Source organism: Vibrio qinghaiensis (assembly GCF_002257545.1).
GTDB classification, from domain to species: domain Bacteria; phylum Pseudomonadota; class Gammaproteobacteria; order Enterobacterales; family Vibrionaceae; genus Vibrio; species Vibrio ordalii.
Map to the genome: position 1 here is coordinate 2,017,721 of NZ_CP022741.1, position 115,343 is coordinate 2,133,063.

The 115,343-nt window shown below is 44.9% G+C and carries 111 protein-coding genes and 18 tRNA genes (1 of these 129 cut by a window edge); 51 read left to right on the forward strand and 78 right to left on the reverse strand.

Annotated elements, in window-relative coordinates:
* The 14 genes from fliF to CCZ37_RS09340 all read right to left on the reverse strand — a co-directional run.
* Window positions 1-827, reverse strand: partial view of a flagellar basal-body MS-ring/collar protein FliF gene (gene fliF, locus CCZ37_RS09275; RefSeq protein ID WP_010318713.1) — the beginning only. 916 nt of this gene lie to the left of the window's left edge; the window shows 827 of its 1,743 coding nt (coding positions 1-827); it begins with the start codon at window positions 825-827; its stop codon lies off the left edge, out of view.
* A 14-nt stretch (window positions 828-841) separates the two neighbouring features.
* On the reverse strand, window positions 842-1,153 hold the full coding sequence (gene fliE, locus CCZ37_RS09280) for a flagellar hook-basal body complex protein FliE (protein WP_010318714.1): 312 nt from the start codon (window positions 1,151-1,153) through the stop codon (window positions 842-844).
* Window positions 1,154-1,237: 84 nt separating this feature from the next.
* Window positions 1,238-2,647: a sigma-54-dependent transcriptional regulator gene (locus CCZ37_RS09285; protein WP_010318715.1), complete on the reverse strand. Its 1,410-nt coding sequence runs from the start codon at window positions 2,645-2,647 to the stop codon at window positions 1,238-1,240.
* Window positions 2,647-3,705, reverse strand: coding sequence for a sensor histidine kinase (locus CCZ37_RS09290; RefSeq protein ID WP_094500371.1), 1,059 nt, complete (start codon window positions 3,703-3,705; stop codon window positions 2,647-2,649). The genes CCZ37_RS09285 and CCZ37_RS09290 overlap by 1 nt, the downstream gene beginning before the upstream one ends.
* 128 nt (window positions 3,706-3,833) lie before the next feature.
* Window positions 3,834-5,300: a sigma-54 dependent transcriptional regulator gene (locus tag CCZ37_RS09295; protein WP_094500372.1), complete on the reverse strand. Its 1,467-nt coding sequence runs from the start codon at window positions 5,298-5,300 to the stop codon at window positions 3,834-3,836.
* Window positions 5,301-5,548: 248 nt separating this feature from the next.
* Window positions 5,549-5,959, reverse strand: coding sequence for a flagellar export chaperone FliS (fliS, locus tag CCZ37_RS09300; RefSeq protein ID WP_010318718.1), 411 nt, complete (start codon window positions 5,957-5,959; stop codon window positions 5,549-5,551).
* 10 nt (window positions 5,960-5,969) lie between these two features.
* Window positions 5,970-6,275 carry a flagellar protein FliT gene (gene fliT, locus CCZ37_RS09305; RefSeq protein ID WP_010318719.1) on the reverse strand — a complete coding sequence of 102 codons (306 nt, stop codon included), beginning with the start codon at window positions 6,273-6,275 and terminating at the stop codon, window positions 5,970-5,972.
* 1 nt (window position 6,276) lies between these two features.
* A complete protein-coding gene (gene fliD, locus CCZ37_RS09310; protein ID WP_094500373.1) occupies window positions 6,277-8,277 on the reverse strand; it encodes a flagellar filament capping protein FliD in 2,001 nt (666 codons plus the stop codon).
* Window positions 8,278-8,298: 21 nt separating this feature from the next.
* Window positions 8,299-8,727 (reverse strand): flagellar protein FlaG, encoded by a 429-nt coding sequence (gene flaG, locus CCZ37_RS09315; RefSeq protein ID WP_010318721.1) that lies wholly within the window; start codon window positions 8,725-8,727, stop codon window positions 8,299-8,301.
* Between the two features lie 74 nt (window positions 8,728-8,801).
* Complete coding sequence (locus tag CCZ37_RS09320) at window positions 8,802-9,932, reverse strand: flagellin (RefSeq protein WP_010318722.1); 1,131 nt, start codon at window positions 9,930-9,932, stop codon at window positions 8,802-8,804.
* A gap of 284 nt (window positions 9,933-10,216) precedes the next feature.
* Window positions 10,217-11,350: a flagellin gene (locus CCZ37_RS09325; protein WP_010318723.1), complete on the reverse strand. Its 1,134-nt coding sequence runs from the start codon at window positions 11,348-11,350 to the stop codon at window positions 10,217-10,219.
* A gap of 243 nt (window positions 11,351-11,593) precedes the next feature.
* The gene (locus CCZ37_RS09330; protein WP_094500374.1) at window positions 11,594-12,727 is read right to left on the reverse strand and encodes a flagellin; all 1,134 of its coding nucleotides are present in this window, start codon (window positions 12,725-12,727) and stop codon (window positions 11,594-11,596) included.
* A 124-nt stretch (window positions 12,728-12,851) separates the two neighbouring features.
* Window positions 12,852-13,754: a Dyp-type peroxidase gene (locus CCZ37_RS09335; RefSeq protein WP_094500375.1), complete on the reverse strand. Its 903-nt coding sequence runs from the start codon at window positions 13,752-13,754 to the stop codon at window positions 12,852-12,854.
* 66 nt (window positions 13,755-13,820) lie between these two features.
* The gene (locus tag CCZ37_RS09340) at window positions 13,821-14,288 is read right to left on the reverse strand and encodes a DUF2919 domain-containing protein (RefSeq protein ID WP_094500376.1); all 468 of its coding nucleotides are present in this window, start codon (window positions 14,286-14,288) and stop codon (window positions 13,821-13,823) included.
* Between the two features lie 178 nt (window positions 14,289-14,466).
* On the opposite strand from CCZ37_RS09340, the gene CCZ37_RS09345 reads away from it, so the two are divergent.
* The gene (locus tag CCZ37_RS09345) at window positions 14,467-14,808 is read left to right on the forward strand and encodes a DUF2956 domain-containing protein (protein ID WP_010318727.1); all 342 of its coding nucleotides are present in this window, start codon (window positions 14,467-14,469) and stop codon (window positions 14,806-14,808) included.
* A gap of 3 nt (window positions 14,809-14,811) precedes the next feature.
* Window positions 14,812-15,165: a DUF4156 domain-containing protein gene (locus CCZ37_RS09350; protein WP_094500377.1), complete on the forward strand. Its 354-nt coding sequence runs from the start codon at window positions 14,812-14,814 to the stop codon at window positions 15,163-15,165.
* Window positions 15,166-15,186: 21 nt separating this feature from the next.
* On the opposite strand, the gene CCZ37_RS09355 is transcribed toward CCZ37_RS09350, so the two are convergent.
* On the reverse strand, window positions 15,187-15,474 hold the full coding sequence (locus CCZ37_RS09355) for a winged helix-turn-helix domain-containing protein (RefSeq protein ID WP_010318729.1): 288 nt from the start codon (window positions 15,472-15,474) through the stop codon (window positions 15,187-15,189).
* A gap of 199 nt (window positions 15,475-15,673) precedes the next feature.
* Here CCZ37_RS09355 and CCZ37_RS09360 point away from each other — a divergent pair, with 199 nt between their 5' ends.
* Genes CCZ37_RS09360 through CCZ37_RS09375 form a run of 4 tightly spaced genes read left to right on the forward strand, consistent with a single transcriptional unit; the run spans window position 15,674 to window position 18,039 of the window.
* Window positions 15,674-16,021: an ArsC family reductase gene (locus CCZ37_RS09360; RefSeq protein WP_094500378.1), complete on the forward strand. Its 348-nt coding sequence runs from the start codon at window positions 15,674-15,676 to the stop codon at window positions 16,019-16,021.
* Between the two features lie 16 nt (window positions 16,022-16,037).
* Window positions 16,038-17,171 (forward strand): succinyl-diaminopimelate desuccinylase, encoded by a 1,134-nt coding sequence (gene dapE / locus CCZ37_RS09365; RefSeq protein ID WP_094500379.1) that lies wholly within the window; start codon window positions 16,038-16,040, stop codon window positions 17,169-17,171.
* Between the two features lie 3 nt (window positions 17,172-17,174).
* A complete protein-coding gene (locus CCZ37_RS09370; RefSeq protein ID WP_094500380.1) occupies window positions 17,175-17,858 on the forward strand; it encodes a M15 family metallopeptidase in 684 nt (227 codons plus the stop codon).
* Complete coding sequence (locus tag CCZ37_RS09375) at window positions 17,830-18,039, forward strand: DUF2897 family protein (protein WP_094500381.1); 210 nt, start codon at window positions 17,830-17,832, stop codon at window positions 18,037-18,039. The genes CCZ37_RS09370 and CCZ37_RS09375 overlap by 29 nt, the downstream gene beginning before the upstream one ends.
* 43 nt (window positions 18,040-18,082) lie before the next feature.
* On the opposite strand, the gene bamC is transcribed toward CCZ37_RS09375, so the two are convergent.
* Window positions 18,083-19,102: an outer membrane protein assembly factor BamC gene (bamC, locus tag CCZ37_RS09380; RefSeq protein ID WP_010320486.1), complete on the reverse strand. Its 1,020-nt coding sequence runs from the start codon at window positions 19,100-19,102 to the stop codon at window positions 18,083-18,085.
* Between the two features lie 51 nt (window positions 19,103-19,153).
* Window positions 19,154-20,032, reverse strand: coding sequence for a 4-hydroxy-tetrahydrodipicolinate synthase (dapA, locus tag CCZ37_RS09385; RefSeq protein WP_094500382.1), 879 nt, complete (start codon window positions 20,030-20,032; stop codon window positions 19,154-19,156).
* 282 nt (window positions 20,033-20,314) lie between these two features.
* Between dapA and CCZ37_RS09390 the strand changes: the two genes are divergently transcribed.
* The gene (locus CCZ37_RS09390) at window positions 20,315-20,857 is read left to right on the forward strand and encodes a glycine cleavage system transcriptional repressor (protein ID WP_094500383.1); all 543 of its coding nucleotides are present in this window, start codon (window positions 20,315-20,317) and stop codon (window positions 20,855-20,857) included.
* Between the two features lie 13 nt (window positions 20,858-20,870).
* Window positions 20,871-21,338 carry a thioredoxin-dependent thiol peroxidase gene (bcp, locus tag CCZ37_RS09395; protein ID WP_094500384.1) on the forward strand — a complete coding sequence of 156 codons (468 nt, stop codon included), beginning with the start codon at window positions 20,871-20,873 and terminating at the stop codon, window positions 21,336-21,338.
* Window positions 21,339-21,418: 80 nt separating this feature from the next.
* On the opposite strand, the gene CCZ37_RS09400 is transcribed toward bcp, so the two are convergent.
* The 3 genes from CCZ37_RS09400 to CCZ37_RS09410 all read right to left on the reverse strand — a co-directional run bounded on the left by CCZ37_RS09400 (window position 21,419) and on the right by CCZ37_RS09410 (window position 24,803).
* Window positions 21,419-23,290, reverse strand: coding sequence for a methyl-accepting chemotaxis protein (locus CCZ37_RS09400; RefSeq protein WP_094500385.1), 1,872 nt, complete (start codon window positions 23,288-23,290; stop codon window positions 21,419-21,421).
* A 208-nt stretch (window positions 23,291-23,498) separates the two neighbouring features.
* Window positions 23,499-24,575, reverse strand: coding sequence for an AI-2E family transporter (locus CCZ37_RS09405; protein ID WP_010320491.1), 1,077 nt, complete (start codon window positions 24,573-24,575; stop codon window positions 23,499-23,501).
* Window positions 24,576-24,803 carry a sulfurtransferase TusA family protein gene (locus CCZ37_RS09410; protein WP_010320492.1) on the reverse strand — a complete coding sequence of 76 codons (228 nt, stop codon included), beginning with the start codon at window positions 24,801-24,803 and terminating at the stop codon, window positions 24,576-24,578.
* A 194-nt stretch (window positions 24,804-24,997) separates the two neighbouring features.
* Between CCZ37_RS09410 and bepA the strand changes: the two genes are divergently transcribed.
* The 4 genes from bepA to CCZ37_RS09430 are packed head-to-tail and all read left to right on the forward strand — an operon-like array spanning window position 24,998 to window position 27,832.
* Complete coding sequence (gene bepA, locus CCZ37_RS09415) at window positions 24,998-26,455, forward strand: beta-barrel assembly-enhancing protease (protein WP_010320493.1); 1,458 nt, start codon at window positions 24,998-25,000, stop codon at window positions 26,453-26,455.
* Between the two features lie 23 nt (window positions 26,456-26,478).
* Window positions 26,479-26,829, forward strand: a complete 351-nt coding sequence (arsC, locus tag CCZ37_RS09420; RefSeq protein ID WP_010320494.1) for an arsenate reductase (glutaredoxin) — start codon at window positions 26,479-26,481, stop codon at window positions 26,827-26,829.
* Window positions 26,826-27,398: an NAD(P)H:quinone oxidoreductase gene (gene wrbA, locus CCZ37_RS09425; RefSeq protein ID WP_010320495.1), complete on the forward strand. Its 573-nt coding sequence runs from the start codon at window positions 26,826-26,828 to the stop codon at window positions 27,396-27,398. Before arsC ends, wrbA begins: the two co-directional genes overlap by 4 nt.
* A gap of 8 nt (window positions 27,399-27,406) precedes the next feature.
* Complete coding sequence (locus tag CCZ37_RS09430; RefSeq protein ID WP_029627254.1) at window positions 27,407-27,832, forward strand: DUF2069 domain-containing protein; 426 nt, start codon at window positions 27,407-27,409, stop codon at window positions 27,830-27,832.
* A gap of 101 nt (window positions 27,833-27,933) precedes the next feature.
* Here CCZ37_RS09430 and CCZ37_RS09435 read toward each other — a convergent pair whose 3' ends face one another.
* Entirely contained in the window at window positions 27,934-29,079 is a 1,146-nt protein-coding gene (locus tag CCZ37_RS09435) for a DUF2066 domain-containing protein (RefSeq protein WP_208613911.1), read from the reverse strand.
* A gap of 189 nt (window positions 29,080-29,268) precedes the next feature.
* On the opposite strand from CCZ37_RS09435, the gene CCZ37_RS09440 reads away from it, so the two are divergent.
* Window positions 29,269-30,528, forward strand: a complete 1,260-nt coding sequence (locus CCZ37_RS09440; RefSeq protein ID WP_094500387.1) for a uracil-xanthine permease family protein — start codon at window positions 29,269-29,271, stop codon at window positions 30,526-30,528.
* A 45-nt stretch (window positions 30,529-30,573) separates the two neighbouring features.
* Here CCZ37_RS09440 and ybaK read toward each other — a convergent pair whose 3' ends face one another.
* The 8 genes from ybaK to hemA form a co-directional block, all read right to left on the reverse strand.
* A complete protein-coding gene (ybaK, locus tag CCZ37_RS09445; protein ID WP_094500388.1) occupies window positions 30,574-31,050 on the reverse strand; it encodes a Cys-tRNA(Pro) deacylase in 477 nt (158 codons plus the stop codon).
* 106 nt (window positions 31,051-31,156) lie between these two features.
* Window positions 31,157-32,818 carry a bifunctional UDP-sugar hydrolase/5'-nucleotidase UshA gene (gene ushA, locus CCZ37_RS09450; RefSeq protein ID WP_010320500.1) on the reverse strand — a complete coding sequence of 554 codons (1,662 nt, stop codon included), beginning with the start codon at window positions 32,816-32,818 and terminating at the stop codon, window positions 31,157-31,159.
* A gap of 362 nt (window positions 32,819-33,180) precedes the next feature.
* Window positions 33,181-34,032, reverse strand: a complete 852-nt coding sequence (kdsA, locus tag CCZ37_RS09455; protein WP_010320501.1) for a 3-deoxy-8-phosphooctulonate synthase — start codon at window positions 34,030-34,032, stop codon at window positions 33,181-33,183.
* A 22-nt stretch (window positions 34,033-34,054) separates the two neighbouring features.
* Window positions 34,055-34,864 (reverse strand): SirB1 family protein, encoded by an 810-nt coding sequence (locus CCZ37_RS09460; protein WP_094500389.1) that lies wholly within the window; start codon window positions 34,862-34,864, stop codon window positions 34,055-34,057.
* Between the two features lie 18 nt (window positions 34,865-34,882).
* Window positions 34,883-35,266 carry a SirB2 family protein gene (locus CCZ37_RS09465; RefSeq protein ID WP_094500390.1) on the reverse strand — a complete coding sequence of 128 codons (384 nt, stop codon included), beginning with the start codon at window positions 35,264-35,266 and terminating at the stop codon, window positions 34,883-34,885.
* Window positions 35,251-36,132, reverse strand: coding sequence for a peptide chain release factor N(5)-glutamine methyltransferase (gene prmC / locus CCZ37_RS09470; RefSeq protein WP_094500828.1), 882 nt, complete (start codon window positions 36,130-36,132; stop codon window positions 35,251-35,253). Before prmC ends, CCZ37_RS09465 begins: the two co-directional genes overlap by 16 nt.
* A 4-nt stretch (window positions 36,133-36,136) precedes the next feature.
* Window positions 36,137-37,225 (reverse strand): peptide chain release factor 1, encoded by a 1,089-nt coding sequence (gene prfA, locus CCZ37_RS09475; protein ID WP_094500391.1) that lies wholly within the window; start codon window positions 37,223-37,225, stop codon window positions 36,137-36,139.
* Between the two features lie 30 nt (window positions 37,226-37,255).
* Window positions 37,256-38,515 (reverse strand): glutamyl-tRNA reductase, encoded by a 1,260-nt coding sequence (hemA, locus tag CCZ37_RS09480; RefSeq protein ID WP_013856265.1) that lies wholly within the window; start codon window positions 38,513-38,515, stop codon window positions 37,256-37,258.
* 161 nt (window positions 38,516-38,676) lie between these two features.
* On the opposite strand from hemA, the gene lolB reads away from it, so the two are divergent.
* The 21 genes from lolB to CCZ37_RS09585 all read left to right on the forward strand — a co-directional run bounded on the left by lolB (window position 38,677) and on the right by CCZ37_RS09585 (window position 45,286).
* The gene (gene lolB, locus CCZ37_RS09485; RefSeq protein ID WP_094500392.1) at window positions 38,677-39,309 is read left to right on the forward strand and encodes a lipoprotein insertase outer membrane protein LolB; all 633 of its coding nucleotides are present in this window, start codon (window positions 38,677-38,679) and stop codon (window positions 39,307-39,309) included.
* A complete protein-coding gene (ispE, locus tag CCZ37_RS09490) occupies window positions 39,306-40,178 on the forward strand; it encodes a 4-(cytidine 5'-diphospho)-2-C-methyl-D-erythritol kinase (protein ID WP_029627257.1) in 873 nt (290 codons plus the stop codon). Before lolB ends, ispE begins: the two co-directional genes overlap by 4 nt.
* Before the next feature lie 29 nt (window positions 40,179-40,207).
* Complete coding sequence (locus tag CCZ37_RS09495) at window positions 40,208-41,152, forward strand: ribose-phosphate pyrophosphokinase (protein ID WP_010320509.1); 945 nt, start codon at window positions 40,208-40,210, stop codon at window positions 41,150-41,152.
* Between the two features lie 149 nt (window positions 41,153-41,301).
* Entirely contained in the window at window positions 41,302-41,892 is a 591-nt protein-coding gene (gene pth / locus CCZ37_RS09500; protein WP_094500393.1) for an aminoacyl-tRNA hydrolase, read from the forward strand.
* Between the two features lie 10 nt (window positions 41,893-41,902).
* Window positions 41,903-42,994, forward strand: coding sequence for a redox-regulated ATPase YchF (gene ychF, locus CCZ37_RS09505; RefSeq protein ID WP_013857965.1), 1,092 nt, complete (start codon window positions 41,903-41,905; stop codon window positions 42,992-42,994).
* Window positions 42,995-43,276: 282 nt separating this feature from the next.
* Window positions 43,277-43,353: transfer RNA gene (locus CCZ37_RS09510), tRNA-Met, on the forward strand.
* A gap of 40 nt (window positions 43,354-43,393) precedes the next feature.
* Window positions 43,394-43,478, forward strand: a tRNA-Leu gene (locus tag CCZ37_RS09515).
* A gap of 25 nt (window positions 43,479-43,503) precedes the next feature.
* Window positions 43,504-43,578, forward strand: a tRNA-Gln gene (locus CCZ37_RS09520).
* Between the two features lie 81 nt (window positions 43,579-43,659).
* Window positions 43,660-43,744: transfer RNA gene (locus tag CCZ37_RS09525), tRNA-Leu, on the forward strand.
* A 25-nt stretch (window positions 43,745-43,769) separates the two neighbouring features.
* A tRNA-Gln gene (locus CCZ37_RS09530) sits at window positions 43,770-43,844 on the forward strand.
* 78 nt (window positions 43,845-43,922) lie between these two features.
* A tRNA-Met gene (locus CCZ37_RS09535) sits at window positions 43,923-43,999 on the forward strand.
* A 65-nt stretch (window positions 44,000-44,064) separates the two neighbouring features.
* Window positions 44,065-44,149 (forward strand) — tRNA-Leu (locus CCZ37_RS09540).
* Between the two features lie 19 nt (window positions 44,150-44,168).
* Window positions 44,169-44,253: transfer RNA gene (locus tag CCZ37_RS09545), tRNA-Leu, on the forward strand.
* Between the two features lie 24 nt (window positions 44,254-44,277).
* Window positions 44,278-44,352 (forward strand) — tRNA-Gln (locus tag CCZ37_RS09550).
* An 81-nt stretch (window positions 44,353-44,433) separates the two neighbouring features.
* Window positions 44,434-44,518, forward strand: a tRNA-Leu gene (locus CCZ37_RS09555).
* A 25-nt stretch (window positions 44,519-44,543) separates the two neighbouring features.
* Window positions 44,544-44,618: transfer RNA gene (locus tag CCZ37_RS09560), tRNA-Gln, on the forward strand.
* Between the two features lie 81 nt (window positions 44,619-44,699).
* Window positions 44,700-44,784, forward strand: a tRNA-Leu gene (locus tag CCZ37_RS09565).
* 25 nt (window positions 44,785-44,809) lie between these two features.
* A tRNA-Gln gene (locus tag CCZ37_RS09570) sits at window positions 44,810-44,884 on the forward strand.
* An 80-nt stretch (window positions 44,885-44,964) separates the two neighbouring features.
* Window positions 44,965-45,049, forward strand: a tRNA-Leu gene (locus CCZ37_RS09575).
* Between the two features lie 23 nt (window positions 45,050-45,072).
* Window positions 45,073-45,149, forward strand: a tRNA-Met gene (locus CCZ37_RS09580).
* A 52-nt stretch (window positions 45,150-45,201) separates the two neighbouring features.
* A tRNA-Leu gene (locus CCZ37_RS09585) sits at window positions 45,202-45,286 on the forward strand.
* A 172-nt stretch (window positions 45,287-45,458) separates the two neighbouring features.
* On the opposite strand, the gene CCZ37_RS09590 is transcribed toward CCZ37_RS09585, so the two are convergent.
* The 15 genes from CCZ37_RS09590 to CCZ37_RS09665 all read right to left on the reverse strand — a co-directional run bounded on the left by CCZ37_RS09590 (window position 45,459) and on the right by CCZ37_RS09665 (window position 61,388).
* Window positions 45,459-46,592, reverse strand: a complete 1,134-nt coding sequence (locus tag CCZ37_RS09590; protein WP_094500394.1) for a flagellin — start codon at window positions 46,590-46,592, stop codon at window positions 45,459-45,461.
* Between the two features lie 503 nt (window positions 46,593-47,095).
* The gene (locus tag CCZ37_RS09595) at window positions 47,096-48,235 is read right to left on the reverse strand and encodes a flagellin (RefSeq protein ID WP_094500395.1); all 1,140 of its coding nucleotides are present in this window, start codon (window positions 48,233-48,235) and stop codon (window positions 47,096-47,098) included.
* Window positions 48,236-48,630: 395 nt separating this feature from the next.
* Entirely contained in the window at window positions 48,631-49,824 is a 1,194-nt protein-coding gene (flgL, locus tag CCZ37_RS09605; protein WP_010319374.1) for a flagellar hook-associated protein FlgL, read from the reverse strand.
* Between the two features lie 10 nt (window positions 49,825-49,834).
* Window positions 49,835-51,709: a flagellar hook-associated protein FlgK gene (flgK, locus tag CCZ37_RS09610; protein WP_094500396.1), complete on the reverse strand. Its 1,875-nt coding sequence runs from the start codon at window positions 51,707-51,709 to the stop codon at window positions 49,835-49,837.
* A 142-nt stretch (window positions 51,710-51,851) separates the two neighbouring features.
* Entirely contained in the window at window positions 51,852-52,775 is a 924-nt protein-coding gene (gene flgJ, locus CCZ37_RS09615; RefSeq protein WP_094500397.1) for a flagellar assembly peptidoglycan hydrolase FlgJ, read from the reverse strand.
* A 9-nt stretch (window positions 52,776-52,784) separates the two neighbouring features.
* Complete coding sequence (locus tag CCZ37_RS09620; protein ID WP_010319377.1) at window positions 52,785-53,876, reverse strand: flagellar basal body P-ring protein FlgI; 1,092 nt, start codon at window positions 53,874-53,876, stop codon at window positions 52,785-52,787.
* 47 nt (window positions 53,877-53,923) lie between these two features.
* Window positions 53,924-54,703, reverse strand: a complete 780-nt coding sequence (gene flgH, locus CCZ37_RS09625; RefSeq protein ID WP_010319378.1) for a flagellar basal body L-ring protein FlgH — start codon at window positions 54,701-54,703, stop codon at window positions 53,924-53,926.
* 23 nt (window positions 54,704-54,726) lie between these two features.
* On the reverse strand, window positions 54,727-55,515 hold the full coding sequence (flgG, locus tag CCZ37_RS09630) for a flagellar basal-body rod protein FlgG (protein WP_010319379.1): 789 nt from the start codon (window positions 55,513-55,515) through the stop codon (window positions 54,727-54,729).
* A gap of 21 nt (window positions 55,516-55,536) precedes the next feature.
* Window positions 55,537-56,286, reverse strand: a complete 750-nt coding sequence (locus CCZ37_RS09635) for a flagellar basal body rod protein FlgF (protein ID WP_094500398.1) — start codon at window positions 56,284-56,286, stop codon at window positions 55,537-55,539.
* Between the two features lie 196 nt (window positions 56,287-56,482).
* Window positions 56,483-57,787, reverse strand: a complete 1,305-nt coding sequence (flgE, locus tag CCZ37_RS09640; RefSeq protein WP_094500399.1) for a flagellar hook protein FlgE — start codon at window positions 57,785-57,787, stop codon at window positions 56,483-56,485.
* A gap of 43 nt (window positions 57,788-57,830) precedes the next feature.
* Complete coding sequence (gene flgD, locus CCZ37_RS09645; RefSeq protein WP_094500400.1) at window positions 57,831-58,538, reverse strand: flagellar hook assembly protein FlgD; 708 nt, start codon at window positions 58,536-58,538, stop codon at window positions 57,831-57,833.
* 16 nt (window positions 58,539-58,554) lie between these two features.
* The gene (gene flgC, locus CCZ37_RS09650; protein ID WP_010319383.1) at window positions 58,555-58,971 is read right to left on the reverse strand and encodes a flagellar basal body rod protein FlgC; all 417 of its coding nucleotides are present in this window, start codon (window positions 58,969-58,971) and stop codon (window positions 58,555-58,557) included.
* 4 nt (window positions 58,972-58,975) lie between these two features.
* Window positions 58,976-59,371 (reverse strand): flagellar basal body rod protein FlgB, encoded by a 396-nt coding sequence (flgB, locus tag CCZ37_RS09655; RefSeq protein WP_094500401.1) that lies wholly within the window; start codon window positions 59,369-59,371, stop codon window positions 58,976-58,978.
* A gap of 252 nt (window positions 59,372-59,623) precedes the next feature.
* Window positions 59,624-60,451, reverse strand: a complete 828-nt coding sequence (locus CCZ37_RS09660) for a protein-glutamate O-methyltransferase (protein ID WP_010319385.1) — start codon at window positions 60,449-60,451, stop codon at window positions 59,624-59,626.
* A gap of 10 nt (window positions 60,452-60,461) precedes the next feature.
* On the reverse strand, window positions 60,462-61,388 hold the full coding sequence (locus tag CCZ37_RS09665; protein ID WP_010319386.1) for a chemotaxis protein CheV: 927 nt from the start codon (window positions 61,386-61,388) through the stop codon (window positions 60,462-60,464).
* Window positions 61,389-61,469: 81 nt separating this feature from the next.
* On the opposite strand from CCZ37_RS09665, the gene flgA reads away from it, so the two are divergent.
* The 3 genes from flgA (at window position 61,470) to CCZ37_RS09680 (ending at window position 63,120) form a co-directional block, all read left to right on the forward strand.
* The gene (flgA, locus tag CCZ37_RS09670) at window positions 61,470-62,216 is read left to right on the forward strand and encodes a flagellar basal body P-ring formation chaperone FlgA (protein WP_094500402.1); all 747 of its coding nucleotides are present in this window, start codon (window positions 61,470-61,472) and stop codon (window positions 62,214-62,216) included.
* Window positions 62,217-62,342: 126 nt separating this feature from the next.
* Complete coding sequence (gene flgM / locus CCZ37_RS09675) at window positions 62,343-62,663, forward strand: flagellar biosynthesis anti-sigma factor FlgM (RefSeq protein ID WP_010319388.1); 321 nt, start codon at window positions 62,343-62,345, stop codon at window positions 62,661-62,663.
* Between the two features lie 31 nt (window positions 62,664-62,694).
* On the forward strand, window positions 62,695-63,120 hold the full coding sequence (locus CCZ37_RS09680; RefSeq protein WP_010319389.1) for a flagella synthesis protein FlgN: 426 nt from the start codon (window positions 62,695-62,697) through the stop codon (window positions 63,118-63,120).
* Between the two features lie 98 nt (window positions 63,121-63,218).
* Here CCZ37_RS09680 and flgP read toward each other — a convergent pair whose 3' ends face one another.
* Complete coding sequence (flgP, locus tag CCZ37_RS09685; RefSeq protein ID WP_010319390.1) at window positions 63,219-63,650, reverse strand: flagellar assembly lipoprotein FlgP; 432 nt, start codon at window positions 63,648-63,650, stop codon at window positions 63,219-63,221.
* A 9-nt stretch (window positions 63,651-63,659) separates the two neighbouring features.
* Complete coding sequence (locus CCZ37_RS09690; protein ID WP_010319391.1) at window positions 63,660-64,295, reverse strand: FlgO family outer membrane protein; 636 nt, start codon at window positions 64,293-64,295, stop codon at window positions 63,660-63,662.
* Between the two features lie 161 nt (window positions 64,296-64,456).
* On the opposite strand from CCZ37_RS09690, the gene CCZ37_RS09695 reads away from it, so the two are divergent.
* The 3 genes from CCZ37_RS09695 (at window position 64,457) to CCZ37_RS09705 (ending at window position 66,394) form a co-directional block, all read left to right on the forward strand.
* Window positions 64,457-65,590, forward strand: coding sequence for a flagellar assembly protein FlgT (locus tag CCZ37_RS09695; protein WP_094500403.1), 1,134 nt, complete (start codon window positions 64,457-64,459; stop codon window positions 65,588-65,590).
* A 54-nt stretch (window positions 65,591-65,644) separates the two neighbouring features.
* Window positions 65,645-65,721: transfer RNA gene (locus CCZ37_RS09700), tRNA-Arg, on the forward strand.
* Between the two features lie 166 nt (window positions 65,722-65,887).
* The gene (locus CCZ37_RS09705; RefSeq protein ID WP_010319393.1) at window positions 65,888-66,394 is read left to right on the forward strand and encodes a Fe3+-citrate ABC transporter substrate-binding protein; all 507 of its coding nucleotides are present in this window, start codon (window positions 65,888-65,890) and stop codon (window positions 66,392-66,394) included.
* 126 nt (window positions 66,395-66,520) lie between these two features.
* Here the strand turns inward: CCZ37_RS09705 and CCZ37_RS09710 are convergent, their stop codons facing one another.
* Window positions 66,521-67,507, reverse strand: a complete 987-nt coding sequence (locus CCZ37_RS09710) for an OmpA family protein (protein ID WP_010319394.1) — start codon at window positions 67,505-67,507, stop codon at window positions 66,521-66,523.
* Window positions 67,508-67,765: 258 nt separating this feature from the next.
* Window positions 67,766-69,193, reverse strand: coding sequence for a glutamate--tRNA ligase (gltX, locus tag CCZ37_RS09715; protein ID WP_010319395.1), 1,428 nt, complete (start codon window positions 69,191-69,193; stop codon window positions 67,766-67,768).
* 238 nt (window positions 69,194-69,431) lie between these two features.
* On the opposite strand from gltX, the gene CCZ37_RS09720 reads away from it, so the two are divergent.
* Together CCZ37_RS09720 and CCZ37_RS09725 are read left to right on the forward strand one after the other, a co-directional pair.
* Window positions 69,432-71,957: a heavy metal translocating P-type ATPase gene (locus CCZ37_RS09720; protein ID WP_208613912.1), complete on the forward strand. Its 2,526-nt coding sequence runs from the start codon at window positions 69,432-69,434 to the stop codon at window positions 71,955-71,957.
* A 13-nt stretch (window positions 71,958-71,970) separates the two neighbouring features.
* Window positions 71,971-72,420: a DUF411 domain-containing protein gene (locus CCZ37_RS09725; protein WP_010319397.1), complete on the forward strand. Its 450-nt coding sequence runs from the start codon at window positions 71,971-71,973 to the stop codon at window positions 72,418-72,420.
* A 66-nt stretch (window positions 72,421-72,486) separates the two neighbouring features.
* Here the strand turns inward: CCZ37_RS09725 and CCZ37_RS09730 are convergent, their stop codons facing one another.
* Together CCZ37_RS09730 and CCZ37_RS09740 are read right to left on the reverse strand one after the other, a co-directional pair.
* Window positions 72,487-75,138, reverse strand: a complete 2,652-nt coding sequence (locus tag CCZ37_RS09730; RefSeq protein ID WP_094500405.1) for a beta-N-acetylhexosaminidase — start codon at window positions 75,136-75,138, stop codon at window positions 72,487-72,489.
* Window positions 75,139-76,190: 1,052 nt separating this feature from the next.
* A tRNA-Pro gene (locus CCZ37_RS09740) sits at window positions 76,191-76,267 on the reverse strand.
* Window positions 76,268-76,541: 274 nt separating this feature from the next.
* Here CCZ37_RS09740 and CCZ37_RS09745 point away from each other — a divergent pair.
* On the forward strand, window positions 76,542-76,682 hold the full coding sequence (locus CCZ37_RS09745) for a DUF3149 domain-containing protein (protein ID WP_010319399.1): 141 nt from the start codon (window positions 76,542-76,544) through the stop codon (window positions 76,680-76,682).
* 317 nt (window positions 76,683-76,999) lie between these two features.
* Window positions 77,000-77,977 (forward strand): 23S rRNA pseudouridine(2604) synthase RluF, encoded by a 978-nt coding sequence (gene rluF, locus CCZ37_RS09750; RefSeq protein ID WP_094500406.1) that lies wholly within the window; start codon window positions 77,000-77,002, stop codon window positions 77,975-77,977.
* Between the two features lie 119 nt (window positions 77,978-78,096).
* On the opposite strand, the gene upp is transcribed toward rluF, so the two are convergent.
* Window positions 78,097-78,723: a uracil phosphoribosyltransferase gene (gene upp, locus CCZ37_RS09755; protein WP_026027908.1), complete on the reverse strand. Its 627-nt coding sequence runs from the start codon at window positions 78,721-78,723 to the stop codon at window positions 78,097-78,099.
* 168 nt (window positions 78,724-78,891) lie between these two features.
* Between upp and purM the strand changes: the two genes are divergently transcribed.
* Both purM and purN read left to right on the forward strand, forming a co-directional pair.
* Entirely contained in the window at window positions 78,892-79,932 is a 1,041-nt protein-coding gene (purM, locus tag CCZ37_RS09760) for a phosphoribosylformylglycinamidine cyclo-ligase (protein WP_010320092.1), read from the forward strand.
* A 3-nt stretch (window positions 79,933-79,935) separates the two neighbouring features.
* Window positions 79,936-80,577, forward strand: coding sequence for a phosphoribosylglycinamide formyltransferase (gene purN / locus CCZ37_RS09765; RefSeq protein ID WP_094500407.1), 642 nt, complete (start codon window positions 79,936-79,938; stop codon window positions 80,575-80,577).
* Between the two features lie 112 nt (window positions 80,578-80,689).
* Here the strand turns inward: purN and CCZ37_RS09770 are convergent, their stop codons facing one another.
* A complete protein-coding gene (locus CCZ37_RS09770) occupies window positions 80,690-81,523 on the reverse strand; it encodes a class II glutamine amidotransferase (protein ID WP_094500408.1) in 834 nt (277 codons plus the stop codon).
* Window positions 81,524-81,586: 63 nt separating this feature from the next.
* Window positions 81,587-82,162: a D-sedoheptulose 7-phosphate isomerase gene (gene lpcA, locus CCZ37_RS09775; RefSeq protein WP_010320095.1), complete on the reverse strand. Its 576-nt coding sequence runs from the start codon at window positions 82,160-82,162 to the stop codon at window positions 81,587-81,589.
* A gap of 347 nt (window positions 82,163-82,509) precedes the next feature.
* On the opposite strand from lpcA, the gene fadE reads away from it, so the two are divergent.
* On the forward strand, window positions 82,510-84,954 hold the full coding sequence (gene fadE / locus CCZ37_RS09780) for an acyl-CoA dehydrogenase FadE (RefSeq protein ID WP_017047308.1): 2,445 nt from the start codon (window positions 82,510-82,512) through the stop codon (window positions 84,952-84,954).
* A gap of 93 nt (window positions 84,955-85,047) precedes the next feature.
* Here fadE and CCZ37_RS09785 read toward each other — a convergent pair whose 3' ends face one another.
* Both CCZ37_RS09785 and dnaQ read right to left on the reverse strand, forming a co-directional pair.
* Window positions 85,048-86,298: a TIGR03503 family protein gene (locus CCZ37_RS09785; protein WP_167372403.1), complete on the reverse strand. Its 1,251-nt coding sequence runs from the start codon at window positions 86,296-86,298 to the stop codon at window positions 85,048-85,050.
* Between the two features lie 8 nt (window positions 86,299-86,306).
* Window positions 86,307-87,050, reverse strand: a complete 744-nt coding sequence (gene dnaQ, locus CCZ37_RS09790) for a DNA polymerase III subunit epsilon (protein WP_094500409.1) — start codon at window positions 87,048-87,050, stop codon at window positions 86,307-86,309.
* Between the two features lie 56 nt (window positions 87,051-87,106).
* Here dnaQ and rnhA point away from each other — a divergent pair, with 56 nt between their 5' ends.
* On the forward strand, window positions 87,107-87,574 hold the full coding sequence (rnhA, locus tag CCZ37_RS09795) for a ribonuclease HI (RefSeq protein ID WP_010320099.1): 468 nt from the start codon (window positions 87,107-87,109) through the stop codon (window positions 87,572-87,574).
* Here the strand turns inward: rnhA and CCZ37_RS09800 are convergent.
* Entirely contained in the window at window positions 87,559-88,323 is a 765-nt protein-coding gene (locus tag CCZ37_RS09800) for a class I SAM-dependent methyltransferase (protein ID WP_010320100.1), read from the reverse strand. The two genes, rnhA and CCZ37_RS09800, sit on opposite strands and share 16 nt — an antisense overlap.
* Before the next feature lie 36 nt (window positions 88,324-88,359).
* Between CCZ37_RS09800 and gloB the strand changes: the two genes are divergently transcribed.
* The 3 genes from gloB (at window position 88,360) to CCZ37_RS09815 (ending at window position 91,445) form a co-directional block, all read left to right on the forward strand.
* Window positions 88,360-89,118: a hydroxyacylglutathione hydrolase gene (gene gloB, locus CCZ37_RS09805; protein WP_094500410.1), complete on the forward strand. Its 759-nt coding sequence runs from the start codon at window positions 88,360-88,362 to the stop codon at window positions 89,116-89,118.
* Between the two features lie 72 nt (window positions 89,119-89,190).
* A complete protein-coding gene (locus CCZ37_RS09810; protein WP_010320102.1) occupies window positions 89,191-90,762 on the forward strand; it encodes a lytic transglycosylase in 1,572 nt (523 codons plus the stop codon).
* A complete protein-coding gene (locus tag CCZ37_RS09815) occupies window positions 90,759-91,445 on the forward strand; it encodes a YIP1 family protein (RefSeq protein WP_010320103.1) in 687 nt (228 codons plus the stop codon). Before CCZ37_RS09810 ends, CCZ37_RS09815 begins: the two co-directional genes overlap by 4 nt.
* A 7-nt stretch (window positions 91,446-91,452) precedes the next feature.
* Here CCZ37_RS09815 and CCZ37_RS09820 read toward each other — a convergent pair whose 3' ends face one another.
* The 22 genes from CCZ37_RS09820 to rpsB form a co-directional block, all read right to left on the reverse strand.
* Window positions 91,453-92,295, reverse strand: a complete 843-nt coding sequence (locus CCZ37_RS09820; RefSeq protein WP_167372404.1) for an endonuclease/exonuclease/phosphatase family protein — start codon at window positions 92,293-92,295, stop codon at window positions 91,453-91,455.
* Between the two features lie 79 nt (window positions 92,296-92,374).
* Window positions 92,375-92,713: a nitrogen regulatory protein P-II gene (gene glnB, locus CCZ37_RS09825; protein WP_010320105.1), complete on the reverse strand. Its 339-nt coding sequence runs from the start codon at window positions 92,711-92,713 to the stop codon at window positions 92,375-92,377.
* 157 nt (window positions 92,714-92,870) lie between these two features.
* On the reverse strand, window positions 92,871-93,401 hold the full coding sequence (locus CCZ37_RS09830) for a phenolic acid decarboxylase (RefSeq protein ID WP_010320106.1): 531 nt from the start codon (window positions 93,399-93,401) through the stop codon (window positions 92,871-92,873).
* Between the two features lie 378 nt (window positions 93,402-93,779).
* Window positions 93,780-94,091: a c-type cytochrome gene (locus CCZ37_RS09835; protein WP_010320107.1), complete on the reverse strand. Its 312-nt coding sequence runs from the start codon at window positions 94,089-94,091 to the stop codon at window positions 93,780-93,782.
* A gap of 60 nt (window positions 94,092-94,151) precedes the next feature.
* Window positions 94,152-95,462: a tRNA lysidine(34) synthetase TilS gene (gene tilS, locus CCZ37_RS09840; protein WP_094500411.1), complete on the reverse strand. Its 1,311-nt coding sequence runs from the start codon at window positions 95,460-95,462 to the stop codon at window positions 94,152-94,154.
* Window positions 95,463-95,594: 132 nt separating this feature from the next.
* Window positions 95,595-96,554, reverse strand: coding sequence for an acetyl-CoA carboxylase carboxyl transferase subunit alpha (gene accA / locus CCZ37_RS09845; RefSeq protein WP_088729100.1), 960 nt, complete (start codon window positions 96,552-96,554; stop codon window positions 95,595-95,597).
* Window positions 96,555-96,601: 47 nt separating this feature from the next.
* The gene (gene dnaE / locus CCZ37_RS09850; RefSeq protein ID WP_094500412.1) at window positions 96,602-100,081 is read right to left on the reverse strand and encodes a DNA polymerase III subunit alpha; all 3,480 of its coding nucleotides are present in this window, start codon (window positions 100,079-100,081) and stop codon (window positions 96,602-96,604) included.
* Window positions 100,082-100,162: 81 nt separating this feature from the next.
* The gene (gene rnhB / locus CCZ37_RS09855) at window positions 100,163-100,774 is read right to left on the reverse strand and encodes a ribonuclease HII (RefSeq protein WP_244187265.1); all 612 of its coding nucleotides are present in this window, start codon (window positions 100,772-100,774) and stop codon (window positions 100,163-100,165) included.
* Between the two features lie 54 nt (window positions 100,775-100,828).
* Window positions 100,829-101,977 carry a lipid-A-disaccharide synthase gene (lpxB, locus tag CCZ37_RS09860; RefSeq protein ID WP_017046603.1) on the reverse strand — a complete coding sequence of 383 codons (1,149 nt, stop codon included), beginning with the start codon at window positions 101,975-101,977 and terminating at the stop codon, window positions 100,829-100,831.
* A 105-nt stretch (window positions 101,978-102,082) separates the two neighbouring features.
* Window positions 102,083-102,871, reverse strand: coding sequence for an acyl-ACP--UDP-N-acetylglucosamine O-acyltransferase (lpxA, locus tag CCZ37_RS09865; RefSeq protein ID WP_094500414.1), 789 nt, complete (start codon window positions 102,869-102,871; stop codon window positions 102,083-102,085).
* A 1-nt stretch (window position 102,872) separates the two neighbouring features.
* Complete coding sequence (gene fabZ, locus CCZ37_RS09870) at window positions 102,873-103,304, reverse strand: 3-hydroxyacyl-ACP dehydratase FabZ (protein WP_026027636.1); 432 nt, start codon at window positions 103,302-103,304, stop codon at window positions 102,873-102,875.
* A gap of 116 nt (window positions 103,305-103,420) precedes the next feature.
* Entirely contained in the window at window positions 103,421-104,452 is a 1,032-nt protein-coding gene (lpxD, locus tag CCZ37_RS09875; RefSeq protein WP_094500415.1) for a UDP-3-O-(3-hydroxymyristoyl)glucosamine N-acyltransferase, read from the reverse strand.
* A gap of 7 nt (window positions 104,453-104,459) precedes the next feature.
* Window positions 104,460-104,969, reverse strand: coding sequence for an OmpH family outer membrane protein (locus CCZ37_RS09880; protein WP_010320116.1), 510 nt, complete (start codon window positions 104,967-104,969; stop codon window positions 104,460-104,462).
* 15 nt (window positions 104,970-104,984) lie between these two features.
* Entirely contained in the window at window positions 104,985-107,417 is a 2,433-nt protein-coding gene (gene bamA / locus CCZ37_RS09885) for an outer membrane protein assembly factor BamA (protein WP_094500416.1), read from the reverse strand.
* A gap of 48 nt (window positions 107,418-107,465) precedes the next feature.
* Window positions 107,466-108,824 (reverse strand): sigma E protease regulator RseP, encoded by a 1,359-nt coding sequence (gene rseP / locus CCZ37_RS09890; RefSeq protein WP_094500417.1) that lies wholly within the window; start codon window positions 108,822-108,824, stop codon window positions 107,466-107,468.
* Window positions 108,821-110,029, reverse strand: a complete 1,209-nt coding sequence (gene ispC / locus CCZ37_RS09895; protein ID WP_094500418.1) for a 1-deoxy-D-xylulose-5-phosphate reductoisomerase — start codon at window positions 110,027-110,029, stop codon at window positions 108,821-108,823. Before ispC ends, rseP begins: the two co-directional genes overlap by 4 nt.
* 48 nt (window positions 110,030-110,077) lie before the next feature.
* On the reverse strand, window positions 110,078-110,920 hold the full coding sequence (locus CCZ37_RS09900) for a phosphatidate cytidylyltransferase (RefSeq protein WP_010320120.1): 843 nt from the start codon (window positions 110,918-110,920) through the stop codon (window positions 110,078-110,080).
* A gap of 13 nt (window positions 110,921-110,933) precedes the next feature.
* Complete coding sequence (locus CCZ37_RS09905; protein WP_010320121.1) at window positions 110,934-111,689, reverse strand: isoprenyl transferase; 756 nt, start codon at window positions 111,687-111,689, stop codon at window positions 110,934-110,936.
* A gap of 95 nt (window positions 111,690-111,784) precedes the next feature.
* Window positions 111,785-112,342, reverse strand: a complete 558-nt coding sequence (frr, locus tag CCZ37_RS09910) for a ribosome recycling factor (RefSeq protein WP_010320122.1) — start codon at window positions 112,340-112,342, stop codon at window positions 111,785-111,787.
* 33 nt (window positions 112,343-112,375) lie between these two features.
* On the reverse strand, window positions 112,376-113,107 hold the full coding sequence (gene pyrH / locus CCZ37_RS09915) for a UMP kinase (RefSeq protein WP_010320123.1): 732 nt from the start codon (window positions 113,105-113,107) through the stop codon (window positions 112,376-112,378).
* Between the two features lie 167 nt (window positions 113,108-113,274).
* Window positions 113,275-114,120, reverse strand: a complete 846-nt coding sequence (gene tsf / locus CCZ37_RS09920; protein ID WP_094500419.1) for a translation elongation factor Ts — start codon at window positions 114,118-114,120, stop codon at window positions 113,275-113,277.
* A gap of 128 nt (window positions 114,121-114,248) precedes the next feature.
* The gene (gene rpsB / locus CCZ37_RS09925) at window positions 114,249-114,980 is read right to left on the reverse strand and encodes a 30S ribosomal protein S2 (RefSeq protein WP_094500420.1); all 732 of its coding nucleotides are present in this window, start codon (window positions 114,978-114,980) and stop codon (window positions 114,249-114,251) included.
* Between the last annotated feature and the right edge of the window lie 363 nt (window positions 114,981-115,343).

Here is a 115,343-nt window from a genome sequence, read left to right on the forward strand (position 1 = left end):
TCACGTAAAGCTTCTTCTTGCTTACGCTCAAGTTCTTGCTCTTTACGACGGGCTGACGACACAGGGTCTTGAGAACCTGAGCTGAGTAAACGACCATGTTGATCCGTCACGGTAATTCGGTTGGGCTTCATCCCAGGTACAGCACTGGCGACCATATCGACAATAGAGTCGACCTCTTCTTGTTTGAGGTTCGCGCCAGTTCGTAAGGTAAGAAAGACAGTTGCGGATGCATCTTGGTTATGCCGTACAAATACGCTCTGCTTTGGCAGCGCCAGCAACACACGAGCTTTGTTGACGAGCTTCATCTCTTCGATTGCTTTAGCAAGTTGACGCTCACGGCTAAGTTTTAGCCGCTCTTGTTCAAGACGTTGTGATACACCAAAGCCCATGTCTTGCATCAAGATTTCATCGCCCGCTTGCTTGTTTTGATTTAACCCTGCACGGACAAGGTTGAGTTTTAAGCTGTTGTATTCACCCGATGGCACCAAAATAGTGTTGCCATCTAATTTGTAGGTCAGTTTCTGCTGGTCAAGATAATCAAGGACGGGTATAAGCTCTTCGGTTTCATAAGCACCAAGCGGGCGCATTTCAGGTTCTCGAACCCAAAAGAACAACATGACAATCAACGCGACACAGATGGAAATAGAGAGGACTAACACCACTTGGCGCAACAAGTCTAGATCACCCATCGCAAAATCGCTTTTGGATGAACTCTTCTCTTCAAGATCTGGGTTTTGCGTGTCCATGTCTAGCTCTGAGCTCGCCATCAAAGCGTGGTCAGCACCACTGGTCACGGTAAGATCGGTTGTTTGCTTATCTTCTGTCACGGCATCTACCTAATTTATACAGGCATATTCATGAGTTCTTTGTAGGCTTCAACAAGTTTATTGCGAACTTGAATCGTTGCCTCAAAGGCTACACTCGACTTATTACGAGCAATCATCACATCCGATAGTGAGACATTTTCATCTCCCCGATCAAAGCGGGTTTGTAGATTACCTGAGGTCTTTTGCAAGCTGTTCACGTTATTAATGGCTTTGGAAAGCATATCGCCAAAATCAGCGCTCACACTTTGTCCGGTTGCCGTAGGACGAGCATTGGTTGCTTCCAACATCATTGTTTGCATTTCGCTGTTTAAACCATCAAGTCTCATTGCTACCTCCAACGCCAAATCTTTGACTGCTGTGCTGCTTCTTTCAGTAATACAGCAATTTATATGCCATCGCCTGCTTTTTGTTTAATTGGGGATATCGATTCCTGCATCACGCATTTTCGCTAATTTATAACGCAGTGTCCTAGGGCTAATCCCGAGCTTGTCAGCCATCTCTTTACGACGACCTTGGCACTCAACTAAAGTATCCATGATAATGGTGTACTCTTGATCCCTCAGCTCATCGCCTAGTGCAGCGCCATTGTTATTAAACAGCTTATTCACTTCGGCTTGTGCTACAGGCTTAATCTCTGGTGTGGCAATATCGCTGCGCTCTACGACTTGTTGCAGGCTGCTAGCATCTTGCCAATCAACTCCTTCCAACAAGATATGTTCACTTGCAATGTCTCCTTGCCCACTCAAGATAAGCGCGCGTTGCACGACGTTATCAAGTTCACGGACGTTGCCCGGCCAAGCGTAACTAAGCAACTTGTTAATGGCTTGCGGCGCGATACGAGGCACAGGTAAACCAAGCTTAGTGCAGTGACGCTCCACAAGGTGGTGAGCAAGCGGTTCAATATCCCCTTTGCGGTCACGTAGCGCTGGCCATGAGATTGGAAAGACGTTAAGGCGATAATATAAATCATCACGGAAATTGCCTTCCTGCACATACTGCTTTAGGTCGCGGTTGCTGGTCGCCAAGACGCGGACATCAAGCTTAATGCTTTTACGCCCACCCAAGCGTTCCACTTCACGCTCTTGGAGTACGCGCAGCAGTTTTGCTTGTAGGTTCAGATCCATCTCGCTGATCTCATCGAGTAAAATGGTCCCACCTTGCGCTTGTTCAAATTTGCCCGGACAAGCTTGTACCGCTCCTGTAAATGCCCCTTTTTCATAACCAAATAAGGTGGCTTCGAGCATGTTGTCTGGGATGGCGGCGCAGTTGATCGCCACAAATGGCCCATCTTTACGCGGAGATGAGTTATGAATGTAGCGAGACATGACCTCTTTTCCTGAGCCGCTTGGGCCCAAAATCATGACGTTAGCATCGGTTTTTGCCACTTTGTCGGCAAGTGACAATAAGCGCAGGCTTTTCTCATCAGCAACAACCGCATCACCGTTATCATCCGATTTCACTGGCGCGTAACGGCTAACCATGTTGAGCAGCACTTCGGGAGCAAAGGGTTTTGCCATGTAATCAATGGCGCCCTCTTTCATCGCCGAGACCGCATCTTCAATATTGGCGTACGCCGTCATCAGCAACACGGGTAAATTGGGCCAGTGCTGTTTGATGTTGCGCAGCAGTGCAAGGCCACCCATGCCAGCCATTTGAACGTCAGAGACAACAATATCAACAGGATGTGCTTTGAGTTTAATCAGTGCATCTTCGGCGCAATCAGCTTCCAGCCATTCATAACCGGCCAGCGCCAAAGTATCGACTAACGCTTCGCGTAGACCTTCATCATCTTCAACGATTAAGACTTTGCTTTGAGCCATCATCCTTCTCCAGTCTTTGTTGGTGAAGAAGGGGCATGACGCTCGAGTGGAATGCACATAGTAAAGCAGGCACCCTCCCCTTCTTCTGAAATTAATTCCAATCGCCCATCATGGGCGCGGCAGACCATTTGTACCACCGCTAACCCTAACCCCGTTCCTTGTGAGCGAGTGGTAAAAAACGGTTCCATAATTTTACTTTGCAACGCCGCAGGCACTCCCGGGCCACTGTCTTGTACCGAGATTTTCAGCTCACCATTTACCGGGCGAAAAAAGACATCAATTTGCGACGCCTTACCCGCAATTTGTATTGCGTTCATCACTAAGTTACTCAGTGCAGAGGCGATAGCATTTGCATTGCCTAACACCACAGTCCCTTCTTGTTCCACTTCTTGGTGATAATCAATTGCGCTATTTTTTAATGCCGTTTCCACCATGGGAACAAATTCGCAGACCAAGTCTGTCACTGTAAACGGCTGAATGACTTTATTGTCACCACCTTTGGCAAACAACAACATATCATTGACTTGTTTTTCAAGATCATGAAGCCTATCCATCAGCTTAGACTGAAAACGCTCTCTTGTAGCGTTTGGCAAGCTAGGCACAGCTAAATTTGAGGCATAGAGCATGGCACTGGATAACGGTGTGCGAACTTGATGTGCCAAAGACGCCACCATTCGACCGAGTGAGGATAAGCGCTGTAAATCACTGATGCGTGATTGAAGTAACCGAGTTTCGGTTAAATCGGTGATTAATATCAATTGGCCTGTTGCTGATGCTGAAATGGCTAATCTAACTTTACGACCATTGCGCAGCGAGATTTCATGCCCATCATCTTCTCTTGGCGCAAAAGCGCTTTGAATGACGGAATACCATTTTTCACCTGCCAATGGGACTTGCAATAACCGCTGAGCTTCAGGGTTAGCCTCTCTGACTACGCCTTGAGTATCGAGCAAAATGACGCCAGCAGGCATCACATCAAGAACCTGTTTATAACGCTCAACTTGATCCTCGACAGAATCTAAGTGAGATTGATTAATGGGTGTGTCAGGAGACTGCATGTCGAAATTCTACCTATAAAACAACAATAGCCTAACACGCAAAATACATGCCAGGCTATTTTTCTTTAAAATCAAAGAATTAATCCATTGCCAATATATTGACTAAACTTTACCCATGCTGTTATTGATCACCGTTGCATATTGTATTTACGCATTTTTTCAACCAAAGTGGTACGGCGCATACCCAGCATATCAGCGGCACGCGCTACCACTCCGCCTTGAGCTTCAAGGGCTTGGTTGATCATATTGACTTCCAAATCAGCCAATAGCTCTTTCAAATTCACCCCTTCAGGGGGCAATGACTGCGGTGCGTTAAGATTCTCGTGCATCTCTTCGACGTCTTCAAAACTGAAGTTTTCAGAGAAAATACCCGCCAGAACATCACGTTCTTGGTCTTCAACAGAGCCATAGGAGCTGTGCTCTGGCTGGAATTCTGGAATATCACTATAGCGGTATTTAGTTGGTAAATGATTGACGTCGACGAGACTATTTGGATAGAGAATGATCATCCGCTCAACTAAATTCGCTAGCTCACGGACATTGCCCGGCCAATTATGTTCCATTAACGAATTGACTGCTCGCGGGGTAAAACAAAATGGCTGTCCACCTTCCGCTTCCATACGTGTCATCAGTTCTTGTAACAGCAGTGGGATGTCGTCTTTGCGATCTTTTAGCGCTGGCATTTCAATTGGGAAAACATTGAGTCGATAGTAAAGATCTTCACGGAATGATTCATCATCAATCATGTTTTCTAAATTGCGGTGAGTCGCTGAAACCACACGCACATTCACTTTAATGGTGGTGTTACCGCCCACACGTTCAAAACAGCGTTCTTGCAACACACGCAACAACTTTACCTGCATCGACATCGGCATATCACCGATCTCATCGAGAAATAAAGTACCGCCTTCGGCAAGCTCAAAACGACCTTTGCGCGCGGTTATCGCTCCGGTAAAGGCCCCTTTTTCATGACCAAATAATTCACTTTCAAGTAAATCAGCCGGAATCGCACCACAGTTAATCGGCACAAACGGACCGTTGCGACGTGCAGAATGGTAATGGATATTCCGCGCAACCACTTCTTTGCCCGTTCCAGACTCACCCAAGATCAGCACGTTGGCTTCTGTACCCGAGACTTGCTCAATCAAATGACGAACTTCTTGTATGCCATGGCTTTGGCCTACAAGGCTGCGAAATAAAGTATTTTTACGCGATGTGGAAGGAACGAGAACACCTTTACGCCCTAAAAATTCTTTGCAATGCCTTAGTGCGTCACTCAGTTGAGGATAATTAAGGGGTGACTCAAGTTCACCGACGTATTGAGTAAATTCTTCCAATGAATATGGCTGCTTGTTTGCCATTAGAAGTGGAATATGATTGGCTTTGGTTAACCATTGATTTAGCTCATGAGTTAACCGCTCACTTTTTAGCGATCCAATAATGCAGCCGCCCCACAATCTTGAACAATCAATATCCTTGATTTGGGATGACTCGATCGCCTCGCAGTGCTCTCCAACAAATTCTAAAATGTTACTTAGATTGAGACGGATCTGCAGATCGTCCTCTATCACAAGCAGTTTTGCTAAACCTTGCATAGGTGAGAATATTTGCCTTAAATCAGAGAAATTGTGGCCGCACTTCTGAAAATCGTTATCCAGTTTTGTTTTTCTATAATCACTTGATTAAACGATAGACAATTTGTGGAATTCAGCAACAAAAAAAGCCATTAGGCTAGTAATGGCTTCTATTCTATGGAATAAAAAAAATAAGGCAACCAAGCAATGAGCTGGTGTGACATCAGTTAAAACTTTAAAAAATAAGTGCCTAAAGTTTTATAAATAACTTATATACCCACTTCGCTTGCCGTCAGATTGTGGTATTCAGGAGGGATTTGATCCCATGCCGATTTAATTTCTCGAATGATGTCGATCACATCATCCAGCGGTTGGGGATCATTTTGATGATTCGCTTCGGTGATCTGAGTGATCATAAATTCATAAAGCTGATCTAAATTTTTCGCAATATCTCCGCCATCACTCATCGATAAGCAGCTGCGTAAACTAATAATGATATCCAACGCTTTACCAAGGCGCTCGCCCTTGCTTGGAATATTGCCCTGTAGCATTGCTGCTTTTGCTTGAATAAGGCGTTCAATGGCACCCGCCATCAACATTTGTACGACTTTATGCGGCGAGGCCGCACTGAGCTGGCTATCCACTGATACCTTTTTGTATGCCTGTAAAGAACCGCGCATAGTCTTCCTCTTATAAAAACTTTTTGTATTGCTGAACGGATTTATTACCGTGCCGGTATTTTTGGAGCGTTCTACCGATCTCGACCGTTTTTGACTGCATCAGTTCAACAAGATGTTTAGTTTCATCAATAGCCTCTCGCCATTGGCTCGACATTGCAAACTGTGGGTTTTCTGACGCATGCGTCAGTAGGTTTTGCAATATCCGTTCCCTTTTATCGACAAGATGATTGATTTCTTCAGTATTAATTTCATCAATGACAAGCATTGCTGTTATTTGGTGATCTAGATCACTTAAAAGGTCGAGTTGCTGTTCCATATCAGCCGCCTAGCGCATTCATCATACCAGCTAACTGGTTCTGCATTTTACTGGTCGCATCTTGCATTGCTGAAAACTTAGAATGCGTTCGCTTCTCCAAACTGTCCATGCGGCGATCAAGTGCCGCTTGGTCGTCCACCATACGGTAGTTGCGTTCTACTAAGCTTTTTTCGCGTGTACGAATCGACCCCGTCACCCCCGTCATGCTCTGAATAGCATCTTCAACTCGTTTAGCAAATCCTTGGTTTCCACCAAAAAATTCACCTAGCTTATTAAAGTTGTTATTGAGTTGGCGATCTAACATGTCGTAGTTAATTTCAAGTGTTCCTTGCCGTGTGGTGGTAATACCAAACTCAATCAGACTTTTGATCTCTTCTGGGGCTTGCTCAATTCTAGCTGAAAAAACACTGCGTAGACGGGAATCGGCACTGCGTACAATGCTATCCCCCGCCAGCGGCCCAGCTTGCCCAGTCCGAGGGTCAACGCCTCCAAGCTCTTTAGAAACCTGATAAAACTGATTGTACGCAGCGACAAATTGCTCAATATCATCGCGCACTGTTTTGCGATCATACTCGATGCCAATTTCAGCCGGTGGTTTGCCTTTGACTGTTTGCCCTTTAAGGGTCAAATCAACCCCTTCAATCGCATCTTCAATCACATTGTTGTTGCTAGAAAGGGTCGCAACACCGTCCAAAACCACCACGGAATCTTGGCCTGCTTGTACTTGGGTCATGCCTTGATAGGCGTCAAACGATGCTTGTGCCGCCCTAAGTTCAGCATCCGCTTTGTCGACTTTATCTAAATACTCACGCTCTTGCGGGTCAAGCTTTTCACGCTCTTTCTGCTTGGCTTGCTCTGACGTCAGTTCACCACTACGCACTGCCGCCGCAACCGCGGCTTTTTCAGCTGCCAGCTGTTGCTCAAACTTAGCTTGCGCTTCTTTAGGTGTCACATAGGAGTCAACCAAAGTACCAGAAGCGGTGTTAGTCCAACCGGGCACATCTTGTGCTTTCTCTAGAGCAGTCGCATCTAACTCTGGCTCAGGTTCATAGTAGGAATCGAGTAACGTGCCAGAGGCGGTTTCAGTCCATCCAGGAATACGATCTTGCGGTTTCAAATATTTATTGGCAGCAACACCGGCGGCGGCGGCGGCTTTAATGGCGACGTCGGTTAATTCACCTGCAGCATTAGCGGTTTTACCGTCGGCTGCAACTTGCCCTGCGACTTCTTGAACACCACTCGCCATGCTTTGGTCAACTTCACGCGCCGCTGCACCTATTTTCTCGGCGACTTTTGCTGCGATAGCTTGTTGAGCTGGCGTGAGTGGTGCAATGACTTGTTGCGCTGTAGCGCGTGCTTTTTCTAAATCTTTAACGCGTTCTTCCAGCGTTTTGTATTCTAGATTTTTGAGAGGATTTCCGGCATCAGACTGAGCATTAATTTTAATGCCATGATCTTTTCCAGAGAGGTTAGAGGCCACAATCAAACGTGGTCCTTCTACATCATTGATTACCGAAGCTCGGACTCCGGGGTTGGTTTTCGTACTGTTGATACTGCGAACAATATCAATCAATTTTGAATTGGCTTGGACATCAACATCAAACTTCTGATCACCGAGCGAAATCTGCAGCTTACCAGGGCCAAACTTTGCCTCTTTATCTAAAACATCCGAGGCAACTTTATGGCTCTGTGCAAGCTGCAACACATCGATAGCATATTTACCCGCTATTGCGTCAGTGGTGGCTGTCGCGGAGACGACATTTTCATCAGTAGTATCAACTTTTCGCAGCGCAAAAGCCTTCTCCTGACGAAAATTCGTCATAAGATTTTTCATCGTATCCAGCGACTCTTTGAGTCTCCCGTAGGCACTGATACTGGCATCAATTTGGCCAAGCTCATTATCAATACGTTGCTGCTTAGGAACGCGCTCTGCATTGACAATTTTGCTGACCAAGGAATTGATATCCATGCCAGTATTCATACCCATCGGGCCTAAGCTCATTAAATCACCTCAAAACTACGATTACACCTTAGCAACCAATAAACCTGTACTGTGGTCTTTTTGTCTGGCAAGGCGTCGCAAAACCTCTAACATTTCCTCGTTCGGGATCTGACGAATGATGTCACCAGTGCTGGCTTCATAAATCGTCACAACATCCCGTCCTGATTCTTCATCGACTCTAAACGCTAAGTCTTTGTTGATAGATGAGATAAATTCATTCATCTGATCTACCATTTTGGCTCTTTCCGCTTTGTTGAGCTGCTCTCGTTGCTGTGTAAGCTCGATTGCCGCTTCAACGCTTTGGTTTTGCCTATCTCTTAACTGTTCAGCACGATTCGCCTCATTTTGTTTCGAGGAAACGCGTGTCGCACCATCGTTTTCTGAAGCAAATTTAATGCCACTTTGCGAGCCGTAAGGCTGGATGTTCGATGTGTAGGATGGTATTTCCATAACAATCTCCCTTCCACCTCATAGGTTAGCAGTGAAAACACTACTTTCCCCACAAAGCTCCATTCGCCTATGGGTTAACCCAATAGACTAAGAGCTGCAGATGGTGACTGCTTCGCCTGTGCCAAAACTGACGTACTCGCTTGCTGCAAAATCTGCGACTTCGTCATTTGGGTTGTTTCACGAGCATAATCAGTATCCTTAATTCGACTGTGAGACGCATTCACATTCTCGTTGATATTATCAAGGTTACTGATGGCATGACCGAAACGGTTTTGGAATGCACCCAAGGAAGCGCGCTGGCTATCAACGGCCGTCAATGCACCATCAATCAAAGCGACTGCTTCTTGAGAGCCGCCAACCGTTGTGACATTGATGTCTTTGACGGTTACATCTTTACCCGCTGCAAAACCAATCTCAGTACCCAAGCCACCACCGATAGTGACATCGCTTGAGACTTTCTGATTCGCAGCAAACAGTTGCAGTTTGCCTTCATCTCCAACTGAAGCTTTGATGTCTCCATTTTGGCCATTAATGTAAGTAGCCACCTCTTCTAAGTCATCTCCCACTTTAGCGTTAATGGTGACTTCGCGAGCCTCTCCTTGCTTGTCAGTATAGCTCAGCGTCAAATCTGTCGCAGTGGTAACGGTCCAATCAGGCGCTTGACCATCTGTAGCAACATAACTCTTCCCGCCCATCGCTTTAGTATCAGAACGCATGTCGCCCATGGAAAGCATCACTGCTTCGCCAGAGCCGGCACCAATTTGAAAAGATTTATGACCAAACGAACCATTCAGCAGTTTGTTACCACCAAATGAGGTTGTTTCAGCAATACGGTTTAATTCATCATTGAGTGCTGAGACTTCCTCTTGGATCGCTTGGCGCTCTGAACTTGAGTTAGAACCGTTTGCGGATTGCAAAGAAAGATCACGCATACGTTGCAAGATATTGGTGGTTTCATTCATTGCACCTTCTGCGGTTTGTGCAATAGAGATACCATCGTTTGCGTTTCTCACTGCCATGTCCAAACCACGGCTTTGTGAAGTCAAACGGTTTGAGATTTGTAGGCCCGCTGCATCATCACGCGCGCTATTGATTTTATAGCCCGATGACAAACGCTCCATTGATTTCTGCGTACCATCGGCGGCGTTATTTAAATAACGCTGCGCGGTCATTGCAGACACGTTAGTGTTTACATTAATTGCCATATTGATCTCCTTAGGCATTGTGTTGATGTACTTCGGTGTCTCTCACCTCACGTCAGTACATCTCATTTCTCTCGTATCCTTTAACGGCGAAAGATTTATATCCTTTAGAAAAAAATAAGCCTTTTTTTAAAATTTATGTAACGAGTATGGAAAGTGTGATTGGTTTTAAAAATTCGGCAAAATAATGCTACATCAACTAACACTTTTTCCACTTTGCTACTAAAGCAAAAAATCCAGCCGAAGCTGGATTTTCATTAGAGATGACTCTTGGGCTATTGAGTTCTTTAGCCGAGTAAACCAAGTGCCGCTTGTGGCGCTTGTTTTGCTTGAGCAAGCACTGAACTTGATGCTTGAGAAAGAATTTGCGACTTAGTAAGCGCTGTTGTTTCTTTGGCAAAATCAGTATCTTTAATGCGGCTCTTAGATGCACTAACATTTTCATTAATGTTATCTAAGTTACTGATTGCATGGTTAAAGCGATTTTGGAATGCACCTAGTTGCGCACGATGGCTATCGACAAACTGTAGAGCGGCATCAACAATGGCAACTGATTCTTGCGCACCGCCAACAGAGGTTACGTCAATAGTATCAACAGTAACCGTTTTACCTGCACCAATACCAAGCTCACCAGCAAGACCACCAGCAAAAGAGACAGCCCCTTCGACTTTATTGCTACCAGCAAAGACTTGCAGCTTGCCATCTTGATCAACAGAGGCTTTCACCATATCGGTTTGACCATTGATGTAAGTCGCCAACTCTTCAATATCATCACCTTCTTTTGCTGAGATATCGATGGTTTGATCTATACCTGAAGTATCCTTCAGTGTGATTTGTAGGTCATTAGTTCCCGCCTGAACAGTCCAATCTTTATCTTTACCATTTGCAGCTTGGTAACTAGTACCGCCCATCATGGTGTTATCACTGCGCATATTATTTAGGCTAAGCATAACCGCTTCACCGTTATCAGCACCAATTTGGAAGGATTTGGTTGCAAAAGTACCGTTGAGCAATTTATTACCACCAAATGAAGTGGTTTCTGCAATACGGTTTAATTCATCATTCAATGCGGTTACTTCTTCTTGAATTGCCACTCGCTCTGACTTTGAGTTTGAACCGTTAGCCGATTGTAGTGACAAATCACGCATACGTTGCAGGATGTTGGTCGTTTCGTTCATTGCACCTTCAGCGGTTTGTGCAATAGAAATACCGTCATTCGCATTACGTACTGCTACGTCAAGACCGCGGCTCTGGACATTCAAACGGTTAGAGATTTGTAGGCCTGCCGCATCATCTTTAGCGCTGTTGATTTTGAAGCCAGAAGATAGGCGTTCCATTGATGTCTGTTGTGCATTGCTAGCGCTATTTAGGTAACGCTGTGCTGTCATCGCTGATACGTTGGTATTTACATTAACTGCCATGGTGATTACTCCAATTGATTTTCCGATGTTTCCGGTTTCCGACGTCTCGGAAAACCAAATAGTTCTCTCAAAGTTACTTTTTATAACGGCGGTATTTTCCAAAGCTTGAGGATTTTTTTTCAATTTTCTAAAAAAAAATGTGTTTCGCGATAAAAACAGGATGAAAGGTCGAAAAACCACCAGAGAGGTAATAATTTCGCTAAAGATTTGTTGATAAAAGTCGATAGATATCGCTTTTCATCGCTACCGAAGCAATACCAGTGCTAGGTTTGGCTGTTTTTTAGCTTGTGCAAGAATAGAGGTACTGACTTGTTGCAGGATTTGCTGTTTCACCATTTGGGTGGTTTCTTTCGCATAATCCGTATCTTTAATTCGACTATTTGATGAGGCAAGGTTTTCATGTACGTTGTCAAGGTTGTTAATGGCGTGGCTAAAACGGTTTTGCAGCGCGCCTAACTCTGAGCGATGGCTATCAACGAACTGCATTGCAGTATCAATGACAGCAACCGCACGCTGCGCACCACCAACTTCGGTAATATCAAGGTTGTCGACCGCTTCATATCCCGTCATATTCATTTGCAACTGATTAGCTAAGCTACCTTGAAAATCAATAGTCCCGGAGGTTTCCTTACCCGCAATGAAAAGTTGTAGCTGCCCTTTGTCGTTGACTGACGCCGATACCTTATTGGTTTGCCCGTTGATGTAAGTCGCCAACCCTTCAATATCGTCCCCCACTTTGGCTTGGATTTGAATGCTCTGCTGCTTACCATTGATATCGCTATAGTTCATGGTGAGCTGCCGATTATCTTGCGTCACCCGCCACTGGCTATCCGCCATACCTGCCGCAACATAGCTAAAGCCGCCCATATCCAAACTATCTGAACGCATGTTTTTTAACGAAACTTGCACTGCTTCGCCAGAGCTCGCCCCTATCTGAAATGAGGATTGACCAAACGAACCATTCAGTAACTTACGACCACCAAAAGAGGTGGTTTCAGCTATTCGGTTTAATTCATCGTTCAAAGCACTCATTTCTTCCTGTAAAGCTTGCCGCTCCGCTTTACTGTTCACGCCATTCGCTGACTGCAAAGAGAGGTCTCGCATACGCTGGAGCAGATTCGTTGATTCTTGCATTGCACCTTCAGCGGTCTGCATGATTGAAATACCATCATTAGCATTGCGCACGGCAACATCTAAGCCCCTCATTTGCGACTCAAGGCGATTCGAAATTTGTAAACCGGCCGCATCATCTTTGGCACTATTAATACGCTTCCCAGAAGCAAGACGCTCCAAAGATTGGTTCAACATTTCGCTTGCTGAGCCTAAGTGGCGCTGCGCAATCAAAGCGGGAATATTGGTATTAACGGTAATTGCCATAACAGACCCATGCCATAGAATGAATGATCTTTGTATCGGACAGCGGTCGATTTTCTTTACACTCAATGCTTAAAAAGAAAAACCGAGCACAAGGCTCGGTCAGATGGTAGGACAATATTGAGACTTACTTTAGTTCAAGATGTTGCAGCATCTCAGCTGAAGGGGCAAAAAAGTACGCGCCCGTCACGGCTTTGGTAAAACGCAGCAGTTGGTCTGTTTTACCATCCATCACACCATACATACTTTCCAACATTACTTTAAAGTTATGCAGCGTATGGCAATAAGCAATGAACAGTAAACCGTGTTCACCACTTACCGTACCGTAAGGTAAACTGTGACGAACAATTTTCAGCCCTTTCCCCTCTTCTTTAAGATCAACACGGCCAACGTGAGACGCTGCAGGTACATTATCAAGCTCAATCGAATCAGGCTTAGTACGCCCAATCACTTTTTCTTGCGCCGCCACATTTAAGCGATTCCAAGCTGGAAGGTTATGCACAAAACGCTGCAACATCACATAGCTGCCACCAGCAAATTCACCCTCAGCAATCAGTGCCACTTCTTGACGTTTTTCGGCTTTAGGGTTTTCAGTGCCATCGATAAAGTCCGTCATATCACGCGCATCTAAGTAACGAAATGAGTAGGTTTCATCCACCATTTCAACCCACTCAGCCACGGGTTCCATCCATTTACGCAACACATAAAACAGCAAGTCATGGCGTTGAGAATGGCAGTGAATCAACACATCCACCTCAGTGCTAGGTGCGATGGTTTCACCTTTACCAAGCTCAGGAAAATCAATCAGCTCTTGTGGCATACTTTGGTTCAAACGCTGCCAAAAGGTGCGAGTAAACGCGACCGACACGGTTAATTCAGCACCGGGTTGATGCTGATTTATCTCATTGACTAAAGCGGGCAATGTTTTTAATTGCGCTAAAACATGTGCCAAATTTTGCTTTACTTTTAAAAGGCTAAACAGCGCAAACGGACCTGCTTCAGGCAGAATCGCGGTTTGAGGTTGTGTCATAAAATATCCTCACTTACTTATTTTTGCTCAGTGTAATTCAGTTTTTTGGGGCGACCTTGATTGGGATCACGCCTTGTCTATGAGCGGGATAGAAAAACAATCGCGCACACTTTTACTCTTCAGTAGATATAGACCAAACCATAACAGCACCAACAGTGTGCTTGCATTGGCCCAATTAAAAACGCCGTGCTCTAAATAGATATGATAAAGCGTTTGCATAAATTGCAAGATAACCATAAGTAACGTCAGCGGTTTTCCCATGCTGACGATGCGGTTTAGCCACGATCGTTCAGGAGCACGTAAGCTGATAAGCCACATCAGAATGATGCTTGGCAGCCCCATAATCAACCCCAAATAAAGCATCGAATGGTCTGGGTAAGCAATTGTTAAAATCGTCGTGCCATTATCTCGGCTTGCTCCCGCCACCACAAAAACAATCCAAGCTTTTGCCAAAAATAACCAACCAAGCCAGATAAGTTTAGGGGCTTTAAGAAAACCATGTTGGTCGTATCGCTCTAACGCATAACGCATCAATACCTTCGCTCTTTTAAAAAAACGTTTTTACTTTAGCGAATAGATTTCAAATAGCTAGCCTGATCTTTGCTCTTGACCAGTTTCTCACTTGAACATCACGCATAGTGATCAACCTCAATAGTGAAACATGACGATACGTGATAGGGTGAGCACCTGTCTATAGCCGCTTGTAAACGTTATGAATAAAACGATTATCCCCTCAGAACAAACTCAGCAACAAGCCATGAAAGTCGCCTTAGCCACTCAGAAGCAGGGACAAACTAAAGAGCAAACCAAGCTGATCGCCCAAGGTATTGAGAAAGGCATTGCTTTGTATAAAAAACAGCAAAAAGAGAAAAACCGGCAGGTAGATAAAGCAAAAAAAAGAGCATTGCAGCTAAAGAAAACCGCACAAAATAGAGAAGAAGAACCCGCGCAGATTGAAACTTCATCCAGCTTAGTACCGACCTCATGGTTACCTTGGGCACTGCTGATCGTGAGCTGGCTTGGTTTTATCTCTTATTTAGCTTTGAAAGGTTAACTTATGAAAAGACTGTCTATATTATTGCTGGCAGCGCTAATGATAGGCTGTAGCTCATCACACAGCCCACTTCCAAACGATGCAGATCGCATCCAGATCCGTACTGATGCCGGATTTGATGCTGATCAGTGTAATTGGTTAGGGGATGTGACAGGCAGTGAAGGTTACTGGTTCAGCTCTTGGCTCATTCCCAATGACAAATTGATTCGAAGGGCGGTAAACGAGCTAAAAACTCACGCCCATCAATTGGGGGGCGATACAGTAACGCTCGATTACTCCAATTATTTCAAAACCTCTGTTACGATTTTGGGCACCGTTTACTGCTGCTCATGCGATATCAATGTGAAAACACCATAAAAAAAGCCAGCAAATGCTGGCTTATGCACTAAATCCAAGGCTAGTCGCAATATCACAGCGACGATCTAATACCCATTGACTATCAAATGGCCCCCAATCAGAGAGTTGATAGTAACCATCATTGTGACGCCTTCCATCTTGAACAAACATCAGTTCAATCCCTATTCCTGGCAGTGCTTTCAGGACATCCTGAATCGTACGGCGAGGCCACCCCGTTTTTTCGATGAGTTTGGGCACGTTGGGCCTTTCAAGGCTTTCTACTAACAAAGCTAAATACAGTCGCCTTGCAAAAACAGGACTCAGTTCCATTGACACCTCCTATTACTGTGCGCTTCATTATTTCTGTTTTTACAGTTGGAGTGTTGCGCTTGATCAATAACTTTCCAATCGTAATCAGCTGAAACGTATTTTTTTAACAACAAAATAAAAGCATCTCTGTTTTGTAAGCCACTGCGCTTCCTGATAGGATTTGACCATTAAAAAATAATGCGCCTTAGCAAGGATTTTTATGACAATCACTATGTATGGCATTCCCAACTGCGACACCATTAAAAAAGCACAAAAATGGTTAGAAGCCGCGGGGGTGGATTACCAATTTCATGACTACCGTAAACAAGGTATTGATGCCGATCTCGTGGCTCAATTTTGCCAAGCGCTTGGTTGGGAAAATGTACTCAATAAACGCGGTACAACCTTTCGTCAGCTCACGCCCTCACAAAAAGAGTCATTAGATGCTAACAATGCAGTGACCTTGCTGGTTGAACAGCCTGCTATGATCAAACGACCTATTTTATTGGTCGACACCCATTACCATCTCGGTTTTAATGCTCAGCAATACGCTGCTATTTTCTCTTAATACAAGGATTTCAAGGATGACAGACAGCCCTGCACTGGCGCTCGCAAAAGATCTCATTAACCGCCAATCAGTAACTCCTGAGGATGCAGGTTGCCAAGACCTGATGATTAAACGCTTACAAGCGCTAGGGTTTGAAGTGGAAACAATGGTCTTTGAAGATACCACTAATTTTTGGGCTCGCCGCGGCACTCAATCGCCTCTTTTTGCTTTTGCTGGCCATACGGATGTGGTTCCCGCGGGCCCTTTAGCGCAGTGGCATACAGCGCCGTTTGAAGCCACTGTAATTGATGGTTATTTGCATGGACGCGGGGCGGCAGATATGAAAGGCTCGCTTGCTTGCATGGTTGTCGCTGTCGAGCGCTTTATTGAACAGCACCCTAACCATCAAGGCTCGATTGCCTTTTTGATCACTTCAGATGAAGAAGGGCCATTCATCAATGGCACCACTCGCGTAGTCGATACGTTAATGGCGCGTAATGAGCCAATTGAGATGTGTATCGTCGGTGAGCCATCGAGTACATTAAATGTGGGCGATGTGATAAAAAATGGCCGTCGAGGTTCAATTACAGGCGATCTACAGATAAAAGGGATTCAAGGACACGTTGCCTATCCTCACCTTGCTAATAACCCGATTCACCAAGCCTTGCCTGCGCTAGCCGAACTTGCGGCAATAAAATGGGATGAAGGGAACGCTTATTTCCCACCGACCAGCTTCCAAATTCCAAACTTGCAAGCTGGTACGGGGGCATCAAACGTCATCCCCGGTGAGTTTGACGTGCAGTTTAACTTCCGTTTCAGTACCGAGTTAACCGATGAAGAGATCAAGCGCCGCGTGCATTCTATCTTAGATGCCCATGGATTGGATTATGAATTACGCTGGACATTAAGCGGCCAACCTTTCTTGACCGATACGGGTTCATTACTGACTGCCGTCGTTAAAGCCGTCGATGAGGTGAACCACAAATCCCCAGAGCTATTGACGACAGGGGGCACATCTGATGGACGCTTTATTGCCCAGATGGGCGCACAAGTAGTCGAACTTGGTCCTGTTAACGCGACAATTCATAAAGTTAACGAGTGCGTTAAGATTGCCGATTTAGAGAAACTGACGGATATGTACCAAAAAACCCTAGAGAATTTATTGGTGTAATTCATGACTCCAGAGCAGTTGACCGGACAAACCGACTCCCATTTAACATCAGTACTGATTGGGCAGAAATCTTTCTTGGTTCACCCTGGGGTGATCCAAGATTTGCTCGATTTAAAGCAAGCGGCTGACGATGCTGGTTTTGATTTCCATATCGCCAGTGGGTTTCGTGATTTTGAACGCCAGTTGAACATCTGGAATCGGAAAATGTCAGGGCAAGCCGAATTACTTGATAATAACAGTCAACCGGTAAACCCTGCTCAGTTAAGCGAAGAACAAAAGATATTCACGATTTTGCGCTGGTCAGCGCTGCCCGGTAGCAGCCGCCACCATTGGGGTTGTGACTTTGATGTTTTTGATCGCAAAGCATTACCGACAGGTGTCACGCTCAAGCTTGAACCGTGGGAATATCTCTCAGGCCACCAAGCTCCTTTTTATCAATGGATGAAAGAGCATTTACCTAAGTTTGGTTTTTTCTTCCCCTACCAAGGAAAGAAAGGCGGTGTTGCGTTTGAACCTTGGCATATTAGCCACAAAACAGCGGCTAAAGACTGTCTTGACCTGTTGACGCCAAGCGTATTGGCGACACAGCTTGAAAACATGCCGCTCCTAGGTGTGTCGACGGTACAAGAGAACTTAGATCGGATCTACACTCAGTACATTGTTAACATCAGCCAACCGGAGTCCTGATATGGAATTCATTACCAACCCTTGGGTTATCACCATTGTCATCTTAGCGGTGTTTATCGGTAATATTGCCGCGCTAAAATACACGGCTAACATGAAATTTGGCTTGAAAGGGAAGAAGAGTGATCTGGATAAACTCAACGAATTTGATAAGCACGAGAACTCAGATTCAGAGCAAAAATAAAGGGACTTTCGTCCCTTTATTTTTCATGGGTTCGTCATCACAATTACTGACGCCCGGCAATCGCCGACAGTACAGGCACCATATCTTTCAGCAGTTCTTCTTCCACTGGCTTGCCGGCTGAATTGGTCACGTTGATCGAGGTACGGTTGCCTAAATCACCTAACAAGAAGGTGTAAGTTCCACTTTTCAGTGAGATAGGTTTCACGCCAATATCTTGCCAAAAGGCATCGTCAGGTGCAGCGTATTTCGCTTTTATTGTCCCTTGAGATTGGTTGCGCTCTTCGAGAGTAAAGCCGATTTGCGGCATGAGATTAGGCAAACGTTGCCACAGAACATCGTAAGAGGTACGAGCAATAATGACAGGGAAACCACTACGGTCACTGCCCATAGTAATGGGGATCTGTTTAACCAAATGTTGAGCTTTACGCGCGGCTTCTTGACGTAGTTCGGTATCATAACGAGCCGTAACCAAATTAGTCATAAATGCGTTGTAACGCTCCTTATTGGTCGCGCTTACCGGCACATTTTTGCCCCCTTCACGCCAATCAGTCAACGAAATCTTAAAACCAAAACGATTATTTGCCATCACTCGTGAGATTTGATAGCGGCTACCAATCTCAACTTCTTCATCTTCGGAAATCCAAGTGACCCAATCCGTGTCAATCTGGTTTTCACTTTGAGCAGCAATACCGATGTTGCGCTCTTTCAGCATAGCTAAGGCGGTTTGCCACACCTTGTCGGCTTCCTCTTGCTTGATCATCCATAATGTCACTTCGCCATTTTGACGCTCTGCACGCGCACCAGGGATCAATTCTAAGACTTGTTGAGGAGGACGAATGTCCACACTGCGGCCAATACCACCTTGGAATTCACCTTCTGGTATTTGGTAGTTAAGATAAAACTGCGGGGTGGCTCCTTCTGGAAGTTGCCACTCTTTTAAAGCAGGGGTTTCTAAATAAGCAAAATCATCTTTTGCTTGGCGACGCTGAGAAGGGTTACCAGCACATGCGCTTAAAACAAAAACAGCTAGTGAACTAATAACTAGCTGATGAGTAAATTTCATTAAAACTCCTAGACTGCCGAGGAAAAAGCCTCGGCACAATATTGAATCGATTTAGAAGATACAAGCTTCGGCCATGGCTTGGGCAACAGTTGGTCGTGCTGGTTCAGACAGTTCAGTCAAAGGTAGACGTAGATCACCATTTGTAATCAATCCCATTTTATGAGCAGCCCATTTCACTGGGATCGGGCTTGACTCAACAAACAACCCCTTATGCAAAGGCATTAAACGCTGATTAATAAGCTCAGCCTCATCGAATCGACCTTCTAATGCTAAGTGCATCATCTGCGCCATATCTTTAGCGGCAATATTATTCGTCACCGAAATCACGCCTTGTCCACCCAATTTAACGAACTCTAAACCTGTCGCGTCATCACCACTTAATAAGATAAAGTCTTTTCCACAAAGTTCACGATGCAGAGCCACTCGGCTCAAATCACCCGTTGCATCTTTTAAGGCGACAATCGTTTTAATTTCAGCAAGGCGGGCAACCGTTTCAGGGCGTAAATCCACCGCGGTACGGCCAGGTACATTATAGAGAATCTGTGGAATATCAGTCTCTTGAGAAATTGCTTTGTAGTGTTGAAATAAACCTTCTTGGGTTGGTTTATTGTAATAAGGAGTCACACTTAAACAGCCAGCAATACCTGTATTATTTAACAAACGGCTAAACGTTACCGCTTCATGAGTAGCATTCGCACCCGTTCCCGCAATCACAGGAATACGTCCTTCGGCAAACTCGACCGTTTTTGCGACAACTTTGACATGCTCTTCAACGGTTAGCGTGGCAGATTCACCCGTTGTTCCGACGGCAACAATGGCGTCAGTTCCGGCTGTCACGTGAAAGTCCACCAGCTTCTTCAAACTAACAAAATCAACCTCACCATCATGATTAAACGGTGTAATGAGCGCTACGATACTTCCTGAAAACATGTCCATCTCCCTAATCTGTTACTTTCTGCATGGTACTGTAAGGCGATTGAAAAACACAAGGGATTAAATTCGCTTAATCAGCCCATTTGGATGAATATTTATCAGATGTTAGAGGTTTAACAAACAACATCAATTAAGGGCAAACTTTATAGCGGATCTGAATATGTCGATGTCAATAACACGTTATTTTCAAGACGGAGTTCTTAAAAAGCCATTCCATCATCGTTCCTCTATAATTTAACTGTGATAACATGCCAAAAACGATAAAAGTGAAGCGATATTATGACTCAGCATCTAGTGATCACTGCCGTAGGGACAGACCGCCCGGGTATCTGTAATGAAGTGGTGCGTTTAGTAACGCAATCAGGCTGCAATATCATCGATAGTCGGATTGCTTTGTTTGGTAAAGAGTTCACCCTCATCATGCTGGTCTCTGGCAATGCAAACCACATCACACGAGTAGAAACGACTCTGCCTTTATTAGGTCAGCAGCATGATCTTATTACCATAATGAAACGTACATTACCTCATGATTACCAAGATAATGCCTATACTGCTGAAGTGTTTGTTGAGTCTGAAGACAAACTTGGCCTAACAGAGAAATTCACTCAATTTTTTGCCAATCGCAATATTGGAATGGCTTCACTAAGCGCGCAGACAATTCACAAATCTAAACTACGCCTTGATCACGACCAATTTCACATTGCCATTACCGCCAGTGTCGATTCAGGATGCAACTTGATGCAGCTACAAGAAGAATTTGACAGTTTATGCACGACATTGAATGTACTAGGTTCGCTCAACTTTATAAAAAACAGCCAATAAAAAAGGAAGAATAATGAAAACGCTTACTGCAGGCACGCCAGCACCTGCTTTTTCACTTTTAGATCAAAATGGAAATACCGTTTCCCTTGCTGATTTCTCAGGGAAAAAGGTGTTGTTCTACTTTTATCCTAAAGCCATGACACCAGGTTGTACTGTTCAGGCTCAAGGCCTTCGAGATGTCAAAGCAGAACTCGATGCTCACAACGTGGTGGTACTCGGAGTCAGCACCGATCCGGTGAAGCGTTTAGGTAAGTTCATTGAACGTGATCACTTAAACTTTACTTTATTATCCGATGAAGACCACGTGGTTGCTGAGCAGTTCGGCGTATGGGGTGAGAAGAAGTTCATGGGCAAAGTGTATGATGGTCTACACCGGATTAGCTTTTTAATTAATGAGCAAGGTATCATTGAACAGGTTTTTGATAAATTCAAAACCAAAGATCACCATGAAGCGGTACTTGATTATCTAAACGCCCAATAATCAAAGCTCAACCGAAATAAAAATGCCAGTTCTTAATACTGGCATTTTTGTAACACGACTAATCAAAAGTTGATGTGTAATTACACAATGAACTTATTGAGCAGAGCATCTTGCTCACGAACGTTTTCAGTTTGTACCTGCATTGCGATATTGGCTTCTTCAGCAGATTGCGCCACTTGCGTCGACAAATCTTTAATCTTCACGGTATTGGTGTTGATCTCTTCAGCCACAAGGCTTTGCTCTTCTGCCGCAGATGCAATTTGGATATTCATGTCCGAAATCACTTGTATCGCATCACGAATACGGTTCAGTGCCGAATTTGCCGTTTTCGCTTTATTCACCGCATCAACAGCCGTCGTTTTACTTTCATTCATAGCCGAAGAGACGGAGCTTGCCCCTGCTTGTAATTGCTCAATCATACTGCGAATTTCGGTGGTCGATTGCTGAGTGCGTTGCGCTAGTGTTCGCACTTCATCAGCAACAACGGCAAAACCACGGCCAGATTCACCCGCTCGAGCCGCTTCAATCGCCGCGTTTAAGGCAAGCAAGTTAGTTTGATCAGCAATGTCATTAATTACTTTCAAAATGGTTTCAATATTCCCCGTCGCGGACTCTAGGCCTTTCACCTCTTCCACCGCTTGGTCAATGCGGGCCGATAAATTGTCGATCGACAATGTCGTTTCACTGACCACACTTGAACCATCTTGCGTTGCTTCATCGGCTTCTTTCGCCGCTGCTGCTGCACCTTGCGCATTATTGGCAACTTCTGTCGATGTCACTGCCATTTCGTGCATTGCAGTGGCTAGTTGCTCTAACTCTTGTAACTGGGTGCGCATCGCTTCTGCTGACTCATGAGCACCTTGCACCGTAAGCTCGGTACCACGCATGATCTCTTCACCAATCGCTTTTGATTGCGTGATCTGCTTTTGCAGCGTCTCGGTAAAGGTATTGAACCCTGACGCGAGCTGAGCAAACTCTTGGTCTGTATTGGTATCCAGACGTTTAGTTAAATCCCCCTGCCCTGAGGCAACATCTTGAATCGCTTCGTTAAGCACGCCCAATGGACGAATTAACACTTTAATCAGTAGTGTCAAGCCAATCATACTTAACACAAGCCCAATTAATGTATAGATAATAGAACTGTTGCGTAACACGTCGATAGCATTAAAAGCGATCGATTCATCGACAATCGCACCGATGTACCAGTTCTCACTTGGAATATGAGTGAAGCTAACGAGATACCGGGTACCATCAATTTCAATCTGTTGGTCCCCCTCTTTCAGAGTCACTTGTGGCAAATAAGTCGACAGTTTCTCACCGTTATTTTTGGTGTCTGGGTGGGCAATCGTCGCCCCATCACCTGAGACGATAAAGAGGTAACCTGCATCAAATAAATTAATAGAGTTCACCAATTCAGCTAAACCCGTCAATTCCATATCGTAGAACATGGCACCAGAAAATCGACCTTGATCGTAAATAGGCGTACCAATAGAAATGATCACATTTTTGGTAGAAATATCGACATACGGCGCTGTAACGATAAGCTTTTTCGATGCTTTAGCATCCACAAACCAAGGACGCTTACGAGGATCGTAGTCACCGCTTGGTTCCCAACCGTCATCATTCTCCACCACTTTACCGTCAGACTCATACCCTAATCCTATGGCTAAAAAGCTTTTTTTCAATTTCGGCTTTTCAAGAATATTTTTAACGTAATCCCGGTTGAGCGGATCAAGCTCAATCACTTCAGTCGTCGATTGAGCCAAGGTTTTTTTACTTTCCATTTCAGAAACAATAGTGTTTTTGACCCCAGACTCCATCTCATGCAAGCTTTGGGTTACTAGAGATTCAATTTCCGAGCGAACGATACTCAGCTGCTGGATAGAAATAAGTGAGACAGTAACAAGCAGAAATGCAGAAGAAGCTGCAACTATTTTTTGGCTAAACTTCATAAGTATCCCTCATAGATGCCAAATTAATTATCATTGTTGTGGTTATAGTTGGTTATCGCCAAGTTACAAAAAATCTATAGCTTTTTTACACATCCACTCAGTTTAGTCTAATCAATATTCACTATTTGGCAAAAAAAAGCCCAAACGGATCACGGTTTGGGCTTTTTTTGGAATGATGTGTGCTATCAGTTAATCACATTAAACGATGCTAGGGAGATTCAACTTCAACAACAGGTTCATCAGTGCTGGGCAAAGCATGCCATACTGCTTTTACTAGAGTGGCAAGAGGAATAGCAAAAAATACGCCCCAAAACCCCCAAAGCCCACCAAAGACTAACACTGCAACAATGATGGCAACGGGATGTAGATTAACGGCTTCAGAAAATAGAACGGGAACCAATACGTTGCCATCCAAAGCTTGGATGATGCCATAAGCAATTAATAATGTGTAAAACGGCGGAGTCATGCCCCATTGGAAGAGGCCAACGATGGCAACTGGCACTGTCACAGCGGCCGCGCCAATATAAGGGATCAAAACCGATAGACCCACAGCCACAGCAAGCAACACCGAATAGCGTAAATCAAGAATGGCAAAAGTGACGTAACTGATACTGCCGACAATCAGTATTTCTAACACTTTTCCACGGATGTAGTTTGAGATTTGTTGGTTCATCTCTTGCCATACTTTAGCAGCGAGTTTACGGTTGCGTGGCAACAACCCACTGGTCATTCGCAACATTTCATTCTTATCTTTCAATAAAAAGAACACCAGCAACGGCACTAAAATGAGATAGACACCCAAGGTGGCTAAACTTACAAGAGAAGCAAGTGACCCTTTAACGACACTTTCCCCCATACCTAAAGCCTGATTCTTCGCATTACTTATTACAGACTCAACAATCTGTAAGTTATCGAGTTCTGGATAACGTTCAGGAATACTTAAAATAAAGGTTTGTAATCCGCTGTACATATTAGGGATGTCATTAATTAAATTACCAACCTGCTTCCAAATGGTTGGAACTAAACCAAAGATAGCCAACAGCATCAAACCAACAAATAGCAAAACAACCAAAATTACAGAAACTGTCCTAGGAAGCCCAAAACGGCGCAATTGCATCACTGGCCACTCCAGTAAATATGCAAGGACAATCGCGACTAACAAGGGCGCAATCAAATGACCGAAGAAATATATCGTTATAAAACCAAAAAATAGGATAGCAACCAGACTAACGGCATGCGGATCAGAAAAGCGTCTTTGATACCAACGAGTTACCATTTCAAACATTTAATCGAGTTCCTTAATTACTTTTAGCCAAAAATAGCCGGGTGACGTGTTCCACTGGCAACGAAAGCCATGAGCAGACAAATATTTTTCTATATCCTGTCCTGAGCTGACGTCGTTGAGCCAAATGTTTAATACCTCACCCAAAACCAATTGAACAGTGTGACGCTTCGCAAGTAATAAAGCCATCGGACAACGCTGCTGGCGTAAATCCAGAATATTTGGTTCCATTCTTCTGCTCAATGCTTAATATAGGCCTGCCATTGTATCGAGTTTTGACTGGCATGCCAGTGTTTATCGATACTCAAACACCGGCTGGCTTACTCTTCTCTCTCTACAATTTTTGGCCGCTATTTTGAGTTGGAAACCAATTCACACATTCAATGTCATACAGACAAGAAGATCACGGAATATCACTGACGAATATGAAGTTTAAACGCGCTCGATCCTTACTTTGCCTCTGTATTGCCGTGGCGATAAACGCCCCTTCTTTGAGCTATGCCGACACCATAGAGCTACCGAACATTGGGACGGTAGCAGGTTCGACCTTGACGATTGATCAAGAGCTGATTTATGGTGATGCTTATATGCGTATGCTGCGTAACAGTCAGCCGATCGTCAATGACCCGGTGATAAACGAGTACATCGATAGCCTAGGACATAAATTGGTTGCCAACGCCAACGATGTAAAAACACCGTTCACCTTTTTTATGATCCGCGACCGCAACATCAATGCGTTTGCCTTCTTTGGCGGTTATATTGCGTTGCACTCTGGGCTGTTTTTGCATGCACAAACAGAAAGCGAACTCGCTTCTGTTATTTCACACGAAATTGCTCACGTCACGCAGCGCCATTTAGCACGCAGTATGGAAGACCAAGCCAGACGCTCACCAGCAACCATCGCCGCATTGGCGGGCTCGTTGCTACTTGCTATTGCGGCACCGGAAGCAGGCATTGCTGCCATTACAGCTACCACTGCAGGCAGTATGCAAAGCCGAATAAATTATACGCGCAGTAATGAAAAAGAGGCCGACCGATTTGGCATTGCAACACTAGCTAAAGCGGGTTTTGATGCTCAAGCCATGCCAAGGTTTTTTGGCCGCCTCGCCGATGAATACCGTTACGCGAGTAAACCGCCACCGATGCTACTGACCCATCCGCTGCCAGAAGATCGGATTACCGATAGCCGTGAGCGCGCCCAACACTACCCGCTTATGCGCCTTCAACCTTCGTTGGATTATCATTTAGCACGCTCGCGAATTGTTGCTCGCTATGCTGGAATTGATAATGAAGCCGCTCTTGATTGGTTTAAGCGTGCGGAGAAAAAAGAAAATGCAGCTCTCATCCCAGCCTTCCAATATGGTAACGCCTTGGTCTATCTCGATAGTAAGCAACTCGAAAAATCACAGGCAATTTTATCAAAACTGGTTGCGCAAGACCCGACAAACAATTTCTATCTTGATGCGATGGCCGATCTTTATATCGATCTAAATCAAGCGGATAAAGCGCAAACCTTGCTAGAGAACGCGCTCAAACAAAAACCGAACAATCCAACCTTGACGATTAACTATGCTAACAGCTTGTTAAAACAAGATAAATTATCTGACGCTATTCGAGTATTACAGCGCTACACCCATGACAACCCAAATGATCCCAACGGCTGGCATTTACTCTCAGAAGCGAGTATCAGCATTGGTAATAGCCAAGAAGATCTCGCCGCGCGAGCAGAGCTTCTAGCGCTCAAAGCCAATTGGAATAAAGCGATTCAGTATTACACTCAAGCGAGCCAACTTGCGAAACTTGGCAGCTTAGAACAAGCTCGCTACGATGCACGCATTGACCAATTGATGGTGCAACGAGACCGATTTTTATCACTCCAATAATCACAATACAACGAGGAGAAGTTATGTCAGTCGTGATTTATCACAACCCGAAATGCTCAAAAAGTCGTGAAACTCTGGCACTGCTGGAAGACCGCCAGTTAAAGCCACAGATCATCAAATACTTAGAGCAAGCGCCAACCATCGATCAGTTAAAAACCTTGTATGCTCAACTCAGGCTACAGCAGGTTCGTGACATGATTCGCACTAAAGAAGAGCTCTATAAAGAACTTGGCCTAAATGATGAGGCACTTACTGATGATCAGCTGTTTTCCGCCATGGCCGCGCACCCTAAGTTGATTGAGCGTCCCATTGTTGTCGCCAATGGTAAAGCGCGCCACGGCCGTCCACCAGAGCAAGTGCTTGAGATCTTATGAGTATTAAAGTCGTCGTACTTTATTACAGCAAGCACGGTTCAACACAAGCGCTAGCACGGCAAATCGCACGCGGTATTGAAGCGCAAGGTGCTGAAGCAATCCTACGCACAGTCCCTGCGCTAGACAGTCATGCCGAGCAAGCAGCCGATCCTTACCTTACACTGGATGAGTTAAAACAGTGTGATGGCTTAGCTTTTGGCAGCCCAGTTTGGTTTGGTAATATGGCCGCACCATTGAAACACTTTTGGGACCAAACGACTCCTTTATGGATTAGTGGTGCATTAATCGATAAACCCGCTTGCGTGTTTACCTCTTCATCTTCTTTGCATGGCGGTCAAGAGAGTACGCAACAGAGTATGATGCTACCACTGATGCATCATGGCATGCTAATGGTTGGCATCCCTTATTCAGAGCCTGCATTGCATACCACAACCGCTGGAGGCACACCATATGGTGCAAGCCATGTCGCAACACACTCGTCACAGCTCACTACGCACGAAAGTGAACTGGCTAAAAATTTAGGAAAACGGCTGGCTATGCTCGCCAGCCGATTAAAGGACAGATTATGACGGCAGATATGATGCCACGTACTAAACAGTATCGATGGCTAGCTTTACTGAGTAACTTATCCTTGATTATATGGGTGGTTTTATGGCAATTCTCGCTCTCTCCTCACCCTCATCTTAATCATCTTGCATTGGCCATTGCATGGGTTATCCCACTACTTTTACCATTACCGGGAATTTTGGCCGGAAAACCCTACACTCACGCCTGGGCCAACTTTGTTTTAATGCTCTACTTTCTACACGCGTTGACGCTGATTTATGTTGATGGAGGGGAGCGCTGGTTAGCGGTAGTGGAACTGCTACTGACATTTGCCGCTTTTGTCGGTAATACCTTGTATGCTCGCCATCGCGGTAAAGAGCTCGGACTGAAACTCAAGCGTCTATCCGAAGTCGAAAAGCAAGAGAAAGCCAATTTTACCCACGATAACCAAGCATAGAGTTAATCCATGACAGGATTGCCTATCCTCCTCATGCAAAAAGAGCCCTGATGGGCTCTTTTTGATTATCTCAGCATTTGTTCAAGGGGTGACTGAGTACTTTACGCTTGCCACTCAAAAGAGAGCACTCGCTTCACTGGTTCAGTGATGGCCTGAGATAATGACGGTTCAGGTGTGACTTGCAAAGAGCCTGACTCCACAGCAGAATCATCAACCTCTGCTGCTGGGGTAAGCTGTGTTGGCACACTCTCTGGCTGTGGGTCGTCAATTTTAGCGACTTTGCCCATGCGTAGCACTTCTTGCTCAAACTCGGACTCTGAAGCCAACAAATGCACTTCGAAAGTAATTTCCTCACCTTGAATCTTGAGAATGTCCAAAGAAGCAACAGAGCTTAAGCGCTTCAACTTATTCTCCAAGGTAAAGAAATCCATTGCATCATCAATCGGGCTAAAACGAGCAAGCAGCGAAGAAGAGGATTCACTGGCCACGATAACCGAGCTCTTTCTTGCATAGTAATCACTCAATTGATCAACCATTTGTTCAATGGCATCGTCACCAGACGCTTGACCAGACAGTGGCGCTTTCGTCGCTTGTGTGATTTGAACGGCAGGTTGATCATACAAACTCCAACGCACACCATTACTTTGCACTCTGACCACCAATACAGCATCGGTTGGATAACGTTGGCTAGCCATGCTGATAGGCTGCACGAAACCGCCCCACAAATCCGATACTTCCACACCGGTAATATCATCAAAATCACCCACAGGTACTGTGATAGGCAAACCGCGAGTTTGAGTCGCGTCTTTAAGCTGTTTTAGCGTACTGCTACCAGAGTGTTCCCATGCAATGCTGCGCTCGTAACCTGACTCTTCAATCAACCAAATTAAAACATTAGCTCGGTTTTCAGGCCAAAATGGCAATTGAGCTTGAGTTAATAATGTGCGGATATGCGGTGCGCTGAACCCCATGGCAATCGAAGATTGCGCCCCATTTTGACCATAACTGATTTGCGCTAAATATTGCGAATTCTGCCTTAAAGCTTTTTGAATCACCTCATTGTTCACCGCATTCCTATCACCCGAGGCTCGAACAATGACTTCGCTCATCCCTTTAATCCGAGCATTCGCATCGGCATTATCTTGCTGCTGATCAATCACGACTTCGGTATGGTATAAGTCGACCTTGGTTAAGGCATAAGCAGGAAGCGTGAGCAAGCCCATCACCAACATAGCTAAATAGCGCATACTGTTCCTATGATCTGTTTTGTGAACGTCGATGATAAGCAACTATCCGGTCCGCGGCAAGGAATCCACGGCAGAGTTCGATGATAATTCCATCAACATTCGTGACTTTATTTGATCTAGTTTCAATGGCAATCGTTTGCAAAAGTGATAGAATCCCGCGAATTTTTATTTTGCTTCAGGGAAATCATGATGAAAAATGCCATCCAAGGCGCACAAATGCTCTTCGTCGCATTTGGTGCACTGGTTCTTGTCCCGCTGTTAACTGGGCTTGATCCTAACGTTGCACTATTTGGCGCCGGTGTCGGTACCCTTTTATTCCAACTTATTACTCGCCGCTCTGTCCCCATCTTTCTTGCTTCTTCTTTTGCCTTTATTGCACCGATTATGTTTGGCATCCAAACTTGGGGCGTCGCCTCGACGATGGGCGGTTTAGTGGCCGCTGGTTTTGTCTACATACTACTGGGAGCGATCATCAAAGTCCGTGGCGTCGAAATCATCCACAAAATTTTACCTCCTGTGGTCGTTGGCCCGGTGATCATGGTGATTGGCTTAGGCCTTGCGCCTGTTGCTGTAAACATGGCGCTAGGTAAAACCGGAGATGGCTCATTACAACTGATTAGCTCAGATGTAGCGATGTGGATCTCTTGCGTTTCACTGTTAACCACCATCACGATTAGCGTTTTTGCCAAAGGTTTTCTCAAACTGTTGCCGATCTGCGGTGGTATTTTTGCAGGCTATCTTTTGGGCCTCTATTTTGGTGTAGTGGATTTTACTCCTGTTACGCAAGCGGCCTGGCTGTCAATGCCGAACTTCACTTTCCCTGAGTTCAACATCAACGCGATCTTGTTCATGATCCCAGTTGCCATTGCTCCGGCAGTCGAACACGTGGGCGATATGCTCGCGATCTCAAACGTCACTGGAAAAGATTACATCAAGAAACCTGGGCTACATCGCACCATTGCGGGTGACGGTGTTGCCACCATCGCAGCCTCTATGCTGGGTGCGCCACCAAACACTACATACAGCGAAGTGACGGGTGCTGTAATGCTGACGAAAGCCTTTAATCCAGTAATCATGACTTGGGCTGCGATCACCGCGATTGTATTAGCATTGGTTGGTAAGCTGGGCGCGCTACTGCAAACCATTCCAATTCCCGTAATGGGCGGCATTATGATTTTGCTGTTCGGTTCAATTGCAACGGTTGGCCTAAACACACTGATTAAAAATCATGTCGATCTTCACAAGTCTCGCAACTTAGTGATTGTGGCAGTGACATTAGTGTTTGGTATCGGCGGCATGGCCTTTGGTATCGGAGAGTTTAGCCTACAAGGTGTCAGCTTATGCGGTATCGTAGCCATTATTCTAAACTTGATCCTTCCTAATGACTTAGGAGAAAACCATGTGGTGGATAACGCCCAGATGGAAGAAGAGATCAAACTGAAGAACTAATTTTGCCAGTCAATCCGGCCTCAATCGAGGCCGGATTTTCATTCTCTATTCTTGGCACAATTCAACAAACTCACCTCGCGTTAATAACGCAAGATCGCTCGGTGCCAATTCAATCTCTAAACCGCGTTTACCTGCACTGACACAGATGGTCGATTGTTCTTCTGCGCTGAGATGAATGAAAGTCGGTAGTGCTTTTTTCTGCCCAAGCGGGCTAATGCCACCGACCACATAACCTGTGGTTTTTTGCGCTATGTCTGGATTAGCCATTTCCGCTTTTTTCGACTTAGCCGCTTTGGCCGCACGCTTTAAGTTTAATTTTTGATCAACAGGAATAATCGCGACAGCGAGATTTTTCGGCTCGCCATTTAAGCAAAACAGCAGTGTTTTAAACACTTTTTTCGGATCTTGTCCCAAAACCTCAGCCGCTTCTAAACCATAACTGCTGTGATTAGGATCATGTTGATATTGATGGAGAGTGTGAGGAATTTTTTTCTTTTTCGCCAAATCAATCGCAGGTGTCATCGTGCTTATCTCAAAGTAACCGTTAGTGCCAATAAAAAAGCGATGCCTAAGCACCGCCTTTAGTTAAAATGATTGCTCACAATGAGTCAAACTCTTTATCGCACTATCACTTATAGACAATTTCGCCCGCTGGCGCATATTGGTTCACATCAATTGGACTGTGTGCTTCGAGGTAGTCTTTCAATACTTCCGCGTCCACAAAGCCTGTATTGACATAACCTGGGTGATCGGAGATTTTTGGATAACCATCACCACCTGCTGCATTGTAACTAGGCACGGTGAAGCGATACGTTTCGTCCAAACGGAGCTGCTTATCACCAATAAACACGTTCGATACCTTACCATTGGCCACTGTCATCGAAATCCCCGCGAATTGTACATAAGCGCCAGAATCAACAGGTTTGGTCGCCACTTCATTGAGGTAATCCAACACTTCAGCCCCGGTCATATCGGTATAAGTGAGAATATTGGCAAAAGGTTGTACTTTGAGCACATCTTTATAAGTGATTTTTCCTGCATCAATCGAATCGCGCACGCCACCAGAATTCATCACCGCAAAGTCGGCTTTTGCACGTTCCATATGAGAAAGTGCAATCAAACGGCCTAAATTCGTTTGCTGGAAACGCACAACGTTGCGATCCCCTTCTAACTTGCCATTACTTTGTGCAATGACCACATTCAGTTTCTCTTGACCTTGTTCTTGATATGGGCGCAAAAAGTTAAGCATTTCTGGATCTTCAGCAATTTGCTCTTGAATCAGTACGCGCTGGCTCTCTCCATTCACGTTCACCTTTTTCTTCAGGTTCACTGGGATCAAGTTATAGCTCACCATATTCAGTTCACCATTACGGAATTCGTAATCCGCACGGCCAACATACTTACCCCATTCATGCGCTTGCACTATGTAAGTACCGTTTTGCATATCAGGCTTACATTCATCTCCCGGATGGAAGTTTTTCTTCACCACATTAGGGCCTTCCATGCAGACAGGCTCTTGAGAGTGACCGCCGACGATCATATCGAGCGAACCTTCATCCAAGTATCGTGCAAGCGCAACATCACCCGGTGCATTCACACCACGTTGGCCATTTTCATAATGGCCCATGTGGGTAACGGCAAAAATAAGGTCCGGCTTTTCCGTTTTCTCAATTTCTGCGATCAGTTTTTTCGCTTCTTCTTTTGGATCTCTAAACTCAATACCACCAATGTATTCAGGGTTGCCGATTTTAGCAGTATCTTCGGTCGTTAAACCGATAACCGCTATTTTCACGCCCTGTTTATCAAACATTTGGTAGGCTTGGAATAGACGTTTTCCGGTCGATTTATCGTAAATGTTGGCCGACAGCATTGGGAAATTCGCCCACTCTTTTTGCTTAAACAGCACCTCGAGCGGGTTATCGAATTCATGGTTACCTAACGCCATTGCATCATAACCAATCTTGCTCATGCCTTTAAAATCAGGCTCTGCATCTTGCAGATCAGATTCAGGAACCCCAGTATTAATGTCACCACCAGAAAGAAGCAATACACTGCCGCCCTCGGCTTCAATTGCAGAACGAAGATCGTCGATCAGCGTTTTACGCGCCGCCATACCATACTCGCCATATTTGTTTTGCCAGAAACGACCATGGTGGTCATTGGTGTGTAATACGGTCAGTTTATAGGTCGTATCTTCTTTCCACTCGTGAGTGGGTTGAGTTGCGCAACCCACAACGGCTGTAAGAATAGCCGCGCTGATGGCTGTTTTTAGAATAAAACGTTGTTTCATTTTCATACCTTTGAACTTAGAAAATCCACTGCTTGTGAGACGGCAATCATGGTCAACTTTGCAAACACAAAATCAAGCCATATCGATAAACTTGACCCAGTTTAAATTAACATCCTAAAGGTGACAGATTGATTTCATATTTATGTAGAATTGATCACTATAAAATCAATTCAAAAATGTAACGGTTCCTACGTGTTACATATGAAATTTCAACCGATCACAGGCAATCGTTTCCTTTCGTCGAGACGGAAAAACCGAGGAAAAGTGAGCGCATAGCCAAGATAAACAGGTTTTGGAAAACATTCGATAAAATTTGACCACCTTACGGTGGTCAAAATGTGAGTGATAGATGAAATAAGAAATCAGCGGATATCGATATGTGCAAAGCTCTTAATCAAATCGTCTAACGCTTTCATTTGAGCAAGGAAAGGCTCCAGTTTATCCAAAGGCAGCGCCGATGGACCATCACAACGCGCTTTGTCTGGATTTGGATGTGCTTCAATGAATAGGCCCGCAATCCCGGCAGCAAGACCTGATTTTGCTAACTCAACTGTCTGCTCACGACGCCCACCAGAAGCTGCGCCAGAAGGGTCACGCATTTGCAGTGAATGGGTCACATCAAAAATAATTGGGCTGCCGTTTGATGCTTTTTTCATCACACCAAAACCCAACATATCAACGACCAGATTATCATAGCCATGGCAAGCACCACGTTCACACAAAATCACTTTGTCGTTGCCGCACTCTGCAAATTTTTCTACGATATTGCCCACTTGACCAGGGCTCATAAATTGTGGTTTTTTCACGTTGATCACTGCACCTGTTTTCGCCATCGCTTCGACAAGGTCAGTTTGACGAGCAAGAAACGCTGGCAGTTGAATCACATCAACCACCTCAGACACTGGCTGAGCTTGAGCTTCTGTGTGCACGTCAGTGATGATTTTGACGCCAAAGGTCTCTTTTAGCTCTTGGAAAATTTTCATTCCCTCTTCCAAGCCGGGGCCACGATAAGAGTGAACAGAGCTGCGGTTTGCTTTATCAAAAGAAGCTTTAAACACATAAGGGATGCCGAGTTTATCGGTCACTTTCACGTAATGCTCACAGATTTGCATCGCTAAATCACGGGATTCAAGGACGTTCATTCCAGCAAACAGAGTAAACGGTTTGTCGTTAGCAACGGGAATATCACCCACGTGGACGATTTTTTGTTCCATTTTATTCTCTCTCATTTAGCGGTTAATGCAGCGTAATAGCTTCAAAGCTTAATGCATTAACTTGATTTTTTAATAACTCAGCCGCCGGATCATTCGGGCAATGCTCAATAAAGTATTGATAATCGGATAAGGCAATTTGGTGACAATCCAGTTGCTGATAGATAAAGCCGCGATCGCGGATCTCATACGGATCATCAGGAACAAAAGTCAGCGCTAAATCAGTACAACGCAGTGCTAAGGTATAACGCTCTTCTCTTAATAGTGCGCTCTTTAGTAGTGCCAGCCAACGACCGATCACCGTCGGATTATCTGTCACTTGCAAATGACTCGATTTAAGCTTAGACAAGACCCCTTTATGCCCAACTAACCACGCTTGTAGTGTATGTAATGAGACGGTTTCACCAGTAAAAGGGTTAATATAAATCGGTGATTCATCGCACCAATGCAACTGCAATAAAAACTGTGTGGGAAAGGTAATACCTTGTAAAGGAAAGCCTAGCTTGCGCGCAAAATAGAGCAACAGCGCACCTAAACTGACGGGAATACCTTTGCGGTGCTGCAACACTTTATCGATGAAGGCATTACGTGAATCAAAATAAGCCTCTCTGTCACCGCGAAAACCCCATTGTTGGTAAAACAGACGCAACAACGCTTCGAAACGCTGTTTTTCATCCTGTTCATTAGCTAACTCGTGTTTTGCTTGTGTAAGCAAACGTGCCAACTCTTGACGTGCCCATTCATCCTCAGTTTCAGGATTGACTGCCTTGTTTAAGATCAGCGCCCCTTCCACCAATTCCATTGCATCAAAATCTTCATCGAACCATTCAAACATAATGCCGCTCGGATGCTGTTAGCCTAAAAACATAGTCGTTTTTACGATGGCGATTTTTCCCGCCATGGCAAGCCAACCCAACGCGCCAAAAAAAGCAAAGGTGCGAAGTAGCTTGCTGCGGCCCAGTTTGAGCGCAAAAAAGCCTAATGCAATGTACGCCATCACACAAGTCAGCTTCTCAGTTAACCAAGGCGCTGCTGGGGTAAATGGGATAAAACCAGACATAACAATCAACGCGATACCCGATAGCAGCAACAGCGAATCGTTAATATGAGGAAAACGTTTCAAAAAAGGGTGTTGTAACCATTTAGAATCCATCATCATCAAGGCATAACGTACCGACAACAATAGTGCACTGATCGCAATGGTCAGTAGATGAAAATGTTTTAATCCTTCGTACATGATGCTCTCTCTTCTGAGTGCGAATATTGACCCAGTGTCACTCGGTCATTACCCGCATAATCCTTTTCTGTCACTACATGGTGATAGCCGAGTGACTCAAATAACGCTCTGACTGCCGCCCCTTGATCATAACCATGTTCAAACAGCAGCCAGCCTTGTTGCTGCAAATAGTGACGCGCATTCTCTGCAATGTGTTTAATGTCAGCCAAGCCTTTGTCTTTGGCCACCAGCGCACTTAAAGGCTCAAAACGTACATCCCCCTGCGTGAGATGGGGATCATTCTCTTCAATATACGGTGGATTGGAGACAATTAAAGCAAACTTTGTACCGAGCTTTAAAGGTTCAAACCAACTGCCTTGTAAAAATGTGACATTGGTAATAGTTAAACGCTGCGCGTTTTCCAACGCTAAGGCTTGCGCTTCTGGGCGTAAGTCGATACCAACCACATGACGTTCAGGTAGCTCGGACGCTAGCGCTAATGCGATTGCGCCAGTTCCTGTGCCCAAGTCCAAAATATCCCCTTGCGTCTGCTGGCTTTTTTCTAACGCAATTTCAACCAAACGTTCAGTATCCGGCCGAGGAATTAATGTCGAAGGCGAAACTTTCAGTGGCAGCGACCAAAACTCACGTTCCCCAACCAAATAGGCCACAGGCTCCCCCGTCACTCGACGCGTAATCAACGAGCAAAATTGCCGCGACTGCGTTTCGTTTAAGGTCTTTTCAGGCCAAGTCAGCAGATAAGAGCGTGGTTTATCCAGCACATGGCAAAGCAGCACCGCCGCATCCACAGAAGGCGAATCGCTGCCGCCTTCTTGGAGCTGGTCAATCGCGGCTTTCAACGCGTCATCAATACGAGATAACGTCATGGGATCAGTGTTGATCGGCAAGAGCGGCAAGTTGGTCTGCTTGATATTCTTGAATGATTGGATCAATCAAGCTTTGCAGATCCCCTTCCATCACTTCATTAAGGCGATAGATGGTTAAGTTAATACGATGATCGGAAACGCGACCTTGCGGGTAGTTGTAAGTGCGAATACGGTCGCTACGATCACCAGAACCCAGTAGGTTACGACGAGTATCGGACACTTCGGCTGCACGCTTCGCTTCTTCCGCTTGTGCAATACGAGCGGCCAATACGGCCATCGCTTTGGCTTTGTTTTTGTGCTGTGAACGCTCGTCCTGACACTCAACTACCGTACCTGTTGGTAAGTGGGTAATGCGGATAGCAGAGTCGGTGGTGTTCACGTGCTGACCACCCGCGCCCGATGAGCGGAAAGTGTCAATTTTCAGATCGCTAGCTTTAATTTCTGGAATTTCGGCTTCAGGAATTTCTGGCATGATCGCGATGGTACAAGCGGAAGTATGCACACGACCTTGAGATTCCGTGGCCGGAACACGCTGTACGCGGTGACCGCCTGATTCAAACTTAAGCACACCGTAAGCGCCATCACCACTCACTTTGGCAATCACTTCTTTATAGCCGCCATGCTCAGCATAACTAGCGGACATAATTTCGATACGCCAGCTCATTTTCTCAGCATAACGGCTGTACATACGGAATAGATCGCCAGCAAAAATGCCCGCCTCATCACCACCCGCCCCTGCACGAATTTCTAAGAAGCAGTTACGATCATCGTTCGGATCTTTTGGTAGCAGCAGAATTTGCAATTCATCAGTGAGACGTTCAATCGTCGCTTTGGCCGCTTTTATTTCCTCTTGAGCCATCTCTCGCATTTCAGCGTCTTCGTCTTTGGTCATCTCTTCCGCGGCAACCAAATCTTCTTGCGCTTGTTGGTAAGCTTGGAAGCATTTAGTGACTTCCTCAAGCTGAGAGTACTCTTTTGACAAAGTACGGAATTTGTTTTGATCACTAATTACGGTAGGCTCGCCAAGCAGGCGCTGAACCTCTTCGTAACGCTCAACAAGGGATTCAAGCTTAACTAAAATCGACGCTTTCATAGTTTCTTCTTTAATTCGGAGTGACGGATATTATCGAGGGTCGTCAAGACCCAAACTTTGTCTAATCACGGCCAATTTAGCCGGTTCACCTAACTCTGCAGCACTTTGCAATGCTCGGGTTGGTGTGTGGATCAATCGATTGGTGAGTTTGTTACTTAACTCAAGTAACACTTTTTCAGGATCGCCCCCTGCAGCCAGTGCCTGCAAGCTTTTGCTAAGCAATTCTTGACGAATTTCGTTGGCCGATTGACGGTATTCCCGGATGCTGTCTACCGCTTGCAAGGAGCGCATCCAGCTCATAAAGGCTGCGCTCTCTTCGCTGACAATCGCTTCAGCTTGAATGGCTTCAACTTTACGCTGTTCCATATTGCTGTCTACAATCGACTGAAGATCATCAACCGTATACAGATAGGCATCGTTTAAATCCCCGACCTGCGATTCAATATCACGAGGCACGGCAATATCAATCAGTAACATGGGTTGATGGCGGCGCACTTTAATCGCACTTTCTACCATCCCTTTGCCAATAATCGGCAGTGGGCTGGCGGTGGAACTGATGACGATATCCGCGTGGGCGAGATAGTCAGGTATCTCATTGAGTGCAATCACTTCGGCGTCAAACTGCTGTGCAAGCCCCATCGCTCGCTCGCGGGTTCGGTTGGCAACTATCATGCGTTTACATCGATGGCTAGCTAAATGCTTCGCAACCAGTTCGATGGTTTCACCCGCCCCAACCAACATTACCGTTGAGTCAGAGAGTGATTCAAAGATCTGCTTTGCCAACGTACAAGCAGCATAAGCCACCGAGACCGCACTGCCGCCTATTTCGGTTTCGGTGCGCACACGCTTAGCTACCGAGAATGCTTTTTGAAACAGTTTTTCAATCGCTGAATCAGCCGCGTTATGCTCGCGAGCATCCGCATAGGCCTGTTTCACCTGCCCTAAAATCTGCGGCTCACCCAATACCAGTGAATCCAGACCACAAGCTACTCGCATCAAATGACGAATCGCTGCTTGTTCTTCGTGTACATACAAACTCGGTTTAAGATCTTCAGGATTCACATGATGGAACTGAGACAACCAATCGATTAACTTACTTTTGCTCGATGATTTTACATCACAATAAATTTCCGTGCGATTACAGGTAGAGACAATAACGCTACCTTGAACGCTGGAACTGGACGCAAGTTGTCGCAAGGCTTCTGATAATTTATCAGGACCAAACGCCACTTTCTCTCGCAGTTCTACCGACGCTGTATTGTGATTTATTCCAATAGCAAGCAAGGACATCTATAGAGGTTTCTCGGTTCAGGAAATGTAAATAGGAGCCGAATTTTACTTGATGCCCTGTTTTAATGAAAGGGCAACAGGGATTTGTTTTCCCGACTTCGTGATATCAATGATATAGTGAGGCGTTTTTACGGCCTTCACTGTGTAAATAATGGGCAGATATGACACGCGCAAACAGACTAATTTTAACTCTCATCGCTCTGCTGACACTCTTTGGTTGTACAAATTTACCCCCAACAAGGGTCGAGAGCATCGGCTGGCAGCAACATCAGCTGCATCTACAAGCGATCCGCAACTACCAAGCCAGCGGCAAACTCGGCTATATATCACCACAACAGCGCCAATCCCTCAATTTTTATTGGCAAAAAAACGCCGACCATAGCCAGCTTCGTCTATCAACATTTTTAGGGCAGACGGTTTTAAATCTCTCCATCTCGCCGCAGGGCGCCCAGGTCAAAACGTATGACGATCAAATTATCGATGCGCAGAATGCGGATGCTTTAGTTTACCAGTTAACTGGGTTATCGATCCCCATTGAGCAGCTACAAGATTGGCTGCTTGGGCTGCCAACCGAAGCGGATGGCTTTCAACTCAATCAAAATAATTTGTTAGCATCACTGGATAAGCAGTTAGGACTTAACCGCTGGCACTTGGAATATTTGAACTACCAAGCTTATCCGTTCGTCTCAACATCCGCTTCTTCCACTTCAGTGCCACTTCCGGCCAAACTAAAGCTGACTCAAGATCAAGTTTCATTAAATCTCGTTATTTCAAAGTGGACTCTTACGCCATGATTAACACCCCAACCCACTGGCCATCACCCGCTAAGCTCAACCTGTTTCTGTACATCACCGGGCAAAGAGCCGACGGATATCATGAATTACAGACACTGTTTCAATTTCTCGATTTTGGTGATGAGTTAACCATTACTGCCAATCAGTCTGGCGCAATAACTCTCACACCAGCCATTGCTGGCGTTGCGCTACAAGACAACTTGATTTGGAAAGCGGCCATCGCCTTACAAAAGGCAAGTGGATGCCGCTATGGCGCGAGCATTGAATTAAATAAAGTTTTGCCAATGGGCGGTGGCATCGGTGGCGGCTCTTCCAATGCTGCAACCGTGCTTGTGGCACTGAACTACTTATGGCAAACCAATTTGTCACAGCAAGAACTCGCTACGCTCGGTTTAACACTCGGGGCGGATGTTCCCGTTTTTGTCCATGGCTTTGCCGCATTTGCTGAAGGCGTAGGTGAAAAACTGACCCAAACCGAACCAAAGCAAAAATGGTATTTGGTGGTTCGGCCTAATGTGAGCATTGCAACGAAAGATATTTTCACTCATCCCAAATTGATAAGGAACACGCCAAAACGAGCGCTAGCAACGCTTCTCGAACACCCTTACGAAAACGATTGCGAAAAAATTGTCCGAATGCTGTACCCAGAGGTTGATAAGCAACTTTCATGGCTGCTACAATACGCGCCGTCAAGATTGACTGGGACGGGATCTTGCGTTTTTGCCGAATTTTCTAGCAAAGTAGAAGCGGAAGCTGTCCTTGCCAAGCTCCCTGACACAGTCTTCGCGTTTGTCGCCTTAGGGTGTAACATTTCGCCACTGAAAAAGACTCTGGCTGAATACCAATTCGCCAACACCCGACCTATTTAAAAACTGGACGCAACCCTGAGGTTTCCACCGTGCCTGATATGAAGCTATTTGCTGGTAACGCCACACCTGAACTAGCCCAACGTATTGCTGAACGTCTATACATCTCTCTTGGTGATGCTACTGTTTCTCGTTTCTCTGACGGTGAAGTTGCAGTGCAAATCAACGAAAATGTTCGTGGTAGTGATGTATTTATTATTCAATCTACTTGTGCTCCTACTAATGACAACTTAATGGAATTAGTAGTGATGATTGATGCAATGCGCCGTGCTTCAGCAGGCCGTATTACTGCTGTCATCCCATATTTTGGTTATGCCCGTCAAGACCGCCGAGTGCGCTCTGCTCGTGTACCGATCACTGCAAAAGTTGTTGCAGATTTCCTTTCAAACGTTGGTGTTGACCGCGTTCTGACCATCGACCTCCATGCAGAACAAATCCAAGGCTTCTTTGACGTCCCAGTAGATAACATCTTTGGTACGCCAGTGTTGCTTGAAGATATGAAAGCGCGTGGGTTAGAAGATCCTGTTGTGGTTTCACCTGACCTTGGTGGCGTGGTTCGTGCTCGTGCGACTGCAAAAGCATTAGGTGATATCGACATCGCAATCGTTGATAAACGTCGTCCACGCGCCAACGTGTCTGAAGTTATGAACCTGATTGGCGATGTTGATGGTCGCGATTGTGTGATCGTGGATGACATGATCGACACTGGCGGCACTTTGTGTAAAGCCGCTGAAGCGTTGAAAGAACGTGGTGCAAAACGTGTGTTTGCTTACGCAACGCACGCGGTATTCTCAGGTAACGCAGCGAAAAATATCAAAAACTCAGTACTAGACCAAGTTATCGTCACAGACTCGATTACCCTATCTAAAGAGATGGCGGCAACCGGTAAAGTGACGCAATTGACCTTGTCGAGCATGCTTGCTGAAGCGATTCGTCGCATTAGCAACGAAGAGTCTATTTCTGCCATGTTTAATTAAAAATCAGTTTATTTACTGATTTTTAAATGCTTTTAAAGCACTTCATTGAAAAATGAGGTGCTTTTTCCTTTGTTATTTTAGCGCCTCGCACCCTTTCCCTTTTGTGTGCTATCATACCGCGCTTTTGATATTGCAAAGAGATCCTAACCTTGAGCCAACCAATCAAACTTCTTGTCGGGCTAGCGAATCCTGGCCCTGAATACGCAAAAACGAGGCACAATGCTGGCGCTTGGGTAGTAGAAGAATTAGCCCGAGTTCATAACGTCAGCTTGAAAAACGAAGCCAAATTCTTCGGTTTCACCGGACGTATCGTGGTTAATGGTGAAGATCTGCGTTTATTGATCCCAACAACTTTTATGAATTTATCCGGTAAAGCCGTGGCGGCCATCGCCAAATTTTACCAGATAAAACCAGAAGAGATCATGGTGGCACATGATGAACTAGACTTACCTCCCGGGGTAGCTAAGTTCAAAATGGGTGGGGGTCATGGCGGGCATAATGGCCTTAAAGACACCATCAGCAAACTCGGCAATAGCAAAGAATTCTACCGCCTGCGGATTGGTATCGGCCATCCGGGGCACAAAGATAAAGTAGCAGGCTATGTTTTAGGTAAAGCACCCGCCAAAGAGCAAGAGTGCTTAGATGCCGCAGTTGACGAATCGGTTCGTTGCTTCGACATTTTACTAAAAGATGGTCTAACTAAAGCACAAAATCGCTTACATACGTTCAAAGCTGAATAAGGTTACAGTCATGGGTTTTAAATGTGGCATCGTGGGTTTACCAAATGTGGGTAAATCAACATTATTTAATGCACTAACTAAAGCGGGCATCGAAGCAGCAAACTTCCCGTTTTGCACTATCGAACCAAACACGGGTGTGGTTCCTGTTCCAGACCTTCGTCTCGATGCGTTAGCAGAAATTGTAAACCCTCAACGTATCCTTCCGACGACAATGGAATTTGTCGATATCGCAGGCCTAGTGGCTGGCGCGTCAAAAGGTGAAGGTTTAGGCAACAAATTCCTTGCCAATATCCGTGAAACAGATGCAATTGGTCACGTTGTTCGCTGCTTCGAGAACGAAAATATCGTTCACGTAGCAGGCAAAGTATCGCCAATTGAAGATATTGAAGTAATCAATCTAGAGCTTGCCCTTGCCGACCTTGATAGCTGTGAACGCGCCATTCAACGTCAAGCAAAACGTGCCAAAGGTGGCGATAAAGACGCTAAATTTGAAATCACCGTATTAGAGAAGCTACTCCCTGTATTAACGGAAGGTGGTATGGCTCGCACGGTTGAACTCTCAAAAGAAGAGCTAGCCGCCGTAGATTATCTCAACTTCTTAACGTTGAAACCAACCATGTATATCGCCAACGTGAGCGAAGATGGCTTTGAAAATAACCCGTACCTTGATGCTGTCAGAGAGTTTGCAGAAAAAGAGAACAATTCTGTAGTTGCTGTTTGCGCAGCCATTGAAGCTGAACTATCTGAACTTGAAGAAGAAGATCGCGCCGAGTTTTTAGCCGATTTAGGCATTGAAGAACCCGGTCTAAACCGCGTGATTCGTACCGGTTACGAACTGCTAACGCTACAAACCTACTTCACCGCTGGCGTAAAAGAAGTGCGTGCATGGACGATTCCGGTCGGTGCGACGGCTCCGCAAGCGGCGGGTAAAATCCATACCGACTTTGAACGTGGTTTCATTCGCGCTGAAGTTGTGGGTTATGATGATTTCATTCAATATCGCGGCGAAAATGGAGCCAAAGAAGCGGGCAAATGGCGCTTGGAAGGTAAAGAATACATCGTAAAAGATGGCGATGTTATCCACTTCCGCTTCAACGTGTAAATAACTCGTTAATCAGCCATTAATACACCATTAAAGCCGACAGATTCTGTTGGCTTTTTTGTTTTTTTCTCAAAATCAACCTTAGCGACAAGCAAGGAAAAATCAATAAGCTTAATGATTTATTAACCGTTTTTGATCACAAACACGTCTCTTTGTTCAAAAAAAGTTCGAACGGTTGGTTTCAAAGAATTTATTCAAAAAAACTATTGACGCTCTAGAGCCATATCCGCATAATGCGCTCCGTTCTCGACATTAAGGCAAACTTAAAGAGAGAATAAAAATGGCTACGTAGCTCAGTTGGTTAGAGCACATCACTCATAATGATGGGGTCACAGGTTCGAATCCCGTCGTAGCCACCATTTCCTAAGTGTTTTTCTTATGAAAATATTTAGGAAAGTTGCGGAAATGGCGAAATTGGTAGACGCACCAGATTTAGGTTCTGGCGCCGCAAGGTGTGAGAGTTCAAGTCTCTCTTTCCGCACCATTATTTAGATGAGCAATCATCTTGTAGGGCTATCGCCAAGCGGTAAGGCAGCGGCTTTTGATGCCGCCATCCCCTGGTTCGAATCCAGGTAGCCCTGCCAATATTGAGATGGCTGGTGAATAAACTAGTCATCACAACGATTCAATGAATAGTAATATTCACTGAATCTACAGGTTAAGTTGCGGAAGTGGCGAAATTGGTAGACGCACCAGATTTAGGTTCTGGCGCCGTAAGGTGTGAGAGTTCAAGTCTCTCCTTCCGCACCATTATTTAGATGAGCAATCATCTTGTAGGGCTATCGCCAAGCGGTAAGGCAGCGGCTTTTGATGCCGCCATCCCCTGGTTCGAATCCAGGTAGCCCTGCCATTATTCAAATGGGTCAGTGTTTAAAAAACCATTGGCGCATGAGTGTGGATTGTATTATATTGTCTCGCTCAAAAAGATGGCTACGTAGCTCAGCTGGTTAGAGCACATCACTCATAATGATGGGGTCACAGGTTCAAATCCCGTCGTAGCCACCATAATTTAGTTGTTAGCGACCATAATTTAGTTGTTAGCGACGTCTAATAACAGTAGATATCGAGCTGCGGAAGTGGCGAAATTGGTAGACGCACCAGATTTAGGTTCTGGCGCCGTAAGGTGTGAGAGTTCAAGTCTCTCCTTCCGCACCATCTCGATAACTAACCATTTGCGGAAATGGCGAAATTGGTAGACGCACCAGATTTAGGTTCTGGCGCCGCAAGGTGTGAGAGTTCAAGTCTCTCTTTCCGCACCATATTTAGATGAGTAATCATCCTGTAGGGCTATCGCCAAGCGGTAAGGCAGCGGCTTTTGATGCCGCCATCCCCTGGTTCGAATCCAGGTAGCCCTGCCAATATTGAGATGGCTAGTGAATCAACTAGTCATAACAACGATTCAATGAATACCAATATTCACTGAATCTACAGGTTAAGTTGCGGAAGTGGCGAAATTGGTAGACGCACCAGATTTAGGTTCTGGCGCCGTAAGGTGTGAGAGTTCAAGTCTCTCCTTCCGCACCATTATTTAGATGAGCAATCATCTTGTAGGGCTATCGCCAAGCGGTAAGGCAGCGGCTTTTGATGCCGCCATTCCCTGGTTCGAATCCAGGTAGCCCTGCCATATTTCATATGGTTAGCGATAAGCTACCCATAACAACGATAAATTGAGTAACCAACCCTCACTTTATCTACAGCATAAGTTGCGGAAGTGGCGAAATTGGTAGACGCACCAGATTTAGGTTCTGGCGCCGTAAGGTGTGAGAGTTCAAGTCTCTCCTTCCGCACCATTATTTAGATGAGCAATCACCTTGTAGGGCTATCGCCAAGCGGTAAGGCAGCGGCTTTTGATGCCGCCATCCCCTGGTTCGAATCCAGGTAGCCCTGCCATTATTTGTAGGGTTAGCGAGAAGCTGACCTTAAAAAGATAAGCAAAATTAACACAATTCAGCTTATCTACAGAATACGCTGCGGAAATGGCGAAATTGGTAGACGCACCAGATTTAGGTTCTGGCGCCGTAAGGTGTGAGAGTTCAAGTCTCTCTTTCCGCACCATAATTTAAGATTGTTAATTAAATGGCTACGTAGCTCAGTTGGTTAGAGCACATCACTCATAATGATGGGGTCACAGGTTCGAATCCCGTCGTAGCCACCATTTACAATGATAGTTTGAATAACCAATGTTCACTCTATCTACAGTACAAGTTGCGGAAGTGGCGAAATTGGTAGACGCACCAGATTTAGGTTCTGGCGCCGCAAGGTGTGAGAGTTCAAGTCTCTCCTTCCGCACCATCAATTCAAACCCAGCTTAGGCTGGGTTTTGTTTTATTAGCCTCATAACAATATATCCTTTCCTCCCCTTTTAACCGTTGATTCATTGTTCAGATCCATTATTTGATCACGTCAAAAGTGAGGCATAAAAAAATCCAGCCGAAGCTGGATTTTTAATTTAAAAGTTAACGACTTAACCAAGTAAACCAAGAGCGGCATTAGGCGCTTGTTTGGCTTGTGCCAACACTGAGCTTGATGCTTGAGAAAGGATCTGCGATTTTGTCAATGCAGTGGTTTCTTTCGCAAAATCAGTGTCTTTGATTCGGCTCTTAGAAGCATTTACGTTTTCGTTGATATTATCTAAGTTGTTAATCGCATGGTTGAAACGGTTTTGGAATGCACCCAGTTGAGCACGGCGGCTGTCTACAAATTGTAATGCAGCATCAACAATGGCAACTGATTCTTGCGAACCACCTACAGAGGTGACATCGATGGTATGGACAGTCACATCTTTTGCTGCTTGGAAACTCAGTTCACCCGCTAAGCTGCCACCAAAGGTTGCGACACCATCAATACGGTTGCTATCAGTAAAGATCTGCAGTCTGCCTTCATCATCAACAGAAGCTTTTAACATATCAGTTTGACCATTGATGTAAGTGGCCAACTCTTCGATGTCATCACCCTCTTTTGCACTTAGGTTGATGGTTTGCTCACCGGTACGTTTGTCTGTCAACGTAATGGTCAGATCATTCGCTCCGGCTTGAACTGTCCAATCTTTATCTTGACCATTTGCTGCCTTATAGCTTTTACCACCCATCAATGCATTATCACTGCGCATATTATTCAGGCTAAGCATGACCGCTTCACCGTTATCGGCTCCAATTTGGAACGATTTGGTATCAAAAGTACCATTGAGCAGCTTATTACCACCAAATGATGTGGTTTCAGCAATACGATTGAGTTCATCATTCAGCGCAGTGATCTCTTCTTGAATCGCTACACGCTCGGACTTTGAGTTCGAGCCATTTGACGATTGTAGAGATAAGTCACGCATACGTTGCAAAATATTGGTAGTTTCGTTCATTGCACCTTCAGCTGTCTGCGCAATTGAAATGCCATCATTTGCGTTGCGCACGGCAACATCTAAGCCTCTGCTTTGAACGTTCAAACGGTTAGAGATTTGCAAACCTGCTGCGTCATCTTTTGCGTTATTAATTTTGAAGCCTGATGATAAACGTTCCATTGATAACTGTTGCGCATTGCTAGCACTGTTTAGGTAGCGCTGCGCTGTCATAGCTGAAACGTTAGTGTTTACATTAACCGCCATAGTGGTTCTCCTATTGATTTTCCGACTTAGCGTCATAGACAAACGGTTTCCGACGTCTCGGAAAACCAAGTAGTTCTCTCAAAGTACTATTATTAGCGACTGCGGTTAGGAATCCTTTAACAAGAAAACGATGATTTCGTAAAAAATAGCCAACATCGATTAAAAGTGAGATTAACGCTGCAAAATTGGCTGAAATACGAAAATAGCATTAAAGATTTAGGGCATTCGGTCGGCTTAACAATTGAGATATGTTGAAGAAAGGCAGTAAATAATAGGTAAAGAAAAGCCCCTTTTCCTTTGAGAGAACCGGGGCTAGTTGGTAGCCAGAGCCAATGTGGAGATCAGAGAAATGAACACATTACCGACTGACCGGGGCGCATGATTATCTATGACTATAAAGCAGGGTACATCTTGAGAGAGCTTTATATTCGGCCATAATCATACTTTGCCAAGGATTCCTTCACCTAACCCACGTCTGAGCTGTTCGGTGAAGGGTCCTAACATTACTGCAATAATGAAATTGCAGAGTTTGGCAACTGTTTTGCTTGAGCGAGAATCGAGGTACCCGCTTGTTGCAGAATCTGTGCTTTCGTCATTTGCGTAGTTTCTTTCGCAAAATCAGTATCTTTAATTCGACTGTTTGATGCTTCAACGTTTTCTTGGATATTGGCCAAGTTATTGATGCTATGGCTTAAACGGTTCTGTTTTGCCCCGAGATCCGCTCGTTGTGAATCCACATATCGCAAGGCGGCATCTAGTACACCTACTGCATTTTGTGAACCACCAACTGAGGTGATATCAATATCTTGAACCGTCGTCTTAACGCCCGGTCCGCCGTTTAGGCCAAGCTCAGTTGCCAAACCACCAGAGATGGCAAGGTCGCCTTGTAAATTCGGTTCTGCGGCAAAAATTTGCAATTTACCATCTTGATCCACCGATGCTTTAAGCTTGTCGGTTTGACCATTAATGTAAGTCGCCAACTCTTCAATATCATCGCCATCTTTGGCTAGTATATCGAGGGTAACAAGCTCGCCGGCTTGAGTGGTGAATTCAAATTTCAGGTCACGTGCAGCCGCTGGCACTCCCCAATCTTTGTTTTTTCCTTGCTCAGCAATGAAGGACTGCCCTCCCATCCGGAGGTCATCGGCACGTATGCTGGTAAGCCCCATAATGATCGCTTCACCTGAACTCGCTCCAATCTGGAATGAAGCCTCACCGAACGAACCGTTGAGCAGTCTACGTCCACCAAATGAGGTCGTTTCTGCGATACGGTTTAACTCATCTTGCAATGCGGTCGACTCTTCATCCAGAGCTTGACGCTCTGACGCGGAGTTGGTGCCATTTGCTGATTGCAGAGCAAGGTCACGCATACGTTGTAAGATACTGGTCGACTCATTCATTGCCCCTTCCGCGGTCTGAGCAATCGAAATGCCGTCGTTGGCATTACGCATTGCCACATCTAGGCCACGAGACTGAGCGGTTAAGCGGTTTGAAATTTGTAAGCCTGCCGCATCATCTTTAGCGCTGTTGATTTTATTACCTGATGATAATCGTTCCATCGAAGTATTTAATTCACCCGTCGCTTTATTAAGGTAACGCTGAGCAGTCAGTGCTGAGACGTTGGTATTTACTGTAATGGTCATAGTTTGCTCTCCTAGTGAGTTCGCAAGCTTTTTGCGAAGCGGCCAGCTTTACTCTCATTTGGAAGCACTGACCGTGAACTTGCTAAATCCGCTATTTGCCGATTTAAAAACTTGTTGTATCAACTCTGATATAGATAATTCAATTAGTATGCCAACTTTTAAAACATCTGATATTAAAATTAATATTCTTTGTTTTTTAATCACTTAGAAGAAATCAATATATTCTTTCTTTGTGAGTGAGCATCCAGTTCTTTCTTATTAGCAACCGCGTTGCCACTTTCGTTTGCCGCTCGATTGCCTCTTTACCTTTCGATATTAGAAGAGCAATTTTCAGGCCAATTTTTCAACACATTTCATTCTTCGCACATATGGCTTAGCACATAAGGCATTGAAGATTAGATATAGTTGAAAAGGGTTAAATCTTTCGTTTTACCAAAAGCAAGTTGTGACGCCTGAAGTGCACGTGAATTTTCATTAAATTCAATCACCGCTTCCGCGTAATCAAGATCTTCAAAATTGCTCTTCGATTTCGCTAAGCTAATTTTGAAATCTTCATGCTGCTCTTGCTGAATATCTAAGGTGCTCAAACGTGCACCAACATCCGTACGCACTTTATTGAGATGAATAAAGGCGGCATGGAACTCTTCCGTAATTTGGTGCAGTTTCGCCGTCGTCGACGCATCCGATACGGAGCCTTTAGAGAGCTCTATGGCATCTTTATAGCTATCAAACAAAGTGAATGTTGAACGTGGCTCTAGGCTTAAGATATCGCCTTTCGAGATTTGGCCTTTTATATGTACGGTGAGATCTTGATATTTTATCCCTGTTTGTGGATCAAACTCATCGGCCTGTACCACGCTGCCATCTTTCTCTAGTTGATAACCATATTTGCCATCTGCCATATCAACAAACGTTATGGTATAGCGCGACGTATCACTAGCATTCAGATTGGTTGCTCGCTCAAGTAGCAGTTCTGAGCCTTCATTTAATTGATAGTTCGGTTCATAGTTACCAAATGGATTATCAATATCCATAAACACTTTATTGCCCGGGTTATTGAATGGGATTTCTAAACTGTTGGATATGCGCATTTTGCGCTGATAATCATCGCCGGAATAAGTCACGTTACTGGCATTATCTCTAAAAAAAGGCTGATTCTTTGGCTTGGTTCCAGCAAACATATAGTTACCGGACTCGTCTTGCGTATTTGCTAGTTCAATTAAATTATTGAACATCTCTTGCAACTCACGCGCTTTTGCTTCTCTATCTTCAGGCGAGAAAGAGCCGTTAATCATTTCCATCACGGTGCGCTTTGCCTCATCGGTCGAGCTTTCGCTATTGGCAATGATCACTTCTTGATGCTCTAAGCGGTTTCGAACCAGCACTATCGCATCAAGATACTGACGTAACTGTTCCTCTTGCTGCCCTACTTTTTGGATGTAATGAGTGGCTAATGGGCTATCACTGGCCGAAAGTAATTTCTTACCCGAGGCCAATTGCGCTTGGTTATGATGGATCTTCGATTCTTGACGGCGCATATCGTTTTGCACCGATTGATAGTTATGGAAGCTCGATATTCTGGTTAACATTTATCGCCTCCTATCTCAGTTGCAAAATCGTGTTGAAAGTATCATTAGCCACCTGCATGATGCGTGAGGAAGCCATATAAGCTTGTTGGAATTTCATCATGTTTGCGGCTTCTTCATCGAGGTTGACACCCGAAATAGACGCGATGCGCTCTTGCGCTGACTCTTTTTCAAGCCTGGCTACATCACTTAAACGTGACGCTGTGGACAGTTGTAAGCCAAAATCCGTATTGAGATCGTGATAAACGCCAAGTACGGTCGTCTCACCGCCATTGAGTTTTTTCTCTGTTTGAATGTGCTGCATCTTACGCAAATTGCCGTTGTCACCTTCAGAGGGGACAAGGTTTGCCGTAAATTTATCATTGGGTAGCGCACCGGCTGTCAACTCGAACGTGGTACCAAGTACAGTAATCGGATTTGACGGTGGGTAAGCCTGCGGCTCTAATAACACATTGCCTTTGGTATCAGTGACCGCAAATTGATCGCCTGTTGGTGAGATCACTACTTCAAATTCACGTAGCCCACCAGCCGATAAAATATTGAACTTCGCACGCCCTTGAGCAAAAGTGGTGGAGGCTTCATAACTTTGTGCGGCAATGGCTGTCGGATCGTTGGTCGCCATTTTCATAATGGCGGCACCATTACGCGTTGGACGCAGCAATATGCGCTCCCCAGCTTGAGGGGCGTTGCGAATCTCAACTCGCATTCCATCTAAAAATAAACTGCTGCCAACAACCGGAACGTTAACCCGCTCACCCGTTGGTTTTAACACAGTGTAATTGCTGCCGTTGTACTGTAAGGAGTATTCACCACTTTTCAACGCTGAAGTATCTTCGATATAGACCGCCATATCGGCTTTTGAATTACCCGCGATGATCGCTCGCGAGCGAGCATTGACTTCAGAGTTCACATCAGTAAATAACGCTCTTCCCACATTGCCACGTAAGTCCAAGCCTTGTGATTGCAACTTGTTGACTTCATAAGAGAAGGACGTTGCCATGCGGCCAAGTTCATCCATTAGGTAAGGAATGTGCTTATCTCGCATGGTAAACAGCGCACTTAACTTACCACCAATATCCTCAGTGGTAATGGTCTTGATCCCTTTGCCTTCAATCATGGCCAAGCGGCGCTGGCTCACATCAGGATAACCATCAACCATCTTCATTTGGCTGGCTTCTGTGCCTGAAACGAGCGTGTGACCGCTCCCGATATGGATGTTAAACCCTTCAGCATTTTTACGTGGCGTCACGGTGACCTTGGTGTATTCAGATAACTCGGCCACCAGTTTTTCATGCTGGTCCATTAAGTCATTGTGAGGACCAGGAGTGCGCATTATCAAGCGTTGTAAATCTCGAAGTTCAAGCGCCAATTGGTTGATACGCTCAATGGCAACATCTAGCCCTTTGTTGGTCGCATCCGATTGGCGGCGAATGTTCTCGTGAAAATCATTCATGTTTTGAGTGATCAGATCCGCTTTCTCAAGTACAACTTTACGCGCACCTACATCATTCGGGCTGTCGGCTAAAGTTTTAATCGCATCAAACCATTCGTTTAAATTTTCAGGGATTTTTTTCGAGGCTACTGACGACAATAATCTTGAGAGCATATCTAGATTCTCTTCGTCGTCGCGCTTAAAGGAAAAGCTAGTGGTAGATAGGTTTAATTCATTAACGGCAAACTGATCCCATGAGCGGCGAACTTTTTCCACATGTACACCCATGCCGTAGGTTTCACCACCGTATTGACGAGGCGTATTGGTCCCTTGGATCACAGACTGACGGCTGTAACCGTCTGTATTAACATTAGAAATGTTATGACCTGTGGTGCTGAGTTGTCTCTGAGCGGTAAGCACACTTTGTGCACCTAGATTCAGAAGATCCGACGCCATACTGCCCCCCGAAAACCTAATCAAATCAGTGGTTACTGAATATCTAAGTTAATATTAGCAATATGTATGCCAAATGAGCTTTAAAGTGTGAATAGAGGAAATGTAGATAAGAAAAAAGCCAGCGGAACTGGCTTTGAAGAAGTTATTCCATTGCGTCAATTTGAGATTTAACCCTCAACACTTTTTCAGCGTAGTCTGGGTCAGTGGCATAGCCTGCGGCATGAATACCACGAATGAAAGACTCGCCACTACCATTATGGTTTAGTGCTAGGGTGTAGCGCGGATTGTCATTGAGAAAACGAACATAGTCATTAAAACTGTCTTGGTAATTTCCATAAGAGCGGAACGCGGCTTTTTCCATAACGGGTGTATTGTCATGATACTCCAAGGTTTGCGTCGCCACTTTATCACCGAGCCAACTTTTATCCGCTTTGATGTTAAATAAGTTATTACTGCTACCACGTGCATTTTGAATAACCTTTTGTCCCCACCCGGTTTCTAATGCTGCTTGAGCGAGTAGTAATGAAGAGTCAACACCCAGTGCTCGCGCTGCTTTTTCTGCATATGGTTTCATTGAAGCCACAAACGCTTGCGGCGAATCAAATCGGCTCGACTCAACTTTGCTAGATTCAATAACCTCTTGCGTTAAATTACGACTGCTATTACTGCGTTCTATGCGACGCATGGCTTCTTGGAAACCATCTTGCGTCGGGTCGGTTATTGATGGATCGTTTTTCGAGGTGCCGTTAGCCTGACTAAGTTGCGCGACAATCATATCAGCAAGCCCTAAAGAACCTGACGCACTAAGCTCGCTCGACATTTGTTCATCGAGCATTTGTCGATAAAAATCTTCATTTTGACTATTGAACATCTCAGATTTAAAATCGGCATTGGCATCGCGCATCGATTTGAACAACATTGAGGTAAAAATCGCTTCAAACTGTTTGGCTGCGGCTTTAAGCGCCGCTGACTCGCCTTCTTTATCACCGGTTTTCGCTTGCTGACGAAGTTTATCTAAGCTGGCGATATCATGAATAAAGCCAATATCATTGGGGTTATTAATCATCTTCCTCTCCTAGATAATGATCAGTTGGCCTTCAATCGCGCCCGCTTGTTTCAATGCTTGCAAAATCGCCATCAAATCTGAAGGGGCCGCGCCCACTTCATTGACCGCGCGCACTAAATCATCTAAGGTCAAACCCGGTTCAAATTTAAACATTTTCCCTTGTGCTTCAGACACTTCTATTTGTGTATCAGGCACGACAACCGTTTGACCACCGGCCAACGCATTAGGTTGACTGACATTTAAATTTTCTTTAATCGCCACCGTCATGCCACCGTGCGTCACTGCAGCTGGTTTCAAGCGCACATGCTGGCCGACAACAATGGTTCCCGTTCGTGAATTGACAATAATTTTGGCTGAGCCATCAGCAGGATTAAACTCAACATTTTCGATTGCGGAAAGAAACGCAACCCGCTGCCCTACATCCCTTGGTGCTCGGACACGTACTGATGTTGCATCAACCGCAGTCGCCATTTCAGGGCCAAGGAAATGATTCACCGCATCCGCCATACGTTGCGCCGTAGTAAAGTCTGATTCAATCAAATTGAAGGTAATAAAATCACCGCGACTAAAAGGTGTTGGGACTTCGCGTTCTACCATAGCACCACTTGAAATCATCCCAACCGTTGGGTTATTGCCAACAATTTTAGAACCATCAGCACCGGTGGCACTAAAACCACTGACCACTAAGTTGCCTTGGGCCACGGCGTAAATTTGACCATCCAACCCCTTAAGGAAGGTTTGCATTAGAGTGCCGCCACGTAAACTTTTAGCAGAGCCGATCGAGGAAACGGTGACATCGACACTTTGACCTTGCTTAGAAAACGCTGGCAATTCAGCCGTAACAATCACGGCGGCAACGTTCTTTGTTTTCGGTTTAGTGCCCGGCGGCAATTGAATGCCGAAATTTTGCAACATGGCGTTAAAACTTTGGTCGGTGAACGGTGTCGATTCGCCCGTTCCCGGTAGCCCAGTCACTAGACCATAACCCACCAATTGGTTACTCCGCACGCCCGCGACTTGAGAGATATCTTTAATGCGGGCCGCTTGCGCGTGGGTTGCGATGAGCAACAGACTTAAAACAAGCAGGGTGAATTTTCTCATGGTCTAGTACCTTAATTTCTACGTTTCTTTACGCCAGAACTCTGGCGTTAAAGAGAGACATTAAAGAATCGTGCCAAGAATCCAGGTTCTTGCATATCTTGATTGGTGCCCGTACCTGAATATTGGATGCGTGCATTAGAAATGCGAGTCGAAGCAATGGTGTTGTCAAAATCGATATCATCAGGACGAATAGTGCCGCTTAAGCGAATGTATTCATCGCCAGTGTTCAGTGTAAGCCATTTTTCACCACGGATGACTAAGTTGCCATTAGCGAGCACTTCTATTACCTCAACCGTAATAGAACCAGAAATACTGTTACTTTGGTTTGCTGCAGAGCTGCCATTGAACTTATTGTCATTTTTCAGCGCATAAGAGAAGTTGTAATCACCAATCGTGAGATCTTGACCACCGACAGCCAGTGGGTCCATAGACGCATCATTGGATTTGGATAGGTCCGCATCAGCACTCTTGGCCGCTTTAGTACTTTCATCAAGATTGACGGTAATAATATCGCCAATACCACGCGGTTTTGAATCATCATAGAGGCTGTTCATCTGCGCCAAATTAAATAGTGAACCTGTTTCTGCGGCGTAATGCTCTGGTTTTTGTTTTGGATGAATAGGAGCCCAGGCAGGATCGCCAGCCAAAGGATCTGATCGCTTACGCATCGAATCCAGCAAACCTGCCCCCTCCGCCTCTGACTTATCGCCTTCAACCGCATCGACAACGGTTGTACCTTGAACGACTTCAGGTGTATCAATCGGTGGTGGCATTAATGAGCAACCAGACAAAGCAGTAACCAATACAAGACTCAATAGACGTTTCATCGCAGCATTCTCTTAGTTAATGATTAGAGTTGTTGGTTCACAAAACTCATCATTTTATCTACAGCAGAGATAACTTTTGAGTTCATTTCGTAAACGCGTTGCGCTTCAATCATGTTGACCAACTCTTCTGTGACGTTCACGTTAGAAGTTTCAAGCATCGATTGACGGACATCACCAAGGCCATCAAGCCCCGGCACTCCTTCTTGAGGATCGCCACTGGCTCCTGTTGGTAGGTACAAGTTTTGGCCTATCGGTTCTAGGCCACCAGGGTTGATAAAATCAACCGTAGTAATTTGACCAACCACTTGGTTATTTTGCTGACCGCGAAGCCTAACGGACACCTCACCATCATTACCCACAGTAATAGAGATTGCATCCGGTGGAATCACAATTTCAGGCTCCAAATTATAACCAGCACCGGAAGTCACAATCGCCCCTTCGTCATTGAGGGTAAATTGACCATTGCGGCTATAAGCGATATTGCCATCTGGCATCAGGATTTGGAAAAAGCCGTCACCTTCAATCATCATATCGAGGCTATTGGTCGTGGTTTGTACGTTGCCGTGGGTATGCACTTTTTGTGTTGCCACCACTTTAGAACCCGCACCAAGCATCAAACCGCTTGGCAGTTTGGTATTTTGCGAAGATTGACCGCCCGGTTGATTAATATTTTGATAAAACAGATCTTCAAATACCGCACGACCTTTTTTAAAACCAATAGTCGAGGCGTTGGCTAGGTTGTTTGAGATAGTGGCAATATTGGTTTGTTGGGCATCAAGCCCGGTTTTACTTACCCATAATGCAGGTTGCATAGTAATCTCCTTTAGTGCTTATCAGCTCATACGAAGCAGTGAATCGGACGATTTGTCCATCTCTTCTGCGGTGCTCATCATTTTGACTTGCATTTCAAACTGACGTTGTAGCTCAATCAAGCTAGTCATCTCACCCACCGCATTGACATTACTGCCTTCCAGCGCACCTTTTAATAGCTTTACGCTAGCATCTGCTTCGAATGCTGCATTAGGATCTTTAGCACGGAATAAACCATTCGTATCTTTGTATAGGGATTGATTATTGGGTCGAACCAGTTTAATTCGGCCTACCACTTCCATCGCATCGGCTGGAGCGCCTTGCGGACGAACGGAAATAGTACCGTCATTACCGATTTCTACTTTACTCAATGGAATAGGTAAAGTGATTGGCGCGCCCGTTCCATCTAGCACTAGATGGCCGCTACCATTTATGAGCATGCCATCTTGGTCAATGCTAAGGTTGCCACTGCGGGTTAACCCCTCTTTGCCGGTTTTATCCATCATGGAAATCCAACCGTCACCTTGAATGGTGATATCGAGATCGCGCCCCGTGGTAATGACACTGCCTTGCGCAAAATTATGTCCCGGACGTTCTGTCATGCTAAACACGCGGCTCGGTAACCCTTCGCCATAAGCTTGCATTGAGCGAGCCTGCGCCAAATCAGCACGGAACCCCGTGGTACTGACGTTTGCTAAATTGTTCGCTCTTAATTGCATGGCTTGCATATTTTGCTTTGCGCCACTCATGGCGAGAAACAGTGCGCGGTCCATAATCTGCTCCAATAATCATCGTTCGATTATTAAAAGCAATTGACGTGCCAACTTAAATGAATATTTATAATCAAAAGGTTATATAAAAAACAAAGAGTTCAAGAAGGGAATAGCTCAGATTGCCGCTTACAGATGGCAACAATACCAAGCTAACATTGCCGCTAACTTGGTATTGCCGTAGATGACGTTAAAGGAATTAACGGATTTGTAAAATCGTTTGTTGTAATCCAGTATGCACTTCTAAAGCACGCGAGTTCGCTTGGAAGTTGCGCTGAGCAGAGATAAGATCCACCAGCTCTTGAGTCATATCAATGTTGGATTGTTCAATAACACCATTACTGATGGTACCAAATGAGCCTTTGTTTGATTCACCCCAAATTTTATCACCTGAGAATTGAGTCGAATCCCACTGCGTGCCACCTTTTTTATCTAAGCCTTGTTCATTGGCTACGCGGACAAGCCCCACACGTCCTAGAATGGTATTTTGACCATTTGAGTAAGTGGCTAACACACTGCCATTTTCATCGAAATCGATCTTCGTCAAAAAGCCCGTGGTTGCACCATCTTGTACAAACTTAGTCAACTCAAAAGGAGCGGCAAATTGCGTAGCTGAATCGAGACTGAACGACAAGGTTTGGTTGGCATCAGCACCGTTGAGTTCAACTGGGTTTGCCCCCAAACCTAACGGCTCGGTTACAATTTGCTGACCATTATTCATACTGGCTAGCGTACCATCATTGTTAAACTTCATGGTATGCCCAATATGACCCGTCGGCGTAGTAGCATCACCACCAACTACATTGATTGGTTTCTCACCCGTTTTATCCGTCACGGTGTAATAGGTTTGCCATGTATTAGCTTGCGCCTGATCTTTGAGGTAATAAGATGTCAACTTATAAGGCTGCCCCATCGAATCATAGATTGTCGATGAAGTAGTACGGTTGTACGTCTCGGGATCAGTAATATCAAATAAAGCCGGATCTTTTAACTTACCACCAGCTGGTAAGTTCGCGCCAAGTTCAACATTGGCTGTCTGTTTAGGTTTACCAAACTGAGCAGGAATGTTGATAGGCTTGGGCTCATACGAAAGTACGTCACCGGTATCAGGGTTAACATCATAGCCAAGTAAAAACTCGTCATTTGACGTTACCATGTAATCATTTTTATCGAGGTGGAAAGCACCATTTCTGGTCAGCTCATTTTGTTGAGGCGTCAGCTTATCTTTCGCAACCGCAAAGAACCCGGTTCCCGCAACGCGCAAGTCCATCGGGTTATTCGTATAAATACTGGAACCTTCGTGGAATTGTTGTGCCACTTTGTTCGCCTGAACACCTTGACCAGGAGTCGTTTTGGAGTTGGTAAACAATGAGGTTGAGTAAACATCACCAAACTCAGCACGCGACTCTTTAAAACCAAAGGTATTCGCGTTAGCAATGTTGTTACTGGTGGTGTTCAGATCTAACTGAGCTGCGGATAAACCGCTTAATGATATATACGACATTCCAAAATCTCCTATCTAGCTAGCATATCTACTCTATAAAGAGTTACGCTTTGCCAACTTCTAGTACTTCAGCAAGTTTAACTGGCGATGTAAATCCAGCCAGATTGAGCAGTACGTTACCATCACCTTTACCCAGCAGAACGCTATTGACGTTTGCGTAAGTCGATACCGCAAACTCCTTGCTTTCTCCATCGAGCAAACCCGAAGCTTTTACTTGGTATTTGCCGCCCGGCAATGGATTACCGTTTTGATCGTTACCGTCCCATTCAACGCGATTATCACCGGCTGATTTAGCCCCGACATCAAAGGTACGAACCAATTGCCCAGCTTCATTCTCTATTCGGACAAACAAGTTATCTAAACTTTGAGGAAGTTTGACCATCGCAGCCATCCCAGCATCCTCTTTTTTGATCCCTGCAGCTCCCGGTACTAACACATCACGACCAACCAGTGATGAAGCCTGTAGAGCTTGGTTGGATGTCATTGACGAGTTGAGACTCTCAAACTGAGTGTTCATTTTGCCGATACCATCAACCGTGGCAAATGACGCCATTTGGGCGATCATCTGGTCATTACTGACCGGTTTAAAAGGATCTTGCTGAGCCAATTGTTTAGTGAGTAACGACAGGAAGTCTTCTTGTTTAAGATCTTGCTTCCCCGTGGTCTCTTCTGTTTTCTTTTGGTCTTGAAGACTTTTCAGCTGGTCAATATAAGACAAGCCGCTTTGACCAATGTTATTTATTCCGGCCATACGCTATCCCCTTATCCTATTGACCCATCTGCAGCGTGCGCAGCAGCATTTGTTTACTTGCATCAGCCACCTGCACGTTCGTTTGATAAGAACGAGAAGCCGAAATCATGTTAGCCATCTCTTCCATCACATTGACGTTAGGCTTGTAAATATAGCCTTCATCGTTGGCAAGTGGGTGATCTGGGTTATATTCTGCGTTAAGCGGTTTATCGCTTTCAACAATACCTAATACTTTTACAGGTACATTATGATCACGGTTATAACGCGCTTTACTTAACTCTGCACCAAACACCGCATGACGCGCTTTGTAAGTATCTTTCGCCGAACTACTCACACTATCCGCATTGGCTAAGTTACTTGAGGTCGTATTTAGACGAACAGATTCAGCACTCATTGCAGAACCAGTCACATTGAACACATTAAATAAGCTCATCTACTTATTCCCCTTTGATTGCTTTCGTTAAGTTCTTGAATTTACTTCCTAAGAAGTCCAGTGAGGCTTGGTGTCTTATTTGATTTTGCATAAACAAGTTACGCTCTAAATCTACGTCCACCGTGTTGCCATCACCCGTATCAGGTTGAGTCGGAATTCGATAGAGACTCTCGCCAGTTACTTTCGTGGAGGCAGATATATGCCGACCATCCGTACGGCTAAGACCAATGCTTGCCCCTGAACTTGCCGCCTGCAATGCTTTTTGAAAGTCCATTCCTTTTGCTTTAAAGCCCGGTGTGTTCGCTTGTGCAATATTGGTGGAAATCACCTCAGCATTGCGCTCACGTACACCAACCGTGTGTTGGTGAATACCTAATGCCTTGTCAAAAGAAATAGCCATGTTTGCCTCTACACTAAAAACTGACTGTTACTACTTACATAAAAGCAAGTAACGTACCAACTTTAAACAAACAACCGTACTTATAATCGTTTTATCTCAATAAAAATCTCTCGAAACATAAGCAAAATTTGCACCGCTTTTCTCAACACACCATAAAACGGCTAACTAAACATGGCTCATAAAGATAAGAAGAAAGCCGGTAAGGGCAAAAAGCCCAGCAAAAGCTGGGCAAGTGGCAATATAGGGATGTAACTATTTGAGTTTATAAATGATGCCAGGGTTACAACGAACCATTTCAAACTTATCGGTCAATCCCGTCAGTGACTCCGATGCTCCAAGCAATAAGTAGCCGCCGGGGTTTAAGCTACTGGCCATTTGATTTAATACTTTCGACTTCATATCAGGTGAGAAATAAATCAAAACGTTACGACAGAAAATAATATCGAACTTACCCAATAAAGAATAACTCTCCATCAAGTTCTGAGGACGGAAATTCACCAAACGCTTAACGTTATCTTTGATTTTCATTCGACCATCACCCGCATCTTCAAAAAAGGTTTTACGACGCTCCGGTGATAACCCTCTGCCAAGCGCTAAATTGTCATAAATCCCCGCCTTACACATATCCAACATGCTGGCGGAAATATCCGTCGCGGTGATGGCTACGCTCGGCAACATACCCGGCTTGCGCTGTTGAGTTTCCAGTACCGTCATCGCCATTGAGTAAGGCTCTTGCCCTGAAGAGCTTGCTGCTGACCAAATTTTTATAGGGCGTTTATTTGCCGCAACCTCTGGTAATAAACGTTCCGCTAAAACGGTGAAGGGGTAAGCATCACGGAACCACAGTGTTTCGTTGGTGGTCATGGCATCAACCGCTGCAACTCGTAGCTCACGGTTTCGCCCCGTAACCACATCACGTAACAAGTCAGAAAGAGAGGTTAGCTTGAACTTGGCAACCAGTGGGCTTAAGCGACTTCTCACTAAATACTGTTTGCTATCTCCAAGTACAATCCCGCACTGAGATTCCAAAAAACGGCTGAAATCGCGATATTCTTGATCGCTTATAGTTATAGCAGTCATTAATTTCTCTTTAGTTAACTAGTGCGGCTTTCACCGCATTCCCAAGCTCATCAGGGTTAAATTTAGCAATGAATGAGTTTGCACCCACTCGCTCAACCATGGCTTGGTTAAAAACGCCGCTCAATGAAGAGTGAAGAATAACGTATAGATCTTTCAAATCTGAATTTCTACGTATCTCTGCTGTTAATGTATAGCCGTCCATTTCAGGCATTTCAATATCAGAGATCACTAAAGATATTTGATTGTAAATCGGCCCATCTTGTGACATTTCAACCAATTTCTCATACGCTTCCTTGCCATCCTTGACAGCAACCACTTCAAAACCTATCGATTCTACTGCTCTTTGAACCTGTTTACGCGCAACGGTTGAGTCATCGGCAATTAAAATTCGACGAATGATCTCTTTTTCCGTTTCAACTTGGGCGATCGATTCACCGATCGATGAATCCATTGTCTCATTAACCGGAGAAATCTCTGCCAAAATTTTCTCTACATCAAGAATTTCTACCAATTCATTATCAATATTGGTGACTGCGGTTAAGTAGTTATCCTTGCCTGAGCCATCTGGCGGGGGAAGAATGGCTTCCCAGTGCATGTTTACAATTCGATCGACCGAACTTACTAAGAAAGCTTGAATGGATCGGTTGAATTCAGCAATGACAACGAAACACTTATCAAGGTCGGCGGTTGGGCGTCCGCCCACAGCCAAACTCAAATCAATGACAGAAACGGTTTGACCACGAATATGAGCAACACCTTTGACTAGGCGATGTAAATTGGGCATTAAAGTTAGCTTAGGGCACTGGAGTACCTCTTTAACTTTAAATACGTTGATACCATAACGTTGGCGTCCCATTAGACGGAACGTTAAGAGTTCTAATCGGTTTTGACCGACGAGTTGCGTACGCTGATTCACAGAATCAAGAATACCCGTCATAAGCTCATCTCCATCTCAAACTTTCATGCAAAAAAGTGGTAGTCTACTAACTATAGGCTATGAAGAAACAAGAGAAACAGAATGATGCATCCAAAAACATGTTTACATCTACTTCCCATAACTAAGTGTAGAGCTTTCTATAAAAATTTTTATCTCTCTATCGGCTTTTTATTGTTTTTCTTTAATCTTTCTGTCAATTCGGCCACTTTGCCGCAAGTTGAAGCTATTCAACAAGCCGCTGAACAACATGTTTTAGAAACTATTGAGTGGCCTCTCGGTGGGGAGTTAAACGTAAAAGCGGCAAATATTGATGACCGAATTTATGCTACCGACTGCCCCGCACCACTATCAACCTCTTCGTCATCCAATAATGGTTCCGCAAGTAATATCACAGTTCTTGTTGAATGCATTGAGGATAACTGGAAAATTTATGTTCCCGTAAGACTGACCATTTCACTGCCACTTGTCACTGTGGCTGTACCCATATCCCGTGGGCAGCAAATTACGCAACAAGATGTCTTGATTACAATGGTAGACTTACACCGCTTTAGACGACAAGGTTTTTCCGATATAAATCGTATCGTCGGTGCAAAAGTGAAGAAAAATATGCGTATTGGCGATGTCCTTGAACAAAATGATATCTGCGTCGTATGCCGTAATGAAAGCGTTATGATTCAAGCGGTCAAACAGGGAATGATAATCACAACCAAAGGAACCGCTTTGAGTGATGGTATTTTTGGTGAGCAGATAAAAGTGAAAAATGATAAATCAAACCGTATAATAGATGCACAAGTAACAGGCATTAGCGAAGTCACGGTTCAGTTTTAACACTTTCATTACGCTTCTAAATGTGTTTACGTTATTAAGAAAGTGAAACAGAAAAAAAACTAAAGTAATCATAAGCACCGTCGATATTGACTGTACAGGTTTCCATTTTATTAGTAAGGCTCACATATGGCAGGTATTGATAACATACGTTCGGGGCAAACATTAACGACGACAAATCGTAGTAATGCCCGTACTGAATCGAATGCATCTCCATCGGCATCCGGCTCTGTCACTCGTTCACCTCAAAATCAAGATGCGGTATCACTCAGTACCCAAGGTAAGGCCATTGGTGAAATGCACAATCAAATGGTATCTCAGCCAAGTTTTGATAGTGCAAAAGTCGCTGCAATTAAAGATGCAATAGCCAATGGCTCATATAGAGTCGACCCAGAAAAGTTGGCCGATAATATGATTAAATTTGAAAAAGAATTGGGCGGTTTTAACTAACCCTACTTTTGACTGATTAAGGCAACACACAATGGCGGTATTAAAAGACTTAGTCGATTTCCAGTTAAAGAATGCACTAGAACTCTCTGCGCTACTTGAACAAGAAAAAGTAGCCATCACGAGCCGTTCATCGAGTGAAATCGAAGCTATTGCTAAACAAAAGATGACCTTAGTTGGACAACTTCAACAAACTGACCTCCGAATTGCGAAACATCCTCATGTCGTGAGCCTGACTGAAGATGTACTCCTGTCGCAAATCGTTGATCAGATTCGTTCCATTGTTCACGATTGCCAGCAAGCAAACCTTGTTAATGGTGAGGCGCTACAACGTGCACAACTCAGTTTTAATAAACTCAATAATTTGATGCAGCAAAGCCATGGCAAAATTGGCATGACGTATAACGCTGGTGGACAAACCCACACAGTGTCCACTTTAGGGACCAATATTAAAGCGTAACCAACATGCAGCTGAGTGACTAAATTTTTTAAGCTGAAACGAATTAAACAGAAAAGCGGCAAACTTTGCCGCTTTTTCGATCTGGAGAGAAGGAAGATTTAGAAGAGTGTTTGTTGACGTTTTTCTGGTACTTGCTGAACTTCGCCGTAGTCACGCAGTTTATCCATCTTACGGATATCGAGACGTAACTCAGTGACATAACTGTCACCCACCTTATAACTGCGGACCACTTCTGCTCCGCGGATAACACCATCAACCGCTCCCGACGTCAGCTCTGTGCCCAATCGCTGATCTTGTAGTTCAGCACGACCACTCACTCGCATTCCATAGACTTGCTCTGCCAGTTCGCGATAAGCATCGATTTTAGAGGCACGCATTGCACGGACTTGCTTTTCATCCACACTACGCCCAGTTTGCTCACTGATATTGGCATAACCTACCGCCGTCAACCATTCATCAGCGCGCATGGTTTGCAATGGCTGGCAACCCACCATCATGATAGCCACTAGAAGTAATAGCCATTTTTTCATTGGTTTCTCCTATGGACGCAAGATAACAGTATACGGCTGCTTGATCGTCGGATCAGAGCGAATTAACACACCATCTTGTGTTCGAATACTATTGAGCGTATCAAGATCACGACCAATACGATCGGCAGGTAAGAAACCCTGTGCAGTCGCAACAACAACGCGCGATTGCATCCCCACAACACGAGCGTTCACCAATACCCCTCCCTCTTGGCGAAGCATTGTTCCAGTTAATATGTATTGGATCTCTTGTTCTTGAGCGAGGTCTTTCCAGTCACGGCTGAAAGCAAAATCACCTTGCTGAGTTACCTGAATCGAACCTGTGGTTTTGAAATCAACCACTTTAAATCCTCGGCGTTGAAACTGATGGATAAATCCTTCAGAAACCGAATTACCCAACCAGTTAGTCACGTCCATACTTTGCAGGTCCACAAACGATGTGACAGCGATAGGAGTACGAGCAGAAACACTGGTATTGGACACCATCAAATCTTCTGTCATGCTTTCAACAAAGAAATCCAACGTGTGACGCGGGCTCTCCATTAACATAAACTGCGAACCATTGTATGGTTCTTTACCATTATAAATCGGGGCGTAGGCACAAGCCGTTAACAAGACTACGGGCACTATCGAAAGCCATTTTTTCATTCTCTTATCTCCAGATATACTGAGGCAATATTGATTCCAAACTTCAGATTAAAAAACTTGGAACACTCTTTGCTTTTCAAAACTTGTTACACTTTCAAAACGCATTGCCTACATCAGCTAAGATTTTAAAAGCAAAATTTATACCCAACTGGTAAATAATAATGAAAAAAAATATTTATGCTTTACTTTCAATACTTTGTGCAATCACCTTTTCTCAGGCCACTTATGCTGCTTGGTATGAAGTGACCGGTTCATCAGCCATTGTTTCCTCAGAGGAAGTCGCTCGTCTCAATGCATTAGAAGATGCCATTTATAAGGCGGTAAACTTTGCCGGGGCAGACATTGGCAGCATCAGTAACTTGCGACCACTGCTGGAATCAGACCGTAAAGAGTACCAGTTTACTAACCATGAAGTACGCTATGTGTTAGTCGAAGAGAATAAAACGCGTCGAGGAGTGATGTATGTTAAAGCTCGAATTGATATTTATCCTTCGGCAACGGGTTGCCACGTAAGCCAATATAAGAAAACCTTTCTAGTCGGCAACATTGATCTCGCATCGCCACAACAAGCGGTTATGGGCCAAATTTACCGTGTGGGCGATGATTTTACGCAGGTCCTCAACCGTCAACTCGATCAAGAGTCTCGCAGTTTTGTGTCCGTAGGTACCACAGATTATGCAATTGAAAAACAGCACCCAGAACGCTTAACCATGATTGCAGAGGACACAGGTGCACAATATATTTTGGGTGGCACCATCACAGATTTAACCGCAACTATAGATCAAAAACTGCTCGCTGATGATGTCATCAACCGGCAATTTGCCATGAAAATCCAGATATTCGATGGCAAAACAGGCCAAGAAGTCATGACTAGGCACTATAGAGAAGTCGCTAAATGGCCCTTCGCCAAAACCAGTCAGATAGATACTACTAGTGCTCGTTTTTGGGCTTCAACCTATGGCAGCATGATGCTGCGTGTCAGTAGAAATATCATGCTTGATCTCGAATCTGAGCTTTCATGTAAAATAACACTCCCCGAGGTTGTGGCTAAATACGGTAACACCATCACGATCGATTTAGGGCGTGTACATGGCGTTAAAACTGGCGATAAATTACAGTTATGGCATACAGGCTCTTTTATTGATCAGAAAGGTCTACCACGAAATAAAGTGACTCAAAGTGACATTACCCTCACGGTCACTCGCGTCTATGAAAACGAAGCTGAGCTCAGTGTTGATCAAGAAAATCTCGCCTCCAGCATTCAAATTGGCGATGTTATGCACAAACAGCTTTAATTTTCGTTTTAAGTAGTTAACATCATCAAATTATTGAGTAAACTATTCCGCTTCGCTCCCGTAGCTCAGTAGGATAGAGCGGCCCCCTCCTAAGGGGCAGGCCACAGGTTCGACTCCTGTCGGGAGCGCCATTTTGATAAAGCCTCAACACCCATTCGGTGTTGAGGCTTTTTTCTTATGACGAAAAACTGACCTAATATTGATTTGAGCTACTACGATTCATATACAGTGCTTACTGTAAGTTCTATGTCAAATAATCTAGAATTAGTATTAACAGATTTATCGATAGAAAAAATGATGAAAAAGAGCAATCTAATCACGAATACTGGTCACCGCTTTATCTCTAAAGCAAAGACCGCCTATAAAATTCATATCCATACGCCGGATGATACGGTGCTGCACCGTTCTGTCGGCTATATCCGTATTGGTGAGAAAAAAGGGCTTAAAAAGGCGATAAAGCTGCGCAATGAATTAGGTTCAGAGATGTGGGGGAAACATTGGCGTCGTCTGCTCAAAGATCCCTACTTGATGACTCGTCTACCACACAGTTTAGAGCCTAAAATCATATACAAACCCAGGCCAACCCTCGATAACCCGGAAGCACGAGACCCTTGTTATATTGCCGCTTGGAGGCACTATAATGAGCAAGGTAATTGCGAATTTCAAAGTGTGGTTTGTTCAATCAACAAGCATGGTAAGCTGGCTGCTTATACTAAAACGAAAAAGGCGCTATTAGAGGCTTATAAAGAAGACTTGGATATTCTCATCTACATGGGTCGTCTGAATAGTATTGATCTGAAATAGTATCGTATTACAGAGAGCCTGTTACTGGATCAAACTCTCTTCGTTTATAACAAACTTTCTTCGTTTATAAAAAGGAAAGCCCGCATTAGTTGCGAGCTTTCTCTATTTTCTAATACTTAAGCGTTATTATTTTACTTCATAATCAAAGCTTGGAATAACGATATCAACACGACGGTTTTGCTTGCGACCTTCGACTGTATCGTTCGATGCGATTGGGCTATTTTCCCCTTCACCTTTTACGGTAAGACGGTTCGCATCCACACCTTTAGCAATCACAACATCAGCAACAACTTGTGCGCGTTTTTCTGATAGTTTCTGGTTGTAAGCCGCAGCGCCAGTTGAGTCAGTATGACCAATGATTTCAGCATCGGCTTGTGGGTAAGCTTGCAAATATTTCACGAGTTTATCGAGCTGGTTAGTACTCTCTGCTGTTAGCTTAGTGCTGTTATGGGCAAAGCTACTGCTGTCCAAACGTTGAAATGGCACATGCTTAACAACCGTTTCAGGTTCTTGGGGAATAACGACAGGCTCAACCACTGGCTGTGCAACTTCTTCAACAAACACCTCTTGCACGATGACTGGCGCAGGTTCTGCTTTACTTCCACCAAATTTATACGAAACACCTAAGGTAGCCGAGTTACCTGCCGCTCGGACAAGATCGTTATTAATATCGGTGAGGCTTTGATATTCCAAACGTAAAGTGACGTTATTATCGGTGTTAAACTCAATACCAGCGGCACCTAAATATGAGTAATCATCTTTATTGCCATAGTCAACATAAGCACCGCCGACTTTAGCATATAAGGCAATGGCATCAGTCAAAGGAAGGCTGACTTTCGGTGCGAGTGTAATGGCCGTTACTTTTTCATCATTCAGCCCTGCGCCACTAAATTTACCTAAGTAATCGTAACCTGCCTCTAATGAAAGCCAATTAAATGCTTGGTAACCAAGGTAAGCACCGACGGTTGAAGATTCATCTTCACACACATCTCCAACACGACAAGCGTCATCAAGCCAAGATTTACCAACTTTAGCACCCACATAGACTTCAGCCATCGCGGCAGAAGATGCAAAAACAAGCGCCATTGAAACTGCTGCTGCTAACTTTTTCATACGTTTTCCTTTCCTATTTATCGTTATCATAATGCGGTTGCGGTACCCAAAAAACGGTTTACTTTTCGCCTACCCACATACCTGCATAACTCGAAACCAATATACTGTATGTAAAGAAAGGTTAAATAGCGCATTAGTTTATTCTCTGTCATCGTTTTGTGAAATATTGTCAGTGCTCTACACCAAAGGATTTAACAAAGCCGATATAAAAAAACCGCAGCATAAGCTGCGGTCTAAAGCGTTGTTCGTATGATTGACTTATTGAGCGTTCGCTTCACGCTCAGCAATAAAGGCTAATGCCATATTGATACGAGCAATGACGCGCTCTTTGCCGATCAGTTGCATGACGGCATCAACCGATGGTGATTGGCCACCACCAGTGACAGCAACGCGCAGCGGCATACCTATTTTACCCATACCGATTTCAAGCTCTTCACACACTTGAGCGATAACAGCGTGCAGGTTTTCCGTTGTCCAGTCACTCAACGCTTCTAATTTGCTTAAAGCAAGTGCTAGCGGCTCTTTCGCCACACCGCGCAAGTGTTTTTTCGCCGCATCAGCATCAAACTCAGCAAAATCTTCAAAGAAGTAACGAGATTGAGCAGCAAGTTCAACCAAGGTGTTGCAGCGTTCACCAACCAGTGTAACGATCTCAACTAATGCTGGGCCGTTGTCTTTATTGATGCCTTGTTGCTCAAAGTGCCATTCAAGGTGTTTTGCAACATATTCAGGCTCTGATGTTTTGATGTAGTGATTGTTCAGCCACAACAACTTATCAGTATTAAATGCAGATGCCGATTTGCTAATGGCATTTAAACTGAAGAACTGAATCATCTCTTCACGCGAGAAAATTTCTTGGTCGCCATGAGACCAACCGAGACGAACTAAATAGTTATTCAGTGCTTCAGGCAGATAACCTTCATCGCGATACTGCATCACAGAAACAGCGCCATGACGTTTAGATAGCTTCGCGCCGTCGTCACCTAAGATCATTGCGCAGTGCGCAAACACAGGTACAGGAGCACCTAACGCTTCGTAAATGTTGATTTGACGAGGTGTGTTGTTGATGTGATCTTCGCCACGAACGACATGAGTAATCCCCATATCCCAGTCATCCACCACTACACAGAAGTTATAGGTGGGTGAGCCATCGGTACGGCGAATGATCAGATCATCCATCTGGCTGTTGGAGATTTCGATACGACCGCGGATCTGGTCGTCAAAAATTACGCTGCCTTCTTTAGGATTACGGAAACGGATAACACACGGATCCCCTTCTTTTGCGGCGTCGTTAACCGCTTTGATTTTTGGGTGATCAGCATCGTAGCGCGGCATCTCTTTGTTCGCTTCTTGCTCGGCACGAACTTCATCTAACAGCTCTTTAGAGGCGTAACATTTGTAGGCTTTATCTTCAGCAAGCAGCTTATCGACAACTTCGTTATAACGATCAAAATGTTTAGTTTGGAAATATGGGCCTTCATCCCAATTCAAACCTAGCCAAGTCATACCTTCAAGAATCGCGTCTACGGCTTCTTGCGTCGAACGCTCTAGGTCGGTGTCTTCAATACGCAAAACAAACTCACCACCTTGGCTTTTTGCATAAAGCCAAGAGTAAAGTGCAGTACGCGCACCACCAACGTGAAGATAGCCTGTCGGGCTAGGAGCAAAACGAGTTTTAACCGTCATTTGATTTCCTTAGGGATAAAAAGACAGCGGAGAACATGTCCACTGCAAGTACCAGGATAAAAAGTGGCGACATTTTACCACTGACGGCTAAATCTACAATCCTCGATTACCTTTCGTTTTTCTGCGCTCAAGAATAACGCTTAAAATTCGCTTAACTTTCCTTTAGTGGAACTTGACCTTGCCCTAAAGGTAAGGTTTATGCTTCTAGCTATTGAGTTGCTTTATGAGGAATTTTTCAATGGAATGCTTTCAATTGCCTTTATCAGGGCTGAAATGCATGGGTTGTGCGAAGAAACTTGAGCAGCATCTCAAGCAAGAATTTGAGGTACAAATCCACCAACTGTCACCCACATTCATCGAACTGAGCACTTCGGCCTCTTTAAGTCAACTCATCGCCGCTATCGAATCCTTAGGCTATCAAGCCTTGATCAGCACGAACAACGATCCTCTGTCCTCATCGCAACCCACAACCTTGGTTAGCGATACACAGCCACTCGCACCAGAGACTGAAGTCTCAACAACAGGTTTGGTTAGTACCCACTTACTGATCCAAGGAATGACTTGCGCAAGCTGTGTTTCTTCGGTGGAAAAAGCACTTCTAAGCGTTAACGGGGTACAAAAAGCGCAAATCAATTTAGCGGAACAAAGCGCCTTAGTGCTCTCGCAAGCAGATATCGCTAACCTTGAACGGCAATTGCTCAATGCCATTACTCATGCAGGCTACCGTGCAGAGCGAGTCGATGACCCAGCCCAACAACAAGAAAAACAAAAACAGCAATCACTTGATTTACAGAAGCAGCATAAAACCAATGCACTACTAGGTTTAATGATGGGTGTTCCGTTAATGCTTTGGGGCCTTTTCGGTGGCAGTATGATGATTGTGACCACTCAGCAACAAATATACTGGGGCGTTATCGGCATTGTGTGCTTAGCCCTATTAGCCACCGCTGGCCGCCACTTTTTTAGTCATGCTTGGCTTGCGTTAACTCATAAGCGCGCCACCATGGATAGCTTAGTCGCCCTAGGAACTGGAGCGGCCTGGGCTTATTCAATGTTGGTAGTGATTTACCCAACTTGGTTTCCCTTAGCCTCGCGTCATGTTTACTTTGAAGCCAGCGCGATGATTATTGGTTTGATTTCACTAGGCCACTACATTGAGGCGAAAGCCAAAGCGAAGACAACCCAATCCTTGCAAGCCTTAATTAACTTGCAACCACAACAAGCAACACACATCACGGCGCAAGGCGATCAACAGATTGCAGTTGAATTAGTACAACTTGGTATGCAACTGCGCATAAAACCGGGAGAAAAAGTACCGATAGACGGCAAAGTCCTCAGCGGTGAATCTTATGTTGATGAATCCATGCTCACTGGTGAGCCGATCCCCGCCCTAAAAGTGGCAGGCGATGCCATTGCGGCAGGCACCATCAATCATGATGGCAGCTTAGTCATCGAAGCCACTGGCGTAGGGGCGCAAACCATGCTCTCGCGTATCATTAAAATGGTTCGTCAGGCGCAAAGCAGTAAACCAGCCATCGCCAAACTGGCAGATCAGATATCCGCTATTTTTGTACCGACAGTGGTTATGATTGCCCTGTTTTCCGCTCTGATTTGGTACTTTGTAGGCCCTGAACCTAAGGCCAGTTATATGCTAGTGGTTGCGACAACAGTATTGATCATTGCTTGCCCTTGTGCCTTGGGTTTAGCTACTCCACTCTCGGTTACGGTAGGAGTTGGTAAAGCCGCTGAAATGGGTATTTTGATCAGAGATGCCAATGTATTGCAATCGGCAAGCAAAATCACCACTGTAGTATTTGATAAGACAGGTACGCTCACTCAAGGCAAGCCAACCGTTCAGAACTTAGTCACGTGGGGAATTGAAGATAGCAAATTGTTAACCCTTGTTTACGCTTTGGAACTGCGCTCTGAACATCCTCTTGGCAAGGCTATCTGCCATTATGCGCAACCGCTGGTATCAACCAGCGCCGAAGTCGAGCAATTTACCAACCTAAGAGGCAAAGGGCTAATGGCAAATATTGGCGGTGATTCGGTCGTCGTTGCCTCTTTATCGCACCTTGAATCACTGGGCGTTCCTCTTACTCAAGCACAAACGGCCATTGAACACTACGCAAAGCAAGCTTGGACACCAGTCGCGGTTGCCATTAACGGTGAACTCAAAGCTCTCATCGCAATTGCTGATCCCATCAAACCTAACGCTGCGCAAGCTATCAGCACACTGAATAAAATGAACATTCGTACCGTGATGCTAACTGGAGATAACCAAAGCGTGGCCACCGCAATAGCCAAACAACTGGGCATACAGCAAGTGTTCGCTCAAGTGCTGCCAGATCAAAAAGCACAAAAAATCGTGCAGTTACAAGAGAAAGGCCAAATCGTCGCCATGGTCGGTGATGGTATTAATGATGCGCCAGCCCTTGCGCAAGCCGATATGGGTATCGCAATGGGCAGCGGCAGTGATGTCGCAATAGAGAGTGCGCAAATGACGTTGCTCAACTCCTCACCACTTGCCGTAGTCAATGCTATCGCTCTGTCTAAAGCAACGGTAAAAAACATGAAGCAGAACTTATTGGGCGCCTTCATCTATAACACCCTAGGCATTCCCATTGCCGCTGGCGTGCTTTATCCCGCTTTTGGCTTTTTACTCAGCCCTGTAGTTGCAGGAGCGGCAATGGCTTTATCCTCAATCACAGTCGTGAGCAACGCTAACCGCTTGCGTCTATTTAAATACCCTTATCACTCTTAGAGGTTATATAAAGATGAAAATGATCACAGCTGCTATGCTTAGCACCTTGTCTCTTATCAGCTACTCCGCATTCGCCACGGTGACCGAGGTGACCAATTACAAATCCCCTTATTGCGGCTGCTGTACTGAGTGGTCCACTCACATGCAACAAGCCGGATTTAAGGTTAACGACCAATTGCAAGAAGATATGACGGCAATAAAACAGCAATTGGGCATTACACCCAAGCTCGCCTCTTGCCATACAGCCGTTATCGACGGCTATGTTTTCGAAGGTCACATTCCAGCCACAGACATTCAAGCCTTTCTCGCTAATCCACCAAAAAATGCCAAAGGGTTAGCCGCGCCCGGCATGCCAATCGGCTCTCCAGGTATGGAATCTGGTGATAAGAAAGAAGCCTATTCGGTTTTTGCTTTTAACGAGCAAGGTCAGGTGTTTGAGTTTGCTCACCACGAAGGTAATTGATTTTATGTAATAAAGCCTCCGACAGATGCGGAGGCTTTCATTTGGGTGCCTTGATATGACTACGAGTTATTTAACGCTAGTTACCCGGCTGACTCGCTCGCCTGAAGCAGAGAGAGAACGGATCCAGACCTCACCGGACACCTTCGGTTGTTCACTATTAGAGTAATCAAACCATTGCTGACCATCTAATGAGTATTGCAGCTCAACGCCTGGGAATGACGAATTCATCGACAATTTACCCGCTTCAATCTTAGCTCCGGGTATTGGCAGGCGATAATCAATGCCAGCTTTTTCCAGTTTCGCCAACTCACGTTGCCCAACGATGTTAGCAAAACGAGTCCAATCTTGATTCAGTGCAGACTTATTGACTAAGTTGGTTTGCTGAGAGTATTCAACCCCTACTTTATAGTCGTTTTCCCACTCCGCTTTATGCCAAGCACGCTCAGCGGCAGCCAACACTCGAGGGAAAACCATATATTCATACTGCTCATCATTACGAACCGTTTCTGACCACAATTGAGCTGACAAGCCATAGAATGGTTTCGACGTCACCTCTCCTTTACCGACAAAACCATTACCATCACGATCTAATGAAGTTTCAGCGTTTTGCGGCATATTTTCCGGTGCAAAACCAAACATTTTACGCGTATCGGTCGCACGGGTGGCCCAGTAATAACCGCGCTCTTTAGGATCCGCCTCATAAGGCATATCCATGTAGACATAATCAGGGTTAGAAACAATTACGTCGTAACCTTGTTTTGCCCATTCATAAACAGAGCTTGTACCGCCCCAATAGAGGACATCCCAAAAGTTCACACGTGTATTGCGCGTGGCAAAAGCGGATTCTCCCTCGCTGTATTTCAAGCCATCTTGCCATGCTTGGAAATTCTCAATCCCTTTATCGGCGACAATTTTCGACACTTGCTCAGCAAAATAACTCGGTAAATGAGCAAAGTCACTTACTACTCCTTGGCTGACTAACGCTTGGCACTGTGGCGATTTCGCAAATGGTTTATCTTGTTGTGAAAGATCTAAGTTACCTTTCCAACTGACTTTTTCCGTCGCATTAATATCTTGGAAACCCGCGCCCAATTTGATGTTTTTCGCCTCATCGCCACCAAAATGCCAAGTCGATAAAGGCATGCCCGCCTCACTGTGCATCAAGGCCACTTCAGTGATCACCTTGTCCACAAAGCGTTTAGACGAGTCTAAACAAGGGTTAATAAAACTCTGCTTATCATAAAACTGAACCGTCGTAACATTAGAGCTGTCTTGAGGATCCATCAAGCGATACTGGCTAGCCTGTTCGGTTTTCCCTTCTTGGCTCAAACGTTCAAAACGAGCCTCCATTGAAACAACCGCAGAGCGAGCATGGGCTGGCATATCAATTTCAGGGATCACTTCAATATTGCGCGCTTTAGCGTGCTTGAGGATTTCAATGTAATCGGCTCGACTGAAATAACCTGAGCCAAAGTTATCAGAATTTGGACCGGAGCCAAGCTGTGGCAGTAAGCAGTTTTTCTCATCTAAATCAAAGCAGCGCTGTCCACCAATGTCGGTCAATTCAGGTAAGCCCGGAATTTCTAAACGCCAACCTTCATCATCAGTCAAATGAAGGTGTAATTTATTCATCTTATAAGCCGCCATTTGATCTAATGTGGCCAAAATCGCTTGCTTAGAATGGAAGTTACGTGCGACATCCACCATCACACCACGGTAATCAAAACGTGGAGCATCTCCGATGCTGATCACTGGCAACGCCGTGGCATTCTGACTATCCACTAAACCCAAAATAGATTGAACGGCGTAGAAAGCTCCCGCTTCATCAAATGCACGAATAGAGATAGCATTCGGTGCAATCTCCAACTCATAAGCGCCCGATGTCGCCATCTGGTCAGAAAATTCGCTCGGTGTAATCGCAACACCAACCGCCAACTCTCCATCGAGCTTCAGCCCAATCGTTTTGGCACGCGCTTGCAATGCTGAAAACTGATCCGTCGCAAAGTCCTTTACATCAAGCTTAAGGCCGCGAGTAATGTCAACAACGCCTTGACCAAGCGTTGTTTTTAGAGGAGTTGGCAACAGAGCCGTTGATACATCTTGCAGTGATACATCGCTATTTTTCTCAAATCGGCTGATGGCCGTAGCAAACACATTATTATCGCTGGCAGTGCGTTTGATATTATCGCCCTCAAGTCCACGCACAAATGATGACGTGTCTTCAGTGTTGAGAGATACAATAAGTTTAGGCTCTGTATTGGGCGCCGCAACGAATGCACGCGGCATAAAGTCCGTTTCAAACAACTGCCAATATTCAGCGACCAGAGGTAAAACAACCTCTTCGCCCGCAGCAAAACCATCAAATTTATCAGTGGGTTCAAGCTTATGTAAATCACCCGTTAAACGGGTAATTTTGAATTGATCATTTTCAACATCCAGAATCAGTCGAATGCTGTGGAAATAGATAGTCCACTGCTTTGAATTCACGGCTTCACCTTGGTTAACCAAGGTCATGTTCACTTTATTACACGATGCCCATTCCGCTTCGAGAGACTGACATGCCAATCCTTCATCTGCCCCGTGATTGGTTAATACGGTGTAATGAATATCCAAATTTTCCGCCAGCGCATCGACGACTTTCTGCTCTGGTGATTGCAACAAAGAGCAACCTGATAATGTGGCGATAACCGAAACAGCAATCAAACTAGGTTTCAACATGTGACTCACCCTACCTTTAAAATAAAAACCCAACATCTTGTTAAAAGGACTGAAAACAGCAACAAGCAACGAGACTTGTGGCCTAAGGCATCCACCATACAAGGAGTTATTTCTAAGCGTAAAATAATTAGCTGCACGAAGTGATCTAGTTCAAATCCTCTGAATGACAATCAAAACAAAACTATTTAAAATCAATGGATTAAATTTAACGTCAAAAACGTAATTTATTATTTGACGAGTTTAACTTGAGAAAGATCACATAAAAATACATCACAAAAATGAATTTATCGATAGAGATCACAGCTCACGAGAAGACGAGAAGTTCATTAAAGGGATTTGGCAGGTTAAATCGTGATATAGGTCATAAATTGTAATGACTCATCAAACGTCAAAATGCGCTAAAGTGACGTTTTTTACACATCCTAATGCTATTTATTATCGTGGAATATTGACTGCTATTTTTAATAGCTGAATTTGCTCGATGAAGGGTGGACAGTGGAAGAGACTGATAGTGAAGGAGGAAAACCCTTTATCTTTGGTAATGAAAGTGATCACATCCAGATGCAACAAAGCCCCGCATTACTGCGAGGCCTTTAATGTGGTCGGTGAAGAGCCAGATAGTGAAAGAGGCGAACCCTTTTCTATTTGGTAACGAAAACTTACCGCTTCCAAATATAACAAAGCCCCGCATTACTGCGAGGCTTTTAATGTGGTCGGTGAAGAGCCAGATAATGAAAGAGGCGAACCCTTTTCTATTTGGTAACGAAAAAACTCACCGCTTCCGAATGCAACAAAGCCCCGCATTACTGCGAGGCTCTTAAATATGGTCGGTGAAGAGCCAGATAGTGAAAGAGGCGAACCCTTTTCTATTTGGTAACGAAAAAACTCACCGCTTCCGAATGCAACAAAGCCCCGCATTACTGCGAGGCTCTTAAATATGGTCGGTGAAGAGCCAGATAGTGAAAGAGGCGAACCCTTTTCTCTTTGGTAACGAAAAAACTCACCGCTTCCGAATGCAACAAAGCCCCGCATTACTGCGAGGCTTTTAAAGATGGTCGGTGAAGAGGGATTCGAACCCCCGACCCTCTGGTCCCAAACCAGATGCGCTACCAAGCTGCGCTATTCACCGAAATTTTTGCTCTGCACTTAGCGAGCAGTTCCGAGCTTTTTGCCTGGAACGGATGCGTATAGTACGCATCTAAAACTAAGACGCAAGCCTTTAATCTTATTTCCATCAAATAACAAACTCATTGACTAAATTACCATCAAAAACACATAAAACGTGACTAATTACACACCAATAGAAACATTAAGTTAACTTACGCAACATTATTGATCCAGATCAGTGTCGACAAACAGAGCAAACTTTAACTTGGCTGTGTCTTCGAAACTTTGGAGGAAACATGGACTTTTGGCTTGATCTCCTATTTGGTAATGCTGTGGGGCTATCTTCAATGATAGTAATCTTTGGTGCTTTTGGTCTTATGCTGTTTTATGGCGGTTTCTTCATTTATAAAGTGATGAATGACAAATCTCCTCACTAGATCGCTTAGCACCTATTGGAAAATAGAGTAACGCTATGCACCGGAGTCGATTATCTGTCTGCTCCGGTTTTTTATCACGTTAATAACTCTATCTTCTTGATGAATGGCATCATTCGGCTACTCAAGATCGGTTCGATAAGATTATCTGTTTCAAAATAATCTATGGTGCTATGCCAAGAAAAGCACACAATAAGCACATAAATAAAAACGCCTTGGTTAATTACTATTAACTGCTAAAATATCGCAACGTCAATAGGCAACACTCAGAGTGTTGCTTTGTTTTTATTCACCGCCGTTGGGAAACGTAAGAGCAACCTATGTCACAACAAGCCACCACCCGTTTAAACAAATACATCAGTGAAACTGGTTTCTGTTCTCGTCGAGAGGCTGATAAGCTAATTGAACAAGGCCGAGTAACCATCAATGGGTTATTGCCAGAAATGGGCACTAAAGTCACGCCGAACGATGAGGTGTGTATTGATGGTAATCCATTAAAATCAAAAGAAAAACCGATATACATTGCCCTTAACAAACCGACTGGAATCACCTGCACAACAGAGCGCGATATTCCAGGTAACATTGTTGATTTTATTGGCCACCACAAACGTATTTTCCCGATAGGTCGATTAGACAAACCATCTGATGGACTGATCTTTCTGACTAACGATGGTGACATAGTCAATAAGATATTACGTGCTGGTAATAACCATGAAAAAGAGTACGTCGTCCGAGTAGATAGACCCATCACCGACGAATTTCTAAATAAGATGGCCTCTGGCGTGGAAATTCTTGATACGGTGACACTGCCTTGCAAAGTAACCCAAGAAACGAAGTTCTCCTTTAGAATTGTGTTAACACAAGGGTTAAACCGTCAAATTCGTCGTATGTGTGAGGCCTTAGGTTACGAAGTGTTTAAACTACGCCGAGTTCGTATTATGAACATCAGCCTAGACGGCATCCCTAATGGTGAATGGCGTTATTTAAGCGACGAGGAAGTCGCTGAAATATTAGCAATGTGTGAGAGTTCTTGCGGTACGGAAGGCGCGTCCAAGCTTGATGTGACGGGTAAGCGTATTCGCAAAGCCACCGATGCAAAACTATTTGATAGTCGTGAGCAAAATCAAACCTCGACGGCACGCAGAAATCAAAAGCCAAAAACGTTCCAAGGGCGCAATGCCGATGAATTTCGCCATGCTCCAAATACAAAAAGAGCACCGCGCCGACCCACAAATTCATCACAAGGTGCGCCAGCTAATAGCCACAGAAAAAGCAGTACGTTAAGCCTTAAAAAATAATCATCGAACAATGCGTTAATTCTGTTGAGCAATAAAATGACCGTAATGACGCATCACTGAAGCAACGATAAAAAAGGAGAAACATTCGTTTCTCCTTTAAGACAGCATAAAATTAACGCTTATTTCGTACCAAAAATCTTATCGCCAGCATCGCCAAGACCAGGAACGATATAACCTTTATCATTCAATTTCTCATCAATTGCCGCCGTATAGAGCTCCACATCAGGGTGCGCTTTTTCTAACGCCGCGATGCCTTCAGGCGCTGCAACTAAAACGAGAATTTTAAATTGGTTACAGCCGCGCTCCTTGAGCAAATCGATCGTCGCAATCATGGAACCGCCAGTTGCCAGCATTGGGTCAACCACAAGCGCAATTCGCTCCTCAATATTAGAAGCGAGTTTGTTGAAATAAGGGACAGGCTCAAGCGTTTCTTCATCACGATAGATGCCAACAACACTAATCCGCGCACTTGGAATGTGCTCTAAAACGCCGTCCATCATGCCAAGACCAGCACGCAAAATAGGTACTACCGTTACTTTTTTACCTTTGACTTGATCAATTTCAACTGGGCCATTCCAGCCTTCAATCGTCACTTTTTCTGTTTCAAAGTCTGAGGTTGCTTCATAAGTTAGTAGGCTACCCACTTCTGTAGCTAACTCACGAAAACGCTTAGTGCTGATATCCCCTTCCCTCATTAACCCAAGTTTGTGCTTAACTAGAGGGTGTTTAACTTCAACAACTTTCATTTTCATCTCCGACGACATTTAAACAAACCTTCGAATTGTACACACTTTTTATGCTAATTTCAGTGCCAATTATAAACAAAAAAACTGACGCAAACGTTTTCCTTTTTGTTTTAAGCCCTGTTAGAATAGCGCCGTTTTCATATCCAACTTATGACCGAGGACTTCCCCGTGAGCGGTAATAACACTTCTCTTAGTTACAAAGATGCTGGCGTAGATATTGATGCAGGCAATGCACTTGTTGAACGAATTAAAGGCGCCGTCAAACGCACTCGTCGCCCTGAAGTTATGGGTGGCATTGGTGGTTTTGGCGCGCTTTGCGAGCTACCAACCAAATATAAACATCCTGTTTTAGTCTCTGGCACCGATGGAGTTGGCACAAAACTTCGCCTCGCATTGGATATGAATAAGCACGACACCATTGGCATTGACTTGGTTGCGATGTGCGTTAACGATTTGATTGTTCAAGGTGCTGAACCGCTTTTCTTTCTGGACTACTATGCCACGGGTAAATTGGATGTAGATACAGCGGCTGATGTGGTGTCGGGTATTGCCGATGGTTGTGTGCAAGCAGGTTGCGCTTTGATCGGTGGTGAAACCGCTGAAATGCCGGGCATGTACGAAGGTGAAGATTACGATGTCGCTGGCTTTTGTGTCGGTGTGGTTGAAAAAGAAGAGATCATCGATGGCTCAAAAGTGGCAGCAGGTGATGCTCTGATTGCGGTTGGCTCTAGCGGCCCTCACTCAAACGGCTATTCATTAGTTCGCAAGATTTTGGAAGTATCAGGTGCCGACAAAAATGAAGACTTGGCTGGCAAAACGATTGGTGAGCACTTACTGACACCAACCAAGATTTACATCAAATCAGCGCTTAAGATGATCGCCGAGCACGATATTCACGCCATTTCGCACATTACTGGCGGTGGTTTCTGGGAAAACATTCCTCGCGTTCTTCCGCAAGGGACGAAAGCGGTGATTGACGGCAATAGCTGGGAATGGCCAATTATTTTCCAATGGCTGCAAGAAAAAGGGAATGTAACCACTCACGAAATGTACCGCACATTTAACTGTGGTGTAGGACTGATTGTTGCGCTTCCAATGGATCAAGCACAAGCGGCGGTTCAATTACTGCAAGCGGAAGGCGAAAATGCGTGGGTTATCGGTCATATTGCTGAAGCTCAACTCGATGAAGAGCAAGTAGAGATCAAATAACTGATGAAAAGTATTGTTGTTTTAGTTTCAGGAAATGGCACCAACTTACAGGCTATCCTTGATGCGTGTGAAACGAAAATTAAAGATGGCAAAGTAACGGCTGTTTTTTCAAACAAAGCAACTGCTTATGGCTTAGAACGAGCTAAAAAAGCAGGTGCGGCGGCGGTGCATATTGACCCAAATGCCTTTGACACGCGAGATGCGTTTGATGCGGTATTGATGGAGCAAATTGACCAATACGCGCCTGACTTAATCATTCTTGCTGGCTACATGCGTATTCTGAGTGGTGAGTTTGTGCGTCACTATTTAGGACGGATGCTCAATATTCATCCTTCTTTACTTCCTAAATATCCTGGGTTGAATACCTACCAACGCGCGATTCACGCGGGTGATGAAGAGCATGGCACCAGTGTGCATTTTGTGACTGAACAACTTGATGGTGGCCCAGTCATTCTACAAGCAAAAGTGCCTATTTTTGATGAAGATACCGTTGATATTTTGACTCAACGTGTTCAAGCTCAAGAGTATCGAATTTACCCACTAGTGGCACAATGGTTCGTTGAAGGACGCTTGGAAATGCGTGAAGGTAAAGCCTATTTAGATGGCCAATTACTTGGCATGCATGGTTATGCTTTCGATGAATAAATCGTATCTCTGAATAGTGCGAAAAAGGTTGCCTCAACAGCAACCTTTTTTTATTGTCATCTCAAATACGATTCAAACCGCAGTAAATAGAACAAGCTTAAGAATAAAAAACTTAAATGGGTGCTTGGCAGCCTGGCTTTGCCGCGGCAAAGGGAATGTCAGCTAAGGACTGCGCATTGCCATCAACGTATTCGCCATAATGGAAAATCGCATATTCGCCTGGTTTCATTCGTTGCCAAGTTTCATTTCCCGTCAGTGGCTGAGTCGCAATCACAGACACAACATCATCAGGCGTTGTTTCTTCTTGGAAGTTAATCTCGACATCTTCATCAAGCAGGCTCGCTTTACCAAAGGGGGCACGTCGAGTAATCCAGTACAGATGATTCGTGCAATAGGTCACCAAAAACTCACCGTCAGAAAGTAGCATATTAAACACACCTTGCTGCTTCAGTTGATCGCAACACTTCGCAACGAATTGAAACATGCTGAGCATATCTTGAGGCGGTTCAGGATAACGCGCTTCTAACTGCTTTAACAACCAACAGAAAGCTTGCTCGCTATCGGTTTCACCAACAGGGCGATAGCGCCCAGTTTCTAGCTGCTGGTGATCCGTCAATTGTCCATTGTGAGCGAACGTCCAATATCTCCCCCACAATTCTCGAGTGAATGGGTGAGTATTTTCCAAATTCACCCCACCGCGATTTGCTTGACGAATATGGCTAACCACTGCCCGACTTTTTATAGGGTAATTCTGCACAAGCTCTGCAATTTTTGACTGAAAGCTAGGGTTAGGATCTTTAAAGGTACGAAACCCCTTCCCTTCATAGAAAGTGATTCCCCAACCATCACGATGCGGTCCCGTGTTCCCGCCACGCTGAATCAACCCAGTAAAACTAAAGCAAATATCAGTCGGCACATTGGCACTCATACCGAGCAATTCACACATGGTTTAATGCACTCCCTTTTGCAACCACAAACACATTAAAAGAAAAGAACGATGTTGAACTTCTTACGCCATCTCTTTTTCAATCAGTTGGATAACGATGTGGATGATCTTGATATGGATTTCTTGGATACGATCCGCGTAGCCGAAGTGCGGGACACGAATCTCGATATCCGCTAAACCTGCCATTTTCCCACCATCTTTACCGGTCAGTGCAATGGTCTTCATCCCTTTGGCTTGGGCGGCTTCAATCGCTTTCAAAATGTTCCCCGAATTACCAGAAGTCGATAGGCCAAACAGGACATCGCCTTTTGAACCCACCGCTTCCACATAGCGAGAGAATACAAAATCGTAACCAAAATCATTGCTAACGCAAGACAAGTGGCTTGGATCTGAAATAGCAATACCAGGATAACCCGGACGATTCTCGCGATAGCGCCCCGTTAGCTCTTCAGCAAAGTGCATTGCATCACAGTGGGAACCGCCATTACCGCAAGAGAGCACTTTTCCGCCTTGCTTAAATGAGTCGGCAATCAGTTTTGCGGCGGCCTCAATTTGAGCGATGTTATGCTCATCATTAAGAAATTTGTTTAGCACGTCAGCCGCTTCGGTCAATTCACTTTTAATTAAATCCTGGTACATAGATATATTCTCTTTTTAATCTGTTTACCGATAGGCTCCATCAATCAAGAGCCAGTAACAGGCTTGAGTTTACCCAAACCATCTTTTCTGTCGATAGTTCGACTTCAAGAATTGTTGTTTTCTCCCGCTTCCCACTCCAGAAAGCCCTCTATGGGTTGTTTATTTTGAGGTTTTGCCCTACATGGATCACTTTTTGAACAATACAAGGTTTTACATTTCGTTAATAATTTGATTACACTTAGCACTGGTTAGACCACTTACACAAACGAGACGACTAACAACACTCCCCAATGCACTGAGAAAAATCAGCCGCAATGGCGTGAATACAGTCTCAAAGGAATGAAATTATGGACATCTTGCTCTCTATACTTGGTTTTCTCACCGTGTTCGGTGTGTGCCTCTACCACAGAATGTCACTTTTTAGCGCATTAGTTGCGCTAACGGTAACCATGGTGGTTCTTACCCTGCTGGATTACACCGGGGTGATTGGATGGTTGCTGTATTTAGCGGCTATCGCTTTATTAGCCGTTCCCTCTATCCGTCAAAGCGTGATTAGCGAAAAAGCATTAACACTGTTCAAAAAAGTGCTGCCTGCAATGTCACAAACCGAAAAAGAGGCATTAGATGCAGGAACCGTTTGGTGGGAAGCTGAACTGTTTAAAGGCAAACCGAACTGGAACAAACTACACAAAATTGCAGCGCCGACATTAAGTGCACAAGAGCAAGCCTTTATTGATGGACCAGTCAACGAAGTGTGTGCCATGGTTAGCGATTATCAAGTTACGCATGAATTAGCCGACTTACCTCCTGAGGTTTGGCAATATTTAAAAGATCATAAATTCTTCGCCATGATCATTAAAAAACAATACGGCGGCTTGGAATTTTCAGCTTATGCACAATCCATTGTGCTACAAAAGCTAACGGGTGTATCTGGTGTGCTTTCATCCACCGTTGGTGTACCGAACTCTTTAGGCCCAGGCGAACTTTTACAACATTATGGTACTGAAGATCAGAAAAACCATTACCTGCCACGTTTAGCGGAAGGTAAAGAGATTCCCTGTTTTGCATTAACCAGCCCAGAAGCGGGTTCCGATGCAGGTTCAATTCCTGATTTTGGCGTGGTATGTAAAGGGAAATGGGAAGGCAAAGAAGTGTTAGGGATGCGCCTAACGTGGAACAAGCGCTATATCACGCTCGCCCCGGTTGCAACCGTATTAGGCCTAGCATTCAAACTGCGCGATCCTGACGGCTTACTTGGGGATAAAACAGAGCTTGGCATCACTTGTGCGCTCATCCCAACCCACTTAAAAGGAGTTGAAATTGGCAATCGCCACATGCCATTGAACGTTCCATTCCAAAATGGTCCGACACGTGCTAACGATTTGTTTGTGCCACTGGATTTCATCATTGGCGGACCAAGCATGGCAGGACAAGGCTGGCGTATGCTTGTAGAGTGTTTATCGGTTGGACGTGGCATTACGTTACCTTCTAACTCGACGGGCGGAATTAAAACTGCGGCGCTAGCAACAGGAGCTTACGCTCGGATTCGTCGTCAATTTAAGCAACCAATTGGCCATATGGAAGGTGTCGAAGAGCCATTAGCACGTTTAGGTGGTAACGCTTATGTGATGGATGCGGCGAGCAATTTAACCGTAGCTGGTATTGATCTGGGCGAAAAACCCTCGGTCATTTCCGCTATAGTCAAATACCACTGTACCCACCGTGGTCAACGCAGCATTATTGATGCAATGGATATCGTGGGCGGCAAAGGCATTTGTATTGGTCCTGCTAACTTTTTAGCTCGCAGCTACCAAGGTGCACCGATTGCCGTAACCGTCGAAGGGGCCAATATTCTGACTCGCTCAATGATCATCTTTGGTCAAGGCGCTATCCGTTGTCATCCTTATGTTTTAGAAGAAATGAACGCCGCTTATTCACAAGATTCTGATGCCGTTGAGAAATTTGACGCAGCTCTTGCAGGTCACGTCAGCTTCACCATGAGTAATCTTGTCCGCAGTATTTGGTTTGGCGTTACCGATGGTTTTGGTTCATCTGCACCGACTAATGATGCAACCAAACGCTACTATCAACAACTAAACCGTTACAGCGCTAACTTAGCACTGCTTTCTGATATTTCGATGGCTGTATTGGGAGGCTCTCTCAAACGTAAAGAGCGTTTGTCAGCACGCCTTGGCGATATTTTGAGCCAACTCTACCTCAGTTCTGCCACACTTAAGCGTTTTGAAAATGATGGTCGTCCTGTGGAGGATCTTCCTTTGGTTCATTGGGGTCTGCAAGACAGTTTGAAGCAGACGGAAGTCGCCATTGATGAATTCTTAGCCAACTTCCCGAATAAAGCGATTGGTAAGGTACTTCGTATATTGTTGATGCCGATTGGTCGAGTACGCAAAGCACCTAGCGATAAATTAGATAGCCAAGTTGCGCAGATCCTACAAACACCGAGTGAAACTCGTTCACGCATTGGTCGCAACCAATATCTCGCCCCAACGGCGCATAATGCGGCGGGTAAGATTGAACAAGCACTGGACATCATTTTACGTGCAGAGCCTTTGTTCGATAAAGTGTGCAGCGTCACCAATCAACGCCGTCCATTTTTGCGTTTAGATGAAGTGGCCGCCATTGGCTTACAACAAAAAATTCTAACCGAACAAGAAGCACAGCTATTAACGGAAGCTGAGGCTCATCGTTTGTATACCATTAATGTCGATGATTTTGCGCCACAGGAACTGGCCGCAAAGCCTCAATATCCGGCAATAAATGATGTTGCGTAAGTCAATCTATTGAATGTCAAAGGGCGCTTTAAGCGCCCTTTTCTATGACTAGAATACAGAATCAAGAGGTTGCCAACTCGGCAACATCCCTTGTTATTTCTTCGGCATATTCAACTGTAATTCGGGTTGCAACGCCTTTTTCGCTTTAATCTTACGCATCACAAACCACGCTAGAAGACCTATGAATATTGCAACAATATTACCAATCACGATGAACATAATACTGCGACTCGTTGCCTCTTCTCTCATCTGAATAATCAGTTGCTCCTGTTCAAGCCTACGCTGCTTAATCTCTTCTTCCATCTGCAAACGGCGAGTCTCCTCAATGTTAACATCATCCACCACGCTGTAAGTACGCTCTGAAAGTGGGAAATAAAGTGGGCGCTGGCTAGCGAGTTCTGTCGCATATAACCTTCCAGACCAACGATAGTTACCGTTATCCCCTTTGTATGGAATTTCCAAATTAAGCTTGAGTGACTCTTTTCCGGATAGTCCTTCAGTAGCAAAAATATCATCATAAATATTGGCATGCTCAACATGCGCCGCTATCGATCCGGGTTCAACCATGCCTAACTCACCTGCAAAGACAATTTGGTGCGGCGCGCCATCTACTCGGGACTGGATAAAGGTAGTCGACACTGGCGTAGGGTAAACTAACACTTCTTGCTCTTGAGCGCGTAAAAACACACCGTTACCAGAAGTGATCCTAACACGGTATTTACCCGGCACTGGAGTGATAGACAACGCAACCGTAAATACACCATCACCAGGACGTTCATCTAAACCACGTCCATCATCAGCAAATTCACCAATAACCTCAGGTAATGGACGCGCCTCTTTGATCAGTTCTTGTTCATTTTCAACGAACTTAGTAAAAGTCACTTTTAAGTTGACTCTATCGAGAAAGTCTCTCAACAATAAAGGCTTACCATCCGAGGTTAAGCGAGCTGTAAATTTTAATTCTTCACCATGATACAAACGGCTAGGAAATACATCTGTATCCAATTGCAAGTGTGAGATTAGCTTAATGCTATTTTGTTGCGAAACCTTTCCTATAGCCTGCCAAGGGCCAGGCATTGGCTTATCAATTGAAATGATATCCATTGTGGCTTCCTGATACCAACGCATATTCTCATCGTACCGCCACGCGTAATATTTCTTACCATCTGGCCGCACAAGCACCACTGGCTGAGATGACTTTTCGCGATACACGACAAAAGTAATTTGTGAAATGGTTGGATCCACTCGAAAACGATTATCGAGCAGCGACATCGAGGAGGGATTTGCCGCAAAAACGCCAATACTCCACATCAGCGCAGCAATAGCCACCATTATCCTCAACATATTTTCTCCTACTGACGCCAAAGGCAACTTCCACTCTTTTCGACTAGATCCAATCTTTCTTGGTGTGCTTGTAGTTCATCGGCACAAGCACGCAAAACCTTTAGCTTTTTCCGACCTGCGACAGCTCGTTTTATTGACTCTCCTCCCACACTGCCATCACTGCGCGTTCCAGCATTAAATTGTAAAGAGGTTTGCCCACCTGTCATCAGCAGATAAACGTCCGCTAATATCTCCGCATCGAGCAATGCACCGTGCAAGGTACGATGTGAGTTATCGATACCATAACGATCACAAAGTATATCCAAATTGTTGCGTTTGCCGGGGAAAATACGCTTTGCCATAGCAAGCGTATCGGTCACTTTGCAATACTGCTCCGTCTTACCGATTTTAGCGTCGAGCTTGCGAAACTCGTAATCCATAAAACCGACGTCGAAGGGAGCGTTGTGTGCCACCAGCTCTGCTCCCTTGATGAAATCTAAAAACTCTTGATGCACATCGCGATATTGCGGTTTATCCACCAAAAATTCATCGGTAATGCCGTGGATCTCGATCGCTTCTAACTGAATCTCACGATCGGGTTTCAGGTAGACATGGAAGTGGCGGCCAGTAAGCTTGCGGTTGATAATTTCAACGGCACCGATTTCAATAATGCGGTGTCCCTCATAATGAGGGCCGCCTTCACGGTTCATACCCGTGGTTTCCGTATCAAGAACGACGATACGTTGGGATTGGGAATTGCTGCTAGTATTCATAAGGATATGTATGTCAGACTATGCCAATAATGTGCGTAACCTAATAGTATCAAATCATGACAAAACAGGTGGAAATTTTCACTGATGGATCTTGCTTAGGTAATCCTGGCCCGGGTGGGTATGGGGTTGTCCTTCGTTATAAAGGAACCGAAAAAACGTTAGCCAAAGGCTATCGACTCACCACTAACAACCGAATGGAAATGTTAGCGGCAGTGGTTGCACTGCAAACACTGAAAGAGCCATGTAATGTTATTCTCACCACAGACAGCCAATACGTTCGTCAAGGTATTACTCAGTGGATCCACAACTGGAAAAAACGCGGTTGGAAAACATCGGATAAAAAACCAGTGAAGAATGCCGATTTATGGCAAGCACTCGATAAAGAAAGCGCCCGCCACACCATTGACTGGCGCTGGGTGAAAGGCCATGCGGGTCATCGTGAAAATGAAATGTGCGATGAATTAGCACGCAATGCAGCAGAAAACCCAACCGAAGACGATATTGGGTATCAAGCATCCGAATAAGGGTCACAGGCCTTATCTTGGTTCTGAGTTGATAAACGGTAGTTCAGGCTAACTGGCGAAAGACGCCGTTTAAAACGCCAATGAGGTTTAATCGGTTTCAAGGGATAAGTACGTTTGCGCGCTACAATGAAATACAGGCTACCAAATGGAGCGGCCCAGTCGCCAATACCATTTTCCAACCACGCCCACATGGGTTGATATTTTTGCATCGGAAAAAGGGCATATTGGTCACAGTCAATCACTTGATAATTCAAGACACTCAGCCAATCCTTAATCCGGTTAGCGGTAAACATACGACCGCTCCAAGGTAAGTTATGTTTTCGCCAAGGCATCAAACTTGCGATCCCCGTAAAACTGATTGGATTAAACCCCGTAATAATGATGTAGCCATCATCCATCATCACGCGGTCAACTTCGCGTAAGATACGATGCGGATCGCCACAATAATCCAGTTGATGCGCTAAAATAGCCACATCAAAACTCCTCTCAAGGAAAGGCAACTCACCACTATCGGCAATCACATTATGAAGTGGGTTTTTGATATCAAGATGAACTTGGTGTTGAATATTGCAGTTGCAACTGGCAAGCTCACAACTCAAACCACCGAGCTTAAGCATATGATAGCCAAATAATTTAGGGCACCATTCATCAAGCCGAGTCTGAATAGAATCGCTAACCCATTGACCATTTTTAAGTTGTGACCAAGAGTGAGGTTTATCTAATTTCTTTTCGCTACGTGCTGGCTTCATCGATAACCTATTTCACCTCGGTGATTGGAGATACTCATGTTACAGATCAAAAGCATACCCGCATTTAATGATAATTACATCTGGCTGATCCAAAATAGCGATCAGCGTTGTGCTGTGGTCGATCCCGGTGATGCAGCACCAGTGCTTGAGTACCTCTCGAAGCATCAATTAACGCTCGAAGCAATATTAATTACCCACCATCACCATGATCACATTGGTGGTGTTGCAGAACTGGTTCGTCAGCTTCCCAGCATTAACGTTGTTGGTCCCGCTCATGAACCTATTCCTACCTTAACGCACGCGGTTGAAGCTGGCGATCAGCTAGAACTGTTCAATGAAATCTTTATGGTGCTTGATCTCGCAGGACACACAAAAGGTCACATTGGCTATGTCGGTGACAATAAACTGTTTTGTGGCGATGTACTGTTCTCCGCAGGGTGTGGCCGTGTTTTTGAGGGCACAATGGAGCAAATGTTTACGTCACTGTGTAAACTTGCCGCATTACCAGAAGAGACTGAGGTCTATTGCGCGCACGAATATACCGCAAGTAACATCGCATTTGCTTTGGCTGTTGAGCCCGATAATGACCAGCTTCAACAATATCGAGATACCGTCAACCGGCTTCGAGCCCAGCAGAAATCGACATTACCGACCACGATCCGCCAAGAAAAATGGATCAATCCGTTCTTGCGAACCCAACAAGAGAGTGTGATGAAATCCGTTGCGAATCGTACTCAGCAAACCGATCCTTTATCAATTTTTACCGCATTACGTGAGTGGAAGAACGAATTTTAACGATTTGCTGCTTGTCATAGCAATAAAGTGCCAAGTATTATCAGCAGCCATTAAGTCAAAGGGCTGAGATAGATGCGATTTCAATTTAGCTGGGTGATGGTGCTCTTGTTCGCGGGGTGCCAAATCACTCAGCCAACAGACCAAACAACAGCGCCAAACGCCAAAGAGGCCAATAGCCCTCAGATTCAGACACCAAAAGAGATAACTAAACCAAAGCCGTCATCTGCAAAAAAGACAACGCCGAAAGCGATCACGCCACAAGAGCAGAAGGACGTATGGCAGCGTATTGCCATGCAGCTGTCGATGGATATCCCAGATCAAAAATCAGTAAATTATTATCGAACTTGGTATCTTAAACACCCTAATCACCTGCAAACTGTTGCTGAGCGAGCAAAGCCATTTCTTTACCTGATCACAGAGAAAATTGAGCAGCGCGGCTTACCACTTGAGTTAGCACTCTTACCCATTGTTGAAAGCTCGTTTGATGCCTTTGCCTACTCACACGGTAGCGCTGCGGGGCTGTGGCAATTTGTGCCGAGTACGGGAGAAATGTATGGCCTAGAGCAAAATTTTTGGTATGACGGAAGACGAGATGTAGACGCTGCAACGGATGCTGCTTTGAATTATCTCACTGCATTAAATAAGCGTTTTGATGGTGATTGGAGCCATGCGATTGCCGCCTATAACAGCGGTGGTGGGCGGATCTCTAGCGCGATTCGTAAAAATCACAAGGCTGGTAAACCAACCGACTTTTTCTCACTCGACTTACCCGATGAAACCACAGGCTACGTCCCTAAATTACTCGCACTGGCCGATATTGTTGCCAATCAAGAAAAATATGGAATTGAAATCCCAGCGATTGCTAACAAACCAGTATTAACGTTAGTCGACCCTCAAGAGCAGCTTGATCTTGCCATTGCCGCCAATTACGCGGGAATGAGCGTGAAAGAGCTGCAAAGTTACAATCCGGCTTACAACCACTGGGCAACCTCACCAACGGGGCCTTATCAACTGTTACTCCCATTGAATAAAGTCGAGCAATTTGTACAGAAAGTTGAAGAGAATCGCGGTAAGGGGATGAAGTTAGTACGCTACAAGGTAAAATCCGGCGATAGCTTGAGTGTGATTGCTCAACAGCACAATACCACCAGTAAAGTGATTCAGACGGCCAACAATCTCAATGGCAACGTCATTCGCATTGGGCAGCATTTAATGATCCCGACATCCGTAAAAGACGAAAAAACATACGCACTCAGTGCCAGTAACCGCTTAGCAAAAACGCAAGCGATGGCCCGTGGTCAGTATAAGCTGTCTCATACGGTAGCCAAAGGTGATAGCTTATGGATCATTGCCAAACAGCACAATGTTTCCCATCAATCCTTAGCACAATGGAACGGTATGGGGCCAAGAGACACGTTGAAGATTGGCCAAAAACTGGTCATTTGGAAAAATAGCAGTGAAGGTGCCATCATTCGTACTGTTTTTTATCAAGTGCGTAGCGGCGATACACTCAGCACCATAGCCAATAAGTTTAAAGTCAAAAGCCTCGACATTGTGAAATGGAACGAGCTTGCAAACCAAAAGTACTTAAAGCCGGGTCAAAAACTCAAGCTCTACGTCGATGTCACTAAGGTCAGTGTATGAATCCTTCCAGTAACCCATTAATCATGTTGGTGGATGTTTTCCGTTCCCCTACGTCTTGTTTTTTAGCCCTTCATCAACGTGGAATGTGGGGTTGGCAGCCTTATCTCTTTTTAATCCTGAGCCCCTTTCTATTTTGGGGGGCTTATTTTGACGTGGTTAACTTTGAATGGCTAAAAGCGGGACTCTCAGCGCAATTGGCAATGGTCAACCCTACTCAGCTTGAAATGTTAGATGCCAACACCTTGATGGCCAGTGAAATTATCAGTGATGTGGTAGGCCGCACGCTAACGATTTTCATGTTGGCATTGTGGTTCAATTTGGCGACCAAGCAGAGCCAACATCAGCACGGTTTCTGGCGTTGGTTTGCCGCAAGTGCTGTCATCACTTTCCCAGCCGTGTTGGGCGATCTCGCCAGTTACGCGAGCTTATTACTCAAACATGGCTACGTGATGACTTACGCTGCTGATCTTAACAGTTTAAATGGTCTAATTAAGTTGCCACTGACTAATGATTGGTCCCAATTTGCCAGCTCCTTCCCACTGCTTTTGCCTTGGTACATCGTACTTGGCTACGCGGCGGTGGGCGCATGGACAGAGCTTGAACGCGGCCAAGCTCTGGTGATTTCGGCGCTGCCTTGGATTGGCTATTACCTGATTTGGGCACTGTACATCTCAATCAGCTAGAAAGCCGTTATAAGCTGAAACTCGCCAATAGTGGGTTATGATCAGAAGCGTCCGTTACCGGCGCTTTTGCATTGAGTAGTGTTAAACCGCGATAAAAAAGATGATCGAGCACCAAGCCCGTCACAAATTGAACTCGGTGATCGGGTTCGAACGACACTTCCTGCAAACCCACACGATTTAATGCAGCAGTTAATGTGTCCATCCTTGCTTGACTCCAGCTATTAAAATCGCCACCGACAATCAGCGGCCCGTGATGTGTTTTTAATTGAACGAGTAACGCTTCCAACTGATTGGCATACTCTTGCGTACCATAGGTAAAGTTCACTGCATGCAGGTTTACAACCGCCAGAGTCTGACCATCACTTAAACGATACAGGGCGTAAATCGCCGATTTGGGTAAGCGCAACCAAGGCTCTAATTCGGTGTAAGCACACGCTAATACTGGCATCTGCCTACCAAGATTTAACACTCCGGCTGATTCACCAAAAACTCGAAAAGCATCCGCTTGTGTCCCACCCCACTGTTTTTGGCTGATCCACTCTTTCAATGACAAGGTCATGCTCGCTTCTTGTAGCAACACCAATTGGGCATCTTGGCTGAATTTATTCAGCTCACTTTGCCATGTTGCTCTATTTTGTTTATAGATATTCCAAACCAGTACATTGAGCTGACCATGCTCATCTATTACGCGAGCGTTTGGATTATCGTAACAAATCAGTGGCGATGAAGTGCTTTTGCCATCAATAGTCAACAATTGCGGCGTTGAAGGAATAGTAAAAATAGAGAAAAAACTAACCACAGCCGCGGTAATCAGCAACAGCGGCAAAACAAGCAGATATTTTCTTTTCATAACGTTCAACAAAATTGGTAGGGATGTATTCAAAAGAGACAAAAAAGGAGCCATTGGCTCCCTTCTTCTCGGTATATAGCTAAATAGCGTCTTCGTCTTCTTCACCGGTACGAATTCGTACCACTCGTTCAATATTAGTAATGAAAATTTTACCATCACCAATTTTTCCCGTTTGCGCCGTCTCAATAATGGTGTCAACGCAGCGATCAGCGACATCGTCAGTCACCACAATTTCAAGCTTCACTTTAGGTAAGAAATCCACCATGTACTCAGCGCCACGGTACAATTCAGTATGCCCTTTCTGACGACCAAATCCTTTTACTTCAGAAACAGTCATACCCGTGATCCCCACTTCAGCTAACGCTTCGCGGACGTCATCAAGTTTAAATGGCTTAATAATGGCTTCGATTTTTTTCATGTTCATCCCTTAAACTTTCATCAATTGGTGGCATTATCTGCTAGCCGTTAATAACAATCAACCAAAGCTCTACTGGATTTAGCCCTTTTGTTACTTAAAGTTCACAACTATTTGAAATGGACTAGCACTTTGAGTAACGGTAGAAGTCGCTCTGTTATTAAGCTCGCGCTGGCAACAAGTTTTTATCTGGTAAACAAAAAGGGTAATCCTCTGAAAGTTCACTAGCAGGACAACTGATCACTTGTTCATTATTTAGGCCACAGTCACGCATATACATCAAGGTAGCAAAGCTATCAATCACGTGCGTTGGATAAATGGGTCCCGCATCTCGATATGCTTCCATTAAAGGCAAATGGTCATTTTGGTAGCAAACTATCTTTTCTGGCGCATCCACAATCCAACGAGGGAAATAGATAGCCCCATGAACCACATAATCATATAAGTTCAATGTTAATGCGACACTTGTGCCTGTCGCTTCAACCCAAGAAACTCGGTAAACCGACTGTGCGACGCGTGAAATAGACACTCGTTGATCTTTGACCCAACGTCCACCAACGATGCCTGAGTGGACACGGTAATCAATGGTTGTCTCATTTTTTATATACAGTTCATAACGCCAACCTTGATCATAGGTATAGATGAAGCTTTTACCCAGAAAATAACTTAAATCATTTCGCTCAAAATTCATGATGGGTCCTCTATTATAGATTGTGGCTTATTGGAATAATTACTTTTGTACTGAGAGTCTCCATCATTGGATTGGTTGCAATCAGAAGCAAAATGAATATGTAACTTGTATTCTGTGCCACAGAAATGAGTATTTGAGCTGAATTTTATCTAAGAATTAATTTACTGAATTTATACAAAAGTCCGATGGACTTTACCATATCGAACTTTTAATCAGGCGAAACCTATAATGAGTTTAAGAACCACTATATACCCAAACAACTTGGAGTTGCAGGTAGGCGGCAAGTGAGTGAGTCCCCATGAGCATAGGCAAACTATGTGATTGGGGTGAACGAACGTAGCCAACACCGCTGCAGCTTCAAGTAGGAAGGGTATAGACCTACTTCAAGCTGGAATAATAAGCCGCTAAATTGGCAATATCTTCATCAGTGAGCATCATAGATTGTGCTTGCATGACGACGGCTAAACCACCACTGCGTTCTTTGTTTTTATAAGCTTTAACTGATGTTATGAGGTATTGCTCATTTTGCCCTTTTAGGTTTGGGTAACCCGGGATCAATGCAATCCCGTCTGCGCCGTGACACGCCGCGCAGATAGCCGCTTTGGCTTGCCCTGCGGCTGGGTCTCCAGCAAACGCACTTCCCGCTAACAACGTAAAACCCATAACTATTCCAATCGCGATTTTTTTCATTGCTCCACCTTTATGTCCATATTCATTGTATGTTTTATACGAATTCTGCATGAAAAGCGTTCATTTGTCCCAGATGAGTTCACAATCTTGCCCGCTGAAGTCACGATCAACAAATAAATTTGCAATCGCAACCACTTGATTCCGATGCATCAATATTGGCGTTCTTCGTCGTAACCAACTCGGCACGCCATACTCTTGGAACAATTTTTTTAGCTTTCGACTTCCCACTCGTCCTGAAGGGCATGCTGCCAGCCCTTCAGGATTAAACGTAACGCTTAATTGATGGCAATCATCAGGCAAGGCTATTCCCTTGCTAGCACCATTAGACGATAACGTCAGATTTCCTAATCCATCAGGCAAGGTGACTGATTGATCGGGCACAATCATCGCCTGCCAATCTGAAATGTCTTGATAAGTTTGGATGCAATATAGCTTTTGGTCAAAGCGGCGGATCTCACTTTGTCCTAGTTTAAGACGAGGATTCGCATCAATACGCGCAGACGCCACTTGTTGCCAAATCATCGCCAAATGTTCTTGAGTCGGCATTGACTCCCCCAATTGAGCAAGCCACATTCTTAGCAATTGATAGCGTGCTAATTCGCTGCGATGAGAAAGCGCGGTAATTGATAAACTACCATCAGGCATCTTTGCCTCTTGCATTGCCTCTTGTAGCAGCTCTTCAAGCAACACCTGCTGCTGAGCACATAATGTCGCACTACGAGCAACCGCTTGGTGAATATGCGGCCAGCGCTGCATAAGAACTGGCGTGATGTGATGACGGATAAAATTACGATCAAAACGGGTATCTTGGTTGCTTTCGTCCTCGACCCAATCCAAATTCTGGGTTATGGCAAAGCTTTCGATCTGTACGCGAGTCGCCGCAAGCAAAGGACGGACGATTTTCCCCGCGCCAAATGACATCGCTTGCGCCATCGAAGAGAGCCCTTTAGGCCCACTACCGCGCTTTAAGGCAAGCAAAAATGTCTCGATTTGATCATCACTATGCTGTCCAGTTAGCAACAAATCGTCAGCGTTAATGTAGTTTGCTAAAACTTGGTAACGCGCCGTACGCGCCAATGACTCCACACTTTCACCGCTGTCAGTATCGAGTTGTACCCGCTCAATAAAAAAAGGGATCGCGGCGTGTTGAGCCCAGCGCTGACACTGTTTGGCCCACTCATCGGCATGTTGGCTTAATCCATGATGAACATAAACGGCGCAGCACTCGCAGTTGGTTTCATCACGATATTGCGCCAGTAGTGCAAGCATCACTCGCGAGTCCATACCCCCACTAAAACCCAAGACTAATTGACTGCTTGCTAAGCGATGACGATTGATAACGTGTGAAAATAGCGAATAAAGTTCAGACATGGGTTTTCAGCGCTAAGAGGAATTGATGCAAGTTTACCTTGAAACGCGCCAAGCAAACCAGCCCTGAAATCGGGCCGATAAAAAAGGGCTGAACAGAATCCAACCCTTTAAATTTATTGTTCACTCGGCTATTTAGCAGTAGCCGTAGTTCATCAAACGTTGATAACGACGAGCCAATAATGTTTCTTCATCCAGCGGCTCTAAATCAGCAAGCTGTTTTAGCAGTGTTGCTTTCATGTTGGCGGCCATTTGTATTGGATCGCGATGCGCGCCACCTAATGGTTCTTCGATAATTTCATCAATCAGCTCAAGCTCTTTTAAGCGAGGAGCGACTAAGCCCATCGCTTCAGCCGCTTGCGGCGCTTTATCTGAATCTCGCCACAAGATTGAAGCGCATCCTTCTGGCGAAATTACCGCATAAGTGGAATATTGCAGCATGTTCACGTAGTCACCCACGCCAATCGCCAAAGCGCCACCAGAGCCACCTTCACCGACAACATTACAAATAACTGGCACTTTCAAGCCTGACATCACTTTTAGGTTTGTGGCAATCGCTTCAGATTGACCACGTTCTTCAGCGCCAACACCAGGATAAGCGCCTGCGGTATCGATGAAGGTAATAATAGGCATACCAAAACGTTCAGCCATTTTCATCAAACGTAGCGCTTTGCGATAGCCTTCTGGTTTTGGCATTCCGAAGTTACGTCTTACTTTCTCTCTCGTTTCACGTCCTTTTTGGTGACCAATCACCATCACTGGACGTCCCTCTAAACGAGCAATGCCGCCGACAATCGCTTTGTCATCAGCAAAAGCGCGATCACCAGCCAACTCGTCAAACTCAGTGAAGACATGGTTGATGTAATCAAGCGTATAAGGGCGTTGTGGGTGGCGAGCCAATTGAGCCACTTGCCATGCCCCTAAATCACCAAAGATTTTCTTCTTAAGCTCTAAGCTTTTCTTTTCTAGCTGTTCGAGCTCTTTATCGAGATCAACGGACTTATCACCACCATGGCGAGACACGTCGCGTAGCGCCTGAATTTTAGCCTCAAGTTCAGCAATTGGTTTTTCAAATTCTAGAAAATTTAGGCTCATCTACCGATCCTTTTATACTCAGCGTTCAACATATTTGACGCCAAATTTTAGTTAAATTCGAGTTCTACCTGATCTTTGCCAAGTAGCTGTTTCAATTCGTCTAACAATGTATCACTTGGGGTTACACGCCACTGCGTACCAAGAGTGAATCGCACTCTCGCCTCTGCGCGTTGGTAGTATACATTGACAGGTATAGTCCCTGCTCGGTGAGGCTCTAAGATCTGACTAAAGCGCTCAAAAAACTGGCTGTCTATCTGTGATTGTTCAATCGATATCGACAAGCCACGGGCATATTTTTCACGCGCACTGCCCAAGTCCATGACTTCGCGCGCCGACATTTTAAGGCCACCATTGAAGTCATCAAAGCTGACCTGTCCAGAAATCACTAAAATTCTATCTTTTTCTAACAGCTCTGCATACCGCTCTAACGCATCAGAGAATAACATCACTTCCATACGTCCTGAACGATCATCTAACGTCATGATGCCAATCCGCGTGCCACGCTTGGTAGTCATGACTTTAGCCGCAATCACTAACCCCGCTAAAGTGACGGATTGATCGCGTCGCGTTGGCGTGGCATCTTTGAGTCGACAACTGGTGTACTTCGCAAGTTCCTTAATATGTGCGTTTATTGGATGCCCGGTCAAATAAAGGCCCAATGTATCGCGCTCACCTTCAAGCCAAACTTTCTCTGGCCACTCGGGGACTTGCGTATATTTATGTTCTACTTCTTCTGGCGCATCAGTCAATACACCAAACATATCAACCTGACCAAAGGCTTCAGCTTGATGGAATTGGCTGGCCGCTTTCACAGCATCATTTAATGAGGCCATCATGGCAGCACGGTGTGGGCCTAAACGATCCAAAGCACCCGCATAAATAAGCTTTTCAATCACACGCTTATTGACTTTTTTCAGATCAATTCTGGCGCAAAAATCAAACAAATCTTTAAAATAGCCGCCTGCTGTGCGCGCGTCTAAAATCGCTTCAATCGGCCCTTCACCCACACCTTTGATCGCGCCAATACCATAGACAATCGCGCCATTTTCATCGACGTTAAAGCGGTACAAGCCGGCGTTAATATCCGGTGGTAACACTTTAAGATTCATGCGTAAACATTCATCCACTAAGCCAACCACCTTTTCGGTGTTGTCCATGTCGGCCGTCATTACGGCCGCCATAAATTCGGCTGGGTAGTGGGTTTTTAACCATAAGGTTTGATAAGAAACCAGAGCATAAGCCGCAGAGTGCGATTTGTTAAAACCGTAGCCCGCGAATTTTTCTACTAAGTCGAAGATTTTCATCGACAATTCGCCATCCACGCCGTTTTTTATCGAACCTTCTTCAAAAATCGCCCGCTGCTTGGCCATCTCTTCTGGCTTTTTCTTACCCATCGCACGGCGCAGCATATCCGCGCCGCCCAGTGTGTATCCCGCTAGAACTTGGGCGATCTGCATCACTTGCTCTTGGTACAAGATGATGCCGTAGGTTGGATCTAGAATTTCTTTTAATGAATCATGTTGCCATTTTTCATCTGGGTAGGAGATCGCCTCTCGGCCATGTTTACGGTCGATAAAGTTATCCACCATCCCCGATTGCAAAGGCCCAGGACGAAACAGGGCCACTAATGCAATGATATCTTCGAAGCAGTCTGGCTGGAGACGTTTGATCAGATCTTTCATGCCGCGCGATTCTAACTGGAATACCGCGGTGGTTTCAGAATTTTGCAATACACGAAATGAAACAGGGTCTTCTAACGGGATAGCTTCAATACGAACGGGCTCTTTGCCTTCTCGTTGTAAGCGCGGGTTAATCAGCCCTAGTGCCCAATCGATAATAGTTAAGGTGCGTAGACCTAAGAAGTCAAACTTAACCAAGCCTGCGGTTTCAACATCGTTCTTATCAAATTGAGTGACGGGGAAATGCCCTTCAGCATCCGCATAAATCGGCGAAAAGTCGGTAATGGTGGTTGGGGAGATCACCACCCCACCCGCATGCTTACCGGCGTTACGCGTACACCCTTCTAGAATTCGGCACTTATCAATCAGCTCTTTGACGTCTTCGTCATTGTTGTACAGCTCAGGTAACGCGGGTTCAGCCTTAAACGCCTTTTCGAGTGTCATTCCTGGATCTAGTGGAATAAGCTTTGAAATGCGGTCGACAAATCCAAACGGATGACCAAGCACGCGTCCCACGTCACGAATGACCGCTTTGGCAGCCATAGTACCAAAGGTGATGATCTGTGATACCGCATCACGACCATACATTTCAGCAACGTGATCAATAACTTGGTCACGTTTATCCATACAGAAATCGACGTCAAAATCGGGCATTGAAACCCGTTCTGGGTTCAAGAAACGTTCGAACAGTAAATCATATTGTAGTGGATCTAAATCAGTGATTTTGAGCGCGTAGGCCACCAATGAACCCGCACCCGATCCGCGCCCCGGTCCCACCGGAATATCGTTATCTTTTGACCACTGGATGAACTCCATCACAATCAAGAAATAACCGGGGAATCCCATGTTATTAATTACTTCGAGCTCAATTTGCAGCCGTTCATCATATTCAGGGCGACGTTGTGCGCGAACCTCAGGATCGGGGAACAGAAATTCAAGACGCTCTTCAAGGCCTTCTTGTGATTTCATCACCAAGTATTCGGTTTCTTTCATTCCTTCCGTTGGGAAGGCAGGCAAGAAATATTCCCCCAAACGGACGGTGACATTACACCGTTTGGCAATCTCAACACTGTTTTGCAGCGCTTCAGGAATGTCGGCAAACAGCTCACACATTTCCGCTTCGGTGCGCAAATATTGCTGTGGGCTGTAATTTTTTGGCCGACGAGGATCTTCCATGGTGTAGCCATCATGAATTGCGACTCGAATTTCATGCGCTTCAAAAAACTCTTCGCTGAGAAACACCACTTCATTGGTTGCAACGACGGGCAGATCGTTATTTTCAGCCAATTCTAGAGCAAAGTGCAGATAGCTCTCTTCGTCGGCTCGCCCTGTGCGAGTCAATTCAAGATAAAAACGATCGACAAAATGAGTTTGATAAAACTCGACACATTTATCGACTAACGCCTGATTACCTTTAAGCAGTGCTTTGCCTATTTCACCACTTTTTCCACCCGAAAGCACAATCAAGCCTTCGGCATATTTCACTAGCCACGCTTTATCAATCACAGGTAGGTGTTGCACATGACCGCGTAGATAAGCATCGGAGATCAGTAAGGTCAGATTTTTGTAACCAACATTATCACTCGCTAGAACCGTCAGCTTGGTGAGCTCATCACCAAACTCCTCGGATTGCATGACAAAATCTGCACCGATAATCGGCTTTACCCCACAGTGATGAGCGGTACCATAAAATTTGACCAAACCACATAAGTTCGTGAAGTCGGTCAACGCTACGGCAGGCATCCCCATCTCGGCCACTTTTTTCACAAGCGGTGGCACTTTGGACAAGCCATCGATCATAGAAAAGTCGCTGTGGACACGAAGGTGGACAAACTTTGGTTCTGGCATGCAATAAAATCCTAGATGCTAGGTTTGGTACAAGATTTGGCGGTTATTCTACGCGAATCTGCTCGTGGCTGACACCCGCAATTAGTCAATTCCCAGCACGCGTTTCACTGGCTTAAAGCTTTTACGGTGCTCTGCAATGACGCCATGTTGTTCGATCGCGGCAAAATGCGCTTTAGTTGGATAGCCCTTATGTTGAGCAAAGCCAAATTGTGGGTACAATTTATCGAGCGCTTCCATCTCTTTATCGCGTACCACTTTAGCAATGATTGAGGCGGCGCTGATTTGCGCCACACGCATATCCCCTTTGACAACTGCGATACCATGCATCGGTAATTGTGGAACACGGTTGCCATCAATTAAAACCAAATCAGGTTGAATCGCTAGACCTGCAATCGCGCGTTGCATCGCCACCATAGTCGCTTGAAGAATATTAAGCTGATCAATTTCAGCTGGTGAACAGCGGCCAACAGACCAAGCGAGCGCCTTTTGTTGAATTTCAGGAAAAAGCGCTAGGCGTTTTTTTTCTGATAACTTTTTCGAGTCGGCCAAACCTTCAATCGGATTATTCGGATCCAAGATTACTGCGGCAGTCACTACGTCGCCCACTAATGGACCTCGACCAACTTCATCCACTCCTGCAATCAAAACATAGCCCTTAGGGTATTCAAAAGGAGTCAGTGTTTGTTCTGCCATCTTGTCTATTTTCCTCTCGTTATTTTTCAATCGCTCTTTTTTTATCGTTAACGGTTAATGGTTAATCAAGCTTAAAACCGCCTTGGCGGCTTGTTGATCCGCACCTTTGCGGATCCAGTGATGCATTTCAGTAAAACGTTCAATTAAAGAGGAATTATCACGGCTGAGCATACTATCGACCGCAGGAAACAGATGTTGCGGGTCGCATTCATCAAGAATGAACTCAGGAACCAGTTCTTCTCCGGCTAAAATATTGGGCAGTGAAACAAATTCGGTTATCGCAAGCTTCTGAACCAACCATCCGGTGAGCCAGTTCACTTTGTATCCCACCACCATCGGCCGTTTGAGCAACATGCATTCCAGAGCGACTGTGCCAGAGGCAAGCAGCACAGCATCTGCGGCCGTGATGACATTGCGCGCGGTGTCTTCAATAATAACAAAATCGAGCTCTGGGGCGATCTCCTGCCAAATGGTTTCAAACTGCTGTTTACGTTTGGGATTGACGGCGGCTACCACAAAACCAATATCAGGGTATTTCTGTTTGATTTGTCGACATGTTTCAATAAATGGCTTGGCAATTAAACCGACTTCTCCCCCTCGGCTACCGGGTAGCACAGCCAGCCACTGTTTATCTGTCTCTAATTTCAACAGTTCACGAGCGGCGATTTTATCGGGTTGCAGTGGAATGGCATCGGCCAGTGTGTGGCCGACAAATTCGCACGCAACCTGATACTTGTCGTAAAACGCTTTTTCAAACGGAAGAAATGCCAGCACTAGATCGGTCGCCGCATCGATTTTAAAAATACGTTTGGGACGCCATGCCCATACAGATGGGCTCACATAGTGGACGGTTTTGATGCCCGCTTTTTTGAGATCAAGCTCTAGTCGTAAATTAAAATCTGGTGCATCAATACCAACAAACACATCCGGCGGATTGGCTTTAAAATACTTCACCAACTGCGCTTTAACTTTCAGTAAACGCGGTAAGCGGCCAAGCACCTCAACCAGCCCCATCACGGCTAGCTCTTCCATATCAAATAAAGATTCACAACCTTGAGCAATCATTTTAGGGCCACCAATACCGACAAATTGTGCATTGGGGTATTGCTGCTTGATGGCTTGAATGAAGCCTTCTCCTAGTGTATCGCCAGAAAGCTCTCCGGCAACAATACCGATTCTTAGGGGATTTTCATGTGAGTGCATATCATTTCCTAACAGAATCCGCTCAGCCGTTATGCGGCGTCAAAAAGACAAAAGATCGCTAAACAAGTAGCGATCTTCGGATATTAATAGAAACTCAGTGGTGAACTAACGAATAATGCCACGCTCAGTTTTTTCTAGTAAATCAGTAAAACGCTGAATCGATGGGTACTCTTTCGCCATCTCAACCAATATAGGTAAGACTTCTGCTTGCGTTTTACCTGATCGGTAAATTTCTTTATACGCTTTTTGTAGCGCGCGAATTTCGGCTTTTTCAAAACCATTTCGCTTCAAACCAACAAGGTTAAGGCCAAATGGTGAAGCATGGTTACCTTGTGCTAACACGTAAGCGGGTACATCTTGCACAACAGCAGAACAACCACCGATATAGGCATAAGCACCAACGCTACAGAAAGGATGAATCGCCGACAACGCCATAACACCAGCATAGTCACCGACCGTCACATGGCCGCCAAGAATTGCGTTGTTACCAATGTGCGTATGATTACCAACAATCACATCGTGCGCAATATGGGCATTCACACACAATAGGTTGTCGTTGCCAACAACTGTTTGCGTTTTATCTTGCATAGTACCACGGTGAATTTGTACCGCTTCGCGAATGACATTGCGATCGCCAATGATGACTCGTGTATCTTCACCACCATACTTCTTGTCTTGGTTCTCTTCGCCAATGACGGCGTGAGGGAAAATACGGTTCTCTTCACCAATGACGGTGTTTCCTTTGATGACTACATGCGACATCACTTCCGTACCTTGGCCAATGCTTACCCCAGAGGTGATGTAAGTAAATGGACCAACGGTGACGTTAGCTCCAATGATAGCGCCATCTTCAACCACCGCACTTGGGTGGATTTGTGCAGTTTCATGAATCATATTAAAACTCTCTACGAGCACATTTCATTTCAGCTGAACACACAACCTCACCATCAACTTTCGCTACGCCATTAAACAACGCAATACCACGACGTTCTTTAATGAACTGCACTTCGATGATCAGTTGGTCGCCAGGACCTACAGGTTTACGAAACTTCGCATTATCAATACTAGCAAAGTAATACAATTCGTTATCTTTCGGTGCACCAAAGGTTTTGAATGCTAGTAGGCCGGTTGCTTGTGCCATTGCTTCTAAAATCAGTACACCTGGAAAAATAGGTAACTGCGGAAAATGACCAGTGAACTGAGGTTCATTAACTGACACATTTTTCAAGCCAACAAGGTATTTGCCTTCTTCAAAGTCAATTACACGGTCAATCAACAGAAATGGGTAACGGTGAGGAAGCAGCCTCTGAATTTCAGTGATGTGCATCGTTTTCGTTTCAGTCGTCAAAGTCATATTCCTATACAGTAAAACTTTCAAAAATTATTTGGCATTATAGACGAAAAAGACTCGCAATTGGCGAGCCTAATCGGGAAAAAGTAGAATTAGGATTCCGCTTCCTGATCTAAGTACTTTTCAAGTGCTTTAAGTCGCTTGTGCATATCTTCGATACGGTGAACGCGAGCGGCCGTTTTACGCCATTCTTTGTTCGGTTGCAACGGAATACCAGAAGAGAACATGCCTTTCTCGGTGATGCTACGCATTACCATCCCCATGCCAGTAATGGTGACCCCATCAACAATCTCGATATGGCCATTGATGACAGTACCACCACCAATAATGCAGTACTTACCTATACGAGTACTACCCGCGATGATGGTGCCACCGGCAATTGCCGTGCCATAGCCAATATATACGTTATGTGCGATCTGTAATTGGTTATCGAGAATAACGTTATCTTCAATCACAGTGTCATCTAATGCGCCACGATCAATTGTCGTGCAGGCACCGATTTCAACTCGATTACCGATCCGGACTGTGCCAATTTGCGGAATTTTAATCCACTCACCTTTCTCATTTGCATAGCCAAAACCATCAGAACCAATCACGGCACCTGACTGAATAAGGCACGCCGAGCCAATTTCCACTTCGTGGTAAACGCTGACATTTGCCCACAACTGGGTGTTAGCGCCAATTTTGGCGTTTTTACCGATGAAACAGCCAGCACCAATGGAGACGTTATCGCCAAGTTGCACGCCCGTCTCAATGACCGCGTTTGCACCAATAGAAACGTTCTGCCCTAGCTGGGCATCCTGTGCAACAACCGCAGAAGGGCTGATATCACTCGCAGGTCGCGGTGTCGTGTCCAGCGCTTGCGCTACCTTTGCAAAAGCAACGTATGGGTCAGCGACGACCAATACATTGGTTGTACACAATTCACGTTCACTAGCCTTGACCATAATCACCGTTGCGCGGCATTGACCAAGGTGTTTGTTATATTTGGGATTAGAGAGGAAAGTTACGTAACCTTCCTGCGCCTTGTCCATTGGTGCGACAGCGAAAACTGTCGCAGAGCCATCACCAAACAGCTCTCCCCCGGTGATGGTTGCCAATTCGGCTAAAGTCAGTTTTGCCATAATAATATTATTTTAGTTGTTTAATTACTTTCTCTGATAGGTTGTAGTCCGGCTTACCATATTGCATAGCTTGCACGTCAACAACGATGTCATAACCTTCTTTTTCCGCAACTTTCTTCACAGCGTCTTGAATCACCATGAAGAGTTTTTGCTTCTCTTCACTCTCACGACGCGCTGAGGCTTGCTCTAACGCTTGCGCTTTGATTTTGTACTTGCTGTCTAATTGACCAATTTCAATACGCAGCTTCTCGATCTCATCTTGACCTAGCAGTTCGCCATCACGTTTAAGTTTTTCAATTTTGGTTTTTGCTTCAGCTTGAATTGACTGTAGCTCTGCCCCTTTATCTTTAAACTCTTCTTGTAATTTTTGCAGCACAACTTCTCGTTGAGGCAGTGCTTGGAATACTTGCGCGGTATTAATGTAGCCTACTTTCTGCGCCGCCTCAGCGGCTTGCACAAAAAATGATGAACTCAGTACAACTAGGCCTAATCCTGCCGCTTGAATCGCTTTTTTCAAAATACTTTCCTCTAATTAGAATGTTCTGCCGATCGTGAAAGTGAAGAACTCTTCATTATCACCTTCATAAATTTTAATAGGTTTGGCAATTGAGAATACCAGTGGCCCCATAGGTGACATCCACTGCAGTGCCGCACCATAAGAAGCACGATAATTCATTGGGTCAGAATAATCGTAATAGTACTGATCACCATATCCGAGTTTGACATCTTGGTAATCAAATTCTGTATCCCAAACACTCGCCATGTCGACGAAGATACTGGTACGAATTTGACTGCGCGCTTCATCAGAAGCAAATGGCGTCGGGACAATTAACTCAACACTGGCTAGCGCAACCGCGTTACCACCAACTGAGTCATCCGTCGCGCTATAACAGCGGTTGTTGCCTCCATTATTACCATTACAGCCTGTCGCATCGTTATAAATCGCTTTCGGTCCAGCCGAGTTAGAGCCAAAACCACGTAACGTGGTAAAGCCACCTGCATAATAGTTTTCATAGAATGGGAACAAGTTATCGTTACCATCCGTTTTCCCATAACCATTACCATACCCTAAGCGTCCTCTTAGCAAGAGTGAAAACTCATGTTTTTTGGTTAATGGGAAATACTGGCGGACATCGTACTGCGCTTTGAAATACTTTACGTCTGAGCCTGGCACGGTCATCTTGTAAAAAGCACGTTGATGATTCCCCGCGGTTGGGAATACACCACGGTTTAAATTATTGCGCGTCCATGAAATATTGATGTCAAAGTCGTTAGTGATCAAACTGCCATCATCACTGCGATTACTCGCTTGAGATTGTAAGAACTGACTCACTTGCACATACTCATCGATATTACCGATTTTGTTGTGCGTATAGCCGATACCGAGGTCAAAACGGTTTAGTTCATCAAATGGGAAACCCCACGTTAAACTTGTGCCGTAACTTTCATTGGTATAATCAACAATACCTGCTTCAGAAGCCTCAAACTGGTTATAGAAAATCTTACCACCCAAACTGACACCATCAAGGTTCCAATAGGGATCACGGTAATCTAAACTGATGTTCTTTTGATAGTCGTTCATCATGGCATTGATGCCAACTCGATTACCTGAACCAATGAAGTTGTCTTGTTGTAAACCAACCTGAAAACTCACGCCTGATTCTGTACCATAACCGACACCAAAGTTAACACTACCTGAGTTGGCCTCTTTCACGTTGTACACCAGATCGACTTGGTCTTCACTGCCAGGTACACGTACAGTTTGCACATCCACCGTTTCAAAGAAGCCAAGACGGTTTAAGCGGCTCTTACCCGTATCAATCGCTTTAGAGCTCAGCCAACTGCCTTCCATTTGACGCATTTCGCGGCGCAAAACTTCATCTTTGGTTGAGTTATTACCGACAAAGCGAATATCACGGACATAGATACGCTTACCCGCTTCCACATGAACAACCAAGGAAACTTCTTGCGTTTCATCATTAAATTCTGGGATGGTTCGAACTTGAGGATAGGCATAGCCAGCTTCACCCAATACTCGTTTTACATCTTCTTCAAGCTTGGTCACCAGTGAGCCGTTATAGGTTTCCTCGGCTTCAAACGGGATCAAAGCGCTAAATTCAGCCTCTTTGCCAATCAGCTCTCCGCGGAATTTAACGTCTTTGATTTTATAAGGCTGACCTTCGCTAATGCCTAAAGTGATATAAACGCCTTTTTTATCAGGAGAAATAGCAACTTGCGTGGAATCGACTTGAAACTTTAAGTAGCCACGGTCGAGGTAGAAAGAGCGCAAAGCTTCAATATCAGCGGCTAAGACCTGCTTTTGGTATTTATCATCAGAGAGGAAATTCCACCACGCCACATCGACATTCAAATTGAAGCGTGACAAAAGCTCTTGGTCACTAAAAACGTCATTACCAATAAAGTTGATTTGCTGGATTTTCGCAGAAACCCCTTCACTGAACACAAATTTAAGGTCTGCACGGTTGCGAGGTAAAGGTGTCACCACCGCTTTCACGGTGGCGTTGTACTTACCCACGCTGTAGTAAAAATCTTCCAACCCCTTTTCAATGTTGCTCAAGGTCGTACGATCGAGCGCTTCACCGATGCGGATATTGGATGCATCAAGATTCTGCTGCAACTGCTCTTCTTTGATCGCTTTATTTCCGGAGAAGGAAACACTTGCAATGGTTGGACGCTCTTTAACCTGAACGATCAGAACGTTGTTGTCTCGTAATACTTTGACATCTTCAAAGTTACCCGAGGTGTAAAGTGCTTTGATAATATCCGCGACATCTTGTGCATCAAGGGTATCGCCAATTCGGACGGGCATTTTCAGCAATGCGGCACCGAGTGCAACACGCTGAAGCCCTTGAATTTGAATATCCTGCACTACGAAGTTCTCAGCACTATGTGCTGAAAGGCTGGTTGCCAATAGTGCCGCGAAAAGGATCGGTTTGATTGCCATATTTATTCTTGTTATTCCTTGCTACAACTTCTGCCTAATGGTTACAAATCACAGGCGACTAAAATCATTAAATATTGCCACAGCCATCAAAGAGAAGATGATCGCCCCACCAATTCGGTATCCCATTTCTTGAATTTTTTCTGGGACAGGACGACGGATAACGGCTTCAATTGCAAAAAACAGTAAATGCCCGCCATCTAACATGGGTAGTGGCACTAGGTTGATGATACCTAAGTTGACACTAATCAACGCCAAAAAACCGAGGAAGTAGACTAAACCATAGTCAGCGGTAGTCCCAGCTCCTTTGGCAATCGAAATCGGCCCACTCAGATTATTCAACCCCACATCACCGACCACCAGTTTTTTCAACATGCTGACGGTTAAGTTGATTACTTGCTGTGTTTTTTCAACCGCTTTTCCGACTGATTCAAATACACCATATTGCAGCTCAAATCGATAACTTTCCGGCCATTCTGCGACTTTAGGAGCGATTCCCGCAAAGCCTATCGTTTTGCCTTGCGATAACTCACGAACGTCAGGCGTAAGCTCGATAGTCAAGCGTTGTTCATCACGCACAACAACCAATGGAACTGGCCGATTGGGATGACTTTGTATCAACGCCACAACTTGCTGCCAATGGTTTATCTTGGTACCGTTGGCCTCGATTAATGTATCCCCAACTTGCAACCCAGCCTTCTCTCCAGCGCTACCTTGAGAAACATTGGTCAGCGTCAGCGATATTTCAGGAACAAATGGTTTAAAACCTAACGCTCCCATAGCAGACTCTGTTTCTGGGTTAAAGTTCCAAGAACGGATATCTAATATTTTGATTTCATCAACACCAATTTCATCATCCGTGCCGACAGTAAGCGTTAATTGCTCATCACCAATATGGCCTATCAACCCCATATTGACCGATTCCCAATCTAAGGTATTCACTCCTGAGACCGCTTTGATCTGCATTCCTGGTTCTAAACCCGCTTGAGCGGCGATCGATTGGGGGGTAATGTCGCCAATCACAGGTTTTACCGCTGGGACACCAATTAAGAACACAAGCCAATAGGCAAAAATGGCGAAGAAAAAGTTAAACGCAGGCCCAGCACTAACAACAGCGGCACGTTTCCATAATGGTTTTTGGTCAAAAGCTAAGGTTTTTAATTCTGCTGGAACATCGTCAACACGGCTATCGAGCATTTTAACGTAGCCGCCGAGAGGAATAATTGAGAGGTTGTACTCGGTGCCATCTTTGGCAACTCGGCTCCAAAGTGATTTACCAAAGCCAATGGAAAATTTTTCGACTTTAATTCCACAGCGACGTGCTACCCAAAAATGACCAAATTCATGCACAGCAACCAATATGCCTAACGCAATGATGAAAGAGACGAAATTCCACAAAATACCACTCATAATAAATGCTCTTGTATGATTTGCTGGGCAATAGTGCGCGCCATTCTATCGAGCTCTAACAAGCTTTCCAAGTCATAGCAATGTAACTGAGTATGTGCTGCACACACTTTTGACAATACACGTTCATTAACTTGTGCAATATCGGTAAAACGAATTTGCTTATTTAAAAAAGCTTCAACGGCTATTTCGTTGGCTGCATTTAAAGAGGTGGTGGCATGTTGCCCTTGATAGCAAGCATCAATCGCCAATCCCAAACAAGGATAACGCTCGTAGTCCACATCCATAAAACTCAAATTACTTAATTTGGTAAAATCCAGTGCCGGAACGCCCGCAGTAATGCGCTCTGGATAAGAGAGAGTTAAAGCAATTGGTGTGGACATATCGGGTTCCCCCATTTGCGCAAGCACCGAACCATCGCGGTACTGCACCATAGAGTGGATCACCGATTGTGGGTGGATTAACACTTTTAATTGCTGTTTCGATGCATTAAACAGCCACTTAGCTTCAATGTATTCTAAACCTTTGTTCATCATGGTAGCGGAATCAACCGAAATTTTCGGCCCCATCGACCAGTTAGGATGAGCAATCGCTTGCTGTGGTGAAACATCAGCTAACGTGGATAAATCACTGTAGCGAAAAGGGCCACCAGAACCTGTTAGCAAAATATGCTGCACACCATGTTCTTGTAAATCACAGCGACCCAAAGAGCCTTGAATTTCAGGCGGTAAGCATTGAAAAATCGCGTTATGTTCGCTATCGACAGGGAGCAATTCCGCGCCGTGTTTTTCGACCGCATCAATAAACAATTGGCCAGACATCACCAAGGCTTCTTTGTTTGCCAACAAAACACGCTTGCCCGCCTTTACTGCGGCCATGGTTGGTAACAAACCTGCCGCACCAACAATCGCCGCCATCACCGTATCCACCTCATCTAATGCGGCGACGTGGCACATGGCGTCTTGACCAAATAATACAGTTGTTTTTAAGTTCAGTGACTGCAATTGAGCAAAAAGCTCATCCGCCGCCTTTTGGTTTGCCATTACTGCATAAACTGGCTGCCAACGCTGACATAGCTCACGCATTTTATTGACATTATTGCCAGCAGCTAAAGCCACAACAGAAAAGTGTTCAGGATTTTGGGCTACAACTTTTAATGTGCTTGCACCTATTGAGCCTGTGGCACCAAGAATCGTTAACTTACGCATAGCAAAAACCGTGAATTAAGATTGGGGTAAGACAGCTTAACCCAAGCATTAGAAAATGAAATACAGTAGAGCAAAAACAGGAAATGCAGCTGTCAGGCTATCGATACGATCCAAAACGCCGCCATGCCCCGGAATAATATTGCTGCTGTCTTTAATTCCTGAAACGCGCTTAAACATACTTTCGACCAGATCGCCAAGCACAGAGATAACAACCGTCGCGAATGTAATACCGACCATCGACAACGTATTTGTAAACCGAATATCAAACCAATCAGCAGTAAACCACGCCACAATCAATGCCGTAATAATGCCACCAATCAACCCTTCAATGGTTTTATTTGGACTGACTGCTGGCGCCATTTTGTACTTACCAAAACTTTTGCCCGCAAAATAAGCGCCACTGTCTGCAGCCCAAACAATTAAGCAGACAAACAACACCAACTTAGCACCATGGTATGGCTCACTCAAAAAGGCTTCTGCGCGTAAAAATAGTACGCTCCAAAAAAAAGGAAGTAGCGTCAGCACACCAAAGAGGTGCCTAAGTAAATTGGATCTTTCCCACCATGGGCGGGATTTAGGATAAGTAATGGCTAAAAAGCTAGAAAACAGCCACCAAGCCACCCCGATAATTAAGATCACATAGTGATTCGAGTTCATGCTGGCTAAGCTAACTGCATCAGGGGAAATCAGTAAGTAACTTGCTCCACCAATGATAATGGCTGGCAACAGCGCCAGATACCTAGATGTCGTATCGATAAACTGAGTCCATTCCCATACACCGACAAGCGCCACAAGGGCCAAAACGGCCATAAATAGGGGGAGTGGCAGTTCAAAAATGCCCAGCATCACCAGTGGAGCTAATATGAGCGCCGTGATAATTCGTTGCTTCAAACTAATGGATCCTTTATTTCTGTTCCATCAATGCCTTAACCTGTTCCCCTGTACAGCCAAAACGGCGTTCACGGTTAACAAACCAAGTCACTGCTTCAATTAAACTTTCTTCACCAAACTCAGGCCAGTAAATTGGCGTAAAGTACATCTCTGCATAGGCCAATTGCCACAACATAAAATTACTAATACGGCATTCACCACTGGTACGAATGAGTAAATCCACTTCAGGAATATCAGACATCGTTAGCGACTGTGTAATCAGCGTTTCGTCGATCTGATCAGGAGAAATATCACCGCTCGCCACTTTGACTGCGATAGAACGCATCGCTTCTGTGATATCCCATTTTCCGCCATAGTTTGCGGCGATATTAACGACCATGCCACTGTTTGATGAGGTTAACTCTTCTGCCTGAGCGATTTTTGTTTGTAAGCGTGAGCTAAAACGTGTTTTATCGCCAATGACTCTAAGGCGCAGATTATTCTTATGCAGTTTTTTTACTTCTGTGGATAGCACAGTAATAAATAACTCCATCAACACGCCCACTTCAGCTTCCGGACGCCGCCAATTTTCACTGCTAAAGGCAAACAAAGTAACGGCTTTAATACCCAATTTCGCTGCAGTAGAGATCGTTCTTCGAACCGCTGCTACACCATTCTTATGACCAAATACACGAGGTTTACCTTGTGCTTTAGCCCAACGGCCATTTCCGTCCATAATGATTGCGATGTGTTGGGGTAATACATCAGATGAGAGGGATGAGTTTTGCATAAGAAATTAATTGATTACCAAACTGATAGGGCAAAATAGCATAAAAAAACGCTGCACTGTGAGCACAGCGTTTTAGAAAGGCTAAAAAGAGCGAATTAAACTTCCATTAACTCTTTTTCTTTTGCAGCAAGAACTTCATCAATTCTCTTAATCGCTACATCGGTAAGTTTTTGAATCTCTTCTTGCGCTTTATGATCTTCGTCTTCAGATATTTCTTTATCTTTCAGCAAAGCTTTTAAATCGCCATTGGCATCACGACGAATGTTGCGAACCGCAACACGACCACCTTCGGCTTCACCACGAACAATTTTCACCAAATTACGACGACGTTCTTCGGTCAATGGTGGCAGTGGTACACGAATAACTGTACCTGCAGACATTGGGTTTAGACCCAAATCAGACATCAAAATCGCTTTTTCAACTTTTGGCGTCAACTCTTTATCAAAAACAGTGATCGCGAGAGTACGTGCATCTTCAGCCACAACGTTAGCGATTTGATTCAGCGGTGTCGAAGCACCATAGTAATCGACAGAAATGCCGGAGAGTAAACTTGGGTGAGCGCGACCAGTACGTACCTTAGAAAGGTTGTTTTTCAGGGCATCTACGCTCTTATCCATACGCTCTTGAGCGTCTTTCTTGATTTCGTTAATCACAAATATCACCTACTTGTTTTCTGTTTGGAGTGATTAGTCAGCGGTGCTAATTAGTGTACCTTCCGCTTCACCCATTACCACGCGACGTAGTGCGCCCGGTTTGTTCATATTAAATACGCGGATTGGCATTTTGTGGTCACGCGCTAGCGTAAACGCGGCCAAGTCCATCACTTTTAGCTCTTTTTCAAGCACGGTTGTATAAGACAGCTTATCATACAGTTCTGCGTCTGGGTTTGCCACTGGGTCTGCACTAAATACGCCATCTACTTTTGTCGCTTTTAGAACCACATCGGCTTCAATTTCAATACCGCGTAGACAGGCAGCAGAATCGGTCGTGAAGAATGGGTTACCAGTACCCGCAGAGAAAATCACAACACGGCCTTGACGTAGTTGGCTGATAGCATCGGCCCAATTGTAATCGTCACACACACCTTTAAGAGGAATGGCTGACATCACACGCGCATTCACATAAGCACGGTGCAAGGCATCACGCATTGCCAAGCCGTTCATTACAGTCGCCAGCATCCCCATATGGTCACCCACAACACGGTTCATGCCCGCTTCAGCAAGACCTGCGCCACGGAATAAGTTACCGCCGCCGATGACAACACCCACTTGAACACCCAGTTCAACCAGTTCTTTTACTTCCTGTGCCATGCGATCTAACACCGCAGGATCAATACCAAAACCTTCTTCGCCTTGTAGCGCTTCACCGCTAAGTTTTAACAGGATACGTTGATAGGCTGGTTTAGGGTTCGTAGTCATGGAGCTTACCTTCCAAATAGAGAGTTGTTAATTAACAGTCATGATTTAAAACTGAATACTGAATTCTAAATCATCACAATTAGTCTCAATATGCCTAGTCTCAATATGCCATTCGTAAAAAGACCGCAGCCTTGGCCACGGTCTTTTTTTAGGCAAAATCGCTAGGATTAACCTTTTTGAACCATTGCAACTTCTTCAGCGAAGCTAAGTTCTTGAGCTTTCTCAATACCTTCACCAACTTCTAGACGTACGAAGTTAGTAACGGTTGCGCCTTTAGCTTTCAGCATGGCGCCAACAGTTTGAGAAGGATCCATGATGAATGCTTGACCAGTAAGTGATACTTCACCTGTGAACTTAGTCATGCGACCTTCAACCATTTTCTCAGCAATTGCCGCTGGCTTGCCAGATTGAATTGCAATTTCGATTTGGATTTCACGCTCTTTAGCCACAACTTCTGCTGGTACATCTTCAGGGTTAACGTACTCAGGTTTGGCAGCAGCAACGTGCATTGCTACGTGTTTGATGGTCTCTTCATCCGCTTCACCAGCAACCACAACACCGATACGGTCGCCATGGCGGTATGAACCTACTTTAGCGCCTTCGATGTAGTGAACGCGACGGATAGTGATGTTTTCACCAATTTTAGCAACAAGAGCAATACGTGCTTCTTCAAATTTAGCTTGAAGTGCTGCGATATCTAGACGCTCAGCAAGTGCAGCCGCTAGAACTTCGTTAGCGAACGCTAGGAAGCTTGAATCTTTTGCTACGAAGTCAGTTTGGCAGTTCACTTCTAGAAGTGCTGCAAAACCATCAGCTTCTTTAATTAGGATAGTACCTTCAGCTGCGATGTTACCTGCTTTTTTCGCTGCTTTAGCTGCGCCGCTTTTGCGCATGTTTTCAATTGCTAGTTCGATGTCAGCGTTTGCTTCTACAAGCGCTTTTTTACATTCCATCATACCTGCGCCAGTACGCTCGCGCAGTTCTTTCACTAGAGCAGCAGTTACAGTTGCCATTCTCTATTCCTCAGTTGATTCTGGTGGTAAAAATCAGGGGCCGATTGTTTGGCCCCTGATGCTAACTATAACTTGTTCAATGCATCAATCGTGTGACACATATAATCAAGTGTGACTCAGAGCCGCTATTATTCTGCTTCTACGAAACCGTCTTTTGCAGCAGCAAGTGCAGCTGCATCTTTGTTACGACCTTCGTTAACCGTTTCTGCAACAGCATTTAGGTAAAGCTGGATTGCACGGATTGCGTCGTCGTTACCAGGGATAATGTAGTCAACGCCATCTGGGTTAGAGTTAGTATCAACAACAGCGTAAACTGGGATACCTAGGTTGTTTGCTTCTTTAACTGCAATGTGCTCGTGATCTGCATCGATAACGAATAGTGCGTCAGGTAGACCGCCCATATCTTTGATACCACCAAGAGATTTCTCTAGCTTCTCCATTTCACGAGTACGCATTAGAGCTTCTTTCTTAGTTAGTTTATCAAAAGTGCCATCTGTCGCTTGAATTTCAAGCTCTTTTAGACGCTTGATTGACTGACGAACAGTTTTCCAGTTAGTTAGCATGCCGCCCAACCAGCGGTTGTTAACGTAGAATTGGTTGCTTGCGATAGCCGCTTCTTTAACAGCTTCAGATGCTGCGCGTTTAGTACCAACGAAAAGAACTTTACCTTTTTTCTCGCCAACTTTGTGTAGCTCAGCTAGAGCTTCGTTGAACATAGGAACAGTTTTTTCTAAGTTGATGATGTGAACACGGCTACGAGCACCAAAAATGAATGGCTTCATTTTTGGGTTCCAGTAACGAGTCTGGTGACCGAAGTGAACACCAGCTTTTAGCATGTCGCGCATTGATACAGTTGCCATTTGAAAATCCTCTATGGGGTTAGGCCTCCACATCCCCCATGAATCCGACTCCTAACATCTATTCGGTTGTTACCGATAGTTTTCTTGTTGGAGCACCCCGGAACACGTGTCGGAATGTGTGTGATTTAAAGATAATGTGTTTAGAAAGGAAGGTGGGTTTCGTCATTTCAGAAGAAAACGCACTTCTATTCCGGCGCGCTTTATATCATATTTTGCCTCACACTGGCTAGAAAAAAATATTCAGCATCACGAGTTAGTCGCCTTGTATTTATGCAAACAATTCTTACTTACCGACAGGGATCCCTTGCGATTCATCGCTGCACTGCTAGAATAACGCCCATTCGCACATTTGCGTGCTTAAGA

Coding starts and splice junctions, on each gene's coding strand:
- CCZ37_RS09400 (WP_094500385.1), bottom strand. CDS start 23,290: ATGAAGTTTAGCCAAAAAATAGTTGCAGCTTCTTCTGCATTTCTGCTT.
- flgE (WP_094500399.1), bottom strand. CDS start 57,787: ATGTCGTATATATCATTAAGCGGTTTATCCGCAGCTCAGTTAGATCTG.
- CCZ37_RS09620 (WP_010319377.1), bottom strand. CDS start 53,876: ATGAGAAAATTCACCCTGCTTGTTTTAAGTCTGTTGCTCATCGCAACC.
- CCZ37_RS09830 (WP_010320106.1), bottom strand. CDS start 93,401: ATGAATTTTGAGCGAAATGATTTAAGTTATTTTCTGGGTAAAAGCTTC.
- CCZ37_RS09905 (WP_010320121.1), bottom strand. CDS start 111,689: ATGCAAAACTCATCCCTCTCATCTGATGTATTACCCCAACACATCGCA.
- fliT (WP_010318719.1), bottom strand. CDS start 6,275: ATGGAACAGCAACTCGACCTTTTAAGTGATCTAGATCACCAAATAACA.
- glnB (WP_010320105.1), bottom strand. CDS start 92,713: ATGAAAAAAATCGAAGCCATTATTAAGCCATTTAAACTTGATGACGTC.
- bamA (WP_094500416.1), bottom strand. CDS start 107,417: ATGGCAATCAAACCGATCCTTTTCGCGGCACTATTGGCAACCAGCCTT.
- CCZ37_RS09370 (WP_094500380.1), top strand. CDS start 17,175: ATGACTCCAGAGCAGTTGACCGGACAAACCGACTCCCATTTAACATCA.
- dapA (WP_094500382.1), bottom strand. CDS start 20,032: ATGTTTTCAGGAAGTATCGTAGCGCTCATTACACCGTTTAATCATGAT.
- CCZ37_RS09710 (WP_010319394.1), bottom strand. CDS start 67,507: ATGAAAAAGTTAGCAGCAGCAGTTTCAATGGCGCTTGTTTTTGCATCT.
- CCZ37_RS09325 (WP_010318723.1), bottom strand. CDS start 11,350: ATGGCAGTTAATGTAAATACCAACGTATCAGCGATGACAGCACAGCGT.
- CCZ37_RS09590 (WP_094500394.1), bottom strand. CDS start 46,592: ATGGCGGTTAATGTAAACACTAACGTTTCAGCTATGACAGCGCAGCGC.
- CCZ37_RS09665 (WP_010319386.1), bottom strand. CDS start 61,388: ATGACGGGTATTCTTGATTCTGTGAATCAGCGTACGCAACTCGTCGGT.
- rpsB (WP_094500420.1), bottom strand. CDS start 114,980: ATGGCAACTGTATCAATGCGCGACATGCTAAAAGCTGGTGTTCACTTC.
- bamC (WP_010320486.1), bottom strand. CDS start 19,102: ATGAAATTTACTCATCAGCTAGTTATTAGTTCACTAGCTGTTTTTGTT.
- CCZ37_RS09720 (WP_208613912.1), top strand. CDS start 69,432: ATGGAATGCTTTCAATTGCCTTTATCAGGGCTGAAATGCATGGGTTGT.
- CCZ37_RS09785 (WP_167372403.1), bottom strand. CDS start 86,298: ATGTTGAGGATAATGGTGGCTATTGCTGCGCTGATGTGGAGTATTGGC.
- flgM (WP_010319388.1), top strand. CDS start 62,343: ATGGCAGGTATTGATAACATACGTTCGGGGCAAACATTAACGACGACA.
- gloB (WP_094500410.1), top strand. CDS start 88,360: ATGTTACAGATCAAAAGCATACCCGCATTTAATGATAATTACATCTGG.
- CCZ37_RS09440 (WP_094500387.1), top strand. CDS start 29,269: ATGAAAAATGCCATCCAAGGCGCACAAATGCTCTTCGTCGCATTTGGT.
- lpcA (WP_010320095.1), bottom strand. CDS start 82,162: ATGTACCAGGATTTAATTAAAAGTGAATTGACCGAAGCGGCTGACGTG.
- flgA (WP_094500402.1), top strand. CDS start 61,470: ATGATGCATCCAAAAACATGTTTACATCTACTTCCCATAACTAAGTGT.
- dnaE (WP_094500412.1), bottom strand. CDS start 100,081: ATGCCAGAACCAAAGTTTGTCCACCTTCGTGTCCACAGCGACTTTTCT.
- CCZ37_RS09295 (WP_094500372.1), bottom strand. CDS start 5,300: ATGCAAGGTTTAGCAAAACTGCTTGTGATAGAGGACGATCTGCAGATC.
- dapE (WP_094500379.1), top strand. CDS start 16,038: ATGACAGACAGCCCTGCACTGGCGCTCGCAAAAGATCTCATTAACCGC.
- CCZ37_RS09465 (WP_094500390.1), bottom strand. CDS start 35,266: ATGTACGAAGGATTAAAACATTTTCATCTACTGACCATTGCGATCAGT.
- CCZ37_RS09355 (WP_010318729.1), bottom strand. CDS start 15,474: ATGGAACTGAGTCCTGTTTTTGCAAGGCGACTGTATTTAGCTTTGTTA.
- ispE (WP_029627257.1), top strand. CDS start 39,306: ATGATTAACACCCCAACCCACTGGCCATCACCCGCTAAGCTCAACCTG.
- fadE (WP_017047308.1), top strand. CDS start 82,510: ATGGACATCTTGCTCTCTATACTTGGTTTTCTCACCGTGTTCGGTGTG.
- bepA (WP_010320493.1), top strand. CDS start 24,998: ATGAAGTTTAAACGCGCTCGATCCTTACTTTGCCTCTGTATTGCCGTG.
- upp (WP_026027908.1), bottom strand. CDS start 78,723: ATGAAAGTTGTTGAAGTTAAACACCCTCTAGTTAAGCACAAACTTGGG.
- hemA (WP_013856265.1), bottom strand. CDS start 38,515: ATGTCCTTGCTTGCTATTGGAATAAATCACAATACAGCGTCGGTAGAA.
- accA (WP_088729100.1), bottom strand. CDS start 96,554: ATGAGCCTAAATTTTCTAGAATTTGAAAAACCAATTGCTGAACTTGAG.
- lolB (WP_094500392.1), top strand. CDS start 38,677: ATGACACGCGCAAACAGACTAATTTTAACTCTCATCGCTCTGCTGACA.
- CCZ37_RS09460 (WP_094500389.1), bottom strand. CDS start 34,864: ATGTTTGAATGGTTCGATGAAGATTTTGATGCAATGGAATTGGTGGAA.
- flgC (WP_010319383.1), bottom strand. CDS start 58,971: ATGAGCTTATTTAATGTGTTCAATGTGACTGGTTCTGCAATGAGTGCT.
- flgB (WP_094500401.1), bottom strand. CDS start 59,371: ATGGCTATTTCTTTTGACAAGGCATTAGGTATTCACCAACACACGGTT.
- CCZ37_RS09725 (WP_010319397.1), top strand. CDS start 71,971: ATGAAAATGATCACAGCTGCTATGCTTAGCACCTTGTCTCTTATCAGC.
- CCZ37_RS09595 (WP_094500395.1), bottom strand. CDS start 48,235: ATGACCATTACAGTAAATACCAACGTCTCAGCACTGACTGCTCAGCGT.
- CCZ37_RS09635 (WP_094500398.1), bottom strand. CDS start 56,286: ATGGACCGCGCACTGTTTCTCGCCATGAGTGGCGCAAAGCAAAATATG.
- CCZ37_RS09350 (WP_094500377.1), top strand. CDS start 14,812: ATGAAAAGACTGTCTATATTATTGCTGGCAGCGCTAATGATAGGCTGT.
- ybaK (WP_094500388.1), bottom strand. CDS start 31,050: ATGACACCTGCGATTGATTTGGCGAAAAAGAAAAAAATTCCTCACACT.
- CCZ37_RS09345 (WP_010318727.1), top strand. CDS start 14,467: ATGAATAAAACGATTATCCCCTCAGAACAAACTCAGCAACAAGCCATG.
- lpxA (WP_094500414.1), bottom strand. CDS start 102,871: ATGATTCATGAAACTGCACAAATCCACCCAAGTGCGGTGGTTGAAGAT.
- dnaQ (WP_094500409.1), bottom strand. CDS start 87,050: ATGAATACTAGCAGCAATTCCCAATCCCAACGTATCGTCGTTCTTGAT.
- CCZ37_RS09695 (WP_094500403.1), top strand. CDS start 64,457: ATGAAAAAAAATATTTATGCTTTACTTTCAATACTTTGTGCAATCACC.
- purN (WP_094500407.1), top strand. CDS start 79,936: ATGAAAAGTATTGTTGTTTTAGTTTCAGGAAATGGCACCAACTTACAG.
- prfA (WP_094500391.1), bottom strand. CDS start 37,225: ATGAAAGCGTCGATTTTAGTTAAGCTTGAATCCCTTGTTGAGCGTTAC.
- ushA (WP_010320500.1), bottom strand. CDS start 32,818: ATGAAACAACGTTTTATTCTAAAAACAGCCATCAGCGCGGCTATTCTT.
- flgH (WP_010319378.1), bottom strand. CDS start 54,703: ATGAAACGTCTATTGAGTCTTGTATTGGTTACTGCTTTGTCTGGTTGC.
- CCZ37_RS09660 (WP_010319385.1), bottom strand. CDS start 60,451: ATGACTGCTATAACTATAAGCGATCAAGAATATCGCGATTTCAGCCGT.
- CCZ37_RS09435 (WP_208613911.1), bottom strand. CDS start 29,079: ATGCGCTATTTAGCTATGTTGGTGATGGGCTTGCTCACGCTTCCTGCT.
- flgG (WP_010319379.1), bottom strand. CDS start 55,515: ATGCAACCTGCATTATGGGTAAGTAAAACCGGGCTTGATGCCCAACAA.
- CCZ37_RS09335 (WP_094500375.1), bottom strand. CDS start 13,754: ATGACACAACCTCAAACCGCGATTCTGCCTGAAGCAGGTCCGTTTGCG.
- rluF (WP_094500406.1), top strand. CDS start 77,000: ATGTCACAACAAGCCACCACCCGTTTAAACAAATACATCAGTGAAACT.
- tilS (WP_094500411.1), bottom strand. CDS start 95,462: ATGTCTGAACTTTATTCGCTATTTTCACACGTTATCAATCGTCATCGC.
- CCZ37_RS09730 (WP_094500405.1), bottom strand. CDS start 75,138: ATGTTGAAACCTAGTTTGATTGCTGTTTCGGTTATCGCCACATTATCA.
- tsf (WP_094500419.1), bottom strand. CDS start 114,120: ATGGCAACTGTAACTGCTGCTCTAGTGAAAGAACTGCGCGAGCGTACT.
- rnhB (WP_244187265.1), bottom strand. CDS start 100,774: ATGGCAGAACAAACACTGACTCCTTTTGAATACCCTAAGGGCTATGTT.
- arsC (WP_010320494.1), top strand. CDS start 26,479: ATGTCAGTCGTGATTTATCACAACCCGAAATGCTCAAAAAGTCGTGAA.
- pyrH (WP_010320123.1), bottom strand. CDS start 113,107: ATGACTACGAACCCTAAACCAGCCTATCAACGTATCCTGTTAAAACTT.
- CCZ37_RS09800 (WP_010320100.1), bottom strand. CDS start 88,323: ATGAAGCCAGCACGTAGCGAAAAGAAATTAGATAAACCTCACTCTTGG.
- CCZ37_RS09745 (WP_010319399.1), top strand. CDS start 76,542: ATGGACTTTTGGCTTGATCTCCTATTTGGTAATGCTGTGGGGCTATCT.
- bcp (WP_094500384.1), top strand. CDS start 20,871: ATGAAAACGCTTACTGCAGGCACGCCAGCACCTGCTTTTTCACTTTTA.
- flgD (WP_094500400.1), bottom strand. CDS start 58,538: ATGGCCGGAATAAATAACATTGGTCAAAGCGGCTTGTCTTATATTGAC.
- CCZ37_RS09430 (WP_029627254.1), top strand. CDS start 27,407: ATGATGCCACGTACTAAACAGTATCGATGGCTAGCTTTACTGAGTAAC.
- flaG (WP_010318721.1), bottom strand. CDS start 8,727: ATGGAAATACCATCCTACACATCGAACATCCAGCCTTACGGCTCGCAA.
- fabZ (WP_026027636.1), bottom strand. CDS start 103,304: ATGCACATCACTGAAATTCAGAGGCTGCTTCCTCACCGTTACCCATTT.
- flgP (WP_010319390.1), bottom strand. CDS start 63,650: ATGAAAAAATGGCTATTACTTCTAGTGGCTATCATGATGGTGGGTTGC.
- CCZ37_RS09770 (WP_094500408.1), bottom strand. CDS start 81,523: ATGTGTGAATTGCTCGGTATGAGTGCCAATGTGCCGACTGATATTTGC.
- ychF (WP_013857965.1), top strand. CDS start 41,903: ATGGGTTTTAAATGTGGCATCGTGGGTTTACCAAATGTGGGTAAATCA.
- fliE (WP_010318714.1), bottom strand. CDS start 1,153: ATGAGACTTGATGGTTTAAACAGCGAAATGCAAACAATGATGTTGGAA.
- CCZ37_RS09680 (WP_010319389.1), top strand. CDS start 62,695: ATGGCGGTATTAAAAGACTTAGTCGATTTCCAGTTAAAGAATGCACTA.
- rnhA (WP_010320099.1), top strand. CDS start 87,107: ATGACAAAACAGGTGGAAATTTTCACTGATGGATCTTGCTTAGGTAAT.
- lpxB (WP_017046603.1), bottom strand. CDS start 101,977: ATGCACTCACATGAAAATCCCCTAAGAATCGGTATTGTTGCCGGAGAG.
- CCZ37_RS09360 (WP_094500378.1), top strand. CDS start 15,674: ATGACAATCACTATGTATGGCATTCCCAACTGCGACACCATTAAAAAA.
- flgL (WP_010319374.1), bottom strand. CDS start 49,824: ATGTTAACCAGAATATCGAGCTTCCATAACTATCAATCGGTGCAAAAC.
- flgJ (WP_094500397.1), bottom strand. CDS start 52,775: ATGATTAATAACCCCAATGATATTGGCTTTATTCATGATATCGCCAGC.
- CCZ37_RS09290 (WP_094500371.1), bottom strand. CDS start 3,705: ATGCAGTCTCCTGACACACCCATTAATCAATCTCACTTAGATTCTGTC.
- CCZ37_RS09705 (WP_010319393.1), top strand. CDS start 65,888: ATGAAAAAGAGCAATCTAATCACGAATACTGGTCACCGCTTTATCTCT.
- fliD (WP_094500373.1), bottom strand. CDS start 8,277: ATGAGCTTAGGCCCGATGGGTATGAATACTGGCATGGATATCAATTCC.
- CCZ37_RS09390 (WP_094500383.1), top strand. CDS start 20,315: ATGACTCAGCATCTAGTGATCACTGCCGTAGGGACAGACCGCCCGGGT.
- CCZ37_RS09820 (WP_167372404.1), bottom strand. CDS start 92,295: ATGAAAAGAAAATATCTGCTTGTTTTGCCGCTGTTGCTGATTACCGCG.
- lpxD (WP_094500415.1), bottom strand. CDS start 104,452: ATGGCAAAACTGACTTTAGCCGAATTGGCAACCATCACCGGGGGAGAG.
- CCZ37_RS09410 (WP_010320492.1), bottom strand. CDS start 24,803: ATGGAACCAAATATTCTGGATTTACGCCAGCAGCGTTGTCCGATGGCT.
- CCZ37_RS09285 (WP_010318715.1), bottom strand. CDS start 2,647: ATGGCTCAAAGCAAAGTCTTAATCGTTGAAGATGATGAAGGTCTACGC.
- gltX (WP_010319395.1), bottom strand. CDS start 69,193: ATGACGGTTAAAACTCGTTTTGCTCCTAGCCCGACAGGCTATCTTCAC.
- CCZ37_RS09405 (WP_010320491.1), bottom strand. CDS start 24,575: ATGTTTGAAATGGTAACTCGTTGGTATCAAAGACGCTTTTCTGATCCG.
- CCZ37_RS09320 (WP_010318722.1), bottom strand. CDS start 9,932: ATGGCAATTAATGTAAACACTAACGTGTCTGCAATGACCGCGCAGCGT.
- CCZ37_RS09690 (WP_010319391.1), bottom strand. CDS start 64,295: ATGAAAAAATGGCTTTCGATAGTGCCCGTAGTCTTGTTAACGGCTTGT.
- rseP (WP_094500417.1), bottom strand. CDS start 108,824: ATGAGTGGTATTTTGTGGAATTTCGTCTCTTTCATCATTGCGTTAGGC.
- fliS (WP_010318718.1), bottom strand. CDS start 5,959: ATGCGCGGTTCTTTACAGGCATACAAAAAGGTATCAGTGGATAGCCAG.
- CCZ37_RS09330 (WP_094500374.1), bottom strand. CDS start 12,727: ATGGCAATTACCGTTAATACCAATATTCCCGCTTTGATTGCGCAGCGC.
- ispC (WP_094500418.1), bottom strand. CDS start 110,029: ATGCGTAAGTTAACGATTCTTGGTGCCACAGGCTCAATAGGTGCAAGC.
- flgK (WP_094500396.1), bottom strand. CDS start 51,709: ATGGCGTCGGATCTTCTGAATCTAGGTGCACAAAGTGTGCTTACCGCT.
- prmC (WP_094500828.1), bottom strand. CDS start 36,132: ATGACGTTATCTCGTATTGATGACGCGTTGAAAGCCGCGATTGACCAG.
- wrbA (WP_010320495.1), top strand. CDS start 26,826: ATGAGTATTAAAGTCGTCGTACTTTATTACAGCAAGCACGGTTCAACA.
- CCZ37_RS09835 (WP_010320107.1), bottom strand. CDS start 94,091: ATGAAAAAAATCGCGATTGGAATAGTTATGGGTTTTACGTTGTTAGCG.
- CCZ37_RS09810 (WP_010320102.1), top strand. CDS start 89,191: ATGCGATTTCAATTTAGCTGGGTGATGGTGCTCTTGTTCGCGGGGTGC.
- kdsA (WP_010320501.1), bottom strand. CDS start 34,032: ATGGAACAAAAAATCGTCCACGTGGGTGATATTCCCGTTGCTAACGAC.
- CCZ37_RS09815 (WP_010320103.1), top strand. CDS start 90,759: ATGAATCCTTCCAGTAACCCATTAATCATGTTGGTGGATGTTTTCCGT.